The 114,850-nt window shown below is 70.4% G+C and carries 101 protein-coding genes, 6 pseudogenes and 1 riboswitch (1 of these 108 cut by a window edge); of the genes and pseudogenes, 61 read left to right on the forward strand and 46 right to left on the reverse strand.

The genetic code is table 11. The features are described 5' to 3' along the window. The first annotated feature begins 199 nt into the window (after window positions 1-199). The 10 genes from ACIBAE_RS20670 to ACIBAE_RS20715 all read left to right on the forward strand — a co-directional run bounded on the left by ACIBAE_RS20670 (window position 200) and on the right by ACIBAE_RS20715 (window position 10,168). A complete protein-coding gene (locus ACIBAE_RS20670; protein WP_399287429.1) occupies window positions 200-808 on the forward strand; it encodes a CDP-alcohol phosphatidyltransferase family protein in 609 nt (202 codons plus the stop codon). Between the two features lie 111 nt (window positions 809-919). Beyond that, window positions 920-3,415, forward strand: a complete 2,496-nt coding sequence (locus ACIBAE_RS20675) for a sugar phosphate nucleotidyltransferase (RefSeq protein ID WP_399287432.1) — start codon at window positions 920-922, stop codon at window positions 3,413-3,415. Between the two features lie 110 nt (window positions 3,416-3,525). After that, the gene (locus ACIBAE_RS20680) at window positions 3,526-4,458 is read left to right on the forward strand and encodes a DUF881 domain-containing protein (protein ID WP_399287435.1); all 933 of its coding nucleotides are present in this window, start codon (window positions 3,526-3,528) and stop codon (window positions 4,456-4,458) included. Continuing rightward, a complete protein-coding gene (locus tag ACIBAE_RS20685; RefSeq protein WP_164266945.1) occupies window positions 4,455-4,787 on the forward strand; it encodes a small basic family protein in 333 nt (110 codons plus the stop codon). The genes ACIBAE_RS20680 and ACIBAE_RS20685 overlap by 4 nt, the downstream gene beginning before the upstream one ends. Window positions 4,788-4,792: 5 nt before the next feature. Next, complete coding sequence (locus ACIBAE_RS20690) at window positions 4,793-5,575, forward strand: DUF881 domain-containing protein (protein ID WP_399287437.1); 783 nt, start codon at window positions 4,793-4,795, stop codon at window positions 5,573-5,575. Window positions 5,576-5,795: 220 nt separating this feature from the next. Further along, window positions 5,796-6,569 carry an FHA domain-containing protein gene (locus ACIBAE_RS20695; protein ID WP_399287440.1) on the forward strand — a complete coding sequence of 258 codons (774 nt, stop codon included), beginning with the start codon at window positions 5,796-5,798 and terminating at the stop codon, window positions 6,567-6,569. A 17-nt stretch (window positions 6,570-6,586) separates the two neighbouring features. Continuing rightward, window positions 6,587-7,327, forward strand: coding sequence for a MerR family transcriptional regulator (locus ACIBAE_RS20700; RefSeq protein WP_399287442.1), 741 nt, complete (start codon window positions 6,587-6,589; stop codon window positions 7,325-7,327). Window positions 7,328-7,380: 53 nt separating this feature from the next. Continuing rightward, window positions 7,381-7,854, forward strand: a complete 474-nt coding sequence (locus ACIBAE_RS20705; protein ID WP_382586554.1) for a bifunctional nuclease family protein — start codon at window positions 7,381-7,383, stop codon at window positions 7,852-7,854. A gap of 181 nt (window positions 7,855-8,035) precedes the next feature. Continuing rightward, window positions 8,036-8,605 carry a MerR family transcriptional regulator gene (locus ACIBAE_RS20710; protein WP_399287446.1) on the forward strand — a complete coding sequence of 190 codons (570 nt, stop codon included), beginning with the start codon at window positions 8,036-8,038 and terminating at the stop codon, window positions 8,603-8,605. Between the two features lie 72 nt (window positions 8,606-8,677). After that, complete coding sequence (locus ACIBAE_RS20715; protein WP_399287449.1) at window positions 8,678-10,168, forward strand: DNA polymerase IV; 1,491 nt, start codon at window positions 8,678-8,680, stop codon at window positions 10,166-10,168. Here ACIBAE_RS20715 and ACIBAE_RS20720 read toward each other — a convergent pair. Next, the gene (locus tag ACIBAE_RS20720; RefSeq protein ID WP_399287452.1) at window positions 10,063-10,461 is read right to left on the reverse strand and encodes a PRC-barrel domain-containing protein; all 399 of its coding nucleotides are present in this window, start codon (window positions 10,459-10,461) and stop codon (window positions 10,063-10,065) included. The genes ACIBAE_RS20715 and ACIBAE_RS20720 overlap by 106 nt on opposite strands. A gap of 113 nt (window positions 10,462-10,574) precedes the next feature. Continuing rightward, window positions 10,575-10,672, forward strand: a riboswitch (glycine riboswitch). A 180-nt stretch (window positions 10,673-10,852) separates the two neighbouring features. Here ACIBAE_RS20720 and gcvP point away from each other — a divergent pair. Continuing rightward, window positions 10,853-13,738 carry an aminomethyl-transferring glycine dehydrogenase gene (gene gcvP, locus ACIBAE_RS20725; protein ID WP_399287455.1) on the forward strand — a complete coding sequence of 962 codons (2,886 nt, stop codon included), beginning with the start codon at window positions 10,853-10,855 and terminating at the stop codon, window positions 13,736-13,738. 126 nt (window positions 13,739-13,864) lie between these two features. On the opposite strand, the gene ACIBAE_RS20730 is transcribed toward gcvP, so the two are convergent. Next, entirely contained in the window at window positions 13,865-14,071 is a 207-nt protein-coding gene (locus ACIBAE_RS20730; protein WP_399287458.1) for a DUF5999 family protein, read from the reverse strand. Window positions 14,072-14,306: 235 nt separating this feature from the next. Beyond that, a complete protein-coding gene (locus ACIBAE_RS20735) occupies window positions 14,307-14,894 on the reverse strand; it encodes a hypothetical protein (RefSeq protein ID WP_399287461.1) in 588 nt (195 codons plus the stop codon). A 491-nt stretch (window positions 14,895-15,385) separates the two neighbouring features. Between ACIBAE_RS20735 and ACIBAE_RS20740 the strand changes: the two are divergent. Continuing rightward, a pseudogene (locus ACIBAE_RS20740) lies at window positions 15,386-16,888 on the forward strand (glutamate--cysteine ligase); the annotation flags it as partial. A 269-nt stretch (window positions 16,889-17,157) separates the two neighbouring features. Continuing rightward, window positions 17,158-17,958, forward strand: a complete 801-nt coding sequence (locus ACIBAE_RS20745) for a CPBP family intramembrane glutamic endopeptidase (protein ID WP_399287836.1) — start codon at window positions 17,158-17,160, stop codon at window positions 17,956-17,958. Window positions 17,959-18,076: 118 nt separating this feature from the next. Here the strand turns inward: ACIBAE_RS20745 and ACIBAE_RS20750 are convergent, their stop codons facing one another. Beyond that, entirely contained in the window at window positions 18,077-18,898 is an 822-nt protein-coding gene (locus ACIBAE_RS20750) for a PhzF family phenazine biosynthesis protein (protein WP_399287464.1), read from the reverse strand. A 398-nt stretch (window positions 18,899-19,296) separates the two neighbouring features. On the opposite strand from ACIBAE_RS20750, the gene ACIBAE_RS20755 reads away from it, so the two are divergent. From ACIBAE_RS20755 to ACIBAE_RS20770, 4 genes are all read left to right on the forward strand, one after another. Continuing rightward, the gene (locus tag ACIBAE_RS20755; RefSeq protein WP_399287467.1) at window positions 19,297-19,788 is read left to right on the forward strand and encodes a hypothetical protein; all 492 of its coding nucleotides are present in this window, start codon (window positions 19,297-19,299) and stop codon (window positions 19,786-19,788) included. 265 nt (window positions 19,789-20,053) lie between these two features. Next, window positions 20,054-21,805, forward strand: a complete 1,752-nt coding sequence (locus tag ACIBAE_RS20760; RefSeq protein ID WP_399287469.1) for a recombinase family protein — start codon at window positions 20,054-20,056, stop codon at window positions 21,803-21,805. A gap of 983 nt (window positions 21,806-22,788) precedes the next feature. Then, window positions 22,789-22,908 carry an HNH endonuclease gene (locus ACIBAE_RS20765; protein ID WP_399287472.1) on the forward strand — a complete coding sequence of 40 codons (120 nt, stop codon included), beginning with the start codon at window positions 22,789-22,791 and terminating at the stop codon, window positions 22,906-22,908. Window positions 22,909-24,058: 1,150 nt separating this feature from the next. Beyond that, a complete protein-coding gene (locus ACIBAE_RS20770) occupies window positions 24,059-24,994 on the forward strand; it encodes a major capsid protein (RefSeq protein ID WP_399287475.1) in 936 nt (311 codons plus the stop codon). 57 nt (window positions 24,995-25,051) lie between these two features. Here the strand turns inward: ACIBAE_RS20770 and ACIBAE_RS20775 are convergent, their stop codons facing one another. After that, on the reverse strand, window positions 25,052-26,383 hold the full coding sequence (locus tag ACIBAE_RS20775) for a tetratricopeptide repeat protein (RefSeq protein WP_399287478.1): 1,332 nt from the start codon (window positions 26,381-26,383) through the stop codon (window positions 25,052-25,054). A gap of 137 nt (window positions 26,384-26,520) precedes the next feature. Between ACIBAE_RS20775 and ACIBAE_RS20780 the strand changes: the two genes are divergently transcribed. The 4 genes from ACIBAE_RS20780 to ACIBAE_RS20795 all read left to right on the forward strand — a co-directional run bounded on the left by ACIBAE_RS20780 (window position 26,521) and on the right by ACIBAE_RS20795 (window position 28,050). Continuing rightward, entirely contained in the window at window positions 26,521-26,751 is a 231-nt protein-coding gene (locus ACIBAE_RS20780; protein ID WP_399287480.1) for a hypothetical protein, read from the forward strand. Window positions 26,752-26,926: 175 nt separating this feature from the next. Next, the gene (locus ACIBAE_RS20785) at window positions 26,927-27,193 is read left to right on the forward strand and encodes a hypothetical protein (protein WP_399287483.1); all 267 of its coding nucleotides are present in this window, start codon (window positions 26,927-26,929) and stop codon (window positions 27,191-27,193) included. Window positions 27,194-27,476: 283 nt separating this feature from the next. Continuing rightward, window positions 27,477-27,665: a hypothetical protein gene (locus tag ACIBAE_RS20790; RefSeq protein ID WP_399287486.1), complete on the forward strand. Its 189-nt coding sequence runs from the start codon at window positions 27,477-27,479 to the stop codon at window positions 27,663-27,665. Between the two features lie 37 nt (window positions 27,666-27,702). Further along, window positions 27,703-28,050, forward strand: a complete 348-nt coding sequence (locus tag ACIBAE_RS20795) for a hypothetical protein (RefSeq protein WP_399287489.1) — start codon at window positions 27,703-27,705, stop codon at window positions 28,048-28,050. On the opposite strand, the gene ACIBAE_RS20800 is transcribed toward ACIBAE_RS20795, so the two are convergent. After that, a protein-coding gene (locus ACIBAE_RS20800) for an IS3 family transposase (protein ID WP_399287491.1) occupies window positions 28,019-29,181 on the reverse strand; the annotation gives its coding sequence in 2 pieces (ribosomal slippage) (window positions 28,019-28,894 and window positions 28,897-29,181; 1,161 coding nt in all). The genes ACIBAE_RS20795 and ACIBAE_RS20800 overlap by 32 nt on opposite strands. Window positions 29,182-29,726: 545 nt before the next feature. Between ACIBAE_RS20800 and ACIBAE_RS20805 the strand changes: the two genes are divergently transcribed. After that, window positions 29,727-30,023: a hypothetical protein gene (locus tag ACIBAE_RS20805; RefSeq protein ID WP_399287494.1), complete on the forward strand. Its 297-nt coding sequence runs from the start codon at window positions 29,727-29,729 to the stop codon at window positions 30,021-30,023. 160 nt (window positions 30,024-30,183) lie between these two features. Here ACIBAE_RS20805 and ACIBAE_RS20810 read toward each other — a convergent pair whose 3' ends face one another. The 4 genes and pseudogenes from ACIBAE_RS20810 to ACIBAE_RS20825 all read right to left on the reverse strand — a co-directional run bounded on the left by ACIBAE_RS20810 (window position 30,184) and on the right by ACIBAE_RS20825 (window position 32,837). Next, window positions 30,184-30,609 carry a VOC family protein gene (locus ACIBAE_RS20810; protein ID WP_399287497.1) on the reverse strand — a complete coding sequence of 142 codons (426 nt, stop codon included), beginning with the start codon at window positions 30,607-30,609 and terminating at the stop codon, window positions 30,184-30,186. Between the two features lie 217 nt (window positions 30,610-30,826). Next, window positions 30,827-31,153 (reverse strand): annotated as a pseudogene (locus ACIBAE_RS20815) (SAM-dependent methyltransferase); the annotation flags it as partial. 45 nt (window positions 31,154-31,198) lie between these two features. Then, window positions 31,199-32,000 (reverse strand): annotated as a pseudogene (locus tag ACIBAE_RS20820) (phosphotransferase). A 162-nt stretch (window positions 32,001-32,162) separates the two neighbouring features. After that, window positions 32,163-32,837, reverse strand: coding sequence for a formylglycine-generating enzyme family protein (locus tag ACIBAE_RS20825; protein WP_399287500.1), 675 nt, complete (start codon window positions 32,835-32,837; stop codon window positions 32,163-32,165). A 191-nt stretch (window positions 32,838-33,028) separates the two neighbouring features. On the opposite strand from ACIBAE_RS20825, the gene ACIBAE_RS20830 reads away from it, so the two are divergent. The 3 genes from ACIBAE_RS20830 to ACIBAE_RS20840 all read left to right on the forward strand — a co-directional run bounded on the left by ACIBAE_RS20830 (window position 33,029) and on the right by ACIBAE_RS20840 (window position 35,595). Further along, window positions 33,029-33,640, forward strand: a complete 612-nt coding sequence (locus tag ACIBAE_RS20830) for a PadR family transcriptional regulator (protein ID WP_399287502.1) — start codon at window positions 33,029-33,031, stop codon at window positions 33,638-33,640. Between the two features lie 460 nt (window positions 33,641-34,100). Continuing rightward, on the forward strand, window positions 34,101-34,562 hold the full coding sequence (locus ACIBAE_RS20835) for a Clp protease N-terminal domain-containing protein (protein ID WP_399287839.1): 462 nt from the start codon (window positions 34,101-34,103) through the stop codon (window positions 34,560-34,562). A gap of 31 nt (window positions 34,563-34,593) precedes the next feature. Further along, complete coding sequence (locus tag ACIBAE_RS20840; RefSeq protein WP_399287505.1) at window positions 34,594-35,595, forward strand: EamA family transporter; 1,002 nt, start codon at window positions 34,594-34,596, stop codon at window positions 35,593-35,595. Window positions 35,596-35,699: 104 nt separating this feature from the next. Here the strand turns inward: ACIBAE_RS20840 and ACIBAE_RS20845 are convergent, their stop codons facing one another. Beyond that, window positions 35,700-36,506, reverse strand: a complete 807-nt coding sequence (locus ACIBAE_RS20845) for a pyridoxamine 5'-phosphate oxidase family protein (RefSeq protein WP_399287509.1) — start codon at window positions 36,504-36,506, stop codon at window positions 35,700-35,702. A gap of 35 nt (window positions 36,507-36,541) precedes the next feature. Between ACIBAE_RS20845 and ACIBAE_RS20850 the strand changes: the two genes are divergently transcribed. Then, on the forward strand, window positions 36,542-37,873 hold the full coding sequence (locus ACIBAE_RS20850; protein WP_399287512.1) for an aminotransferase class I/II-fold pyridoxal phosphate-dependent enzyme: 1,332 nt from the start codon (window positions 36,542-36,544) through the stop codon (window positions 37,871-37,873). A 59-nt stretch (window positions 37,874-37,932) separates the two neighbouring features. Here the strand turns inward: ACIBAE_RS20850 and ACIBAE_RS20855 are convergent. From ACIBAE_RS20855 to ACIBAE_RS20865, 3 genes and pseudogenes are all read right to left on the reverse strand, one after another. After that, window positions 37,933-38,055 (reverse strand): annotated as a pseudogene (locus ACIBAE_RS20855) (EamA/RhaT family transporter); the annotation flags it as partial. A 12-nt stretch (window positions 38,056-38,067) separates the two neighbouring features. Then, complete coding sequence (locus tag ACIBAE_RS20860; protein WP_399287515.1) at window positions 38,068-38,508, reverse strand: Rieske (2Fe-2S) protein; 441 nt, start codon at window positions 38,506-38,508, stop codon at window positions 38,068-38,070. An 83-nt stretch (window positions 38,509-38,591) separates the two neighbouring features. Further along, a complete protein-coding gene (locus ACIBAE_RS20865) occupies window positions 38,592-40,643 on the reverse strand; it encodes a prolyl oligopeptidase family serine peptidase (RefSeq protein WP_399287518.1) in 2,052 nt (683 codons plus the stop codon). Between the two features lie 380 nt (window positions 40,644-41,023). On the opposite strand from ACIBAE_RS20865, the pseudogene ACIBAE_RS20870 reads away from it, so the two are divergent. From ACIBAE_RS20870 to ACIBAE_RS20910, 9 genes and pseudogenes are all read left to right on the forward strand, one after another. Continuing rightward, window positions 41,024-41,197: pseudogene (locus ACIBAE_RS20870) on the forward strand (IS5/IS1182 family transposase); the annotation flags it as partial. A 39-nt stretch (window positions 41,198-41,236) separates the two neighbouring features. Next, window positions 41,237-41,482, forward strand: a complete 246-nt coding sequence (locus ACIBAE_RS20875; RefSeq protein ID WP_399287521.1) for a DUF2283 domain-containing protein — start codon at window positions 41,237-41,239, stop codon at window positions 41,480-41,482. Between the two features lie 137 nt (window positions 41,483-41,619). Further along, entirely contained in the window at window positions 41,620-42,426 is an 807-nt protein-coding gene (locus ACIBAE_RS20880) for an aminoglycoside phosphotransferase family protein (RefSeq protein ID WP_399287524.1), read from the forward strand. A 748-nt stretch (window positions 42,427-43,174) separates the two neighbouring features. Continuing rightward, window positions 43,175-44,029: a HipA family kinase gene (locus tag ACIBAE_RS20885; RefSeq protein WP_399287527.1), complete on the forward strand. Its 855-nt coding sequence runs from the start codon at window positions 43,175-43,177 to the stop codon at window positions 44,027-44,029. Then, entirely contained in the window at window positions 44,026-44,409 is a 384-nt protein-coding gene (locus tag ACIBAE_RS20890; protein ID WP_399287529.1) for a DUF3037 domain-containing protein, read from the forward strand. The genes ACIBAE_RS20885 and ACIBAE_RS20890 overlap by 4 nt, the downstream gene beginning before the upstream one ends. Window positions 44,410-44,630: 221 nt before the next feature. Beyond that, window positions 44,631-45,392 carry a 3-oxoacyl-ACP reductase FabG gene (gene fabG / locus ACIBAE_RS20895; protein ID WP_399287530.1) on the forward strand — a complete coding sequence of 254 codons (762 nt, stop codon included), beginning with the start codon at window positions 44,631-44,633 and terminating at the stop codon, window positions 45,390-45,392. 16 nt (window positions 45,393-45,408) lie between these two features. Next, window positions 45,409-46,170, forward strand: coding sequence for an SDR family oxidoreductase (locus ACIBAE_RS20900; protein ID WP_399287533.1), 762 nt, complete (start codon window positions 45,409-45,411; stop codon window positions 46,168-46,170). Between the two features lie 136 nt (window positions 46,171-46,306). After that, the gene (locus ACIBAE_RS20905; RefSeq protein ID WP_399287535.1) at window positions 46,307-46,990 is read left to right on the forward strand and encodes a uracil-DNA glycosylase; all 684 of its coding nucleotides are present in this window, start codon (window positions 46,307-46,309) and stop codon (window positions 46,988-46,990) included. Between the two features lie 112 nt (window positions 46,991-47,102). Beyond that, the gene (locus ACIBAE_RS20910) at window positions 47,103-47,552 is read left to right on the forward strand and encodes a hypothetical protein (protein WP_399287538.1); all 450 of its coding nucleotides are present in this window, start codon (window positions 47,103-47,105) and stop codon (window positions 47,550-47,552) included. Between the two features lie 127 nt (window positions 47,553-47,679). Here ACIBAE_RS20910 and ACIBAE_RS20915 read toward each other — a convergent pair whose 3' ends face one another. Continuing rightward, a complete protein-coding gene (locus tag ACIBAE_RS20915) occupies window positions 47,680-48,129 on the reverse strand; it encodes a hypothetical protein (protein ID WP_399287541.1) in 450 nt (149 codons plus the stop codon). A gap of 112 nt (window positions 48,130-48,241) precedes the next feature. Beyond that, window positions 48,242-48,760 carry a DinB family protein gene (locus ACIBAE_RS20920; RefSeq protein WP_399287545.1) on the reverse strand — a complete coding sequence of 173 codons (519 nt, stop codon included), beginning with the start codon at window positions 48,758-48,760 and terminating at the stop codon, window positions 48,242-48,244. Between the two features lie 187 nt (window positions 48,761-48,947). Between ACIBAE_RS20920 and ACIBAE_RS20925 the strand changes: the two genes are divergently transcribed. Then, a complete protein-coding gene (locus tag ACIBAE_RS20925; protein ID WP_399287548.1) occupies window positions 48,948-49,853 on the forward strand; it encodes a Gfo/Idh/MocA family protein in 906 nt (301 codons plus the stop codon). A 94-nt stretch (window positions 49,854-49,947) separates the two neighbouring features. On the opposite strand, the gene ACIBAE_RS20930 is transcribed toward ACIBAE_RS20925, so the two are convergent. Beyond that, window positions 49,948-50,406 carry a nuclear transport factor 2 family protein gene (locus ACIBAE_RS20930; protein WP_399287551.1) on the reverse strand — a complete coding sequence of 153 codons (459 nt, stop codon included), beginning with the start codon at window positions 50,404-50,406 and terminating at the stop codon, window positions 49,948-49,950. Window positions 50,407-50,624: 218 nt separating this feature from the next. Beyond that, window positions 50,625-51,716 (reverse strand): glutamate--cysteine ligase, encoded by a 1,092-nt coding sequence (locus ACIBAE_RS20935; RefSeq protein WP_399287554.1) that lies wholly within the window; start codon window positions 51,714-51,716, stop codon window positions 50,625-50,627. 271 nt (window positions 51,717-51,987) lie between these two features. Between ACIBAE_RS20935 and ACIBAE_RS20940 the strand changes: the two are divergent. Next, window positions 51,988-52,104: pseudogene (locus tag ACIBAE_RS20940) on the forward strand (LLM class F420-dependent oxidoreductase); the annotation flags it as partial. A gap of 36 nt (window positions 52,105-52,140) precedes the next feature. Here the strand turns inward: ACIBAE_RS20940 and ACIBAE_RS20945 are convergent. Further along, complete coding sequence (locus tag ACIBAE_RS20945; RefSeq protein WP_399287556.1) at window positions 52,141-53,349, reverse strand: cysteine desulfurase-like protein; 1,209 nt, start codon at window positions 53,347-53,349, stop codon at window positions 52,141-52,143. 117 nt (window positions 53,350-53,466) lie between these two features. Between ACIBAE_RS20945 and ACIBAE_RS20950 the strand changes: the two genes are divergently transcribed. Beyond that, window positions 53,467-54,663, forward strand: a complete 1,197-nt coding sequence (locus ACIBAE_RS20950) for an esterase-like activity of phytase family protein (RefSeq protein ID WP_399287559.1) — start codon at window positions 53,467-53,469, stop codon at window positions 54,661-54,663. 140 nt (window positions 54,664-54,803) lie between these two features. Here ACIBAE_RS20950 and ACIBAE_RS20955 read toward each other — a convergent pair whose 3' ends face one another. From ACIBAE_RS20955 to ACIBAE_RS20975, 5 genes are all read right to left on the reverse strand, one after another. Continuing rightward, the gene (locus ACIBAE_RS20955; protein ID WP_399287562.1) at window positions 54,804-55,262 is read right to left on the reverse strand and encodes a hypothetical protein; all 459 of its coding nucleotides are present in this window, start codon (window positions 55,260-55,262) and stop codon (window positions 54,804-54,806) included. Window positions 55,263-55,414: 152 nt separating this feature from the next. Next, a complete protein-coding gene (locus tag ACIBAE_RS20960) occupies window positions 55,415-56,269 on the reverse strand; it encodes a heavy metal-binding domain-containing protein (protein ID WP_399287564.1) in 855 nt (284 codons plus the stop codon). A 117-nt stretch (window positions 56,270-56,386) separates the two neighbouring features. Next, window positions 56,387-57,400: a heavy metal-binding domain-containing protein gene (locus ACIBAE_RS20965; protein ID WP_399287567.1), complete on the reverse strand. Its 1,014-nt coding sequence runs from the start codon at window positions 57,398-57,400 to the stop codon at window positions 56,387-56,389. Window positions 57,401-57,521: 121 nt separating this feature from the next. Then, window positions 57,522-59,321 carry a hypothetical protein gene (locus tag ACIBAE_RS20970; RefSeq protein ID WP_399287570.1) on the reverse strand — a complete coding sequence of 600 codons (1,800 nt, stop codon included), beginning with the start codon at window positions 59,319-59,321 and terminating at the stop codon, window positions 57,522-57,524. Window positions 59,322-59,660: 339 nt separating this feature from the next. Then, window positions 59,661-60,068, reverse strand: coding sequence for a ribonuclease domain-containing protein (locus tag ACIBAE_RS20975; RefSeq protein WP_399287573.1), 408 nt, complete (start codon window positions 60,066-60,068; stop codon window positions 59,661-59,663). A gap of 193 nt (window positions 60,069-60,261) precedes the next feature. On the opposite strand from ACIBAE_RS20975, the gene ACIBAE_RS20980 reads away from it, so the two are divergent. After that, window positions 60,262-60,882: a flavin reductase family protein gene (locus ACIBAE_RS20980; RefSeq protein ID WP_399287576.1), complete on the forward strand. Its 621-nt coding sequence runs from the start codon at window positions 60,262-60,264 to the stop codon at window positions 60,880-60,882. Window positions 60,883-60,946: 64 nt separating this feature from the next. Here ACIBAE_RS20980 and ACIBAE_RS20985 read toward each other — a convergent pair whose 3' ends face one another. Continuing rightward, complete coding sequence (locus ACIBAE_RS20985) at window positions 60,947-61,135, reverse strand: hypothetical protein (protein WP_399287579.1); 189 nt, start codon at window positions 61,133-61,135, stop codon at window positions 60,947-60,949. Window positions 61,136-61,281: 146 nt separating this feature from the next. After that, entirely contained in the window at window positions 61,282-62,154 is an 873-nt protein-coding gene (locus ACIBAE_RS20990; protein WP_399287582.1) for an undecaprenyl-diphosphate phosphatase, read from the reverse strand. A gap of 397 nt (window positions 62,155-62,551) precedes the next feature. Between ACIBAE_RS20990 and ACIBAE_RS20995 the strand changes: the two genes are divergently transcribed. From ACIBAE_RS20995 to ACIBAE_RS21010, 4 genes are read left to right on the forward strand one after another with little or no spacing between them, the layout of a single operon-like run. After that, complete coding sequence (locus ACIBAE_RS20995) at window positions 62,552-64,426, forward strand: methylmalonyl-CoA mutase family protein (protein WP_399287585.1); 1,875 nt, start codon at window positions 62,552-62,554, stop codon at window positions 64,424-64,426. Further along, window positions 64,426-66,753, forward strand: a complete 2,328-nt coding sequence (scpA, locus tag ACIBAE_RS21000) for a methylmalonyl-CoA mutase (RefSeq protein ID WP_399287588.1) — start codon at window positions 64,426-64,428, stop codon at window positions 66,751-66,753. Before ACIBAE_RS20995 ends, scpA begins: the two co-directional genes overlap by 1 nt. A 4-nt stretch (window positions 66,754-66,757) precedes the next feature. Continuing rightward, on the forward strand, window positions 66,758-67,765 hold the full coding sequence (meaB, locus tag ACIBAE_RS21005; protein ID WP_399287591.1) for a methylmalonyl Co-A mutase-associated GTPase MeaB: 1,008 nt from the start codon (window positions 66,758-66,760) through the stop codon (window positions 67,763-67,765). A 56-nt stretch (window positions 67,766-67,821) separates the two neighbouring features. After that, window positions 67,822-68,952, forward strand: coding sequence for an enoyl-CoA hydratase/isomerase family protein (locus ACIBAE_RS21010; RefSeq protein WP_399287593.1), 1,131 nt, complete (start codon window positions 67,822-67,824; stop codon window positions 68,950-68,952). 187 nt (window positions 68,953-69,139) lie between these two features. Here the strand turns inward: ACIBAE_RS21010 and ACIBAE_RS21015 are convergent, their stop codons facing one another. Next, window positions 69,140-69,844 (reverse strand): TVP38/TMEM64 family protein, encoded by a 705-nt coding sequence (locus ACIBAE_RS21015; protein ID WP_399287596.1) that lies wholly within the window; start codon window positions 69,842-69,844, stop codon window positions 69,140-69,142. 51 nt (window positions 69,845-69,895) lie between these two features. Here ACIBAE_RS21015 and ACIBAE_RS21020 point away from each other — a divergent pair, with 51 nt between their 5' ends. The 7 genes from ACIBAE_RS21020 (at window position 69,896) to ACIBAE_RS21050 (ending at window position 75,838) form a co-directional block, all read left to right on the forward strand. Then, a complete protein-coding gene (locus ACIBAE_RS21020) occupies window positions 69,896-70,609 on the forward strand; it encodes a DNA alkylation repair protein (RefSeq protein ID WP_399287599.1) in 714 nt (237 codons plus the stop codon). A 58-nt stretch (window positions 70,610-70,667) separates the two neighbouring features. Beyond that, window positions 70,668-70,844: a hypothetical protein gene (locus tag ACIBAE_RS21025; RefSeq protein ID WP_399287601.1), complete on the forward strand. Its 177-nt coding sequence runs from the start codon at window positions 70,668-70,670 to the stop codon at window positions 70,842-70,844. Between the two features lie 88 nt (window positions 70,845-70,932). Continuing rightward, window positions 70,933-72,111, forward strand: coding sequence for an elongation factor Tu (gene tuf / locus ACIBAE_RS21030; RefSeq protein ID WP_399287604.1), 1,179 nt, complete (start codon window positions 70,933-70,935; stop codon window positions 72,109-72,111). A gap of 104 nt (window positions 72,112-72,215) precedes the next feature. Next, the gene (locus ACIBAE_RS21035; protein WP_399287607.1) at window positions 72,216-73,061 is read left to right on the forward strand and encodes a spermidine synthase; all 846 of its coding nucleotides are present in this window, start codon (window positions 72,216-72,218) and stop codon (window positions 73,059-73,061) included. Window positions 73,062-73,147: 86 nt separating this feature from the next. Then, on the forward strand, window positions 73,148-73,600 hold the full coding sequence (locus ACIBAE_RS21040; RefSeq protein WP_399287609.1) for a DUF4442 domain-containing protein: 453 nt from the start codon (window positions 73,148-73,150) through the stop codon (window positions 73,598-73,600). Between the two features lie 146 nt (window positions 73,601-73,746). After that, complete coding sequence (locus ACIBAE_RS21045) at window positions 73,747-74,409, forward strand: DedA family protein (RefSeq protein WP_399287611.1); 663 nt, start codon at window positions 73,747-73,749, stop codon at window positions 74,407-74,409. Window positions 74,410-74,611: 202 nt separating this feature from the next. Continuing rightward, complete coding sequence (locus tag ACIBAE_RS21050; RefSeq protein WP_399287614.1) at window positions 74,612-75,838, forward strand: cytochrome P450; 1,227 nt, start codon at window positions 74,612-74,614, stop codon at window positions 75,836-75,838. 157 nt (window positions 75,839-75,995) lie between these two features. Here ACIBAE_RS21050 and ACIBAE_RS21055 read toward each other — a convergent pair whose 3' ends face one another. The 5 genes from ACIBAE_RS21055 to ACIBAE_RS21075 form a co-directional block, all read right to left on the reverse strand. Beyond that, complete coding sequence (locus tag ACIBAE_RS21055; RefSeq protein WP_399287617.1) at window positions 75,996-77,261, reverse strand: cytochrome P450; 1,266 nt, start codon at window positions 77,259-77,261, stop codon at window positions 75,996-75,998. Further along, window positions 77,258-77,872, reverse strand: a complete 615-nt coding sequence (locus ACIBAE_RS21060; RefSeq protein ID WP_399287620.1) for a GTP-binding protein — start codon at window positions 77,870-77,872, stop codon at window positions 77,258-77,260. The genes ACIBAE_RS21055 and ACIBAE_RS21060 overlap by 4 nt, the downstream gene beginning before the upstream one ends. Continuing rightward, window positions 77,853-78,212, reverse strand: coding sequence for a DUF742 domain-containing protein (locus ACIBAE_RS21065; RefSeq protein ID WP_399287623.1), 360 nt, complete (start codon window positions 78,210-78,212; stop codon window positions 77,853-77,855). The genes ACIBAE_RS21060 and ACIBAE_RS21065 overlap by 20 nt, the downstream gene beginning before the upstream one ends. Beyond that, window positions 78,209-78,628: a roadblock/LC7 domain-containing protein gene (locus ACIBAE_RS21070; protein WP_399287625.1), complete on the reverse strand. Its 420-nt coding sequence runs from the start codon at window positions 78,626-78,628 to the stop codon at window positions 78,209-78,211. The genes ACIBAE_RS21065 and ACIBAE_RS21070 overlap by 4 nt, the downstream gene beginning before the upstream one ends. Before the next feature lie 119 nt (window positions 78,629-78,747). Continuing rightward, entirely contained in the window at window positions 78,748-80,418 is a 1,671-nt protein-coding gene (locus ACIBAE_RS21075) for an ATP-binding protein (RefSeq protein WP_399287627.1), read from the reverse strand. A gap of 513 nt (window positions 80,419-80,931) precedes the next feature. On the opposite strand from ACIBAE_RS21075, the gene ACIBAE_RS21080 reads away from it, so the two are divergent. Both ACIBAE_RS21080 and ACIBAE_RS21085 read left to right on the forward strand, forming a co-directional pair. Then, window positions 80,932-81,504: a helix-turn-helix domain-containing protein gene (locus ACIBAE_RS21080; RefSeq protein WP_399287630.1), complete on the forward strand. Its 573-nt coding sequence runs from the start codon at window positions 80,932-80,934 to the stop codon at window positions 81,502-81,504. 225 nt (window positions 81,505-81,729) lie between these two features. Beyond that, complete coding sequence (locus ACIBAE_RS21085) at window positions 81,730-85,533, forward strand: S8 family serine peptidase (RefSeq protein ID WP_399287633.1); 3,804 nt, start codon at window positions 81,730-81,732, stop codon at window positions 85,531-85,533. A 142-nt stretch (window positions 85,534-85,675) separates the two neighbouring features. Here ACIBAE_RS21085 and ACIBAE_RS21090 read toward each other — a convergent pair whose 3' ends face one another. Continuing rightward, window positions 85,676-86,083, reverse strand: coding sequence for a CoA-binding protein (locus ACIBAE_RS21090; RefSeq protein ID WP_399287635.1), 408 nt, complete (start codon window positions 86,081-86,083; stop codon window positions 85,676-85,678). A 229-nt stretch (window positions 86,084-86,312) separates the two neighbouring features. On the opposite strand from ACIBAE_RS21090, the gene ACIBAE_RS21095 reads away from it, so the two are divergent. The 3 genes from ACIBAE_RS21095 (at window position 86,313) to ACIBAE_RS21105 (ending at window position 91,273) form a co-directional block, all read left to right on the forward strand. Beyond that, on the forward strand, window positions 86,313-86,939 hold the full coding sequence (locus ACIBAE_RS21095) for a YigZ family protein (RefSeq protein ID WP_399287637.1): 627 nt from the start codon (window positions 86,313-86,315) through the stop codon (window positions 86,937-86,939). A 156-nt stretch (window positions 86,940-87,095) separates the two neighbouring features. Next, window positions 87,096-88,262, forward strand: coding sequence for an exonuclease SbcCD subunit D (locus ACIBAE_RS21100; protein WP_399287639.1), 1,167 nt, complete (start codon window positions 87,096-87,098; stop codon window positions 88,260-88,262). Next, window positions 88,259-91,273: an AAA family ATPase gene (locus ACIBAE_RS21105; RefSeq protein WP_399287641.1), complete on the forward strand. Its 3,015-nt coding sequence runs from the start codon at window positions 88,259-88,261 to the stop codon at window positions 91,271-91,273. The genes ACIBAE_RS21100 and ACIBAE_RS21105 overlap by 4 nt, the downstream gene beginning before the upstream one ends. Before the next feature lie 127 nt (window positions 91,274-91,400). Here the strand turns inward: ACIBAE_RS21105 and ACIBAE_RS21110 are convergent, their stop codons facing one another. Together ACIBAE_RS21110 and ACIBAE_RS21115 are read right to left on the reverse strand one after the other, a co-directional pair. Next, entirely contained in the window at window positions 91,401-93,083 is a 1,683-nt protein-coding gene (locus ACIBAE_RS21110) for a DUF885 domain-containing protein (RefSeq protein WP_399287644.1), read from the reverse strand. Window positions 93,084-93,746: 663 nt separating this feature from the next. Then, window positions 93,747-95,174, reverse strand: coding sequence for a GNAT family N-acetyltransferase (locus tag ACIBAE_RS21115; RefSeq protein WP_399287843.1), 1,428 nt, complete (start codon window positions 95,172-95,174; stop codon window positions 93,747-93,749). A gap of 608 nt (window positions 95,175-95,782) precedes the next feature. Between ACIBAE_RS21115 and ACIBAE_RS21120 the strand changes: the two genes are divergently transcribed. Beyond that, window positions 95,783-96,550: a GntR family transcriptional regulator gene (locus ACIBAE_RS21120; protein WP_399287648.1), complete on the forward strand. Its 768-nt coding sequence runs from the start codon at window positions 95,783-95,785 to the stop codon at window positions 96,548-96,550. 44 nt (window positions 96,551-96,594) lie between these two features. Here ACIBAE_RS21120 and ACIBAE_RS21125 read toward each other — a convergent pair whose 3' ends face one another. Next, window positions 96,595-97,752 (reverse strand): ROK family transcriptional regulator, encoded by a 1,158-nt coding sequence (locus ACIBAE_RS21125; protein WP_399287651.1) that lies wholly within the window; start codon window positions 97,750-97,752, stop codon window positions 96,595-96,597. A gap of 128 nt (window positions 97,753-97,880) precedes the next feature. Between ACIBAE_RS21125 and ACIBAE_RS21130 the strand changes: the two genes are divergently transcribed. Further along, entirely contained in the window at window positions 97,881-98,321 is a 441-nt protein-coding gene (locus tag ACIBAE_RS21130) for a nitroreductase family deazaflavin-dependent oxidoreductase (protein WP_399287654.1), read from the forward strand. A 208-nt stretch (window positions 98,322-98,529) separates the two neighbouring features. On the opposite strand, the gene mug is transcribed toward ACIBAE_RS21130, so the two are convergent. From mug to ACIBAE_RS21160, 6 genes are all read right to left on the reverse strand, one after another. Continuing rightward, entirely contained in the window at window positions 98,530-99,093 is a 564-nt protein-coding gene (mug, locus tag ACIBAE_RS21135) for a G/U mismatch-specific DNA glycosylase (RefSeq protein ID WP_399287656.1), read from the reverse strand. A gap of 25 nt (window positions 99,094-99,118) precedes the next feature. Further along, entirely contained in the window at window positions 99,119-100,561 is a 1,443-nt protein-coding gene (purB, locus tag ACIBAE_RS21140) for an adenylosuccinate lyase (RefSeq protein WP_399287659.1), read from the reverse strand. Window positions 100,562-100,619: 58 nt separating this feature from the next. Next, on the reverse strand, window positions 100,620-101,456 hold the full coding sequence (locus ACIBAE_RS21145) for an SGNH/GDSL hydrolase family protein (RefSeq protein WP_399287662.1): 837 nt from the start codon (window positions 101,454-101,456) through the stop codon (window positions 100,620-100,622). A gap of 36 nt (window positions 101,457-101,492) precedes the next feature. After that, window positions 101,493-102,506, reverse strand: coding sequence for a hemolysin family protein (locus ACIBAE_RS21150; protein WP_399287846.1), 1,014 nt, complete (start codon window positions 102,504-102,506; stop codon window positions 101,493-101,495). Next, the gene (locus ACIBAE_RS21155) at window positions 102,506-103,960 is read right to left on the reverse strand and encodes a hemolysin family protein (RefSeq protein WP_399287664.1); all 1,455 of its coding nucleotides are present in this window, start codon (window positions 103,958-103,960) and stop codon (window positions 102,506-102,508) included. The genes ACIBAE_RS21150 and ACIBAE_RS21155 overlap by 1 nt, the downstream gene beginning before the upstream one ends. A 243-nt stretch (window positions 103,961-104,203) precedes the next feature. Beyond that, window positions 104,204-106,846: a hypothetical protein gene (locus tag ACIBAE_RS21160; protein WP_399287667.1), complete on the reverse strand. Its 2,643-nt coding sequence runs from the start codon at window positions 106,844-106,846 to the stop codon at window positions 104,204-104,206. A 281-nt stretch (window positions 106,847-107,127) separates the two neighbouring features. Between ACIBAE_RS21160 and ACIBAE_RS21165 the strand changes: the two genes are divergently transcribed. From ACIBAE_RS21165 to ACIBAE_RS21175, 3 genes are all read left to right on the forward strand, one after another. After that, a complete protein-coding gene (locus ACIBAE_RS21165) occupies window positions 107,128-108,225 on the forward strand; it encodes a protein kinase family protein (protein WP_399287670.1) in 1,098 nt (365 codons plus the stop codon). A 265-nt stretch (window positions 108,226-108,490) separates the two neighbouring features. After that, window positions 108,491-108,661 (forward strand): hypothetical protein, encoded by a 171-nt coding sequence (locus ACIBAE_RS21170; RefSeq protein WP_399287673.1) that lies wholly within the window; start codon window positions 108,491-108,493, stop codon window positions 108,659-108,661. Beyond that, on the forward strand, window positions 108,627-109,196 hold the full coding sequence (locus ACIBAE_RS21175; RefSeq protein WP_399287676.1) for a YrhB domain-containing protein: 570 nt from the start codon (window positions 108,627-108,629) through the stop codon (window positions 109,194-109,196). Before ACIBAE_RS21170 ends, ACIBAE_RS21175 begins: the two co-directional genes overlap by 35 nt. A gap of 264 nt (window positions 109,197-109,460) precedes the next feature. Here the strand turns inward: ACIBAE_RS21175 and ACIBAE_RS21180 are convergent, their stop codons facing one another. After that, window positions 109,461-110,741 carry an MFS transporter gene (locus tag ACIBAE_RS21180; RefSeq protein ID WP_399287679.1) on the reverse strand — a complete coding sequence of 427 codons (1,281 nt, stop codon included), beginning with the start codon at window positions 110,739-110,741 and terminating at the stop codon, window positions 109,461-109,463. A gap of 134 nt (window positions 110,742-110,875) precedes the next feature. Here ACIBAE_RS21180 and ACIBAE_RS21185 point away from each other — a divergent pair, with 134 nt between their 5' ends. Beyond that, window positions 110,876-111,811 (forward strand): LysR family transcriptional regulator, encoded by a 936-nt coding sequence (locus ACIBAE_RS21185; RefSeq protein ID WP_399287682.1) that lies wholly within the window; start codon window positions 110,876-110,878, stop codon window positions 111,809-111,811. 371 nt (window positions 111,812-112,182) lie between these two features. Here ACIBAE_RS21185 and ACIBAE_RS21190 read toward each other — a convergent pair whose 3' ends face one another. The 3 genes from ACIBAE_RS21190 to ACIBAE_RS21200 all read right to left on the reverse strand — a co-directional run. Continuing rightward, window positions 112,183-112,815 carry a hypothetical protein gene (locus ACIBAE_RS21190; protein ID WP_399287685.1) on the reverse strand — a complete coding sequence of 211 codons (633 nt, stop codon included), beginning with the start codon at window positions 112,813-112,815 and terminating at the stop codon, window positions 112,183-112,185. A 595-nt stretch (window positions 112,816-113,410) separates the two neighbouring features. Then, entirely contained in the window at window positions 113,411-114,823 is a 1,413-nt protein-coding gene (locus tag ACIBAE_RS21195) for a putative T7SS-secreted protein (RefSeq protein ID WP_399287688.1), read from the reverse strand. Further along, a protein-coding gene (locus ACIBAE_RS21200; protein WP_399287691.1) for a hypothetical protein crosses the window boundary here: on the reverse strand, window positions 114,820-114,850 show its final stretch. The gene runs 326 nt beyond the window's last position; only the last 31 of its 357 coding nucleotides appear in the window; its start codon lies beyond the right edge, outside the window; its stop codon occupies window positions 114,820-114,822. Before ACIBAE_RS21200 ends, ACIBAE_RS21195 begins: the two co-directional genes overlap by 4 nt.

A 114,850-nucleotide genomic window follows, 5' to 3' on the forward strand; every position in this document is an offset into this window, starting at 1 on the left:
CTGCAGGGGGGACCCTGTGGGAGAGTAGGACGCCGCCGAACAATTATTGTGGGAAGGCCCCGCACCTTATGGTGCGGGGCCTTTTCGCGTTCACGGCCATTTATTCAGGATGTCCGGTTACCCCCCTTGTACGCGCCGACCGGGGCTGAGGGTAAGGTCAGGAGGCATCGTCGGCACGTTCCACACAGGAGGCCCCCGGGTGGAGGTCCAGGAGACCCGCGTTCAGACGGAACGGGTCCTCACCATCCCCAACATCCTCAGCATGGCTCGCCTCGTCGGCGTACCACTCTTCCTGTGGCTGATCCTCCGCCCAGAGTTCGGCGGACCCAACAGCGACGGCTGGGCCCTGCTGGTGCTGGCGCTCAGCGGCGTCAGCGACTATCTCGACGGCAAGCTCGCGCGCCGATGGAACCAGATCAGCAGCCTCGGGCGGCTCCTGGACCCCGCTGCGGACCGGCTCTACATCCTTTCCACCCTGGTTGGCCTCACCTGGCGGGAGATCCTTCCGCTCTGGCTCACCGCGGCGCTTTTGGCGCGAGAGCTGATGCTTCTGGTGATGGTGGGAATCCTTCGCAGGCACGGCTATCCGCCTCCCCAGGTGAACTTCCTCGGGAAGGCGGCTACCTTCAACTTGATGTACGCCTTCCCGCTCCTGCTCCTCAGTGACGGAAACGGTTGGCTTGCGTCACTCGCCGAAGTTTTCGGATGGGCGTTCGCCGGATGGGGTACAACTCTGTATTGGTGGGCAGGGATCCTGTATGTGGTCCAGGTCCGCCGGCTCGTCAAGGCGGACAACGTGGCCGATTGAGCTCGTCGAGCGGTGCCGTGCAGAGTCGCCGGTCCGCTCCTGACGCCAATAGGCCTCTGTCCAGACGGGTGAAGTCGGCGAGACCGTCTCTTCAAGGAGGACGCTTCCGACATGAAGGCCGTCGTGATGGCCGGTGGCGAAGGAACTCGACTTCGCCCGATGACTTCGAGCATGCCCAAGCCGCTCCTGCCGGTGGTGAACCGGCCGATCATGGAGCACGTGCTGCGGTTGCTCAAGCGCCATGGGCTCAGCGAGACCGTCGTCACCGTGCAATTCCTCGCCTCACTCGTCAAGAACTACTTCGGCGACGGTGAGGAGCTCGGTATGGAGCTCACCTATGCCAACGAGGAGAAGCCGCTCGGCACTGCGGGGAGCGTGAAGAATGCCGAGGAGGCGCTGAAGGATGATGCCTTCCTCGTCATTTCCGGTGACGCTCTCACCGATTTCGACCTGACCGACCTCATCCGTTTCCACAAGGAGAAGGGCGCACTGGTGACGGTGTGCCTGACCCGGGTACCGAATCCGCTGGAATTCGGCATCACCATCGTGGACGAACAGGGCAAGGTCGAGCGGTTCCTGGAGAAGCCCACCTGGGGACAGGTCTTCTCGGACACCGTCAATACGGGTATCTATGTCATGGAGCCCGAAGTCTTCGACTATGTCGAGGCCGATGTCTCCGTCGACTGGTCCGGTGACGTCTTCCCTCAGCTCATGAAGGAAGGCAAGCCGATCTACGGCTATATCGCCGAGGGCTACTGGGAAGACGTCGGTACCCACGAGAGTTATGTGAAGGCCCAGGCCGACGTTCTCGAGGGCAAGGTCGATGTCGATATCGACGGCTTCGAGATCTCCCCCGGCGTCTGGGTCGCGGAAGGCGCGGAGGTCGACCCCGACGCCGTCCTGCGCGGACCGCTGTACATCGGTGACTACGCCAAGGTCGAAGCCGACGCGGAACTGCGCGAGTACACCGTCGTGGGCTCCAACGTCGTGGTCAAGACCGGAGCTTTCCTGGACCGGGCCGTGGTCCACGACAACGTCTACATCGGGCAGCACAGCAATCTGCGCGGATGCGTGATCGGTAAGAACACCGACATCATGCGGGCGGCCCGGATCGAGGACGGCGCGGTCATCGGCGACGAATGCCTCGTCGGCGAGGAATCGATCATCCAGGGCAACGTACGGGTCTACCCCTTCAAGACCATCGAAGCCGGCGCGTTCGTCAACACCTCGGTGATCTGGGAGTCCCGGGGACAGGCGAACCTCTTTGGAGCCCGGGGCGTCTCCGGCATCCTGAACGTCGAGATCACGCCGGAAGTCGCGGTGCGGCTGGCCGGCGCGTACGCCACCACCTTGAAGAAGGGGTCCACCGTCACCACGGCGCGTGACCACTCCCGTGGTGCGCGGGCGCTGAAACGGGCGGTGATCTCGTCGCTGCAGTCCAGCGCCATCGACGTACGGGACCTGGAGAACGTGCCGCTGCCCGTGGCCCGGCAGCAGACCGCCCGGGGCAGTGCGGGCGGCATCATGATCCGTACGTCGCCCGGGGTCCCCGACTCCGTGGACATCATGTTCCTCGACGAGCGGGGAGCGGACCTGTCCGGTGCCGGTCAGCGCAAGCTGGACCGGGTGTACGCGCGGCAGGAGTACCGCCGTGCCTTCCCGGGCGAGATCGGCGACCTGCACTTCCCCGCCAGCGTCTTCGACTCGTACACCGGGTCGCTGCTGCGCAACGTCGACACGTCAGGGATCGCCGAGGCCCAGCTGAAGGTCGTGGTCGACGCGTCCAACGGCAGCGCCGGCCTGGTGCTCCCCAGCCTGCTGGGAAGGCTCGGTGTCGACGCGCTGACCATCAACCCCGGCCTCGACGAATCGAGGCCGACCGAGACGGCGGAGTCGCGCCGCTCGGGACTGGTCAGGCTCGGGGAGATCGTCGCCTCGGCGCGTGCCGCGTTCGGTGTGCGCTTCGACCCGGTCGGTGAACGGCTGTCACTCGTCGACGAGCGGGGGCGGATCGTCGAGGACGACCGGGCCCTGCTGGTGCTGCTGGACCTGGTCGCGGCCGAGCGGCGCAGCGGGCGGGTGGCGCTGCCCGTGACGACCACCAGGATCGCCGAGCAGGTAGCGGCGTACCACGGGACGCAGGTGGAGTGGACGACCACGTCACCTGACGATCTGACCCGGGTGGGCCGCGAGGAGACCACGATCTTCGGTGGTGACGGCCGTGGAGCCTTCATCGTGCCGGAGTTCAGCAGTGTCCTCGACGGTACGGCGGCCTTTGTGCGGCTGCTCGGTCTGGTGGCACGGACACAGCTCACGCTGAGTCAGATCGACGCCCGTATACCGCGAGCCCATGTGCTGCGGCGGGACCTGGCGACCCCCTGGGCCGTCAAGGGGCTGGTGATGCGGAGCGTTGTCGAGGCCGCCGGCGACCGGCAGGTGGACACGACGGACGGCGTGCGGGTGGTGGAGGCCGACGGCCGCTGGGTGATGGTGCTGCCCGACCCGTCCGAGGCCGTCACCCATTTGTGGGCGGAGGGCCCCGACGACGCGTCGGCCCAGGCTCTGCTCGACGAGTGGTCGTCCGTGGTGGACGGCGCAGGTCACTAGGGCAGGACCATGAGGCCCCACCGGTGTGCGGGACCGCTTCCTCGGACGCGGCCCCGCACAGCGGTGGGGCCATTCGGCGGTAGCGGTCGCGACGTGCGACGATGTGCGGCATGTCGCAGCCGCCCCCCATTCGGAGCACCGCCTCTCCGCCCGCGCGCCCCGACGCCTCGATGTCGCTGCTGAACAACGTGATGAACCACGGCCTCGACGAGGGATACGCGGAGGCGGCGGCCCGCAGGGACGCCGAGGAGGGCGGACGGCCGCGCACCCTCCGGGCGAAGCTCTTTCTCGCCGCGGGGCTCGTACTGGCGGCCCTGGTGGTCACGGTCGGTGCGGCCCAGGCACGGATCGCGGCGCCCATCGTGGCGAAAGAACGCGAAGAGCTCATCGACCGGATCAACTCGGAGACCTCCGCGGCGGACGCCCTGGAGCGTACGGTCGACAAAACCCGTGGCGAGGTCGTCGCCCGTCAGCGTGCCGCCCTGCGTACGCACGGTGGTGACCAGGGCGAACTGGTCGCCCTCCTCTCCGGTGCCACGGCCGTGGACGGGCCGGGAGTGAAGCTCGTCGTCGACGACGCCAAGGACACCGAGTCGAGCGGTGGCGGCGGCCCGCGGGAGAGCAGTGGCTTCTCCGATACGGGCCGGGTGCGCGACCGGGACATGCAGCGGGTCGTCAACGGCCTGTGGGAGTCGGGCGCGGAAGCCATCGCCATCAATGACCAGCGGCTGACCTCGCTCTCGGCGATCCGTGCCGCGGGCGACGCCATACTGGTCGACAACAGGCCGCTGGTGCCGCCGTACACCGTCCTCGCCGTGGGGGACGGGAAGAAGCTGAGCGCCACGTTCCAGGACAGCGCCGACGGCCAGTACCTGCATTCCCTGCAGGAGAACTTCGGCATCCGCAGCAGCATCTCCGATCAGGAGCGGCTGCGTCTGCCTGCCGCGCCGAGCCTGATCGTACGTACAGCAGAGCCGAGGACCGCCGGCGCCGGCAAGGGCGACGGGCAGGACGCGGCCGACGCCGGGAAGGGCACATCGTGATCGCCGTACTGGGCCTCGTCGTGGGAGTCGTGGTCGGACTGTTGGTCCGGCCCGAGGTGCCCGCGATGGTCGAGCCCTATCTGCCCATCGCCGTCGTGGCGGCTCTCGACGCGGTCTTCGGCGGACTGCGGGCCATGCTCGACGGGATCTTCGTCGACAAGGTGTTCGTCGTCTCGTTCCTGTCGAACGTCGTGGTGGCCGCGCTCATCGTCTTCCTGGGCGACAAGCTGGGCGTGGGTGCCCAGTTGTCCACCGGAGTGGTCGTCGTGTTCGGTATCCGGATCTTCTCCAACGCTGCCGCGATCCGCCGGCACGTGTTCCGGGCGTGACGGCGATGAGCGACGGAGACACCCCCGGCGACCAGAACCCCACGAGCACCCCCCGGGGCCCTGAGCCGAACCGGCTCACCGGCCGCCAGCGGCTGGCCGCGGGGTTGTGGCCGCCACGGGTGACGCGGGCCCAACTCATCGTCGCCGTGCTGCTGTTCGTCCTGGGTCTCGGGCTCGCCATCCAGGTGAGGTCGAACAACGACGACAACGCGCTGCGCGGCGCCCGCCAGGAGGACCTGGTGCGGATCCTCGACGAACTCGACAACCGCACCCAGCGGCTGGAGGACGAGAAGCAGCGTCTCGACGCCCAGCGGTCCGAGCTGGAGACCAGCTCGGACCAGGCCGAGGAAGCTCGCAAGCAGACGATGGAGAAAGAGGAGCAGCTGGGCATCCTGGCCGGCACGGTCGCGGCTCAGGGGCCCGGCATCACGCTGACGATCAGCGACCCGAACCGCATGGTCGAGCCGGACATGCTGCTCGACACGGTCCAGGAGCTGCGGGCGGCGGGCGCGGAGGCCATCCAGGTCAACAATGTCCGGGTGATCGCGGATACCTACTTCTCGGGGACCGGCGGCGACATCCAGGTGGACGGCAAGGCGGTCCAGGCGCCTTACAGCTTCAAGGTCATCGGGAAACCGCAGGATCTGGAGCCGGCGCTGAACATCCCGGGCGGGGTGGTGCAGACACTCGACAAGGAGCAGGCCACCGCCACGGTGACGCGAGCTGAGAAGATCATTGTGGATGCCTTGCGACCGGCGGAGCGGCCTGACTACGCTCGGTCGTCGTAGTGCCGCTGTGCTGGGGCACTGGCGTCGTGGGGCGGCTGCGCATGGTGGCTGCCGGAGGCGGGCATGAGGTTGCGGGGGGTCGGCGCACGAACAGCGTGGTGTGTGGTGGAAACTGTCGAGGGGACAAGGACGTTGTCAAGATGTCCGGGTCGGCAGGTGTGTTCATTCAGCGTTCGTCCTGCCCCACGGGCGGGTCTGTTTCGGTCAAGGGGAATCGCCCGTGAAGTTGTTTGCGAAGTTGTTCGGCAAGAGCGCACGCGAGGACGGCGGCAGCTCCGCGCGCCATCGCGCATCGCGCCAGGGCCACAGCGAGGAGCCGAGCGGCGAGCGGCCGCTCTTCCGTGACCAGGTCGGTGGCGAAGGCGCTGAGGCTCCGGGCGCCCGGGGTACGTCCTCCGCCGCGCCCGCGGGCCCCGGCGGCATAGGTTTCGGTGAACCGTCCACCGCGGGTGGCGGGTCGGCCTTGCCGGTCTGTGCGAGGTGTGGGCACCGGAACGCCGAGGCGAGCCGGTTCTGTTCCAACTGCGGGGCACCGCTGCGTGCCGGGGTGCCCGCTGAGCGGCCCTCCGAGACGACCTCGACGATCTCGATCTCGGGTCTTGAGGCGTACGACTCCGAAGTGACCGGCCAGACGTCGCTCCCCTCGCTCTCCCCGGAGGCGCAGGCCGCCGTGGACGCGCTGCCGCTGGGCTCCGCGCTCCTGGTGGTGCGGCGCGGTCCCAACTCGGGCAGCCGCTTCCTGCTGGACGGCGAGCTGACCACGGCCGGCCGTCATCCGCAGAGCGATATCTTCCTGGACGACGTGACCGTCTCCCGCAGCCATGTGGAGTTCCGCAGGGGAGCGGACGGCCACTTCACCGTCTCGGACGTGGGCAGCCTGAACGGCACGTACGTCAATCGGGAGCGGATCGACTCGGTCCCGGTGGCGAACGGCGACGAGGTCCAGATCGGTAAGTACCGGCTGGTCTTCTACGGGAGCCAGCGGGGCGTGTGACCCGTCAGGGAAGGTCCATGCTGCGAACACCGACGGGCGGTGCCGGTCACGGCACCGCCCCCGCGGGCGACCCGCTGGTCAGTATCGGCGCGGTGCTGGCCCGGCTGCGGGACGAGTTTCCCGAGGTCACCATCTCCAAGATCCGTTTTCTGGAGGCGGAGGGCCTGGTCGAGCCGCGCCGAACCCCGTCCGGGTACCGGAAATTCAGTCCGGAGGACGTCGAGCGGCTGGCTCAGGTGCTGCGGATACAACGTGACCACTATCTTCCGCTGAAAGTCATCAGGGAGCATCTGGACGCCCTCGGCCGTGGTGAGCGGGTCCCGCTCCCGAGCGCGCAGCGGGAGCGCCTGGAGGGCGCCTGGGAGGCCGGGCCGGAAGAAGCGCCGACCGCGGCGCGGATCGGCCGCGAGGAGCTCCTGGCGGCCGCCGAGGTCGCCGAGAGCCGGCTCGACGAGTGGGAGTCGTACGGGCTCATCACTCCGATGCCGGACGGCGGGTACGACGCCGAATCCGTCATCGTGGCGAAGCTTGTCGCGGATCTCGGGAAATTTGGTTTGGAGCCCCGGCATCTCCGCGTGATGAAATCGGCGGCCGAACGTGAGGCCGGACTGGTCGAACAGGTGGTGGCCCCCCTGCGCCGGCACCGTAATCCGCAGACCAGAGCCCATGCGGAGGCCACCGCGAAGGAGCTGGCCGGGCTCTCCGTGCGGCTGCACGCCGCGCTGCTCAGGACGGCTCTCGGGGTCCATCAGCACTGACCTTGGAGGAGTCCGACTACCCAAACCGTCCCGGCACGTCCTAGGGTTGCTGTGTGAACGAGCTCGACGTTGTGGGTGTCCGGGTGGAAATGCCCTCCAACCAACCGATCGTTCTCCTGCGTGAAGTGGGAGGCGACCGGTACCTCCCCATCTGGATCGGACCGGGGGAGGCGACCGCTATCGCCTTCGCCCAGCAGGGCTTGGCCCCGGCCCGTCCGCTGACACATGACCTCTTCAAGGATGTCCTTGAGGCGGTGGGCCAGGAACTCACCGAAGTCCGCATCACGGACCTCCGCGAAGGGGTCTTCTACGCGGAGCTGGTCTTCGCCAGCGGGGTCGAGGTGAGCGCCAGGCCGTCCGACGCCATAGCGCTCGCACTGCGCACGGGAACGCCGATCTACGGCAGTGACGGGGTGCTGGACGACGCCGGTATCGCCATCCCGGACGAGCAGGAGGACGAGGTGGAGAAGTTCCGCGAGTTCCTCGACCAGATCTCCCCGGAGGACTTCGGGACCAACAGCCAGTGAGTGGCCGGTGAGCGCTGCGCCGGGTTCTGTCAGCGCATTCGAGCAGCCCTTCCCCGGAACGGGACACGGGAAACCACACTCAGGGTGATTATCACTCGGCGTGGCGAGTGTGGCGATCGTTGACGCACCCCGGGTGACTGCCTACCTTCGACAGGGCAGGTCAAGGACACGGAGGGTCGGCGTGAGAAGCAGCGGCGACGGTACGGCGGCGGGCGGTCCGTATCCGCTTCACAGGAGTGCGACGGACCCGGTTGCCGAGACCGTCGGGTACCGGGGGCCCACGGCCTGCGCGGCGGCGGGCATCACGTACCGCCAGTTGGACTACTGGGCGCGTACGGGGCTCGTGGAGCCGAGCGTACGTCCGGCGTACGGGTCGGGCACCCAGCGGCTGTACAGCTTCCGGGACGTCGTCGTCCTCAAGATCGTGAAGCGTTTCCTGGACACCGGTGTCGCGCTGCAGAACATCAGGGCGGCCGTCCAGCATCTGCGGGCCGGCGGTTTCCCGGATCTTGAGCGGGTGACGCTCATGAGCGACGGGGCGACGGTCTACGAGTGCTCCTCCCCCGACGAGGTCGTGAGCCTGCTCCAGGGCGGCCAGGGCATCTTCGGGATCGCGGTGGGCGTGGTGTGGCGGGATGTCGAAGCCGCGCTGTCGCAGCTGCACGGGGAGCGGATCGACACCGGCGAGACGTTGATCGGGAACAATCCCGCGGACGAGTTGGCGCGGCGGCGCCGGGACAGGGCCGTCTGAACCTTCCCGCGCGGCAGGGATCCGGCCCGGGCCTGGAGCCGATTGTCAGTGGCGTGAGGCAGCATCGGTGGTGTGAGATCCGCTCCGACGATCCTGCATCTCGACATGGATGCCTTCTTCGCCGCCGCCGAGCAGGCGGCGAAGCCGAGTCTGCGCGGAAAACCGGTGGTCGTGGGCGGCCTGGGGCCGCGCGGGGTGGTCTCGACCGCTTCCTACGAGGCGAGACGCTTCGGAGTGCATTCCGCGATGCCGATGGGGCAGGCCAGACGCCTCGCCCCGAACGCCGCCTATCTGGTCCCGCGTTTCACCGTGTACCGGGCGATCAGCGACCAGGTGATGGAGCTGTTGGGCCGGCTCTCCCCGCTGGTGGAGCCGCTGAGCCTGGACGAGGCCTTCGTGGACCTGGAGGCGGGCGGCTCGGCGCACGACACGTCCTCCGCACGGGCGGCCGGGGAGCGGCTGCGCCGGGACATCCTGGCCGTCACCGGACTCACGGGGTCGGTGGGGCTGGCCGGCTCCAAGATGCTGGCGAAGATCGGTTCGGAGCGGGCCAAGCCCGACGGGCTGGTCGTGATCGAGCCCGGCACGGAGCGCGAGCTGCTGGGGCCCCTGACCGTACGGACACTGCCCGGCGTGGGACCCGCGACCGGGGAGCATCTGCGGCGGTCCGGCATGACCACGGTGGCGGAGCTGGCGGAAGCGGGCGAGGACGAGCTCGTACGGCTGCTGGGGAAGGCGCACGGCGCCTCGCTGTACCGGATGGCCCGGGGGCTCGACGACCGGCCGGTGGTCTCCGAGCGCGACGCCAAATCCGTGTCGGTCGAGGACACCTTCGATGTCGACCTGCACGACCGGGCGCGGGTGCGGAGCGAGGTGGAGCGGCTGGCCGACCGGTGCGTCGCCCGGCTGCGGGCGGCCGGGCGCTCGGGGCGGACCGTCGTACTCAAGGTGCGGCGGTACGACTTCTCGACGCTGACCCGCTCGGAGACGCTGCGCGGGCCCACGGACGACCCCGCGGTGGTGCGGGAGGCGGCCGGGCGGCTGCTGGAGGCCGTGGAGACCACGGGCGGCGTACGGCTGCTGGGGGTCGGCGTGACGGGCCTCGCGGACTTCACGCAGGAGGATCTTTTCGCGCAGGCCGCGGCCCGGACGCCCGCACCGCCTCCGGAGCCGTCCGCGCCGGTAGATGACGAGCCGGCCGGGGCCGGGCGGGAGGGGACGCCGGTGGCCGGGGCCGCGGTGGAGGCGGACGAGGCGCCCGCCGAGCGGCGGTTCCCGGCCGGACACGACGTGCGCCATGCCGAGTTCGGGGCGGGCTGGGTGCAGGGCAGCGGGCTGCGGAGGGTCACCGTGCGGTTCGAGGAGCCGGGGTCCGCGCCGGGGCGGGTGCGGACGTTCTGGGTCGACGATCCCGAGCTGGAACTCTCCGAGCCGCTGCCCCTGGTGGCTGCGGCGGGTCAGTCGTCGTGCCCGGCCAGCCGTCCGAAGTCGCGCGTGGAGTCCGGGTCGGACACGGAAGAGGGCCGCTCCGCCGGCTCGGGCGCCGGAAGACTGAGTCCGTAGTGGTGGTAGAGCTGGAGCTCCTGCTCGGGGGAGAGATGCCGGCCGACGCCGAAGTCGGGGGCGTCCTTGATCAGCGCGCGTTCGAAGGGGACCCGCAGGGTGTCGTCCACCAGCGTGCTCGGCGCGAGGGGGACGAAGGCGTCGCGGCTGAAGAGCCCGGTGCGGACGGCCGCCCACTCCGGGATTCCGGTCGCGTCGTCGAGATACACCTCGTCCACCGTGCCGAGCTTGTGGCCGTCACGGTCGAACGCCTTGCGGCCGATCAGGCTGCGCGGATCGATATCGGTCTCCACGTTCCCTCCAACTGGTCGCAGCTGCTCGTTATTACTACAAAAGTGCAGATTTGTTCCATCGGCCACTCGAAGCCGCGTCCCGGATCCTCGCTGGTAGGCTGGCTAACGGCTGCTGATCCCGTGCGGGAGAGTCCTCCGGTGAGATCACCGGAGGCGCCGAAGGAGCAAATCCTCCCCGGAATCTCTCAGGCCCCCGTACCGCACGGACGAGGTCACTCTGGAAAGCAGAGCGTGTGTCGGACGGCATCCGCTCTCACCGACGGTGAAAGCCGGGCCGCCTCACGGCGGGCCGGTGAAGCTCTCAGGTCGAGATGACAGAGGGGGAGGCCGTCCGGGCACCCGCGCCGTTGGTGCCCCTCGCAGGTCGCGCCAGACCCAGGAGGCCTCCGCAATGACCGCCAACCGCATTCCGCTCGCACAGCTGGAGCGAGGCACCCCCTTCGAGCAGCGCCACATCGGGCCCGACGCCGGGGCGCAGGCGAAGATGCTCGCGCAGGTCGGCTACGGCTCCCTCGACGAGCTCACCGCCGCCGCGGTACCCGACGTCATCAAGAGCGCCGAGGCGCTGCGTCTTCCCGGTGCCCGTACCGAGGCCGAGGTGCTGGCCGAACTGCGCTCCCTCGCGGACCGCAACCAGGTGCTCGCGCCGATGATCGGACTCGGCTACTACGGCACCTTCACGCCGCCGGTGATCCTCCGCAACGTCATGGAGAACCCGGCCTGGTACACGGCGTACACGCCGTACCAGCCGGAGATCTCCCAGGGCCGGCTGGAGGCGCTGCTCAACTTCCAGACCGTCGTCGCCGACCTCACGGGCCTGCCGACCTCGGGCGCCTCCCTGCTGGACGAGGGCACCGCCGCCGCGGAGGCCATGGCGATGTCCCGCCGCGTCGGCAAGGTGAAGAACGGTGTCTTCCTGGTCGACGCCGACTCCCTGCCGCAGACCATCGCCGTGATCCGGACCCGGGCCGAGCCGACCGGTGTCGAGGTCGTCGTCGCCGACCTGAGCGAGGGCATCCCGGCCGAGGTGGCCGAGCGCGGTGTCTTCGGTGTGCTGATCCAGTACCCCGGCGCCTCGGGAGCCGTCCGCGACATCAGGGCCGTCGTCGAGCAGGCGCACGGGCTCGGCGCGATCGTCACCGTCGCCGCCGACCTGCTGGCGCTTACCCTCCTGACCTCTCCCGGCGAGCTGGGCGCCGACATCGCGGTCGGTACCACCCAGCGCTTCGGTGTCCCCATGGGCTTCGGCGGACCGCACGCCGGCTTCATGGCCGTACGGGAGAAGTTCGCCCGCAGCCTCCCGGGCCGCCTCGTCGGGGTCTCCGTCGACGCCGACGGGAACAAGGCGTACCGGCTGGCGCTGCAGACCCGCGAGCAGCACATCCGCCGCGAGAAGGCCACCAGCAACATCTGCACCGCGCAGGTGCTGCTCGCCGTCATGGCCGGGATGTACGCCGTCTACCACGGCCCGGACGGGCTGCGGGGCATCGCCCGGCGCACCCACCGGTACGCGACGCTGCTCGCCGAGGGGCTGCGCGCCGGCGGTCTGGAGATCGTGCACGGCGGGTACTTCGACACGCTGACGGTACGGGCCCCGGGCCGGGCCGCCGAGGTGGTCGCCGCCGCCCGCGAGGAGGGTGTCAATCTCCACCTCGTCGACGCCGACCATGTCTCCCTCGCCTGTGACGAGACCACCGGGCGCGCGCAGCTGGCGGCCGTATGGGCCGCCTTCGGTGTCGAGGCCGACATCGAGGCGCTGGACGCGGTCACCGGCGACGCGCTGCCCGAGGGCCTGCTGCGCGCCGACGAGTATCTGACGCACCCGGTCTTCCACCAGCACCGTTCCGAGACCGCGATGCTGCGCTACCTGCGCAAGCTCGCCGACCGTGACTACGCGCTGGACCGCGGCATGATCCCGCTCGGTTCCTGCACCATGAAGCTGAACGCGACCACCGAGATGGAGTCCATCACCTGGCCCGAGTTCGGCGCGATGCACCCCTTCGCCCCGGCCGCGCAGGCGCAGGGCTATCTGACGCTGATCCGTGAGCTGGAGGAGCGGCTGGCCGAGGTCACCGGCTACGACGCGGTGTCCCTTCAGCCCAACGCCGGTTCGCAGGGCGAGCTGGCCGGCCTGCTGGCCGTTCGCGCCTATCACCGGGCCAACGGCGACACGGGCCGCACGGTCTGTCTCATCCCGTCCTCCGCGCACGGCACGAACGCCGCGAGCGCGGTCATGGCCGGCATGAAGGTCGTTGTCGTCAAGACCCGCGAGGACGGCGACGTCGACGTCGAGGACCTGCACGCCAAGATCGAGCAGTACGGCGAGGAACTGGCCGTCCTGATGGTCACCTACCCCTCCACGCACGGTGTGTTCGAGGAGCACATCAGTGACATCTGCGCGGCCGTGCACGACGCGGGCGGCCAGGTCTACGTGGACGGCGCGAACCTCAACGCGCTGGTGGGGCTCGCCAAGCCCGGCAAGTTCGGCTCGGACGTGTCGCACCTCAACCTGCACAAGACCTTCTGCATCCCGCACGGTGGCGGCGGCCCCGGTGTCGGTCCGGTCGGCGTACGGGCCCACCTCGCCCCGTACCTGCCCAACCACCCGCTCCAGCCGTCGGCGGGCCCGGAGACAGGCGTCGGCCCGATCTCGGCGGCGCCGTGGGGCTCGGCCGGCATCCTGCCGATCTCCTGGGCGTACGTCCGGCTGATGGGCGGCGAGGGTCTCAAGCGCGCGACGCAGGTCGCCGTGCTCGCCGCCAACTACATCGCCAAGCGCCTGGAGCCGCACTACCCGGTCCTCTACAGCGGCCCGAACGGGCTGGTGGCCCACGAGTGCATCGTGGACCTGCGCCCGCTGACGAAGGCCACCGGCGTCACCGTGGACGACATCGCCAAGCGACTGATCGACTACGGCTTCCACGCACCGACGATGTCCTTCCCGGTGGCGGGCACGCTGATGATCGAGCCCACCGAGAGCGAGGATCTCAACGAGATCGACCGCTTCATCGAGACGATGATCGCGATTCGGGCGGAGATCGAGAAGGTCGGAGCGGGCGAGTGGCCCGCCGACGACAACCCGCTGGCCAACGCCCCGCACACCGCGGCCGCGCTGGGCGGGGAGTGGGAGCACCCGTACAGCCGCGCCGAGGCGGTCTTCCCGGCCGGTGTCTCGGCCGCGGACAAGTACTGGCCGCCGGTCCGCCGTATCGACGGCGCGTTCGGCGACCGCAACCTGGTCTGCTCCTGCCCGCCGCTGGACGCGTACGACCACTGACATGACGAGCGGTGACATGACGAGTGATGACATGGTGCCCCGCCGGTAGGTAGGGCGGAACGCATGTCGGGGCCGGTTCGGAGGAGAGTCTCCGGGCCGGCCCTTCGTCATGTCGGAGCGCCCGTGTCAGGCCGCTGTCGCCACCTGGTCGGTCCGTGGCGGCCGGTGCGGGGCGATGATCTTCCCGTCGGGCAGCAGCTCACCGGTGTCCTCGAAGACCAGGACACCGTTGCACAGCAGACTCCAGCCCTGCTCCGGGTGGTGTGCCATCAGTCGTGCGGCGTCGCGGTCGGCCGAGTCGGCCGTCGGGCAGGCTGGCTGATGCAGGCACATGGGTGGGTTCTTTCGCTGTGTCGTGGTCGGTGTCCCGCGGCTCGACGCCGTCATGGCAGCCCCCGTATCTGTGTGGTCCGGACCTCAGACCGGACAGGGGCCCAGTCTCGCCGTGCTGACGCCGATCCGCAGGCATTTCGGGGCAGCGCTTCCTGGATGCGCCGCGAGGCGCCCCGCGACCACAGGGGCCGCGGGGCGGGCGGGGGTTCGCCGGGACGGACCGGCGCGGGACCGCTCAGGCCGGTGTGCGCAGCAGGGGTGCCGGCGCGAGGCGCAGACCGATCACCGGCAGCAACTCGGTGGCCCGGTGCGGACGGTGCGCCGCGATGCCCGGTGGGGCCGGTGCGAGGGGCACCAGGACATCGGCCGGCGCGGGTGAGCCGGCCGAGGCGTCGGCCTCCGTGTCCTCGTGCAGCCAGAGCATGAGCATGTACAGCTCAGGAACCGACAGCAGGCGTGGCTGGTAGGAAATTCCCAGGGTCTCCGCCTGGCGCAGGGCGCGCTCCGTGGCGGTCAGGTAAGGGCCTTCGAAGAAACGCGAGAAGGTCCAGCCGTCCGCGGTCAGCATCGTGTCGGCCGCGGCCACGGCGCGGTCGCCGCTGCGGATCAGGAAACGCCATCCGACCAGCCTGGTCCGCGGTGTGTTGCCGGCCGGATCGACCTGGTCCAGCACATGGACGGGAAGAGGGAGCTCGGGGCTCAGCGGTCCCTGGACGGACTGCAGAGCGGGGGTACGGGCATCGCGCACGGCCGTGGGGGAACCGAGTGCCGCGAGAACGCTGCGCAGGGCGGGCGCGGGGGCCGGGGGAACATGCAGCGGCATGGTGGGTTGCCTCTCACTCAGGAGACAGGGTGATGCTTGAGGTGGTGCTGGGACGGGTGCGGACGTCACTGTCAGCGTGCGGGGTCAGAGGTGGGCCTCAGGGCTCGCCGACTCTCTGCCTCGTACGCAAAGGTTATACGACACGTGTTCACGGCATGTTTCCGCTAGCTGTCACGGATATTGCGTACAAGGCCGAATCCGGTCCATCTTCCGTGGCGTTTTCGCTGATGTGCGGCGAACGCGGAACCTCTGGCCTGGGGTGATTCGTCCGACAGGGACGGCCGAAAGTCGTCGGCGTTTTTCACTGCCCGTCGAGCGGTGGTCGCGGATCGCCACACCATGCCCGAGGAATGTGCCCCACGACTGTTTCGGAGGCACTCTACCGGCCGTCAGGTGCCCGTGGGACGTTACGGATCAGCGAGTCTGGGCATTATCGATCGTGAAGCGAGCGGCCGGAGCCGCTGGCTGCCCACTCGAGGAGGGACACTTCGATGGGGGAGAAGGTTGAGGCGGGCGGTTCCGACCTGTCCGACCGGCAGAAATACCGCAGGAAGATGCAACAGTGCCTGGTGGTGCTGGAGCGGCTCCTGGCGGAGGAGAGGTTCGACAGGCCCAAGAATCTGATGGGCCTGGAGATCGAGCTGAATTTGGCGGGCTCCGACGGGATGCCCCGCATGATGAATGCGGAGGTGCTGAAGCGCATCGCGAGTGGTGATTTCCAGACCGAACTTGGAATGTTCAACCTGGAAGTGAACATCGCCCCGCACCGGCTGGGCGGACGGGTTCTCGACCAGCTCGCGGAGGAACTGCGTACCGGCCTCGGATATGCGCACCGCAAAGCGTGCGAGGTCGATGCGGGCATCGTGATGATCGGAATTCTTCCGACGCTCGGCCAGCATGACGTGGTCTCCGCGAATCTTTCCGACGTCGACCGCTACACACTGCTCAACGACCAGATGGTCGCCGCCAGGGGGGAGGATTTCACTCTGGACATCGAGGGGGTGGAGCGGCTGACATGTACGTCGTCGTCGATCACCCCGGAGGCCGCGTGCACCTCCGTGCAACTGCATCTCCAGGTCACGCCGGACCGCTTCGCCGATGTGTGGAACGCGGCCCAGGCGATGGCCTCGGTACAGGTGGCACTCGGTGCCAACGCGCCGTTCCTGTTCGGCCGGGAGCTGTGGCGGGAATCCCGGCCTCCGCTCTTCGAGCAGGCCACCGACACCCGGCCGCCCGAGCTGAAAGCACAGGGGGTGCGCCCCCGGACCTGGTTCGGTGAGCGCTGGATCGACTCCGCGTACGACCTGTTCGAGGAGAATCTGCGCTACTTCCCGCCGCTCCTGCCCATCTGCGACGACGAGGAACCGCTGCGGGTACTGGACCGTGGCGGCGTACCGGATCTCCAGGAACTGGTGCTGCACAACGGCACGATCTACCGCTGGAACCGGCCGGTGTACGAGGTCGCCGACGGCGTACCGCATCTGCGGGTGGAGAACCGGGTCCTGCCGGCGGGCCCCACGGTCACCGACGTGATCGCCAACGCCGCCTTCTACTACGGCCTGGTACGCGCGCTCGCCGAGGACGCCCGTCCGGTGTGGAGCAGGCTGCCCTTCGCCGACGCCGCCGAGAACTTCGACACCGCCTGCCGGCATGGCATCGACGCCGAGCTGCGGTGGCCGCGCCCGGGACGGGCCGCCGGGATCACCACGGTGCCGGTGGTCAAGCTCGTACGTGACGAACTGCTGCCGCTCGCCGCGGCCGGTCTCGACGCGTGGGGTGTCGAGCCCGCCGACCGCGACTTCTACCTCGGTGTGATCGAGGAGCGGTGCAAACGGCGGACGAACGGGGCATCCTGGCAGGTGGACACGTACTACCGGGCGCTGGAAGCCGGGCTGGACCGGGACGCGGCGCTCGCGGCCACCACCCGGCGCTACAGCGAACTGATGCACCAGGGAGATCCCGTGCACACCTGGCCGGTCGGGTTCCCCGGGCCGTCCGGGGGCGGTTCCGGGCAGTCCGGAGGCGGTTTCGGGCCGTCCGGGGGCGGTTCCGGCCCGTTCGGCGCTGGGGCCGGACCGTTCGGAGGTGGTTCCGGGCGGTCCGCCGGCGGACCCGGTCACGGCGGCACGGCGTAACGGTGCGCGGCGCGGCGAACCGGCCCTGCCCGCGCCGCGCACAGCCGCGTCGGGCAAGCTGTGATCCTTCATGGCGTTCGCCCGCCTGTCGCCAGGCATGAGGCGTGATGACCCGACCGGAGGCAGGCGTGCAGGCGGAGGCAGGGCGGGTGACCGGTCCTTTTCCCGGTGAGACCATCTCGCGGAGGACCTTCCGGTCCGAGACGGTGCTCGTGCTGGCGCTCTCGCTGGGCGCGAGTGGGGTATCGGCGCTGATCAGTTTTGTCGGTTCGCTGACCAAGCCCGGGGCGCTGAACGACCAGGCGGCCACGCTCAACGCGTCGGCGGCCCCCGGGCGGCCGTGGCTCGACCTCGCCTGGCAGCTGTTCGGGATCAGCACCGCCCTGGTCCCGGTCGCCCTGGTGGCGCACCTCCTGCTGCGCGAGGGCAGCGGGCTGCGGGCCCTCGGCTTCGACGGCCGGCGGCCCTGGCCGGACCTGGGCCGCGGAACGCTGGTGGCGGCCGGGATCGGCAGCGCCGGACTCGCGTTCTATCTGGTGGTGCAGTCGGTCGGATTCAATCTCACCGTGGTGCCGGAATCACTGCCCGACGTGTGGTGGAAATTTCCGGTGCTGATCCTGTCGGCGATCCAGAACTCCGTGCTGGAGGAGGTCATCGTCGTCGGCTATCTGCTCCGCAGGCTCGGACAGCTGGGCTGGACACCGATGGCAGCCCTGGTGGCGAGCGCGCTGCTGCGCGGCTCGTACCACCTGTACCAGGGGATCGGTGGCTTTCTCGGCAACATGGTGATGGGCGTGGTCTTCGTGCTGCTGTACCGGCGGTGGGGACGGGTCGGCCCGCTGGTGGTGGCGCACGCGCTGCTCGACATCGGGGCGTTCGTCGGATACGCGCTGCTCGCGGGCAAGGTCGACTGGCTGCCCACGCTGTAGGGCGGCTACGGCGGTGTCCTGGCTTTCTGTAGGGCGGCTACGGCGGTGACCCGGCTCGTGCCCCGGCTCCCGGCTCATGTCACGGCGCGGGTGTCGCCGCCCTGTCACCTGTCACCTGTCACGGTGAGCTGAGCAGCTCGCCGTCGAGGACCGTCACGGCACGCCCGGTGAGCAGGGTCCGGTCGCCGCGCAGCGAGGTGCGGACGAGGCCGGTGCGGGCGGAGCCCTGGAGGCCGGTCAGCTCGGTACGGCCCAGCTTCCCGGACCAGAACGGGGCGAGCGCGGTGTGCGCGCTGCCGGTCACCGGGTCCTCGTCGATGCCGACTCCCGGGAAGAAGCCGCGCGAGACGAAGTCGTAACCACGGCCCGGCTCCTCGGCCACGGCGGTGACGATGATGCCTCGCCGGGAGAGGGCGGCGAGCGCGGAGAAGTCGGGGTGGAGGCCGCGTACGGTCCGCTCGTCGGCCAGTTCGACCAGCAGATCGCCGATGTGCTCCGAGGTGTCGTGCACCGAGACCGGCTCGGCGCCCAGGGCGGCGGCGACCCCGTCGGGGATCCGCACGGGCGTCAGCGGGGAGGTCGGGAAGTCAAGGGTGAGCGACCCGTCCTCGTGCGCGACGGCGCCGAGGATCCCGGGGCGGGCGGCGAAGCGCAGGGCGCCGCCCGCCCGCCCGGTGGAGTGCAGTACATGAGCGGTGGCCAGCGTGGCGTGCCCGCACATGTCGACCTCCGTGACCGGGGTGAACCAGCGCAGCGCCCAGTCGGCCTCACCGCCGGGCGGCAGGGGATGGGCGAAGGCCGTCTCCGAGAGGTTCATCTCGGCCGCCACCCGCTGCAGCCAGTTGTCGTCGGGGAAGCCCTCGGATTCCAGGATCAGCACCCCGGCCGGATTGCCGGCGAAGGGGCGGTCGGTGAAGGCGTCGACGATTCGCATGCGCATGGAGCGAGCGTACGAGAGTCGCGAGGCGGCAGGCCACGGCGGATTCCGTGGCGGTGAAGGGGGGAGCACGGGCTGATCGTTTCGCCGGCGGTGGTCGGTCCGGATGCTGCCGAGGAACATGCCGCCACCGTGGATGTACAGGATGCCCGGGAGCGGGCCGGCGCCCTCGGTGCCCACGGGCCGGTGGACCCGTACGGCCACGGCCGGTCCGTTCGGCAGGGCCTGGCACGGTGAGGTCTTCGTACTCCACCTCCACGCGGTCGTCGGATGACAGCGCCGCGAAGGCTGCCCGGTTCATCTCCTCGTACACGCCGCACGGCTGGCTCCCGAGCGCAGCGGCAAGGCGATCGCCACCGCGCTGGCGGGCATGACCGTCGGGGGCAGTTCTCGGCTTCTACGTGCTCTACACCTACATCGCGCCCTTCGTGCAGCGGGCGGAACCAGGCGTCGGCACCGGCACCGTGCTCTTCGTCTTCGGCCTGGGCGCCATGGGCGGCGTCTGGATCGCCGGAGCCACGGCCGACCGTCGGCTGCGCACCGCGACACTCAGCCTGCTGACCGTGGCCACCCTGTGCCTGGTGTCCTTCGGCCTGTTCGCGCACAGCACGGTGGCCGTCCTGCTCGGCTTCCTCTGGGGCGGGACCCACGGCGGCATCCCCACACTGATGCAGACCGCAGGAGTCGGAGCGGCACCCCAGGACCCCGACACCGCCAACTCCCTGTGGGCCACCGGTTGGAATATCGGCATGGCCGGCGGATCGCTGCTCGGCGGCGTGGCCCTCACGGGTGCCGGAACCGGGGCACTGTCCTGGACCGCTCCCGCCCTGCTCGCAGCGGCCGTCCTGATGGCCGCACTCGCGCGCCGCAACGGCTTTCCTCCTGCCGACTGAGCAGGTCCGGCCAACGTGCTGCGGGGAGAGGGCACATTCACGGGGCGCGATCGCCCCCAGCGCCAGAACCGGTGGGAAGGGGTGTGTGGGCGCCGCACTTTCGCCGGGGACAGAAGGGGGATACGTTCGCGGACCTCAGTCGATACAGAACTCGTTGCCCTCGATGTCTCCCAACACTCAGAACTAGAGGTTCTGGAGTGTCGTCGTGGTGGCATCGGTCCTGGTCAAGCCCGGTAGCGGGAACCCGTCCGTCCCTACCGAGGGGATGACGACCAGCGCAAGAAACCCCCTCGCGGGCACGGTGTTCGAAACCGAAACGCTCCGGGGTGTGCGGTGTGTACGCCTTTCCGTGCTCACCGATGAGACGACCAGTCCCGAGCGTCAGCGCGAAGCAGACGACAAGGTTTCGGCCGAACTCGGGGTGAGCTTCGGTGAGGGTGACCAGCTTCGCGAAGCAGTCGACCTTGACGTGTCGGCAAGCAAGATCGCTCCGTTCGACCGGCCCGCGCTCGGCTCATGGCTCGCCCGCCCCGACAAGTACGACGCGCTTGTCTGGTGGCGCTTTGACCGTGCCATCCGATCCATGAGCGACATGCACGACCTTGCGAAGTGGGCGCGGCAGCACCGGAAGATGCTGATCTTCGCCGAGGGCATCGGGGGCGGCAAGCTCGTCTTTGACTTCCGCAACCCCATGGACCCCATGAGCGAACTACAGATGCTCATGCTGGCATTCGCCGCTCAGGTGGAGTCGCAGAGCATCAGTGAACGCGTGCTCGGCGCCATGGCAGCCATCCGCCGGATGCCGCTCCGGTGGCGGGGCTCGCGTCCGTCGTACGGCTACATGCCCGCCCCCATGCCCAAGGAACACGGCGGCATCGGCTGGACGCTCGTACCGGACCTGGACGCCGTGACGGTCATTGAGCGCATCGTCCGTGAGCTGTTGGAAGGCTTGACCATCTCGGCAATCTCCGTGGCGCTCAACGTGGACAAGGTGCCGAGCCCTCGCGATCACTGGGCAGTGAAGAAGGAACGCACCACGGGTGGCAAGACCGGCGGCGCAAAGGGCGAACACGTCGTGCGCGATGTCTTCAAGTGGACTGGCGCTGTCATCGCGCGACTGCTGCGCAACGAAAACTTGCTCGGCTGGAAGATGCACAAGGGCAAGCCGGTCCGTGACGCCGAGGGCAACCCGGTCATGGCGACCGAAGCCCCGATCCTCACTCGCGAGGAGTTCGACCGTATCGGCGCCGTACTGGACGCGCGGAGTATCGACAACCGCGAACGCAGTGACACGGACGCGCTGTTGTTGCGGGTCATCCACTGCGATCACTGCGGGGGCCGCATGTACATGAGCAAGCCGACCCGCAACGGTGCCAGCGTGAGCAACTTCTACAAGTGCAACAGCCACGCACGGGGCGAGTCGTGCGAGCTGCCCGCCAGCATCCGCGCCGACTGGGCGGACGAGCACGTGACCGCCGAGTTCCTGCGACTGGTCGGCTCCGTCCAGACCACACACGTTGTCGAGATCCCCGGATACGACCCCGCGCCCGAACTACGCGCCACCCTCGCCGAGTTCGCCGAGCACCAGGAACAGAAGGGACGCCAGAAGTCGAGGCACGCCGCGAACGCGTGGCAGGAACGCGCGGACGCACTCGACAACCGGATAGCCGACCTGGAAACCCGCGAGAAGCGCGAGGCACAGTGCATCGTGACCCCGACCGGACGCACGTTCGCGGACGAGTGGGAGAGCGCGGACACCACGGGCCGGCGAGCAATGCTCGTTGAAGCAGGGGTTCGGCTGGACGTACGGCGGGGCGTTCGTGGCGGATGGCGGAAGCTCGATACTCGGGGCGTCACGTTCGCCATGTCCGGAGAGCTGGACCCCGCCGCAGAAGCGCTTGCCGCCGTTGCTGAGATCGTGGACGCCGAAGCCAACGGCACGGACGTGCCCCCGACGCCGGGCAGTGCCGTACGGCTCACGGAGCCCGCTACCGAGATGGTCCCGGTCGCCGCGTAGCGCTGCGAAGCACGGGATACGCTCGCCTGTAGACCGCACCGACACGGAGTGTGTGGAGTAGGCCCGGTGCTTTACAGGTTCGTCCTGGGATGCAGTACGACCGGTCCGCACGGCCCCGGTTGGTCCCCGTGACCGCCGGGGCTTTCCCATGCCCGCAGACAGGCGTACGCGGCTCCGCCGACCAGCGGATGAGCGGTGACGAAGTGACGGTTCTACCTACTTTTTTGAATGCACATAGAAAATCTAAGGGAAAACGAAAACGGCATCCCAACCGTCACTCCGTCACCACTCGGTCCCGGTGGGAATCTCTCCGTCCCTACTACTCCCGGAGACAGGGACGCGACGAACACCCGGAGCCCGAGCGGCGCGGGAGACCTTCCGTCCCTACTACTTCCGAGAGAGGGACCAGGGACTACCGCGCACCCCGCTAACCCGGAACCGGCGGACCGAGTGCCCACCCTCACCCGAAGCTCTGCCCGTGCACCACGCACCCATACGGGGTGGCCGCAGGGGTCGTGAGGCAGAGCGCGGGGACCACACCGCCCACCAGTAACCGCCCGTCGACCACGGGCGCCGAACGGGGTCGTAAGCCCGTGTGGTCCCCATGCCCCGCGAGGGGTGCCAGACAAGGAAGGGCGCCACAGTGCAGCGCTACGGCGTGCGGGGCGCACAGGGACGGGACGTTGGGTGTTCAGCCCGTCCACCACGAGCGAGGACGAGCGCCAGGACGACGACCAGGCCGACGAGAACGAGGGGGCAACGTGCGCTGTATCGACTGTCCGGAGCCCGTTACTCGCCGGGGACGCTGTGACCATCACCATCAGGTCTACGAAAGCCGTTCCGCGGTTCGTACTCGGCGTGCTCGTCGCGCTGTTCTCGCTGCTGTCTACTCGGGGGCCGCTCGGCTCCGTGCTCTGGTCGGTGCCCGTGGTGGGGCCCGGTGTGCACGGTGCGGGTCGGTTGCCCTCGCCGGCTCGGTCGACGTGGACCATGCGCGGCCCCTCGGCCGTGGTGGCGAGGATTCAGACCAGAACGTTCAAGTCCTGTGCTGTGCCTGCCACTTGGTCAAGACGGGCGAAGACTTCCCAGCACTGCCGACGTAAGGAAGAGGTTCACCCCCAGCGTTCCGACAATTCGGAGAGCAAGGACGAGCCGCTCAACTGGTTCGTCGGGGAGAGCATCAATCTTCAAGTGGAAGCCGGTTCCGCGGACTTCGAAGGATCGGCCTGAGTCTGTGGGTGCGGCGCTGCCGCTTGCTGGCTTGGGCATGGACGCAGAACACCGCGGTCTCGGGCGGTACGTCAAATTCCGCAGATACCGGGACACTCGTTCGGCTGACAGGGCAGGGAATGTCCGCCCCACGCCTACCGCCATGCTCTCGCTGGGGTCGATCCTCCACGCCCCCTATCCCTGGCTGCCCTGTACCAGTCATCGCGCCGTGAGCCATGCCGCGAGCCCGCTTCCTGTGGCCGTGGCGAGGGCTGCCACCAACCATCCGGGGATGCGCTGGATCGTCACGTGCAGCACGTTGCCGCAGCGGAGTTCAAAGACAGGAACGGGCTGTGATGTCTCTTGCATGCGTCCAGCCCATCACGCAGCGCACCGAGAAGAACAGGTCTTCTGACCGGACTTCTGGCGGCCTTTTACCGGACTTTCACCGGAACTCTTCCGGAATTTTCGCAGGTCAGCATCAGTCTCGCTCTGGATTGGAGGGGATCCCCCGTGGCCCCGCAGACCCCGCCCCCCTTGCACCGTCCCCGGCTGTCCGGAGCTAACCGCCCGTGGCGGCCGGTGTCCTACTCACACCAAGGAAGCGGAAGCGGCGAGGGGCACGACCACGGCCAAGGGATACGGCGTCCGATGGGAACGCATCCGGGCGCGCTACCTCTACAAGCACCCGTGGTGCGTGCTGTGCTCCGTCGTTGCGACGGTTGCCGACCACTTCCCCGAGTCGCGCCGTTCGCTGGTCGCACGTGGCGTGTCCGATCCGGACGCGTGGTCTCGTCTGCGTCCGCTGTGCGCGTCGTGCCACAACCGCGAGACCGCGAAGCACCAACCCGGCGGGTGGGCTGCCGAGCGCGTCCAGCCTCGCCGCTCGTGACCCCGACCAGGGGGTGACCCCGCCACCTGCCGGAGAAAGAACGTGGGGGAGGCAAAAAACTCGCGTGGCTCATTTGAGCGTTTTAGCGGGCTGCCGAGCCTCGAAAAATCGGCAGAAGAAATCCATTCGATCCAAAAAAAGGAAAGTAATCGATGGCTCTTACCCTTGCCGAATCCGGCAAGCTCACTCAGGACATGCTCAAGCTCGGCGTAATCGAAATGTTTGTTCAGGAATCGCCGATCCTTGATCGTCTTCCGCTTATCGACGTTCAGGGGAGCGCGTACAAGTACAGCGAAGAATCCAAGCTTCCGGGTGTTGCCTTCCGTGCCGTGAATGAGGCATACCCGGAGAGTGTTGGTGCGCTAAATCAGCGGATCGAAACGCTCGCCATTCTTGGTGGCGATGCGGATGTTGACAAGTTCATTGTCCAGACGCGAAGTAATCTCAATGAGCAGCGCGCCGTTCACACGCACATGAAGATCAAGGCGGCATCAGTTCATTTTTCCGATCAGTTCTTCAACGGTGACGTCATGGTCAACCCGAAGGGTTTTGACGGTCTCCGAAAGAGGCTGATTGGATCACAGGTGGTCGATGCGGATGGGGTCGCCCCTGTCGCCAGTGGTTACACATTCTTTGACGCGTTGGATTCCCTAGTCGGGCGGGTTCGCGGGCTCAGTGGATCTAACGGAGCCATCTACACCAACAGTGAGATAATCGCCAAGATTAAGTCTGGATTCCGGCGCCTGGGTGGCAGTGAACTCCTTATGAGTGAAATCGGGGGGAAACTTGCTCCCACGTGGAACGGGATTCCCCTTCTGGACGCCGGCCAGAATCTTGATGGAACAGACGTAATTCCGCTTACGGTTCGTGAGGACGGTAAGGGGACCAGCGACATGTACGCCGTCCGTTTCGGTGCTTCCGAAGCGGACACCGGGATAACTGGTCTCACCAACGGCGGAATTCAGGTAACCGATCTGGGCGAGGCGCACGAAAAGCCGGTCTACCGAACCCGGATTGATTTCTACTGTGGACTCGCCATGTTCGGCGGAAAGGCTGCCGCCCGCCTTACCGGAGTCGTGAACGGCTGACCGCATTACGGAGCCCCCGCGCTCGTCACCCTTCGGGGCGGCGAGCGCGGGGTTCTCTCATTTTTTGAGGGCTTGGGTGGCCCGTTCGTGGGTTTCTCGCGCCAGTGGGTTTCCTCGATAGGGGTTCAACAGGGACGGAATCATTGCCGCATGTCGGTCTACGCGGTCTGAGTGCATGGCAGGATATTGGTCGAGCACTTTATTCCACGTACCACAGGCGGCTTCCAAATGCCCAATCTCCAATTGCCGCTCCGCTAGCATAGAGCTAAAGCGCAACGAAGAAACTTGACTGTCAGTCGAATCCCTCAATTTGAAGTGAAGTTGCAGAGAAGAGATGCTGCCCGAGACATCACCCAGCGCGTGCCGAACTTGAGCAACGTGGTACGCAACTGTGGCAGGGCTGTATCCACCGAATGTGCCCGAAGAACTCTCAGCCCTTTCCATCGACTTTTCAGTTTCTTGGACGCTCCTGAGAGCGTTTACGCGGTCGCCAGCAATCGCAAAAGCATGAGCTTGTTGACCAGACAGGAAAGCATTCATGCGCGGTCCGGATCTGGGCGATGCGGCCGAAGAGGCGTTAGCGAAACGTACGGCAGGGGTGCCATGGCCTAGGTCTGCGGCTTGCACCGACATGCCGCGCAGAATGTGACAATAAGTCGAGTGATCGGCACTTGCGCCTGCCAGTTCTAGCCCTTTGAGATAGTAGCGTTGAGCGAGTCCGTGTAGACCTTCATCTACGGCCATCCAGCCGGTCAGGTAACAGAGAAAGGAAGCGGCCGACATCATCGCTTTGCGGACTTGTTCGGGAGCGTCGGCTCGGAGATACGGGGCAACCGTATTCACGAGGAATGCGGCTGCCATTGGGCGAGCGTGACGCCCACCGAACTGATCATCCAGTTCTGATACGCGATCCGTCATAGCGGTGACCATGTCAACATCGGCCATCCCTATGCTCAGCGGCTTACCGGATCCGACCATTTCCATCCGGCCTACGACGTCCGGCCAGTTGGGAACGGAAAGAGCGACGGAAAACAGGGCCGCGCCCACGATGCTACGGCGGGACGGGTCCATATCTTGCCTCCCCAGGTCGAGCAATCCATCCACCGTACTCGGATGGGAGATTGACCCTTCGGGAGGTGTGGGGAACCCTGCCTCAGCATGTGTGAGGGGACGGAGCAACCTTCGGCCGAACGCTTCAAGAATGATCGGCCGCGTGGGTTCCTTAGGCAAATGCCCGTTCAGCCACTGATGGACCGAGGGTGACCGGTACTTGAGGGGGGTCCCCCGTTCCGTGCCAATGCGGTTCACCGCTTGGGCGAACTGCCGCAGGGTCCATCCGCTCTCGCGGTACAGCCGCTCAAGTCCCGTGTTCGGCTCCGGTGTCGTCACTGGCCCCAACTCCCGTGCTCTCGCTGCTTAGCGCTCTTAACTCTTGGCCTCTTCACAAGCGTAGCGCCGTGTGTAACCGGGCTGTTGCCTAGAGCGAACACAGCTCAGAACAGTGCGGAAGGGACAGGGGTCTAGTGATGACAGAGTCAGAAGTACCCGCCGTGGGGATGCTCGTGGTGGACACGGAACACGGCGACCGGGCTGGAGAGTTCCGAGGGCTCGCGGGTCGGTACTGGTTGCTGCGGCCGGTCGGTGGGGGTCGCGAGTGGGAGGCCGAGCCGGACGGTCTGCGGGAGCCGACCCCCGCCGAGCGGCTGCGTGCCGAGAACGCGCGTCAGAATGCGCGGAGCAGGGGGGCCGTCCTGTGACCCCCATCCATGTTCCCGAAGGGACCGCCCCCGATAACCAGGCGGCAGAGTGCGCCGCGTGTGAGGAACTGCGACGGGCTGAAGCCTCCGCCAACAAACGTCGCGATCGCAGTGCGGCAGTTGACCAACGTGTCTTGCTCGCCCGGCACCGTGCGGCGGATCACGGGGCGAGTGCGTGATTCGTCTGTGGGTGTGGTTCGTCCTCGCTGCGGGCGCCTTGAACGTCTTTTTGCGGCTCCGGTTTCCTCGGATCGTGTGGGTGCTTTCGACGACGTCCGGTGAACGGCGGGCGCTCATGTCCGAGCTGCAACGACTTGAGTCCGACCCGCTGTTCGCCGCCGAGTGGCGCGACGCTCTCCATGCGGAGTGGGATCAGCGGGTTTTCGACAGGGCGTTCGCCGAACTTGCAGGGGCCATGACCCACGAATTGCGTGACCGGTGAGCGTCACCATGCCGTCTGGCGTTCTGCACCCGGACGTGTTCGGCGGTTTCCCCTCGCCGGCTGGCACCGACGACGGAAACCGCTGGGTGTGGGGGCCGTGCTGGGGCTGGTGCGAACGCCCGTGGGCGCGCGTTCTGTGGCTCGGCCCCGCGCAGACGGCGGGAAACGTCGTTGCCGATCTCTACTACTGCGGACCGTGCATCAGGCGCCTGCACGAACGGATCGTGGCCCACGCACGCGGAGCCGAACCACACTCCCCAGCAACGCGAAAGGCATGAAACGCATGACGGACAAACCGCCGGTGACCGTGGCGGGCACGGTCGGGGACGAAGTGCTGACGGTCCACAAACTGCGAGTCCTGGACAACCACCCCCGCAAAGCGGTGTGTGGGGCAGGTCACCCCGGCGGGGTGACCGAAGTGTGGCTACGCGCCGTCAACTGTCCCGCATGCCTGGCCACCGACAGCGAATGATCATCCCGTCGCTGACTCGCCTTCCCAAGGAAGCGCCATGCTGCAATGCACCGCTGTCACTCTGCTGCCCGCCCCCGACTACATCACCGAGCAGGCCACACCCGAACGCCCCGCCAACACCGCCTATGTGTCCTGCGAACTCGGCGAGCACGACGACGACCATGCGCAACTGCTGTGGATGGAGGATGAGCAGGGCGGTGCTGTCTGGGCACGCTGGAACACGGACAGCAGGCGTATCGAATTCCTGCCGTGGTGCGGCGTCTACCGCCCCGACCGGGACGAGGCATGCGGACTCTTCGCAACTCATCCCGCCGGGCACTCGGGTCTGGTGCAGGGTTGGGTGACAAGTTCAGTCACGCGGCCTGGAGGGCCGGTGTGGTCATGACGGTTTCGAATTCGACGGGGGTCAGTCGGCCGAGTGCGGCTTGTCGACGGCGCCGGTGGTAGGTCTTCTCGATCCAGGTCACGATGGCGATCCGCAGTTCCTGGCGGGTGGCCCACGTGCGGCGGTCGAGGACGTTCTTCTGCAGCAGGCTGAAGAAGGACTCCATGGCTGCGTTGTCGCCCGCCGCTCCGACCCGTCCTATCGAGCCGACGATCTGGTGGTGGCCGAGTGCGCGGACGAATTTCCGGGACCGGAACTGCGACCCGCGATCGCTGTGCAGGACACACCCGGCGACGCTGTCACGCCGGGCAGCAGCGTTGTCCAGGGCGGCGACGGCCAGGCGGGACTTCATCCGCTCGTCGATCGAGTAGCCCACGATCCTCTTGCTGAAGACGTCCTTGATCGCGCAGAGATACAGCTTCCCTTCCGCTGTGGGATGTTCGGTGATGTCGGTGAGCCAGAGCCTGTTCGGGCCATCTGCGGTGAAGTCGCGGCGGACGAGGTCGTCGTGCACTGGCGGACCGGCCTTCTTGACCCTGCCGCGTTTTTTGCCGAACACGCTCCACCAGCGGTTGTCCCGGCAGATCCGCCACGCGGTCCGGTCCGCCATGCCGGCTCCCGTGACTCGTGCTTCGTCGGCCAGGAAGCGGTAACCGAACTCCGGGTCCTCGCGGTGGGCGTCGAACAACGCGTTTGAGCGATACGCCTCCTCGACCGCAGCGTCGGTCACCGGCTTGTCGAGCCAGCGATAGTAGGGCTGTCTGGCGAGCTTCAGGACCCGGCACGCAACCGTGACGGGAACCCCGTCCACGGCCAGCTCTCTCACGAGCGGGTAGATCCTTTTCCCGGCAGGTATGCCTGCGAGAGGTAGGCCGCAGCCCGGCGCAGGACCTCGTTCTCCTGCTCCAGCAGCTTGATCCGCCGACGTGCTTCGCGCAGTTCCGTGCTCTCCTGGCCAGTCGTACCGGGCTTCGTCCCGGCGTCGACGTCCGCCCGGCGCATCCACTTCCACAGCGTCATCGCGTGAACGCCGAAGTCGGCGGCCACCTGCTCGACCGTCACACCCGGGCCGCGGTTCCTCGCGACCCGCACGACATCCTCGCGGAACTCTTCCGGATAAGGCTTGGGCACAGCGACATCCTTCCCACCTGCCCTACAGGGCAAGCCAGTTCAGATGTCACCCGGATCGTGCATCAGACCCCTCATTTGAAGTCGTGGACCCCCTCCGCGAAGCGCTGAGAGACATCCTGTCCGGCGTCACGCCCCGCGCGTTCCTGTCGGACGCCCGCCCACCTTTGCTCTCAGGACATGACGACCTGGACGGCCCTTAGCCGTCCTGGCGCTCGTTCTCGCCGGCTGACTCGCTCCGCTCCGCAACGTAGGTCCCTCGCTGGGGCACGGTATAGACGTACCGGCGTTCCCACAGATTCCGCACCGTGCCAAGCCTCACTGACGACCAGGCCGCCGACATGGTGACCGCCGTTAAGTCGTCGTTCTGTAAGTGACCAAACGCAAGGCGCCCCGTGCGGCCAAGTGCCGGGCGGGGCTTCTGTGTTTGTTCCACTCCGACTGCTGGCGGACTCGGCGAGTCGAGAGCAGTCACTAAATGTAGTCAGTTGCATACTCAGAGCATGCGGGGGCGATGTCCGCCCTCCCCGACTTACAGGAGGAATCGCATGCGACGTACTGCAACCGCACTGGGCAGTTTGGTAATGGCCGGTTCGCTGGCCCTGGGCCTGTCCGGCTCAGCCTGGGCCGCTGAGGGCACACTGACAGTCAGCGGGCAGACCTACACCGATCCCGCGCAAGGCTGCTACACGGGCAACTTCTGGCCCCTGTCGGTGAACAACGAGACCGACACACTTGTCTACGTCTTCGACAACGACAGGTGCTACGGCCAGCCCATCGACCGGCTCGGCGCGGGCGACTCTCGCGTCTTCGAGTTCGGCGAAAGCGTTCGCGTCCCCCGATAGCAACTGGCCGGACCCGCCGCGAGGTGGTTGCGGCCATGGCGCGAGACATCTTCTCGGGCGAGGCTCACGACGACTGACCAGCGGTCCGCAGACAGCAAAACGCCCCGTGCGGCCAAGTGCCGGGCGGGGCGCTGTCGTTGGGGCTGACCTGCCGGTATGCTCAGAACTGGTAGTCAGAGGTGTTGGGGTCCAGCATCGGGATGCACGCATCGTTGCCGTCATACAGCGTTTGCACGTGTACCGCGCCAAGCGGGACCAACCGTGCGCATTCGGCCTCAAGTGCGGCGAGGCGCTCTTCACCCACGAGTCCGGTGCCGACCCGCACATCAAGATGCACCCGGTTCTTGGCGGCCTTCCCCTCGGGGACGCGCTGGAAGTACAGCCGCGGGCCCACACCTGAGGGATCAACGCAGGCGAACCAAGAATCCCGCTGCTCAGGTGACTGCGAGCCCTTGAAGTCGTCCCAGGTGACGAACCCCTCCGGCGGCGGCGGTACGACGTACCCCAACACCTCGCACCAGAAACGAGCGAGGCGTTCAGGTCCTGCGCAGTCGAAGGTGACTTGGAACTTCTTGATCGACGTCATCGGCCCACCGTATTGGCGCGGCGCGTGCCGTTCACCGAGATCCCCGGGTTCCACGGCGTGCGGGGTGGGGTCTCGCTTGAGGTAAGCAGCGTCAAGGAGCCAGATCGCCTGAGATGACGAGCGAACCGGACCAGATCACCTGAGACGGGACAAGGGAGTGCCGTGTGCCAGTGAACCTTGACCGATTGCCACCGAATTTCGACCGCGTGGAGGCGCTTTACCGGCGGACCGCCGAGATCAGTCCGCCGGGCCGCTCCTCGCGCTGCGGAGGGGTGCTGATCGGGCGGCCGTATGCGGCAGCGCGCTCGCGCAAGGTGTAACTGTCGGCCTCCCAGCCGTGCCCGGCCAGCCAGCCCACCGGGTCGTTGGGCGTCTCCGAGACCCACATGGACGCCGCCGATCCCGGCTCGGCGTCCGCGCCGAAGCGCTCGATCACGCCGCGCGAGCCCAATGTCAGCCCCATCCGACTGCCTGCCGCCGACTGCGCGCTGATCCGGGCCAGCAGCAGCTCCACCGCGTCCTCGGGCAGATAGATCATGCCACCGTAGGGCGAGGGTCTTCTCCATGGTGGCGACCAGGCCCGGGCCGGTCAGTTCAGCAGGGCAGCCGTGAACGTCTTGCGGTGGTCCACCAGCCAGGTCTGCACGCGGTCCCAGCGTTCCCATCCACCACGCTCGGCCAACGCCTGGAGATAGACGGGGTCTCCGCCGGCCACGCGGCGGGCGACGAAGGCCCGGCAGACCTCCGTGGCCTGCTCGATGACGCCGGGCAACTCGGCGCGGTCCCCCGCCGCGAGGCCATAGCCGTCGGCGAGAATCCGCAGCCGTGCGGCCGCATCCAGCCCAGGGGGATGGAGAGCGGCCGTGGACTCGGGATCACGCATGGGCACCCAATAGCGGGCGGTCATGGCGATGTCCCAGAGGGCACGGCCCGGGGCCGCCAAGTCGAAATCGATCAGGGCCGCGGCACGACCGTCGCGGAAGACGACGTTTTCCGGGCACACATCGTTGTGGCACACCATCGTTCCCCCCTCCGGGTCGGCGAGGTCCGGGGGCCACTCGGCGCGGGTGTCGACCGCGACGGCCGCGCCGGCCTCATGCAGACGCCGCAGCAGGCTCCCCACCGATTCGAGGGCAGGACTTGTCATCGCCCAGTCCGGGAACGGCGGCAGAGCCACGTCGCCAGGGATGAAAGTCAGCTGCTCACGGCCATCCGCGATGAGACCGACAGGGGCCCGGCGCCTCGTCGAAGCCGTGCTCCTTCAGCGCAAGGAGATAGGCATGCAGGGCGCGCGCGTTGCGCGGTGCCGGTCGCTCCACCAACTCCCCCCGGCGGAAGACCGCCCCCGCGTTCACCATCCCGCCGACCAGCGCCTCGTCTTCAGCCGTCATGAGGATGACGCTATCGCCAGATCGAACCCGCGCGGGCCGGGCCGCAAACCGTATCCACCGTCTTCATGAACGGAGCGACGTGGTCCCCGTTCTCGCTGCCCAAGTGGTCCCCTCCGACCCTGTCATGGTTGGCCGACAGAGGGCCTTCGCACACGACGTAGCTCAGCGTACGACGCAACGCGCGACGCGGAATCCCACGTCGTCGACCTGGAAAGTCGGGTGGCTGCGGCGCCGCGCGGAGGCCCGGCAACTCCACTGTTCATCGAACCAACCACCGCCGCGGAGCACCCGGTAGGCGCCATAGACCTCGGCATCGTAGACATCCCAGCACCAGTCCCAGACGTTGCCGAGCATGTCGTAAAGCCCCCACGGGTTGGGGCGCTTGCCGCCCACCTCGTGGATGCGCTCATGCGAGTTGCCGCGGTACCAGCCGATCTCGTCGAGTTCCCCGTAGCGCGGCCCGGTCGTCCCGGCACGGCAGGCGTGCTCCCACTCGGCTTCGGTCGGCAGCCGATACCCGTCGGCGGACGCGTCCCACTCGATTTCTTCGGCCTCGGCACCCAAGTGGTACGCGGGCGTGCAGCCGGCGTACTGGGACAGGGCGTTGCAGAACCGCGCCGCGTCCCACCAGGAGACGCACTCGACGGGCACCTGGTCCCCAGGGGTGGCACTCGGCCGCTGGCCTGTGATCTGTGCGTACAACGCCTGGGTGACCGGGGATGCCGCGAGCTGGTAGGGCGCGAGCTCGACCGACCAACTGCGCTGTGTCCGCCGGTCCGACAGTGTCACCTGCCCCGGTGGGATGGCGATCATCTCGTTCCCCATCATCATGTCCATGATCAGGAGATCCTAACGAGACCTGTCGGTGCGAAACGACAGAGCCACCAATGGGTGTCCTTGGCCTCAGTGGCCATCGATCAACGTTCACCGGCACAGGTCAAGAAGGGCCGGAAGGGTGTTTGTCAAACGAAGTATTCCGATATATCGTTGACGCATCGCGACAGATCAAAGATGAGAGGAGCGTAGCGATGCGTTCACATGGACATGGACACGAGCACGGGCCGGGACCCGGTCACTGCGGACCCGGTCATGAAGGCCGGGACGGCTTCGAGAGGCGGCGGGGTGCCTTTGGGCCCTTCGGTCCGCCCTTCGGCGGCCCGTTCGGCGGTGGCGGCCGGGGACACGGCGGTGGCCGGGGACGGGCGCGGCGCGGTGACGTACGCGCCTCCATCCTGGCGCTGCTCAAGGACCGGCCGATGCACGGCTACGAGATGATCCAGGAGATCGGCGAGCGCAGCGGCGGGGCCTGGCGGCCCAGTCCCGGCTCGGTCTATCCGACGCTCCAACTGCTGGAGGACGAGGGGCTGATCACCAGTCGGAGCGAGGGCGGCAAGAAGCTGTTCACGCTCACCGAGGCCGGCGGCGCCGAGGCCGAATCGGGGCCCGAGGCCCCGTGGGAAGAGGCCGGGCGCGGCGTCGACTGGGACACGATGAACGAGATCCGGCAGGCCGGCTTCGGCCTGATGGAGGCGTTCGGACAGGTCTGGAAGACCGGCACGCCCGAGCAGCGGCAGAAGGCTCTCGCGGTCATCAACGAGTCCCGCAAGAAGCTGTATCTGATCCTCGCCGACGAGGACTGACCGCCGGTCGGCGTGGATTGTGGGCCCCGTGGCTGATGCCACGGGGCCTCTTCGGTCCGCACGGAGAATGCGGAGGCGAGGTCAGGCCGGGCGGCGTGCGCCCTCTTGGGGGAGAAGTGGTCCGATCTCATTCCTTGGGATGACAACCCGTTCAGATGTACCCAACTCCGGTGGGAGGTGAAGATGCTCCCCGCCGGGGATGTCGCCGACAGGAGTGGACTGATGGGGTGGGACGGTGCAAAGCCCTCCGCCGCGCCTGCCCGAACAGCCCTCCGCGACCCGAGCCGCCTCGGTGCCGGGGCAGGCTGATTTCTCGCCGGGCCGAGCTGCTTTCTCGCCGGGCCGAGCAGGGTTCTCGCCGGGCCGAGCTGCTTTCTCGCCGGACCGAGCAAGGTTCGCGCCGGGCCGGGCCGGTTTCGCGCCCAACCTTGCCGAGGCCGAAGCCGGGTTCACCCCGGAGCTGGCCCCGGTCGTCGCCGGTGCGCGCCGTAGAGCCCACCGCGACGGCGATGGGCAGATCGACACCGCTCATCTGCTGCACTCACTGCTGGAGACGGACCCCGGCGTACGGGCGGCGTTCGGCGGCGGCCCCCAGCCGGCCCGGGTCCTCGGCTACCTCGTACAGCGGAGCATCGGCTACGGCCTGCGCTGGCACGGGACGGTGGAGGACTCCGGGGCCGCCCCCCTCGTACGGGAGGACGCCGTGGCGGGCTGGTCGCCACCCGCCGTCTCCGCCATGAGGGGCGCGCTGGAACGCGCGGCGCTGCGCGGGGCGTCCCCGTCCGGCGGGCTCGAACTGCTCGCCGCCCTCGCCTCGGATCCGGCCTGTCGGGCGGTCCAGGTGCTCGAACGGGCCGGAGTGGACACGCGGGCGCTGTCCGGGCGGCTGTCTCCCGGGCCCCGACAGGTGTCACGAGGATGAAGCTCCTGACGCCACCTGCCATGATGGCGTCATGCACGTGTCTCAGGGGAGGAACGGCGGCCTGGGACTCGCCCTGCCGTCGGCGTTCGCATTCGGCAGTTCGGGCGTCGCGGCCAAGCCGCTGATCGAAGCGGGACTCGACCCGCTCCACGTGGTCTGGCTGCGGGTCGCCGGCGCCGCTCTGGTCATGCTGCCGGTGGCCTGGCGCCACCGTGCGCTGGTGCGCCGCAAGCCCGCGCTGCTCGCGGGATTCGGCCTGCTCGCCGTGGCGGGCGTCCAGGCCTGCTATTTCGCCGCGATCTCCCGTATCCCGGTCGGCGTCGCGCTGCTCATCGAATATCTCGCTCCGGCGCTCGTCCTCCTGTGGGTCCGTTTCGTCCAGCGCCGGCCCGTCACCCGCGCCGCCGCGGTCGGGGTCGTCCTGGCGGTGGGCGGACTCGCCTGCGTGGTCGAGGTCTGGGCCGGACTGGGTTTCGACCCGGTCGGGGTGCTGCTCGCGCTCGCCGCCGCCGGCTGCCAGGTCGGTTACTTCGTCCTGTCCGACCAGGGCAGCGACGCCGAGGACGCACCGGATCCGCTGGGCGTGATCGCGTACGGGCTGCTCGTCGGAACCGTCATCCTGACCGCCGTCGCCCGCCCCTGGCGGATGGACTGGTCGCTGCTCGCCGGCAGCGCCGATCTGGGCGGATCGCAGGTGTCCGCGGCCCTGCTGCTCGGCTGGGTCGTGCTGATCGCGACCGTGCTCGCCTATGTGACCGGGGTGATCTCCGTACGCAGCCTCTCGCCACAGGTGGCGGGTGTGGTCGCCTGTCTGGAGGCGGTCATCGCGACCGTGCTGGCCTGGGTCCTGCTGCGGGAACACCTCTCGGCTCCCCAGATCATCGGCGGCACGGTGGTGCTCATCGGTGCCGTCATCGCCCAGTCCTCGACACCTGAGGCGCCGGCGGGGCCGTCCGGGCCGGTGGCCGGCGGAGCGGCGGTCGAGGTCGCGCCGCCGTTCGCCGCCCGCACCACCTCACCCGACAGGGTCTAGGTTCTCTGCCCGGCCCGCGTCCGCGGGGCTCCGGTGGCACGAACGGTTGCCGGAGGAGGCGTCCCGGGGCGGCGTTCAGGGGTGGACGAGTCCGGCGGGCTTCCTCAGAGCGCGGAGAGATAGCCGGGCACCGGGACGGCCGGGTCCAGGTCGTCGGCCGGGACCGGCGTGCCGTAGCCGCGCACGACGGGTACGACACCGGTCCAGTACGGAAGGGTGGTGTCCTCCGGCTCGTCGTTCGGGCCGCCCGTACGGACCTTGGCGGAGACCTCGTCGAGGTCGAGGCGGAGCACGGCGGTCGCTGCCAGCTCACGGGCGTTGGCCGGGCGTGAGTCGCGGGACCGGCCGGGCACCACGTGGTCGACGATGGCGTCGAGGGCGGTGCTCCGCTCCTGCGGGTCGGTCACCTGGCGGGCGATGCCGTGCACCACCACGGAGCGGTAGTTGATGGAGTGGTGGAAGGCGGACCGGGCCAGCACCAGGCCGTCGACATGGGTCACGGTCAGGCAGACCGCGAGGCCGGGGTCGTCGGCCTGCCCGTCAGCCCGTCCCTCGGCGTCCTGCCGTCCCGCCATCCGCAGAGGGCGCGAGCCGGTCGAGCCGTGGACGTACAGCCGCTCGTCCACCCTGCCGTAGAGCGTCGGCAGGACGACCGGGGCGCCGTCGCGGACGAAACCGAGATGGCAGACATACGCCTCGTCGAGAATGCGGTGCACCAGCTCCCGGTCGTACGCGGCCCGCTCGCGCGAGCGCGTGGGGACGGTGCGTGCGGTCGGCCGGTAAGGGGCCCCGGCGATCTCCGGCGTGCTGTCTTCCGGCGCCTTGCTTTCCGCGGTGCCGCGCTGGACCGGTCCGGTCCGGGCCGTGCCGCTCTGCGCCGTACTGCTCTCCGACATCCCGCTCTCCGACATCCCGCTCTCCATTGCACTAGTGCATAATGGTTTTTGTGCTAGAAGAGTATCGGATCGTGGGCCGCCGTGCCGTGGAGATCGCCACGAGTGTCGAGCGGGCGGTCGGTTCCGGCGCGCTCGCGCCCGGTCAACCGCTGCCGCCGATGCGGGAGTTGGCGACAGGCCTCGGAGTCAATCCGAACACGGTCGCGGCCGCCTACCGCACCCTGCGCGAACGCGGAGTGATCGAGACAGCGGGACGCCGGGGCAGCCGGGTCCGGGCGCGTCCGGCCAGTACGGCGCGCGGATCGATCCGGGTCGAGGCGCCGCCCGGTGTCCGGGATGTCTCCGAGGGCAATCCGGACCCCGCCCTGCTGCCCGCCCTGCACGACGCGCTCGCCGCCGCCGCCCGGCACGACGCGGCACAGCCGGGCCTGTACGGACAGGCCCCCGTGGACCCGGAGTTCGCGGCACTCGCCCGGGCGGGGCTGGACGCCGACGGGGTGCCCGCCGGACCCGTCGCCGTCACCTCCGGATCCCTGGACGCGATCGAACGGGTGCTGGCGGCGCACCTCAGACCGGGCGACGCGGTCGCCGTCGAGGACCCGGGCTGGGGCAGCCTGCTCGACCTCGTACCGGCGCTGGGACTGCGTCCCGTACCGATGCGGCTCGACGACGACGGACCCCTCCCCGCCGAACTGGACCGGGCACTGCGGGCGGGCGTCCGGGCGGTCGTCGTCACCGACCGCGCGCAGAACCCGACGGGTGCCGCGGTGGGGGCGGCCCGCGCCGGGGAACTGCGCGCACTCCTCGCCGGCCACCGCGAGGTGCTGCTCATCGAGGACGACCACGGCCATCGCATCGTGGATCTGCCCCTGCACCCGCTCGCCGGAGCCACGGACAGCTGGGCACTCGTCCGCTCCACCGCGAAGGCCTACGGCCCTGACCTGCGCCTCGCGGTGCTGACCGGTGACGCCACGACCGTGGACCGGGTGACGGGACGGCAGCGGCTCGGCCCCGGCTGGGTGAGCAGACTGCTCCAGCGGGCCGTCGTACACCTGTGGACCTCGGAGGCCGTGGACGCCCGTGCGGTGGCGCGCGCGTACGGGGAACGGCGGGACGCGCTCGTACAGGCGCTGGCCGACCGGGGCGTCGGGGCGCACGGGCGCAGCGGGATGAACGTCTGGGTGCCGGTCGCCGACGAGACCGGGGCGGTGGCGCGGCTGCTCGGCGCGGGCTGGGCGGTCGCGCCCGGGGCGCGCTTCCGGATGTCGGCGCCGCAGGGCGTACGGCTCACGGTGTCCGGGATGACGGCGGACGACATCGGGCCGGTCGCCGACGCGGTGGCATCGGCGGCCGGCCCCGCGCCCGCGCGCAGTTACGGCTGAGAGCCTGCCGGGAGGCCTTCGATCGCCTGATCAGAGGTCACCCGGCAGGCTCTGAGGCTTCACCGGCCTCTTCGCCCGGCTCTGGTCGCCCGGCTCTGGGTGAGTGAAGCCCCGGCGAGGACGCCGGCCGCGCCGACCGGGGTGTTCCAGCTCAGCTGCTCGTCGAGGAGTGTGACGCCGGCCACCCCATCAAGTCACGAGAGGCTGATCGCGTCGCCCGAGACCTTGATCGACGCGGCGGGCAGCGGCCGCGTCGCCGGACCGCCCCGCACACTGCCGTCCGCCGCGCTGAACCGGCTTCCGTGGCAGGGGCAGTTGATCGTCCCGTCGGAGACGTCCTTCACGGCGCAGCCCTGATGGGTGCACGTGGACGAGAACGCCTTGAACTCACCCGCCGCCGGCTGGGTCACCACCACCCCCTGATCCGCGAAGACCTTTCCGCCGCCCTCCGGAATGTCGGTGGTCCTCGCGAGGACCCCGCCCGCGCCGCCGCCGCCGGGCTTTCCGGCCCCGGAGCCCGCCGGACCGTCCGCGCCGCCGCACGCGACGAGCGCCACGCCCAGGCCCGCCACGCCGGCCGCGGCGACCACGCTCCGGCGTCCCACCGTCCGTCCGGCCTCTTCCGTTCCCGTCATGCCCAGCTCCCGTTCCCCGCGTCCATGCCCGGCGCCCAGGTCCGCCGGTTCGTCAGGGGGTACGGGCAGAGGCGCCGCGATGTTCAGGCGCCGAGGTTTTTCCTGAGGAAGTTGAGTTCCAGGAGGAGCAGGTTCTCGGCCACCTCCTCCTGGGACACCTGGTGGCCCGCCCCGGACAGCGGCAGTACGGTGTGCGGCCGTCCGGCGGCGAGCAGTGCCGCCGAGAGGCGCAGCGTGTGTACCGGGAGCACGTTGTCGTCGGCGAGTCCGTGGACGAGCATCAGCGGACGGGTCAGCTTGCCGGCGTGCGGGAGCAGCGAGGAGCGCTCGTAGTTGTCGGGCTGGACGTCGGGGTGCCCGAGGTAGCGCTCCTCCCAGTACGTGTCGTACAGCCGGCGGTCGGTCGGCGGGGCGCCCGCGACCGCCGCGTGGAAGATGTCGGGACGATGCAGCACGGCGCCTGCCGCCAGGTACCCGCTGAACGACCAGCCCCGGATGCCCACCCGTTCCAGATCCAGGACGTCGTACCGCTCGGCGGCGGCGTGCAGTGCGTCGATCTGGTCCTCCAGGACGGGCGTCAGCCGGTCACCGACGATGGCACGCTGCCACGCCACCCCGCGTCCGGGGGTGCCGCGCCCGTCCGTGACCAGGACGGCGAAGCCCTGCTCGGCGTACCACTGGCACACCGCCGTGTGCCACGTCCGCGCCCGGGTCACCACCTGCAGGCCGGGGCCGGCGTACGGACTGAGCAGCACCGGCAGCTTGCCCGAGCCGCCTTCGTGGCCCTCGTACCAGGACGGCAGGTGGAGGCGGACACGCAACTCCCGCTCGCCGAGAACGAGATGGACCGGCCGTGGCGTGACCAGCGGCTCCTCGGTGAGGACCGCGATCCGGCCGGCCGGCTTTCCGCCGCGTACCACTGTCACCGTGTGTCCGTCCGGGGTACGGCTGTCGAGGACGACCGTGTCGCCTCCGACGGCGGCCGAGTGGACGCCCGGGCCGTCCGTCAGCCTGACGAAGCCGGACTCCGGTTCGTACGACCAGACATGGACCTCGGTCGGATCCTCGCTCGCGGTGAAGAACACCCGCTCGCCCACCGCGCCGAGCACCGCGCGGACATGGAGTCCGTCCGGGGCGAAGGCGTTCCCGATCCGGATCGTGCGGGCGTCGCCGCGTACCCCGGGCACCACCGGGGTGCCGGACGCGGTGTGCAGGGGAGCGCCGGGACGGCACTCCACCCACCTCTCGTCCGTCTGCCGGGACAGCAGCGAGAAACCGCCGGTCGCCGGGTCCACGGCGATGATCCACATCGTGCGCTGATCGCGGGTCTGGAGGCTGACGACCGGGCCCGCGCTGTCCCAGTCGGCGGTGACGACGTACTCGAAGGTGAGATCGTTCCACGCGCCGCTCGGGGCGTCCCCCTCGCGCGCCGCGTGCGGCAGCCGGACCGGAGTGTGTCCGCCACCGACGCTGATCAGGTGCAGCGAGGTCTCCGCGTTGGCCGTACCGGCCGCCGGATAGCGGATCGACCGGGGCGGCAGAGCGGGGTTCGCCGGATCGCCGATGTGCCGGCGCGCCACCGGCGACGTGTCGACCCGGGCCACGAGCAGCGCGTCGCTGTCCGGCGACCACCAGTAGCCGCGCGACCTGCCGATGGACTCCGCCGCGACATGATCGGCGAGCCCGTACGTCACCTCGGCGTCCTCCGGCTCCGCCAGTGGCCGGTCCTGAGCCCCGTCGGTCCGTACGACACGGAGGGCGCCCCCGGTGACGTAAGCGATCAGCGTTCCGTCGGGGGAGGGGCGCGGATCGGTCACCGGGCCCGCGGTCGGGATGTGTCGCGGCACCCCGCCGTCCGTCGTCACGACCTGGAGGGCGCCGTCCAGGGCGTACGCCACCACGTGCGCCTCCCGGTCGACCGCGTACGCCGCCGGTCCGGCGCTCGCCGTTGGCCCGGCGAGCACCCGCTCCTCGCCGTTCTCGTACAGCCGCAGCGAACCGCGCGGATCGGTGCCGGAGACGGACCGTACGAACAGCACGCGCTCGCCGTCGGGAGAGACGGTGAACCGGCTGGGGGCGCCGAGCGTGAAGCGGCGGGTCCGGGCGAACTGGCGGGGGAACGCGTTGATCTCCATGGTCTCCAGAGTCTCTTCGACAGCACCGTGGCCCGGTGGCCCGGTGGCCTGCGGATGACGAAACGGGCCGGCCCCGGCCCCGTAGTGACCTGGCGTCATGCTCACCGAAGTCATCGCGACCCGCTACCGAGAGACGCGTCCACCTCACGGATCTCGGTACCAGCAGGCGGCTCTGCGCATATGTCAGGAGATCGAGAGATGTCGAGCGTGGGAAAATTCCTGAGAATACCTGCGCCGACCTCCTACTGGCAGATGAGGCGACGCGCAAGCCTTGAGCAATCAGCCACGGAATCGCCACACATGCACCTGCCGACCTATCCCCTGTGGTGACAACCGGCACGCCCCGAGCAACTCGATGACCCGACGATGACCGTGGACAACTCTCCGCAGGCCAGCGGGCCGTCAACACCTCCCACGCCAAGATCAGAGCCCTCGGCGAGCAGGCCATGGCCACCCTCAAGACCTGGCGCCTCCCGCACAAACTCCGTTGCAGTACGACCCGCATCACCACGATCGTCAAGGCCATCCTGGCTCTGCAACTCGCAGCGTACTGACGAGACCGGGATCAACAACACAGGAGGAACCCCAGCATCGTGCCTGACATCAAAGTCACCTACGACAGGACCGCGAACGCGGCCTACATTTACTTCACCGACCCGCAGGTCAGAGTGAGATCAGCACATACCTATCCCTGCGATCCGATCGATGTCGACGGCATGATCAACCTCGACTTCGACGAGCAGGGCCGCCTCATCGGCATCGAGGTCCTAGCCGCCACGGCGAAGCTCCCCGAGTACGTGCTCCAAGCCGCCGAGCGGCTGGATTCCGAGGGAAGTTGAGCCCGGGATCAGCCCGGCGAGAGCCGCCCCGCACAGCCACCGGCGCAGGTTGGAAAAGGCTCCGTGTCAACCGCGTTGCCTGAAGCGTGGTGTGCGAGGCCGTGTTCGGGGGTCGGGCCCACTCGCCAGGGTTCGCTGTGGATGACGTCATCGACAACCAGCATTCAGAAGGCCCTCGCGCCGACTTCGACCGTGAGGTCTACGCCTACCAGCACGTGGCCGTCGCGCTCGCCGAGCACGAGACGCCCCGTCTGCTCGCGGCGGACACCGGCCTGCTCGCGATTCTGACCACGGCGCTGCCGGGCCGCGTCGTGCGTGACCTTCCCCTGGAGACGGAGGACGAGCAGCGGGTGCACCGGTTGGCCGGCGGCATTCTCGGCCGCTGGCAGGCCTGGACCGGACTGGTCGCCGAACAGACGCGCGAAAACATCCTCGCGTCGGTGGCCGCGCAGGCAGCCGAGGCCGCCCAGTGCCTGGAGCGGGCCGGTCACCACTTGACCGCCGCTCAGCGGGACCTGGTCCTGCGGGTGTCCACGGACCTGCCCCGCCTGGCCGAGGACGCGCCCGTCGCCTTCCGGCACGGCGACTTCTCGCCCCGCAACTGGCTCTGGGACGCCCATCGCGGAACCGTCGGCCTGATCGACTTCCAGTTCGCCGCCCACGGCCTGGCCGTGGAAGACCAGGTGTGGCTGCACGGCGCCCAGTGGCCCACCCGACCGGACCTGAAGGACGCCTTCCTCTCCGGCTTCGGCCGCACGCTGACCGACAGCGAGCAGCAGGCGCTTCCCCTGCTCACCGCCCGTCTCGCCGCGTCCTACCTGACCATGGGCATCACCACCGACGACCGGGTTCTCATCGACCGCGGCCGTACGGTCCTCGACCCCTGGCGGCCTCCACCGCCTGCTCCAGCCCTTGATCGTCATCGGCGGCCACCCAGCGTATGAACGTCATGGCGTGCTGGAGATAGGCGATGGGGAGGGGCTCACCACCCAGCGTCAGGACGTCGCCGTGGCCCGGCGGACTGATCTTGCCGATGTGATCGCCGGCCACCGCGTCCGCCTCGGTACCGTCCCAGTCCGCCACGTACGTGTCCGGGCACAACGCATACAGGCCGAAGTCCGTTTCTAGCCACCTCACCAGCAGCCTCCTCTTCTCGTGAAGCTTCCTGGCGAGGCGTTCCCGCCGCCGGAGGCGGAGCATCCGGGGGAGAAGCCGGGCGCGGACGGGCCGACGAGGAAGTCCTCGCTCATGCTCACCACGCGCTTCGGTAACGCCGTCGCCCTGAACGCGTGGGACACCTGTACCTGGAAACCGGCGGCCGGCAACATACCACCGCGCCCCGAGGGGGCGAAGCCGTGGCAGTGGGAAGCGGCGCCGGAGGACGGTTTCACGCGCCGCGTCACACTGATACCTCGATCATGCTGGAGGCGGGGGAGCCGGTGGTGACGTGGGCGCGGTGGCTCGGGCACTCTTCGCAGGCTGTCACGCTCGGTTACTATTCTCACTTCATGTCGGAGGCCAGGAGCAGGGGACGCAGCGCGATCGACGGGCTGCTCGGAGATCAGGGAGGTCGGCGTGCCGGTCGAAACTCCCCAGATTCTCCCCAGGGCTGATCCCGGCCGACTTCCCGGTGTATGCGTGCCTGAAGTCGACCGTGGATTGTAAGGCTAGCGAGATAGGGAGGCTGAGAAATTGCTTGAGGAAGTCATCGCGACCCGCTACGTCACGCCCTTGCGTGAGGGCGGCTCGCTCCCGGGGATCGTCGAGGCCGACGATCTGGGTACGTATGTCATGAAGTTCACCGGCGCCGGGCAGGGGCGCAAGACACTCGTCGCCGAGGTCATCTGCGGAGAGCTGGCCCGCAGGCTGGGCCTGCGTGTCCCCACGCTGGTCCAGATGCAGCTCGACCCGGTCATCGGACTCTCCGAGCCGGACCAGGAAGTACAGGAACTGCTGAAGGCGAGCGGTGGGCTGAACCTCGGCATGGACTACCTGCCGGGATCGATCGGCTTCGACCCGCTGGCGTACCAAGTGGGACCGGAGGAGGCGGGGCGAATCGTCTGGTTCGATGCCGTCATCAACAACGTCGACCGGTCCTGGCGCAACCCCAACATGCTTGTCTGGCACGGGGATCTGTGGCTGATCGACCATGGCGCGACCATGATCTGGCATCACAACTGGCCGGGTTCCGAGGCCTCCGCCGCGAAGCCGTACAACGCCTCCGACCACGTGCTCGCGCGCTTCGGCCCGGACATCGCGGCGGCCGCCGCGGAGTTGGCGCCGCGGGTCACCAGGGAACTGCTGACCGAGATCGCCGCCGAGGTGCCGGACGAGTGGCTGGTCGACGAGCCGGGCTTCGACTCGACCGACGCGCTGCGCCGCGCCTATGTGGAGCCGCTGCTGACGCGCGCCGCGGCCATCCACGAGCGAATCACCCTCGACGCGCCCACCAGGAACAAGCCCTCGCAGGCTCCGGGCTGGCTGGCTGACCGCCTTGCCCCGCAGCCGCACCAGCACGCACACAGTGACAAGGATGGCGGCCAGTGAGCAAGAGGGACGTCTACGAGTACGCGCTGCTGCGCGTGGTGCCGCGCATGGAGCGCGGCGAGTGCTTCAACGCGGGGGTACTGGTCTATTGCCGCGCCCACTCCTATGTCGAGGCCAGGACCCATCTGGACGAGGCCAAGCTGAAGGCACTCGACCCGCACGCGGACGTCGTGGGGGTGCGGGCCGCCCTGCGCGCCGTCGAGAGTGTCTGCGACGGCGGCGCCGGGGCCGGGCAGGCGGCGGGCGATGACGCGGGCCGGCGGTTCCGCTGGCTGATCGCGCCGCGCTCGACCGTCGTACAGCCCGGGCCCGTGCACACCGGTCTGACCATCGACCCCAAGGCCGAGACCGAACGGCTGCTCGACCTGCTGGTGCGCTGACGGCCGTCGCGGCGGCCGGCCGGTTCTTCCGCGTCGGCCGGTCTCTCCGCGTCGGCCGGCCCTGCGCACTGATCGCTCCCTCGGCCGGTCCATCACTCCCTCCGTTGGTCCTGTGGGCCGTTGACACCGGGTGTCCAGGCTTCTAGCGTCTCGTCTGCTGAAGCTACTAAGCGGTTGCTCAGCGTCGAGAGCCGCGGGTTCCTAGGGCGAGGAGAACAGGGATGTCCACCATCGAGCAGCGGGTAGCCATCGTGACCGGGGCGGCGCGGGGCATTGGCGCCGCCACCGCCGTGCGGCTGGCGGCGCAGGGCCGCGCCGTCGCCGTACTCGACCTGGACGAGGCGGCCTGCGCGGACACCGTCAAGAAGATCACCGCAGCCGGCGGCACCGCCCTCGCCGTCGGCTGCGACGTCTCGGACAGCGCGCAGGTGGAGGCCGCCGTCGCACGGGTCGCCGCCGAGCTGGGGGCGCCGACGATCCTCGTCAACAACGCCGGCGTGCTCCGCGACAACCTCCTCTTCAAGATGAGCGAGTCCGACTGGGACACCGTGATGAACGTGCACCTCAAGGGCGCGTTCCTGATGGCCCGCGCCTGTCAGAAGCACATGGTGGACGCGGGCTTCGGCCGGATCGTCAACCTCTCCTCCAGCTCCGCGCTGGGCAACCGGGGCCAGGCCAACTACGCCGCCGTCAAGGCCGGTCTCCAGGGCTTCACGAAGACCCTCGCCAAGGAGCTGGGAAAGTTCGGCATCACCGCCAACGCCGTCGCCCCCGGCTTCATCGTCACCGAGATGACCGCCGGGACCGCCGCCCGTATCGGCATGGACTTCGAGGAATTCCAGGCCGCGGCCGCCGGTCAGATCCCGGTGCGGCGTGTCGGAAAGCCGGAGGACGTCGCCAACGCGATCGCCTTCTTCGCGGGCGAGGAGGCCGGCTTCGTCTCCGGCCAGGTCATGTACGTCGCCGGCGGACCGCTCAACTGAATCGGGGGGACCGCAGATGACGACGCAGACGCGTGACAGCGGAAAGGTCGCCCTGGTCACGGGCGCGAGCAGGGGCATCGGGTACGGCGTCGCCGAGGCGCTCATCGCCCGGGGCGACCGGGTGTGCATCACCGGCCGGGGCGAGGACGCGCTCAAGGAGGCGGTGGAGAAGCTCGGTGCCGACCGGGTGATCGGCGTGGCCGGCAAGGCGCACGACGAAGCGCACCAGGCGGTCGCCGTCGAGCGCACCATGGAGGCGTTCGGCCGGGTCGACTTCCTGGTCAACAACGCGGGGACGAATCCCGTCTTCGCCCCGATGGCCGAGCTGGACCTGAATGTGGTCCGCAAGGTGTACGAGACCAATGTCATCTCGGCGCTGGGCTTCGCCCAGCAGACCTGGCGGGCCTGGCAGAAGGAGAACGGCGGCGCGATCGTGAACATCGCGTCGGTGGCGGGGATCTCCGCGTCCCCCTTCATCGGCGCGTACGGCATGAGCAAAGCGGCGATGGTCAATCTGACCCTCCAGCTGGCGCACGAGTTCGCACCGGGTGTACGGGTCAACGCGATCGCCCCGGCCGTGGTCAAGACCCGCTTCGCACAGGCCCTCTACGAGGGCCGGGAGGCCGAGGCGGCCGCCGCCTATCCGCTGGGCCGGCTCGGGGTGCCCGAGGACATCGGCGGCGCCGCCGCCTTCCTCACCTCCGACCAGTCGGACTGGGTCACCGGACAGACGCTGGTGGTCGACGGAGGGATCTTCCTCAACGCCGGCGTGGGGTGAGATGAGCCACTTTCCGCCGTGAATGTCCCGCCGGATCGACCTGGGTGATCCGGCGGGACCGATCGGGGCGGACCGTTGTCAGTGGCCCCCGGTAGGTTCGGTGTCGACAAGTGATTGCACACCGGAGGTTGTTGACGTGACCGACACCGACATGCTGCCCGAGTCCTGGCGCGGCGTCCTCGGCGACGAACTGCAGAAGCCCTACGTCAAGGAGCTGGCCGAGTTCGTCGAGGAGGAACGGGCGAAGGGGCCGGTCTACCCTCCGCGTGAGGAGGTCTTCGCGGCCCTCGACGCCACGCCGTACGACAAGGTCAAGGTCCTCATCCTGGGCCAGGACCCCTACCACGGTGCCGGGCAGGGGCACGGGCTGTGTTTCTCCGTGCGGCCGGGCGTCAGGACGCCGCCGTCCCTGCGGAACATCTACAAGGAGATGAAGGAGGAGCTCGGCCACCCGGTCCCGGACAACGGCTATCTGATGCCGTGGGCGGAGCAGGGGGTGCTGCTGCTCAACGCGGTGCTGACCGTCCGCGCGGGCGAGGCCAACTCCCACAAGGGCAAGGGATGGGAGAAGGTGACGGACGCGGTGATCCGCGCCGTGGCCGAGCGGCCCGACCCGGCGGTCTTCGTCCTCTGGGGTGCCTACGCGCAGAAGAAGCTGCCCCTCATCGACGAGGATCGGCACGTCGTCGTCAAGGGCGCCCACCCGTCGCCGCTCTCGGCGAAGAAGTTCTTCGGGTCGCGTCCGTTCACGCGGATCAACGAAGCGGTCGCCGCGCAGGGGCACGAGCCCATCGACTGGCGCATCCCCGACCTCGGCTGATCCGCCGCCGCGCCCGAGCCTGAGAGGGATTGTCCGGTACGACGGCTAGCGTCAGCCATGTCGGATTTGCCGGATGTGACGGTTCCCCGGACGGGCAGCGGAGGCAGCAGTGATGGAGCGGCAGGAGGCGTCGGAGGACGCCGTCATGACCCGGATCGGGCAGGCGGTCATGCTCCTCCACGGCGGCGACCGCGAGGAGGCGCGCAATCGTTTCGGCGACCTCTGGACGGAGATCGGGGAGGCGGGTGACGCGCTGCACCGCTGCACGCTCGCGCACTACATGGCGGACACCCAGGACGACCCGGGCGACGAACTGGCCTGGGATCTGCGGGCGCTGACCGCCGCCGACGGGACGGCCCGGCCCGACGCCTCTCCGGCGGTGCGTGCCTTCTACCCCTCGCTGCACCTCAACCTCGCCGCTGACTATGTGAAGCTCCAGCGGCCGGAGGCGGCACGGCTCCATCTCGACCGGGCCCGTGCCGCCGCCGACGCGCTGGGCGACGACGGATACGGCTACGGAGTCCGGGTCGCGATCGACCGGCTGGCCCGGCGGCTGGCCTAGGCACTGTCCGACACATGGCGCGGTCCGCCCTTGGGCGGGCTCACGGCGTCCGGTGCGTGCGATCACCAGGCGGGGGATCGCCCCGTCGACGGACGGACCGGACGTGGAAAACTCCGGAGCCGGCCGGTCAATCTCCGTACGTCCCCCGGCAGATACGTGCCTGGGGGCTGTCCGCCGGCCAGCGGCCGTACATCTCGCCGAGGGCGCAGACATCGGTGAGCGGGACCGGAGCGACGGACGGCACGGGAATCCGCTGCTCCGCCGGCCCCCGGTGGCGCCGCCGCTCCGGCCGGGGTGCCGGAGCCTGGGCCTCCGGGGCGGGCGCGGCCCGGTGGCCCCCGGGGGAGGAGCGGGCGGTCGCCGCCGGGCCCGGCGGGGGCCCGACCGCCTCCAGGGCCTCCTTGGCCGGGGACTGGACGACCTGCGGCTCCATGACACCGCGGTCCGGGGCGCCGCCGCCGGCCGTCCGGCCCGGTACCGGTCCCGGCGGGGTCGCCGGCCCCACGGCAACGCACCCGGACACGGCGGTCACCGCCATCCCCATCAGGAGCATCGCCGCACTTCTCGTTCGCTGCACCCGCGCAACTCTGCTGGTCGCGGAGCCCGTTGAGGAGCGGAAAACGGCGGATTGGCCCGGACGGGTGAGGGAGGGACGGCCGGTGACGCCCGCCTGACCCGGTCGCTCCCCGTTACTCGCCCGTCGCGCCGTCGATCCGCTCCCGGAGAAGGTCCGCGTGGCCGTTGTGGCGCGCGTACTCCTCGATCATGTGGGTGTAGATCCAGCGCAGGTTGAACGGTTCACCGGTGCCCAGGGCCCGCCGGCCCGCGCCGAGGTCGTCGAGCGAGTGCGGCGCGGCCAGCTCACGGGCGTGCGCGATCTCGGCCTGCCAGGTGGCGTAGGCATCGGCCCAGGTGTCGGTCGCACCGGGATGGAAATCCCCGTCGGGATCGGCGTCGTCGCAGTAGATCAGCTCGGCCTTCTCGGCGGCCAGGGTATTGCGGAACCAGCCCCTCTCGACCCCTGCCATATGCCGGACGAGACCGAGGAGGGACAGCTCGGAGGGCGGTACGGAGGTCTCCCTGAGCTGCTCGTCGTCCAGCCCGGAGCATTTGAGAGCCAGGGTCTGGCGGTGGTGGTCCAGCCACCCTTCCAGCATCTCGCGTTCGCCGGCGAGGGTGGAGGGTTTGGTGCGCTCGGAAGTGGTCATGGCGGTCATCATCACGTAACGGCCCGGGCATTCGCGAGCGCTTATTCGAGGCCGCCCGCCGGGATCAAGGCGGGCGCCGCCGGGATCAAGGCGGGCGGCCGCCACGGCGCACGTATGCTTCCGGAACAGCGCATCAACATGCGAACAGGCAAGCGAACAATCGTATGAACAGGTCAGGGAGGCCCTCGTGAAGGTCGGCTGCATCGGGCTCGGTGACATCGCGCAGAAGGCGTATCTGCCGGTGCTCACCACGCTCCCCGGAGTGGAACTGCATCTGCAGACCCGCACCCCCGCCACCCTGACGAGGATCGCGGAAGCCCACCGGATTCCCGCGGAGCAGTGCCACACCGACCTCGACTCGCTGCTCGCCCAGGGCCTCGACGCCGCGTTCGTGCACGCGTCCACCGCCGCGCACGCCGAGATCACCACCCGGCTGCTGGAGGCGGGCGTACCCACGTACGTGGACAAGCCGATCGCCTACGAACTCGCCGACTCCGAGCGCGTGGTGCGCCTGGCGGAGGAGCGGGGCGTCAGCCTCGCCGTGGGCTTCAACCGCCGCTTCGCGCCGGGGTACGCCCAGTGCCTGGAGCACCCGCGCGAGCTGATCCTGCTGCAGAAGAACCGCGTCGGGCTGCCCGAGGACCCGCGCACCTTCGTCCTGGACGACTTCATCCACGTCGTCGACACCCTGCGTTTCCTCCTTCCCGGCCCCGTCGAGCACACCGACGTACGGGCGCGTGTGCGGGACGGGCTGCTGCACCATGTGGTCCTGCAGCTCTCCGGCGAGGGTTTCACCGCCATCGGCATGATGAACCGGATGAGCGGATCCGCCGAAGAGATCCTCGAAGTGTCGGGACAGGACAGCAAGCGGGCCGTCCACGATCTCGCGACGATCATCGATCACAAGGGACAGCCGAGCGTACGGCGGCGTGGCGACTGGGTGCCGGTGTCCCGCCAGCGCGGCATCGAGCAGGGCGTTCTGGCCTTCCTCGACGCCGTGCGGGACGGCAGGACACTCAGCGCGCGGGACGCGCTGCGGACCCATGAGCTCTGTGAGCTGGTGGTCCGTACCGTCCTGGAGCAGGCCGGCTGAGCGACCGCGCGGGTACGGACCGGCGCCCTCATGCGCGTACGACCGTACGCGGGTCGCCCGTATGCGCTGACGCCCCCGTCGCTCGGCCCCGGCGTCAGCCGGTGGTCCCGGCGCCGGTGCTCCGCCGCCACTTCTCCTGGACGACGACGCCGCGCAGCTGCCAGCCGGCGTCGCCGCGCAGCAGATCGAACGTGCCCCGCCCGCCGCACACGAGATCGGCTCCCGACTCGCGCCGCAGCGGGCTGAGGTAGTCGGCCCGTACCTCGGCGTGGTCGCCCGGATAGCCACCGAGGTCCTGGATGCGCAACCGGCGGTTGACGATCAGGTGCTGACGGACGGTGAAGGGCCGCAGAGCGCCGGCCAGCCAGTCGGCCACCTCGGCGGCCGGCCCCTCGATGCCACCCGCCGCGGTGTAGTCGGCCCGGCCGTCCGGGGTGAACAGGGCCCGGAAGCCGGGCCAGTCGTCGTCGTCCACGGCCACCGCGTATCCGGTGATCACCTCATCGATGGCCAGACGGTCCATCACGGTCGCGAGATCCACACGCTGCGTCATCGCCTCAGTCTCCGGCAGCGCGGGCCCCAGGAGAAGAGCCCTGCGCGTCCCGGCCCCGGGGACGGGACGGCCGGCGGAACGGCGTGGTCCTGCCCGGCGGCCGGTAACCAGGACGGGACGGTCTTCCACGCCGGCTTCCCGGACGGTACGCCGAGCGCCTGGTCGGTGACCGGCCGCCGCCCCGCCGCCCCGCCGGGACCCGCCGGGACCCGCCGGGATCAGCCTGTCGTCAGGCGCGCGCACTCCGCCACCACGGCACGGAGACTTCCGCTCGCGCGCAGCAGTTCGCGCTGCACCCGTGCGCCGTTTCCGTGCCGCAGAAGCTCGGCGATGCCCTCCTGGACCGGTATCAGGTCGCCGCTGTCGTCCAGGGCGTCCCGTACATGATCGAAAAGCGCGTGTATGGCCGCCTCGGCGGGCACCGGACGCATGGTCACGGGATGGATCAGCTGCCTCTCCAGCCCCGACCGGGCCGCCGACCAGGCGGCCAGCCGCAGCAGCCCCACCCCCGGCCGGGCAGGGGGCTCGCCGGCCTGCCAGGCCCGGGCCGCGGTCTCCACCAGGGCACGCACGAGAGTCGCCAGGAGCACCGTGGTCGACGCGTTCAGGCACACATCCGCCACCCGGATCTCCACGGTCGGATAGTCGCGGGAGAGCCGGGCGTCGAAATAGACCATGCCCTCGTCGCGCAGGACGCCCGTGTCCACCATGGCCCGGACCTGATCGTGGTAGCGCTCGGCGGAGCCGAAGAGTCCCACCGGCCCGGCCGAGGGCCAGCGGCCCCACACCCGGCTGCGGTAGCTGCTGTATCCGCTGTCGTCGCCCTGCCAGAAGGGGGAGTTGGCGCTCAGCGCCAGAAGAACGGGAAGCCAGGGCCGGATCCGGTCGAGGACCGCCACCCCCTCCTCGTCCGACTCGACCGAGACATGGACGTGGCAGCCGCAGGTGAGCTGCTCCTGCGCGGTGAGCCCGAACTCCTGCTCCAGCCAGTGGTAGCGCTCGTCCGGGGTGATCGAGGGGCTGACCGGCAGCGGGGATGTCGCCAGCGCCGCGACCGCCGCACCCACCTCGCCGGCGTGGCGCGCGGCCTCGGCACGCCACCGCCTGATCTCCGCCGCCAGTTCGCCCATCCCGGTCTGCGGATGTGTCGCGAACTCCAGCTGCTCCTTCTGCAGTTCCTTCTCGAAGATCTCCTCGTGCCCCTGGCCGTGGCGCGAGGCGACAGCCAGCACCGCGGTGGAGAGCGCGCGGGGTTCGCTGGTCTCCAGGTCCACCAGGAGGAGCTCCTCCTCCACTCCGACACTGCGCACGAGGACAGCCTTTCCGTCGTTGTCACCCGGGGCCGCCGGTCCTCCGGCCGCTGTGACGGTGGTGTCCCCGCCCCGACCGGCGGCGGACACCACCGCTCCCGCTGCTCTGTCGTGTGCTCCCGGCCGGGCCTTTCATGTGCGGTACGGCCACGCTCCTGACGGCTGACCACGGAAACCTGCACTTCCTGTAACGAGGTGTCCGGCGGTTGGGTACGGCCGCGTGCCGCCGCCGGGCAGAGCCCCCGCCGGTGGTACGGATCCGCCGCGGATGTTCCATGGTGCGGGGGCCGACCACGTAGCCCTCCAGATCGTCACCGCCGACCGCGGTGTTCTCCCTCGCGCCGAATGGCGCCGGCTGGCGGAGATCCTGGACCTCGGCCAGAGGTAGGCGGTCCGCCGCCACCGTGTGCGGTCCGCCGCCCGGTCACCTCGCCAGCTCCTTGACGCCCGCCAGCAGGCGGTCGACATCCTCGGCGTTGTTGTACGGGGCGAGACCGGCCCGTACCGCGCCGTCCTCGCCGAGCCCGATCCAGCGGGCCGCCTCGATCGCGTAGAACGTGCCCGCGGGGGCGTTCACGTCCACCCGGGCCAGCCGCTCGTAAACCTCTCGGGGGGAGCGGCCGGCCAGGGTGAAGAGGGCTGTCGGGGTGCGCCGGGCGGCGGAGCCGTACAGCGTCACGCCGCTGATCGCGCCGAGTCCGTCGAGCAGCCGTGCGAAGAGCTCCTCCTCGTGCGCCTCGACCAGCCGCATCGACGCCAGCACGCGCGCCCGCCGATCGGCCGGGCCGGGGCCGGACGGGCTCAGACCCGCGATGAAGTCGACGGCCGCGGTGGTACCCGCCAGCAGTTCGTACGGCAGCGTGCCCAGTTCGAACCGCTCGGGGACGGCGTCGCTCGACGGCAGCAGCTTGTCGGGGTGCACCCGCTCCAGCAGCTCGGGCGCCCCGACCAGTACGCCATGGTGCGGTCCGAAGAACTTGTACGGCGAGCATGTGTAGAAGTCGGCTCCCAGCTCGTCCAGCGAGACGGGGGCGTGCGGTGTCAGATGGACTCCGTCGACATGCACCAGCGCCCCCACGGCGTGCGCCGCCTCGCTGATCGCCGCCACGTCAGGACGGGTGCCGAGCAGGTTGGACGCGCCGGTCACCGCCACCACACGGGTGCGCGGCGACAGCACCGCCGCGATGTCGTCCACACGGAGGGTGCCCGTGACCCGGTCGAAGCCCGCCGGCCGTACGGTCGCCCCCACGGCCCGGGCGGCGGCGGTCCAGGGCCGGATGTTCGCGTCGTGGTCCAGGCGGGTCACGACGATCTCGTCGCCCTCCGCCCACTGCTTCGAGAGCGCCCGCGCGAGGTCGTAGGCGGCCTGGGTCATCGACCGCGCGAAGACCACGCCCCCGGCCCGGCAGCCCAGCAGGTCCGCCACGGCGGACCGCGCCCCGGCCACCACGGCATCGGCGTGACGTTCGGCGGCGGTGACGGCGCCTCGGTTGGAGATCCCGCTGGTCAGGGTGGCGGCCACGGCCTGTGCCACCTGCCGCGGCACCTGGGATCCCCCGGGGCCGTCGAAGTGCGCCACGCCCTGGTCGAGAGCGGGAAAGGAACCGCGCAGCCGCGCGAGGTCGAGGTACATGGCCCCATCCTTCACGCCCGGTCCGGTACGTCAACAGCGCGGCCGATCATTCTCCGGTCGTGCTCGGGCTGTGTTCCGTTGGGGTGTCGGTCATGCGACATACCTACCGTGCGCGGCATGAAGAAGCTTTTGATCATGTTGAGCGCCGCGGCACTGACCGTCGGCCTTGCCACCCCCGCCATGGCCGACCGCGAGCACAAGGACTTCGGTCAGGCCACGCTGACCGGGTTCTCCTCCCTTCCGGCCGAGACGTTCGTGCCCGGCAGCGCGCCGTCCGGCTTCGCCATCGGAGCGGACGAAGCGACCAACGGCATCACGACGCCGTTCAAGGGCCAGCCGGTCCAGGGATTCAGTGGCGTCGTCAACCGGCACGACGGCAGCTACGACGTGCTGTCCGACAACGGTTACGGCAACAAGGCCAACAGCGCCGACTTCCTGCTCCGCATCCACCACATCAAGCCGGACACGCGGACCGGGAAGGTCAAGGTGCTGGGCGGATTCAACCTGAGCGACCCCTACCGCCATGTTCCGTTCGCGCTCACGCGCAGCGACCGGGTGCTGACCGGCGCCGATTTCGATGTCGAGTCCATCGTGCGGTCCTACGACGGCACTTACTGGATCGGTGACGAATTCGGCCCCTTCCTGCTGCACTTCTCGTCGTCCGGCCGCCTGCTCCAGGCCCCCATCGCCCTCAAGGACGTCAAGGCGCCGGAGAACCCTTACCTCAACGGCGGCCAGCCCAACCTCGGCAGCAGCAAGGGCTTCGAGGGCATGGCCCGCTCGGTCGACGGCCGTCACCTCTACCCGCTCCTCGAAGGAACGGTGGCCGGTGACCGGCCCGGCGACCTGCGCATGAACGACTTCGACCTGCTCAAGCAGCGGTACACGGGGAAGCACTGGACGTACCGCCTGGAGTCCACCTCGCACGCCATCGGCGACGCCATCGCCGTGGACAGCCACCGCTTCCTGGTCATCGAGCGCGACAACGAGATGGGCGACGCCGCCGCGTCCAAGCGCGTCTACCTCGCCGACACGCGCGACCGCGACGGTGACGGCGTCATGGACAAGACCCTGGTCGTCGACCTGCTGAACATCGCGAACCCGAAGGGTGTCGGCGGCTTCGGGAAGACCTTCCGCTTCCCGTTCGTCACGATCGAGGACGTGGTCCTGCTCGACGACCAGACGCTGGCCGTCATGAACGACAACAACTTCCCGTTCTCCTCCGGCCGTACGCCGGGCAAGGCGGACAACAACGAGTTCATCACCGTGCGGCTCGCGCAGCGCCTGAACGCCGACATCCGCGCGTTCATCTGATCCGTACGGCATCCGATCCGTACGGCATCCGATCCGTACGGCATCTGACCCCTACGGCATCTCATCCGTACGGCAATCGAGCCGCACAGCATCTGATCCGTACACCCGCTCGGCCGTAGCCGGAACGGCGCGCGGGCCGGTCAGTCGCCCAGGACGAGCTTCTCCAGGGCGGCCCGCGCCCGCGCGTCCGAGCGCGCCCGCAACGCCATCGCGGCCGCCAGCTTCCGCGTCCACTCGTCGAGCGGCACCGGCGTGCGCGACAGCACGACACCCCGCACCACCTTGGCGATCTCGCCGACCGTCCGCCCGTGCGTCAGGCTCAGGATCAGCCGCTGGTCGTCCAGCGAGATCTCGACCCGCTCCACCCGGCCGTCCCGTCCCGCGAGCCGGTCGCCCATGCTGCGCCTGCGCTCCAGCACCACGGAGCCGGGGGGCAGCGCCTCGGCCAGTGAACGGCTCAGCACCTGGGAGTACACCTCCAGATCGGCGGCGTCCCTGCGGAGCGCCGCCGCCAGGTCGTCGACCGCGCCGGTGCCGCCGTCCGCCGGCTCCAGCTCGCCGCCGGAGGACGGCTCGGGCCCGGGCTCACCGTCGCTCATCGGGCCTCCCCTCGTCGTCCATCGCGTCCTCCACCAGGCACCCGCCCGTCGAGGCAGCCATCCGTCCCGGGCGGCCCCGTCCAGGCATCTGTCCGTGCGAGCTGCCACCTGTGCGAGTTGCCACCCGTGTGAGCCGTCACTTGTCCAGGCTGTCACCCGTCCAGGCTGAGCACCATCGTCGGACGCTCGATCTCGTGGTCCGCGCGCAGCGGCCGAACCGCCGTGCCGATGGAGAAGAACTCCGTGGTGTGGCCGCCCCAGCGGTGGTTGTGGGCGTTCAGCTGGACGCCGACGACGCCCTCCGCCTCCAGTTCCTCCGCCTCGGCCTGCATACGGGCCATGGCCAGCTCCCGGGCGTCGTAGAGCGCCTGGGTGAACTTCTCGATCTCCACGTTCTTGCCGAAATTGGAGAAGGCGGCGCCCACCCGCTGATGCGCGATGTGGTAGACGCAGGTACCCATGACCATGCCGAGCGGCGCGTAGCCGGCCCGGATCAGCGTCCAGAAGTCCTGACCCGACAGGTCCGAGGTGAAGGGCTGGCCCTTGTTGTTGCGCCAGGCCGTTCCGCCGGGCGCCGGGTGGTCGGCCTTCACCGCCGTACCGATGGCGATGAACTCGGCGATGTCGTTGCCGAACTCCCGCGCCTCCACGCTCAGCCGGACGCCCACGATGCCGTCCGCGCCCAGCTGCGCCGCCTCGGCCTCCATACGGGTCATGGCCAGCTCGCGGGCGTGGTACATCGCCTGGCTGAGGGTCTCCAGCTCCTGGTTCTTGTTCCAGCGGCCGAGCTGGATGCCCACGTGGTAGATCGAACTCCCGAGCACCAGGCCGATGGGCCGGAATCCCACCTCCTTGACCAGCAGGAACTCGTTCACCGACAGGTCGCTCGTGAAGATCGAACCGGTCTTGCCGGGCTCCAGCCGCGCCAGCCGGCGCATGGCATCGGCCGGCACCCCCTGATCGCTCGGGCCGCCGTCGCCCACTTCGTCACCGCTGCTCCCGGACACCTGTCATCCTCACTGTCAGTACCGCACGGTCACTTCGATGCCGGAGCACGGGGCGCACCACGGGCGCGAACCACGGGCGCTGCCCCCGCGCACCCACCGCTCCGCTCCCACCGCACCTCACCCCTGCTCGCCCAGATCGCTCAGTTCCGCGGCGAGCCGCTCGCTCTCGGCCGGGTCCCCGTACGGGCTGGACTCCACCGCCGCGAGCCGCCGGCGCAGCCGTTCCCCGCGCCGGCCCAGCGGCATCACGGCGAGCGTCGGCGGGCGCCGCGCCCCGGCCTCGAAGCGCGCGATGGTCGTTCCCACCATGGTCGACTCGGCCACGTGGTCCTCCCCCTCGGCGCCGAAACGCGACGCCCGCATGCAGGCCTCCCGCCAGACCCGCAGATTCCCGTCGGCCAGGATGACTCCGTCACCACCTCGGCGAAGCCCCTGGAGTTCCAGCTGACGCCGGGCGTCGGCGCGTACGTCCCCGACCAGTTCGCTCCAGGCGCCGACCTCCGTGTTGTTCCAGGAGAGCGCCTGGGAGCGGGTGCCGAAGTCGTCGTGGCGGACGCCGATCGACATACCGACCAGCAACTCCACCGGAACCCAGCCGCCCGAGACCAGCTTGGCGAAGCCCTGGCCGTCCAGATGGCAGGTGAACGGATGCGGCGACCGTACGTCTCCGCGGGCGCGCACCGCCGTACCGATCACCTTGAACTCCAGGCAGTTCGGCTGCGACGGGAAGGGCGCCATGGTGAGCTCCGCCGCCACCACGCCGTCGCCGCCCAGCGCGGTGCACTCCGCGGCCAGCCGGTGCAGCGCGGTACGGCGCGCGTCGTCGAACACCTGCACAAGAGCGCCGGCGGGCGCCCCTTCCCCGGAGAGCGCGACCGGTCCAGGGGCCCCCGAGAGAGGGAAGCCCGCCCCGAGGTAGAGGCAGTCGTAGTAGCCCCAGTACTGGCCGGAGCGCCCCACGTGATAGACGGCCGATCCCATCGCCTGCCCGACCGGTTCGAAGCCGACCGAGCGGATCGCCGTGAACTCCCCGGTCGACAGCGCGGACGACCACGTGCCGCTGCGTCGCGCCTCGGCGATGCGTTGCTCCGCCGCCGGCGGCAGGCCGCCGCCGCTCCATGGCACCGACACCGGTCCCACCCCCCTGTCGCGAGGATCCGCCGAAAACCTGTCCCGTCGTCGCACCCTAAGGGCGTCTCCCCGCCAGGGCCCCTGACCACCACGCCACGGCGCGGCCGACGACCCGTTCGCGTCAACGCGGTGCCGCCCTCGACGGGGCTGACGGCCCGGCATGGGCCGGTGACGTGGCGCTCCTGACCGGGAAGAGGACCGTGGTGATGGTCATCGGCGTACCGGTGACCGCGATCAGGTGGAGACGGGCTCTGCCGCGCGGCAGGGCGCGGAAGCCGCCCGGCGGGGTCAGGACGTACGCGGCCGAGGCGTGCGGGCCGAGAGCGGCGGGGCCGGAGCTGATGGGCCACCAGTCGGAGGCGCCCTGGCCGGTACGGCTGGCGAAGTGCGGCGCGAGCGCCGTCCCCGTGGTGTTCACGGCATGGACGACCACCGACGTGATTCCCCGGCGGGGCTGGTCGGTGAACTCGGGGGCGACGCTCAACCGCAAGGGCGGCGGACTCGTGGCCGCCACCCCGACGCACAGGACGGCCGGCACGAGCAGCCCCGCGGCCAGCGCGGCCTTGGCTCCGGGGCCGCTCACCCGGGTGATACGCGGCTGCCACGCGGTCGCCAGCGCGGTTCCCGGCACGGTGGCGGCGGCCGCCAGCCACAGCGGCGTCATCAGCAGGAAGTACCCGTCCTGCGAACGGGTGGCGAGGTAGAAGGCGAGCCACGGCAGGACCGTCAGGGCGGGGCCGAGCCGCCGTACGAAGAGGGTCAGGGCGGCCAGCAGACCGAGCAGCAGCAGGAGGCTGGCATAGGAGTAGAAGTCCAGGCGGCCGCTGCCGTGGGTGAGGTAGTACGAGATGCCCATGACGCCCTGCCCGTGCAGGATCGCGCCCTGGGTCATCGGCAGGAAGGTACCGGTCAGCCAGGCGGGGAAGTCCTGTACGGCGAAGTACGCGTTGATCAGCGACCAGGTCAGGGCGGCGATGCCGGTGTAACGGGCGATCACGCCGAGAGCGGCCCGCCCGCCGAGCTCGCCGCGCCGGACGGCGTACACCCCGACCACCAGGAACGGCAGCAGGAACCAGCTCAGCTGCTGGGCGGCGCAGGCCGCGCCGAGGCAGCCGGCACGCAGTACCCCGTACCGTCCGAGCCGCCCGCCGGCGCCGGTGGCGGGCCAGCTGACCACGACCGGCACGAGGAGGGCGAAGGCGACGATGGCCGGATAGCCCGAACGGGCGTAGTTGGGCAGCATCCCGAAGCCGAGGCACACAGCGGTGGCCGCCGGCCGCCACGTCGCCGGGAGCAGCCGCCACAGCACGACCGTACCCACGATGAGGGCGCCCGTGGTCACCCCGGTGGCGGCGGCCCTGGAGTGCACGAGGGCGTAGACAGGGGCGGTGAGCAGAGCGGCCAGCGGCGGGTAGGCGTAGGTGTAGTCGCCGCCCCCGGACATGGTCTTGGTGACCCCGACACCCTCCCTGTCGAAGAGCCACGGCCAGGGCCGCTCGTAGATGGGGTGGCCGCGCAGGATCTCGCTCGCGGCCTGCGTGGTCAGCACCCCCTCGTCGGTGCCGATGTGCTGCATCCAGTGACGGCAGATGACGAGCGTGATCGCCAGGACCAGTACGGCCAGGTCCACCCGGCCCAGAGCCTTGCGGCCGCGTACGGACAGGGCCAGCACGCCGCAGATCAGAATGCCCGCGTAGCAGACGGAGATGACCGCCGCGAGAGGCAGCGCCGCCTCTTCCACCGCCCGTGTCCAGGCGCCACGGGTACCGATGAACAGGCTGATGGCCGCGAGCAGTGTCATCCCCCGGTGCCACTGCGGGGGGACGTTGTCCCGTGGCCGGTCCTGCCCTGTCAGGCGGACCGGGACCACCCGATGGCGCGTCGCGGCGCCCCCGGCATGGGCGGGCAGGGTGTCGTCCATGACGGCGCTTCCTTCTCGGTGCGAGCCAGCCGGAAAGTGAGCGTCGCCGGCGGGAGCTTCCCGCGCGGCAAGGCCAAGGCCCATGAGAAGCGACGCGGGCCGGGACCGCATCCTGGTCGTCGTCCGGGGCACCACGAAACCGGCGGCGACGACGTGGCTGTGCGTCAGCTGTGACGGCCACGTCGGACCGGTCCGGGGCGCCAGGCCGCCGCCGCCACGTCGCCGCCAGGTCGCCCGCGCGGAACGCCCGGCCGGGAAGGCCCGGCCGGGCGCTTGGGTCGACCGGCCGCCGTCACGGACAACCGCTACGGGTCGACGGCACGGCCATGGGGTCGCCTGTCAGGAGCAGCCCGAGGCGATCTGGCGGAAGTTGGCGTAGTGGTCTCCCGTGTACCAGACGGTGTGCGTGTCGGGGTCACGGACGAGGCGTTCGGCGTCGCGGTGCTGTCCGGGCCGGCGGGGGTTGACGTCGTACTCGCGGTAGTGGCCGTCCAGGGGCAGGTCCAGACTGCGATTGCCGTAGCGGTTGCTGCCACGGATGACGTACGGCGTGTCCGCCACGGAGTAGTCGGTAGGCCGGTTGGCCGCCGGCCAGGACAGCGTTTTCCAGATGCCGCACGCCTCCTTCACCTGACCCGGGAACTCTTCGACGGGCAGTGCGGGCTCGATGACATCGGCCGCCCGCACCGCCTGGTGAGACGGGAGGACCGGGGATGTCACGGCGGTGGCCGAGGGTGCGGTCGGCACGACGGCCGCGGTGAGGAACAATGCGGCGGCGACTGTACGCCGCCAGGGGGATGGAGTCATTCCCCATCAACGGGGAGCGCGGCTCACGGGACACGTGCGGTCACCCGTACGCGGACCTGGTCGCGGAAGCTCAACGCGCTCCGCCCCCATCCGGGGACAGGGTGCGCGAGCGGCTGCGTGGATACTGAGCCGTATGCGTATCGACTTCGATCCCGACCAGTGTGACCGCGGCACCTTCTACCGGCTGCTGACCGCGACAGTGGTGCCCAGGCCGATCGCCTGGGTGTCGACGACCTCCGCCGGGGGCGTCGACAACCTCGCCCCGCACTCCTTCTTCACGATCTCGTGCGTGGCGCCGCCGGTGGTGCAGTTCACGTCGGTGGGGCGCAAGGACTCGCTGCGCAATATCGAGGAGACCGGCGCGTTCGTGGTGAATCTCGCGCCCGAGCCGCTCTTCGAGGCGATCAATGCCACGGCGACGGATTTCCCGCCCGGTGTCAGTGAGTTCGATGCCGTGGGCGTCGTCCGCGAGGCGAGTCTGCGGGTCAAGCCGCCGCGCGTCGCCGCTTCTCCGGTGGCGCTGGAGTGCGAGTTGCACAGCACTCTGCTGCTGGGTGACTCCACCGTGGTGTTCGGGCGGGTCGTGCACGCGGCGGTCGACGAGGCGGTCATGGACGACGGTCACCCCGAGGTGACCGGGCTGCGCCCGCTGTCGCGGCTGGGGAAGAACGAGTGGGGCACGGTCGGCGGGCTGCGCGAGATCGCCCGGATTCCGTACGAGCGGTGGCAGGGCGCCGACGGCGACGGCCGATAGAGGCGCGGGCCCCGGGGAGAGGCGGCGGAGGCCGCCGAGCGTGGCCGGGTGACCGGTCGGACGCTCAGGCGGCCTTGTCGGCCTTGTCGGCCTTGGTGTCGAGGGCCGCGGCCCACTCCAGCAGCAGGTTCTCGTACGCCTCGGCGGGCCAGCTTCCGTCCGTCGTGTCGGCGGCGTCGACGAGCGCGCGGATCCGGTCGTTGGCCGCGATGGCGTCGAGAGCCACGCAAGCGGATGCGGAAGAGGAGGACATACGACAACCCTATGGGTACGGAAGGGGGGCGCAGGACCGATCGGGGAGCGTCCTTGCTCACACTCGCGCGCTCCGGCGGCGCCTCGCGCCCGCCCGTACGCCCCCTGTATGCCCCCCGTATGAAAGGCGTACAGAGGGCGAAGCGGTCAGCCGGCCGACTCGCCGGCGTGCGGGCTCAGGGTGTCCGTGCCGACCAGGAAGAGCAGCGCGATCCCGAGCAGGATCCGGTAGATCACGAACGGCATGAAGCTCTTGGTAGTAATAAATTTCATAAACCACGCGATAACGACATATCCGACACCGAACGCGACGAGCGTGGCGAGGCCGGTCGGTCCCCATGCCACATGTCCGTCGCCCGCGTCCTTCAGCTCGAAGACGCCCGAGGCCAGGACCGCCGGGATCGCGAGCAGGAACGAATAGCGTGCCGCGGCCTCGCGGTTGTACCCCATCAGCAGACCACCGCTGATGGTGGCGCCCGAACGGGAAACGCCGGGCACCAGCGCCAGGGCCTGGCAGAAGCCGAAGATCAGACCGTCCTTGACGCTCAGGTCCTTGAGCGACTTGCGCTCCCTGACGGCACGGTGCTTGGCGCCGGTCTCGTCACGGGCCGCGAGGCGGTCGGCGACACCGAGGACGACGCCCATCACGATCAGCATGACGGCGGTCAGGCGGAGATCACGGAACGGACCCTCGATCTGGTCCTTGAGCGTGACGCCGAGGACACCGATCGGGATCGAGCCGACGATGACCAGCCAGCCCATCTGCGCGTCGTGGTCACCGCGCATCGCCTTGTTCGTCAGTGACCGGAACCACGCGGAGATGATCCTGGCGATGTCCTTGCGGAAGTAGATCAGGACAGCCGCCTCCGTCCCGATCTGCGTGATCGCGGTGAACGCCGCGCCCGGGTCGTGCCAGCCGGCGAACGCGGCGGTCAGCCGCAGGTGCGCGCTGGACGAGATGGGCAGGAACTCGGTCAGCCCCTGGACGAGCCCGAGGATGAAAGATTCGAACCAAGACATGGGGTGCTACGCCATCCAAGAAATGATCATGCACCGGCCGGCGGAGCCGGGGCGCAGGGGCGGGCTGAGGGGTGACAGGCGGTGCGCGTGCCGATCATATGGATGGGTACGTGGTCCTCGTCACGCGGACTCTTCACCGACATGGCGCCGTTGAGGCGCCTCACATGTCAGGCGATCCCGTCCAGGGGAACAGCAGGGGCGATCACGTGCCGGTGCACGGCAGCGTAACGTCTGCTGATGACGGGCCGACGGGAGCCCCTGCCGTCACCCGCTCGCCTCCGCGTCCCGTAGCGCACCGGGCGCCGGTAAAGCCCCAAACCCGGGCCGAAACGGAGAGAGCAACGTCACATGAATGAGCTCTGCTGCTCGTTCCTTACGCTGTCCTAACATCTGGATCATGACGGTCCTGCCTGACGACAGGCTCTCCCTGGCCGCCGAGTTCCCCGATCCGACCCGCGAGCAGTGGCAGGGCCTGGTAGAAGGCGTGCTACGCAAGACGGGGCGAGACGTTTCGGGACCGGCGGCCGAAGACGCGCTCTCCACGATGCTCCAGGACGGACTCTCCACCCGTCCCCTGTACACCGCAGAAGACGCCCCGGGCGACGCCGGCTACCCGGGCTTCGCGCCGTTCACCCGGGGTGGCAGGCCGGAGGGTGGTGCCGTCTCCGGTTGGGACGTCCGCCAGCGGCACACGCGCGCCGATCCCGCGCGGACCAACGAGGCCGTGCTCTCCGACCTGGAGAACGGGGTCACGTCCCTGTGGCTGGCGGTCGGCGCCGGCGGAGTGCCGGTGTCCGCACTGGCCACGGCACTTGACGGGGTCTACCTCGATCTGGCGCCGATCGCGCTCGACGCCGGGGAGGAATTTGCCTCCGCCGCGCGGGAGTTGCTGAAGCTGTACGACGAGCGCGGGGTGAAGCGGGAAGACGCCCGGGGCACCCTCGGCGCCGATCCGGTCGGTCAACTCGCGCGCACCGGGCGGGAGACGGCCGACCACACCGCGGAGGCCGCGGAGCTCGCCGCGCTCTGCCACCGTGAGTACCCGAACCTGCGCGCCATCGCCGTGGACGCGCTGCCGTACCACGAGGCCGGCGCCTCCGACGCGCAGGAGCTGGGCTGTTCGCTCGCCACCGGCGTCGGCTGGCTTCGCGACCTCACGGCGGCCGGACTCTCCGTCGAGGCGGCCTGCGCGCAGCTCGAATTCCGGTACGCGGCCACCGCCGACCAGTTCCTGACCATCGCCAAACTCCGTGCCGCCCGGCGCCTGTGGGCCCGCGTCGCGCAGGCATGCGGCGCCGACGACGCCGGGGCGCAACGTCAGCACGCCGTGACCTCCCCGGTCATGATGACCCGCCGCGACCCGTGGGTGAACATGCTGCGCACCACGGTCGCCTCGCTGGCGGCCGGACTGGGCGGCGCCGACGCCGTGACCGTACTGCCCTTCGACCACGCACTCGGCCTGCCCGACGCCTTCGCCCGCCGGGTCGCCCGCAACACCTCCACGATCCTGCTGGAGGAGTCCCACCTCGGACGGGTCATCGACCCGGCGGGAGGCTCCTGGTACGTGGAGCGGCTCACCGACGACCTCGCCCGCGCCGCATGGGCGTGGTTCCAGGAGATCGAACGCGCCGGCGGCCAGCGTGCCGCACTGCGCGACGGGCTGATCGGTGAGCGGCTCGCCACCACCTGGGAGACGCGTTCGGGACGGCTGGCCAGGCGGCGCGAACCCGTCACCGGCGTCAGCGAGTTCCCGCAGCTCTCCCAGCCCCCGGTCGAGCGCGACCCGGCGCCCGCCGCCCCGGCCGGCGGGCTGCCCGTCGTCCGCCGCGACGAGGCGTACGAGGCGCTGCGGACCCGCTCCGACGCGCATCTCGCCGCCACCGGCACGCGCCCCCGGGTCTTCCTGGCGGCCCTGGGCCCGGCCGCCGCGCACACCGCGCGGGCCACCTTCGCCGCCAGCCTCTTCCAGGCCGGCGGGATCGAACCGGTCCACGACCCGGTGTCGGTCGACGCGGCCGCCGCCGCCGAGGCCTTCACCCGCAGCGGGGCGACCGTCGCGTGTCTGTGCTCCAGCGACGCGCTCTACGCGGAACAGGCCGCGCCCGTCGCCGAGGCACTCACGTCCGCGGGCGCCCGGTGGGTGTTCCTGGCCGGCCGTCCCGGCGATCTGCGTGACACATATCTAGCGGCCGGAGTCGACGAGTTCGTCGCCGCGGGCGGCGACGCGATCGCCGTCCTCACCTCCGTCCTCGACCGGATGGGAGTGGCGTGATGCGGATCCCGGACTTCTCCGAGATCGACCTCGAACCCGGCGCCGGCGCCGACACGGCCGGGGTCACCGAGGACCAGTGGCGTACGGCCGTCAAGGAGCACACCGGCAAGGCCGACAGCGAGCTCGTCTGGGACACCCCGGAGGGCATCGCCGTCAAACCCCTGTACACCGCTCAGGACACCGCGGACCTCGACTTCCTGGGCACCTACCCGGGCATCGCACCGTATCTGCGCGGACCGTACCCGACGATGTACGTCAACCAGCCCTGGACCATCCGGCAGTACGCGGGGTTCTCCACCGCCGAGGAGTCCAACGCCTTCTACCGGCGCAACCTCGCCGCCGGGCAGAAGGGCCTCTCGGTCGCCTTCGACCTGCCGACCCACCGCGGTTACGACAGCGACCACCCCAGGGTGACGGGCGATGTCGGCATGGCGGGCGTGGCCATCGACTCGATCTACGACATGCGCCAGCTGTTCGACGGCATCCCGCTCGACAGGATGAGCGTCTCGATGACGATGAACGGCGCCGTGCTCCCCGTACTCGCGCTGTACATCGTGGCCGCCGAGGAGCAGGGCGTACCGCCCGAGAAGCTGGCGGGGACCATCCAGAACGACATCCTCAAAGAGTTCATGGTCCGCAACACCTACATCTATCCGCCGAAACCCTCGATGCGGATCATCTCCGACATCTTCTCGTACACCTCGCGGAAGATGCCGCGCTACAACTCCATCTCCATCTCCGGCTATCACATCCAGGAAGCGGGCGCGACGGCCGACCTGGAGCTGGCCTACACGCTGGCGGACGGTGTCGAGTACCTGCGCGCGGGGCTCGGGGCCGGACTCGACGTGGACGCGTTCGCGCCCCGCCTCTCCTTCTTCTGGGGCATCGGCATGAACTTCTTCATGGAGATCGCCAAGCTGCGGGCGGCCCGGCTGCTGTGGGCCAGGCTGGTCAAGAAGTTCGACCCGCAGAACGCCAAGTCGCTCTCGCTGCGCACCCATTCGCAGACCTCCGGCTGGTCGCTCACCGCGCAGGACGTCTTCAACAACGTCACCCGCACCTGCGTGGAGGCGATGGCCGCGACCCAGGGCCACACCCAGTCGCTGCACACCAACGCGCTGGACGAGGCCCTCGCCCTGCCCACCGACTTCTCCGCGCGGATCGCCCGCAACACCCAGCTGCTGCTCCAGCAGGAGTCGGGTACCTGCCGGGTGACCGACCCGTGGGGCGGCAGCGCGTACGTCGAGAAGCTGACCTACGACCTCGCCCGGCGCGCCTGGAAGCACATCGAGGAGGTCGAGGCGGCCGGTGGAATGGCGCAGGCCATCGACGCCGGTATCCCCAAGCTGCGGGTGGAGGAAGCAGCCGCCCGTACCCAGGCGCGGATCGACTCGGGACGCCAGCCCGTCATCGGCGTCAACAAGTACCAGGTGGAGACCGACGAGCGGATCGAGGTGCTCAAGGTCGACAACTCCTCCGTACGCACCCTGCAGATCGAGAAGCTGCGGCGGCTGCGCGCCGAGCGCGACGAGAACGCCTGCCAGGACGCCCTGCGCGCCCTCACGCGGGCCGCCGAGGCGCCCTCCGCGCCCGGACTCGACGGCAACCTGCTCGCTCTCGCGGTGAACGCGGCCCGCGCGATGGCGACCGTCGGGGAGATCTCCGATGCCCTGGAGAAGGTGTACGGGCGCCACTCCGGCCAGATCCGTACCATCTCCGGTGTGTACCGGAATGAGGCAGGCACCTCCCCGGCCGTGGAGCGCACCCGCGCGGCGGTCGAGGCGTTCGAGCTGGCCGAGGGGCGTCGCCCGCGCATCCTGGTCGCCAAGATGGGCCAGGACGGTCACGACCGCGGCCAGAAGGTGATCGCCACGGCCTTCGCCGACCTGGGCTTCGACGTCGACGTCGGCCCCCTGTTCCAGACGCCCGCCGAGGTGGCCCGGCAGGCGGTCGAGGCGGATGTGCACATCGTCGGCGTCTCCTCACTGGCCGCCGGGCACCTCACGCTCGTACCGGCGCTGCGCGAGCAGCTCGCGGCGGAGGGCCGGGAGGACGTCATGATCGTGGTCGGCGGGGTGATTCCGCCGCACGACATCGAGGAACTGCACCGCGCGGGCGCGGCGGCCGTCTTCCCGCCCGGCACGGTGATCCCGGACGCGGCGCTCGGTCTGCTGTCGTCGCTGGCCGCCGCGCTGGGCCACGAGGGCACCGACAGCGACAGCGACAGTGACCCTGACAGCGACTCCGACTCCGACTCCGATGCCGCCGGGCCCGCCGACGCGGGGGCCCGGGACGACACGACCGCCGCCGCCGGCCACGAGCGGTGAGCCCGTGCCGCCACGGATCGACATCGACAGGTACGCGAAGGGCGTCCTGGACGGCTCCCGTTCGTACATCGCGCGGGCCATCACCCTCGTGGAGTCCACCAGGCCCGACCACCGCCGACTCGCCCAGCAGCTGCTGACCGAGCTGCTGCCGCACTCCGGAAAAGCACGCCGGATCGGCATCAGCGGAGTGCCGGGTGTCGGCAAATCCACCTTCATCGACGCGCTGGGGACGCTGCTCACCGGCCTCGGCCACCGGGTCGCGGTGCTCGCCGTCGACCCGTCCTCCAGCAGGACCGGCGGCTCCATCCTGGGTGACAAGACCCGGATGGAGCGGCTGGCCGTGGACCCGGCGGCGTTCGTCCGCCCGTCGCCCACGGCGGGCACGCTGGGCGGCGTCGCCAAGGCGACCCGGGAGAGCATCATCGTGGTCGAGGCCGCCGGTTACGACGTGGTGCTCGTCGAGACCGTCGGTGTCGGCCAGTCGGAGACCACCGTCGCCAACATGGTCGACTCCTTCCTGCTGCTCAGCCTGGCCCGCACCGGGGACCAGCTCCAGGGCATCAAGAAGGGCGTCCTGGAACTCGCCGACGTCATTGCCGTCAACAAGGCCGACGGTCCGCACGAGCGCGACGCACGCTCCGCCGCCCGTGAACTCGCGGGCGCGCTGCGGCTGATGCACCCCGTCGACGCCGCCTGGACACCTCCGGTGCTCAGTTGCAGCGCCCGCGACGGCACCGGTCTCGACACCCTGTGGGAGCGGCTGGAACAGCACCGCGCGGTCCTCGGCGCGGACGGCCGCCTGGCGCGCAAGCGCAGCGACCAGCAGGTGGACTGGACCTGGTCGATGGTCCGCGACCACCTCCTGGACCGGCTGCGTGAGCACCCCGGCGTGCGGGGCCTCGCGCCCGCGCTCGAAGAACGCGTCCGGGAAGGGACGCTGACGGCGACCCTGGCCGCCGACCGGATCATCGAGGCGCTCGCCGCCCCGGCCCCCGGGCCCGCGAACGTGTGAGCCTCCGGGCGCCGCGAGCGCCCGGAGGCACCGAGCGACCCGAGGAAGGGAACCACATGGCCCACGACGAACCGGTGCTGCTCCACCGGGCCGGCCGCACGGCTCACATCACCCTCAACCGCCCCCGCGCCCTCAACGCCCTCACCCACCCCATGGTCCGTACGGTCGACGAGGCGCTGGCGCGGTGGGAGCGCGACGCGACCGTCGCCGCCGTGGTCATCTCCGGCGCCGGCGAACGCGGGCTGTGCGCGGGCGGTGACATCCGCGCCATCCACGAGGACGCGCGCACCGGGGGCGGCGCCTCGGCCGCCTTCTGGCGCGACGAATACCGCCTCAACGCCCGGATCGCCCGCTACTCCAAGCCGTACGTGGCGCTGATGGACGGCATCGTGATGGGCGGCGGCGTCGGCGTCTCGGCGCACGGCGGCGTACGGATCGTCACGGAGCGGTCGGCCGTCGCCATGCCCGAGACCGGGATCGGCCTGGTCCCCGACGTCGGCGGGACCTATCTGCTGTCCCGCGCGCCAGGTGAGCTGGGCACCCATCTCGCCCTCACCGGACGCGCGGTGGGCGCGGCGGACGCGCTGCTCTGCGGGCTCGCCGACCACTTCGTCCCCTCGGACCGGCTGCCCGGGCTGACCGACGCGCTCGCCGGTACGGATGTGCTCGCCGGTACGGACGTGCGCTCAGCTACGGGTGCCCGCGCCGGCGCGGACGTAGAGGAAGCGGTACGACGCCACGCGACACACGCACCGGACGGGCGGCTCGGCGCGGACCGCGCCTGGATCGACACGTGCTACGCGGCCGACTCGGTGGAGGAGATCGTCGGACGGCTGCTCGGCCACGGCGCGCCTGCGGCGAAGGAGACCGCCGAAACGATCCTGACCCGGTCACCCACCGCCCTCAAGGCGACGCTCGCCTCGCTGCGCCGGGCCCGCGAACTGTCCACGCTGGAGCAGGTCCTCGACCAGGAGTACCGCGCCTCCTGCGCCGCGCTCGCCACGCCCGACCTGCTGGAGGGCATCCGCGCCCAGGTCATCGACAAGGACCGGTCACCGGCATGGTCGCCGAAGGAACTGGCACAGGTCACGGACGCCGACGTGGCGCGGTTCTTCGTCCCGGCACCCGGCGGCGATCTCGGACTGGGTGACGGGGGCCTCCGCGGGGAGTTCCCGGAGAGGCCTTAGGGCCTGTTGCGAAAGTTCCGCCTGGCTCGCGACGCCTGGCTCGCGACGCCTGGCTCGCACACTCGCCGCGTTGTCGGAGTCGTCCGAGTACGTCCAGTACGAGGACGATTCTCCGCCTTGCGATGGCACGCACCAGCCGCCGTGAGCCCCGCCCTTCGGGCGGACGGCGCTACTTTCGCAACACCCCCTAGCCTCCGCCGATGCGGTGACGCTTGCGCCAGGCGAGGACCGCCGCTCCCACACCCGTCACCACGATGAAGCCCGTCGAGATCAGGAACATCGGCGAGGTCGGGGACGACGCCCTGCTGCCCGCGACGACGTACGCCGTCGTGTTGGGAATCGAGCCGATTCCCGTCGCCACCAGGAACGGGACCCATCCCATCCGGGAGACGGCCGCGCAGTAGTTGGCCGCGGCGAACGGCACCCCCGGGAAGAGCCGTACCGCCAGCATCGAGCGGAAGCCGTGCCGGCTCAACTGGCCGTCTGCCGCCTTCAGCCAGCGCCCCCGCAGCAGCGGACGCAGCGCCTCCTGCCCGAGAAGACGGCCGAGTCCGAAGGAGATCCCCGCGGCCAGCACCGTACCCGCGACCGCGGCGACCGTCCCGGAGAGTGAGCCGAGGAGCGCGCCCGCGGCGAGATTGAGCAGCGGCCGCGGCACGAACGCCACGGAACACAGCCCGTACGCGACGGCGAACAGCACCACGGCGGCGGAACCCTCGACCTGCTGCGGCCAGCCGTCCGCCAGCAGCCTCTGTGGTTCGAACAACAGCACGGCCGCCCCGGCGGCTCCCAGCAGGGCCACCAGCAGCGCGAGCCGCGACCAGGGCGACAGCAGGGCCCTGGAGCAGCGGACAGCGAGGCCCGGGGAAGGCCGGGTGACGGTGTCGAGCATCCGGGGAAGAGTAACCGACGGGCACGGATGATCGTCCGTAGTGTGACGCGTATGACCTCCGCGACGCCGATGCCCGATGTGCCGGTCAGCGCTCTCGCCGACACCGTCATGGCACGGCTCACCACCATGTATCCGACGGCGGCGGATCCGCTGCGCGCCGAGCACTCCACCGCGTACCTCAAAGGGGTCGCCCCGTTCCTCGGCATCGCCGCCCCGCAGCGCCGCGCCCTGTCCCGTACGGTCCTGGAGAACACCCCGCGCCCCGGCGAAGCGGACTGCGCCGCGATCGCCCTGCGCTGCTGGGAACTGCCCGAGCGCGAATACGCGTACTTCGCCATCGACTATCTCCGCCGGTACAGCGGCCGCTGCTCGTCGGACTTCCTCCCCGTCGCACGTCATCTTGTGATCACCCGCCCCTGGTGGGACACGGTCGACCTGCTGGCCGCGCGCGTCGTCGGAGCCCTGGTGGCCGCCGACCCCGCGCTGACCGCCGACATGGACCGGTGGATCGACGACGAGAACCTGTGGATCGCCCGGACCGCCCTGCTGCACCAGCTCCGTTTCCAGGAGGCCACCGACACCGGGCGGCTCTTCGGCTACTGCCTGCGCCGCGCCGACCATCCCGACTTCTTCATCCGCAAGGCGATCGGCTGGTGTCTGCGGGAGTACGCCAAGACCGATCCGGACGCGGTAAGGACATTCGTCGAGGGTGCCAGGGACCGACTGTCCCCCCTCTCCGTCCGCGAGGCTCTCAAGAACCTCTGAGAACCGCAGCCCTGAAAACCATTCGACGCGGCGGCGGCCGTGGGCGAGTATCAGCGACATGTCCTGGTACGCCTTCCTCGCAGCGCCGTCCGCAGTCGCGGACGCGCCGAAGGCTGCCGCGTTCACTCCGGCCGCACTCGCCCCGGCCGCAATCACTCCGGCCGCACTCGCCTCGGCCGCAGTCGCCCCGGCCGCACACGCGGCGGCGGCGCACCTCGGCGGCGCCCGAAGCTGACCCTTCCCGGATCGTCCGGCGGACCCCACAGGGGGAGGGTCGGCAAGGCCCGGGGGTCCCTCTCACGCTTCGAGTCCGGTAGGGAATCATGCCCAAGACGGCATACGTGCGCACCAAGCCGCACCTCAACATCGGCACCATGGGCCACGTCGACCACGGCAAGACCACGCTGACCGCCGCCATCACCAAGGTCCTCAGCGACCGGGGGACCGGCACGTTCGTCCCCTTCGACCGTATCGACCGGGCTCCTGAGGAGGCCGCCCGTGGCATCACCATCAACATCGCGCACGTCGAGTACGAGACCGACACCCGGCACTACGCGCACGTGGACATGCCCGGTCACGCCGACTACGTCAAGAACATGGTGGCCGGAGCCGCCCAGCTCGACGGGGCGATCCTGGTCGTTTCCGCGCTCGACGGGATCATGCCGCAGACCGCCGAGCACGTCCTGCTGGCCCGTCAGGTCGGCGTCAACCACATCGTCGTCGCCCTCAACAAGGCCGACGCGGGCGACGACGAGCTGACCGATCTGGTCGAGCTGGAGGTCCGCGAACTCCTCACCCAGCACGGTTACGGCGGTGACGCGGCGCCCGTCCTGCGGGTCTCGGGCCTGCGGGCGCTGGAGGGCGACCCGCGCTGGACGGCGTCCGTGGAGGCGCTGCTCGACGCCGTCGACACGTACGTACCGATGCCCATCAGGTACGCGGACGCGCCGTTCCTTCTCCCGGTGGAGAACGTCCTCACCATCACCGGTCGCGGCACGGTCGTCACCGGGGCCGTCGAGCGCGGCACCGTGCGCGTCGGCGACCAGGTGGAGGTGCTCGGCGCCGCGACGGGTCCGAAGATGAGCACGGTCACCGGTCTGGAGACCTTCGGCAAGCCGATGGAATCCGCCGAGGCCGGGGACAACGTCGCGCTGCTGCTGCGCGGCATGCCGCGCGACGCGGTCCGGCGCGGCCAGGTGGTGGCGGCGCCCGCCAGCGTCGTCCCGAGCCGGCGCTTCACCGCGCGGGTCTACCTGCTCTCCGCCCGTGAGGGCGGCCGCGGGACACCGGTGGGCAGCGGCTACCGGCCGCAGTTCCACATCCGTACGGCCGACGTGGTCGGCGACATCGACCTCGGCGAAGCGGCCGTCGCCCGGCCCGGGGAGACGGTCACCATGACCGTGGAGCTGGGACGCGACGTACCGCTGGAGCCGGGACTCGGCTTCGCGATCCGTGAGGGCGGCCGCACCGTCGGTGCCGGTACGGTCACGTCGCTGCTCTGACCAGGGGCCCCGCGTCCGTCTCCCGACCGGGGGAGCGGGCGCGGGGCCGGGCACGGCCCGCCCGGGGGGCCCGGAGCCGGTGGCGCACGGTGGACAATGGCCGGGTGAACGAAGCGATCCCCGTCATCCGTGCCGTGGACCACGGCACCGCCAAGCTGCTGCCCGACGTGGACCGGGAGAGAGCCTGGCTGCTGACGGTCGACGGTGCGCCCCAGTCGTACGTCGATCTGGACGAGCCCACGCATCTGGAGTTCGAATACGTGCGGCGCCTCGCCCATGTCGTCGACCGCGCCGCCGGTGAAGGCGATCCGCTCACCGTGCTCCACCTCGGCGGCGGTGCCTGCACCCTGCCCCGCTACGTGGCCGCGACCCGGCCCGGATCGCGGCAGCGGGTGGTGGAGGCCGACGCCGGGCTGCTGGCGCTGGTCGCCGAGCGGCTGCCGATACCGGACGGCAGCGGGATCACCCTGCACGGCGCGGATGCCCGCCGCTGGCTCGAAGCCGCCCCGGCCCGCTCCGCCGACGTGCTGATCGCCGATGTCTTCGGCGGCTCGCGGATCCCCGCCCACATCACCTCCGTCGAATACGCGCGGGAGGCCGAGCGGGTCCTGCGTACCGACGGGGTCTACGCCGCCAACCTGGCCGACGGGGCGCCCTTCGACTTCCTCCGCTCCCAACTGGCCACCTTCGCGGCCGTCTTCGAGGAACTGGCACTCATCGCGGAGCCCGCCATGCTGCGAGGCCGCCGTTTCGGCAACGCCGTACTGGTCGCCTCGCACACCGCGATCGACACGGCGGCCCTGGCCCGCCGCGCCGCGTCCGACGCCTTTCCCGCCCGGGTCGAGCACGGCCCGTCGCTGCGCCGGCTCATCGGGGACGCGGTGCCGGTACGGGACGCGGGCGCGGTTCCCTCACCCAGGCCGCCCGACGGAGCGTTCAGCATCGGCTGACGCACACGGGCACCCGCCCGGTCTCCGGACGGTCGCGGCCTCCAGGGGATGGCCACATTCATCTACTCGTGGGTAACATCATGCTCATGAGCGCTGATCAGATGTCCGTCGGCGACATGCTCGCCGCCACCGTCCCCATGGTCAGGACCCTCCGGCTGGAGTTCCTGGAGACCACCGCGGAGCGTGCCGTCCTCCGGCTGCCGGACCGGTCCGACTTCCACAACCATGTCGGCGGACCGCACGCCGGCGCGATGTTCACGCTCGCCGAGTCCGCGAGCGGTGCCATCGTGCTCGCCGCCTTCGGCGACCAGCTCCACCGGGCCGTTCCCCTCGCTGTCAAGGCGGAAATCGGCTATAAGAAACTCGCCATGGGACCCGTCACGGCCACCGCGACCCTGGGCCGGCCGGTGGCGGAGGTCGTCGCGGAGCTGGACGCCGGAGAGCGCCCCGAATTCCCCGTGTCCATCGCCCTCACCCGCGAGGACGGCGCCGTCACGGGCGGGATGACCGTCGTGTGGACCCTGCGCCCGAGCTCCTGACCAGCCGGATCTCCGCCCTCCGGCCCCTTGGGCACCCTGACGTCCGGCATCCGGCCACCAGGTAGGCTTCCCGGCGGGCGCCCGCGTGGCGCACGCCGGGCCCGTGGCGGCCCGGGGGTGGACAAGGATTGACGGAGGAACCGGCTGTGCACGTCCAGGAGTGGCTCGAGACGGTTCCGGCCGTCAGTATCTATGTCCTCGTGGCGCTGGTCATCGGGCTCGAAAGCCTCGGCATCCCGCTGCCGGGCGAGATCGTCCTCGTCAGCGCGGCCCTGCTCGCCTCCCAGCACGGCGACCTCAACCCGTACATCCTCGGCGCCTGCGCCACGGCCGGAGCGATCATCGGCGACTCGATCGGCTACGCCATCGGCCGCAAGGGCGGCCGTCCGCTGCTCGGCTGGCTCGGGGCCAAATTCCCCAAGCACTTCGGCGAGGGCCAGATCGCCCTGGCGGAGCGGTCATTCGAGAAGTGGGGCATGTGGGCGGTCTTCTTCGGCCGCTTCGTCGCCCTGCTGCGTATCTTCGCGGGACCGCTCGCGGGCGTGCTGCGCATGCCGTACTGGAAGTTCCTGATCGCCAACGTACTGGGCGGGATCGTCTGGGCCGGCGGTACGACGGCGGTCATCTACTCGGTGGGTGTGGTCGCCGAGGCATGGCTCAAGCGTTTCTCCTGGCTCGGACTGGTGCTCGCCGTGCTCATCGGGCTCGTCTCGATGCTCGTCCTGAAGAACCGTGCCAAGAAGGCCGCCGCGCGGGCGGAGTCCACGCCGGCGACGGCCGAGCCGGACGCCGTCCCCGCCGCCGACTGACCGGCCGGCCACCCCTTCCCCGCAGACCGAGCCGCCCGGACGCCGGGCGGCTCGGTGGCATGCGCACCGGCGCCGTCGACGCCTCCCATAGCGCACCCGACGCCAGGTCGGCCAAGAGTTGGCTGTTTTTGGCGACGAATGATCAATAACCTTGTAGGTGTGGCCCGTTGCAGCTCGGGCCAGTGCCGATCGAGGGAGCTTCATGGCCACTGCACAGCAGGTCCCCGACATCCTGTCGCCCGAGTTCGCCGAGAATCCCTATCCGGCCTACCGCGTGATGCGGGAGACCGCTCCGCTCTTCTGGCACGAGGCCACCCGGAGCTATGTGATTTCGCGGTACGACGACGTCGAGCGGGCTTTCAAGGACAAGGAGTCGGTGTTCACGACCGACAACTACGACTGGCAGGTCGAGCCCGTACACGGGAAGACGATCCTCCAGCTCAGCGGACGGGAGCACGCGGTGCGCCGGGCGCTGGTCGCCCCCGCCTTCCGGGGCAGCGACCTCCAGCAGAAGTTCCTGCCGGTCATCGACCGCAACGCCCGCGAACTGATCGACACGTTCCGGCACACCGGCTCCGTCGACCTGGTGGAGGCCTTCGCCACCCGCTTCCCGGTCAACGTCATCGCCGACATGCTCGGCCTGGACAAGGCCGACCACGTCCGGTTCCACGGCTGGTACACCGCCGTCATCAACTTCCTGGGCAATCTCTCCGGCGACCAGGAGGTCACGGCAGCCGGCGAACGGACCCGTGTGGAGTTCGCCGAGTACATGATCCCGATCATCCGGAGCCGGCGGGACAACCTCGGCGAGGATCTGCTCTCCACGCTCTGCGCCGCCGAGGTCGACGGCGTACGGATGAGCGACGAGGACATCAAGGCGTTCTGCAGTCTGCTGCTCGCCGCCGGCGGCGAGACCACGGACAAGGCGATCGCCAGCATCTTCGCGAATCTGCTGCTGCACCCCGAGCAGCTCGCGGCCGTACAGCGGGACCGCACCCTGATCGACCGGGCGTTCGCCGAAACCCTCCGGTTCACCCCGCCGGTCCACATGATCATGCGTCAGACCGCCAAGGACGTCGAGCTGAGCGGCGGCACCATACCCGCGGGCGCCACGGTCACCTGTCTGATCGGCGCGGCCAACCGCGACGACTCCCACTACCAGGAGCCGGACACCTTCAACATCTTCCGCGACGATCTGACCACCACGACCGCCTTCTCCGCGGCCGCCGACCACCTGGCCTTCGCCCTCGGACGGCACTTCTGCGTCGGCGCCCTGCTGGCCAAGGCGGAGGTCCAGACCGGCGTCAACCAACTGCTCGACGCCATGCCCGACGTCCGGCTGGCCGACGGGTTCGACCCGGTCGAGCAGGGAGTGTTCACCCGCGGACCGCAGTCCCTGCCGGTGGTCTTCACCCCCGTCACGGCATGACGGCGACCGCCGGGCCCGAGAAACCCCCGGGCCCGGCGGCCGGCCGCACCGCACGGCTCTCACCGCACCGGTTCGCCGCCGTGTCGGCGCACCACCCTTTTCACCGCGGCCTGTTCACCGCAGTCCGTTCACCGCAGTCCGTTCACCGCGCCCCCGTTCACTGCACCACGGGGGTGAACCGCACCGGCAGCGCGTGCAGACCGCGCATCCAGATCGAGGGCCGCCAGGTCAGCTCGTGCGGTTCCACGTCCAGGACCACGTCGGGCAGCCGCTCCAGCAGCGTCTCGATCGCGCTGCGGGCGATCACGTCGGCCAGCAGCGGAGCCGGGTACGGGCAGCGGTGCTCACCGTTGCTGAAGGAGAGATGCGCCGAGTTCTCCGCGCCTATGTGCCCCTCGGGCCAGATCTGCGGATCCGTGTTGGCCGCCGCCAGTCCCAGTACCAGGCAGTCGCCCGCCTTGATGTGCCGCCCGCCGAGCTGGGTGTCGCGCACCGCCCAGCGCCCGATGAAATTCTGCGTCGGGGTGTCCAGCCACAGCACCTCGTTGAGCGCCTGGCCGACGCTGAGCCGGCCGCCGGACACGTTCAGCGCGAACCGGTCGTCGGTCAGCAGCAGTCGCAGGGTGTTGCAGATCCAGTTGGCCGTCGGCTGCTGGGCGGCGGCGATGATGGTGATCAGGTCCTTGACGATCTCCTCGTCCGTCAGCCCGGCCGGATGGTTCAGCATCCGGGACGTGATGTCCGCGCCCGGCGCGTTCCGCTTCTCCTTCACCAGCTGCTCGATACGGTCCTGCACCCGCAGATAGGCGGCGACCGGGTCGTCGCCCTCGGCGGCGTCCACCGTGAGCCGCAGGTCCCGTACGAGATCGTCGGTGTCCACGCCGTCGGTCGGCATGCCGCAGAGCACGACGACCGCGCGCATCGGCAGCGCGTACGCGTAGCCGGTCATCAGCTCGGCCTGGCCGCTGCCGGCGAAGGCGTCGATGAGCCCCTCGGCGATCTCCCTGCACACATGGGCGAGTTCGAACTGATCCGCCCCCTCCAGTGCTTCGGTGATCACCCCGGCCCGCCGCTGGTGCTCCGCGCCCTCGGTGAACATGACGGACGGCTGATAGCCGACGAACGGCATCAGCGGCCAGTCGGCGGGGATGGCGTCCCACTGGTTCCAGCGCCGCGAGTCACGGGCGAACAGCTCGTCGTGGCCGGTGACGTACGAGACCTCGGAGTAACCGAGCACCAGCCAGGCGGGTACGTCCCCTTCGAGCAGGACCGGGGCGATCGCGCCGTGTTCCCTGCGCAGGTTGCGGTACAGCTGGGACGGGGTCTGCTGGTATTCCAGCCCGCTCAGCGGTACCGCGCCCGCGTGTGCGGGGCAGCCCGGTGGCGGGGCCTGGTCGGACGAGGGTCCTGCGGGTTCGGTCATGGGGTCATCTCCCGTGCCATGGCCAGTTCGTAGAGGTGGTCCACGAGGGTGATCAGAACGTTCTTGCCGGAGGAGCGCACCCGCGCGTCGCAGTCGATCAGCGGGACGTGCTCCGGCAGGGACAGCGCCTGCCGGATCTCCGCGAGCGAGAAGGCCGAGGCGTCGTCGTCGAAGCGGTTCACCGCGACCACGAAGGGCGTCTTGTGGTGCTCCAGCCGGTCGATGGCGTACCAGGACTCGCTCATCCGCCGGGTGTCGACGAGGACGACCGCGCCCAGCGTGCCCGAGAAGAGCCGGTCCCACAGGAACCAGAACCGCTCCTGGCCCGGCGCCCCGAACAAATAGAGCACCATGCGCTCGTTGAGGCTGATGCGGCCGAAGTCGAAGGCCACGGTCGTGGTGGTCTTCGTGGTCAGCCCGGCCGTCTCGTCGACGCCGACCCCGGCCTGGGTCATGACCTCTTCGGTGTTGAGCGGACGGATCTCGCTCACCGACCGGACGAGTGTGGTCTTGCCGACCCCGAACCCGCCCACGACGACGATCTTCAGCCCCGTCTCGGCGGCGTCGGCCAGCGGCGTACGCGCGGGCAGTTCAGAGATTGCGGAGTCCATGGAGCACCTCCTTCAGGAACGCGGAGTCGGGCAGCTCGGCGACCGAGCGTGCCGCCCGGGGATGCCGAGCGGTGATCTTGCCCGTCGCCAGCAGATCGCCGAGGAGGATCCGTACCACCATCACCGGCAGCCGCAGCTCGGCGGAGATCTCGACGACCGCCGTGGGATGACGGCACAGGCCGAGGATCCGGACATGCTCCGACTGCATGCCCGGCGCCGGTTCGCACTCGCTGACGATCAGGGTGACCAGGTCGAACGTGTCGTCGTCGGCGCGGCTGCGGCCACCGGTGACGGTGTACAGCCGGTCGGGATCCCCCGTGTCGACGGGCCGGCGGGTCATGACGGGGAACTCTCCTGGACCGGTGTGCGCGGCTCGGCCCGCAGATGCTCACCGATCTGTTCGACCAGCTCGGTCATCTGGTGGCCCACCACGCCGGGGTCGGCGCCGTCCTCGGCCACGACCGCCAGGTGGGCCCCGTCGCCGGCCTCGACGATGAACAGCAGTCCACCGTGGAACTCGGTCATGGAGTGCCGTACGCCGCCGGTGCCGTTGCCGAACTCGACCGAGGCGCCCTGTGCGAGCGCCTGGATCCCGGAGCAGATGGCGGCCAGCTGGTCGGCCTGGTCGAGGGTGAGATGACGGCTCCAGCAGAGCTTCAGCCCGTCACGTGAGAGCACCAGGGCATGACGCGTCCCGGGGGTGCGTTCCAACAGGCTCTCCAGGAGCCAGGTCAGGCTGTTGTCAGTGGTCTGCATGGTGTGCGTGGGGCGGGTTATGCCCGGTAAGCCGGTCACCAGCCCGTGCCTCCAATCTCGCGTTCTGGGTGGGGGGTGCGGGCGCCGATCCCCCGGGCGCCGTACGGGAGAGCGTGCCGTTACTCGCGGGGAGTCCCGGGCCTGCTGTCGGGGGAGCGCCGCGCGCGGTGGAAGGCCCCGAACTGGGAGCCCGCGTCGCGGGGCGGCCCCGCCGTCCCGGTCTCCGTGTCCGGCTGCGGCCTGCCCCGGTCGGCGGCGGCCATGGTGCGGCCGGGCGGACGCACCGGGAGGCCGTTGGGCGTCGCCACCCGGGGGCCGCCCCCCGGGGCGGACGGGGAGGGGAGGACGGCCGGCGCCGACGGGGCGGACACGACCGGAGGTGACGCCTGCGCGGGTACGGTCGCCTCCGGGGCCGGGCGCCGCAGGGACTGCTCAGGAGCCATACCGCGCTGCTGGGCGAGAAGCTGGGGCGGGAACAGCACCACGACGCCGGTGCCACCGCGCGACGACGGACGGTAGTTGACGCTCATGTGGTACTTGGCGGCGAGCCGGCCGACCACGGCGAGACCGAGCCGGGTGCCCTGGAGCAGGGCCAGGTCGGTGACCCGTCCCGACACGGACTCCTCGGCCCGCCGCATCGCGGCGTCGGCCATCTTCAGGCCGCTGTCCTCGATGGTCACCACGATGCCCGCGGTGCGCTCCTCGACGTAGACATGGACCTCGTCGATCGGTGGCGAGAAGTTCGCCGCGTTGTCCATCAGCTCGGCCAGCAGGTGCATCACGCCTTCGGCGGCGAATCCGGCGATCGCGGCATTGCTGGAGCAGTGCAGCCGGACCCGCTGGTAGGCGGCGATCCGGCCGACGGCGCCGCGCAGGATGCTCTCCATGCCGATCGGCTTGTTCCACGCACGGCTCGCGCGGCCGCCCATCAGCAGCGCCAGCCGGTCGGTGAGCAGCCCGAGCTGGGAGGTGTTGTGGTCGAGCCGGAGGAGGTCTCCGAACACCTCTTCGCCGTGCCGGTCCTGCATCTCGCGCAGATCGGCGAGCATGCTGACGGCCTTCGCCTGGACCCGGCTCAACGCCTTGGCGCTGGCCGCCTGGGCGGCGGCGGCCCGCCGCTCACTGGTGGCGAAGTCCCGGACCAGCGAGTCGACCAGGATCCGCAGCCGCGGGTCGGCGGGCGGCTCGATGGTGGCGAGCACGGTGTCCGCCGAGCCGCCGGAGCGCAGCCCGCCGATGGCGGCGGGCAGCGTCTTCGTGGTCAGCAGGTCCAGGTCGTCGGCCGCCTGGGTCAGCCGGGCCACCGCGGTGTCGCGGTCGGTGGCCGCCCGGGACGCGCGCAGCTCGGAGGAGGCCACCTCGGTGGCGAACACCTGGAGGACGCGCCGCAGCTGGGGGTCGGAGAGTGAGGGGGTGGCCGCGAGTGCCTCCTCCGCGCTCGCGCCGTCGCGCAGCCGCTTGACGACCGTGGGCAGCGTGACGTTGAGGAGGTGGGCGGAGTCCGCGCCGGCCTGGGCCAGCTGGGTCTGCGCCGTCCTGATCTCACTGTCCGCCGAGACCGCGCCGCGCCGGCCGCGCCGCAGCAGCAGCGCGGAGGTCACGACGGCGGCCGCCACACAGAGCCAGGCGGCCGCGGCGGTGGCGGTCACCCAGGTACGGGCCGGCGTGGGGGCCAGCGCGGCCACCGTGGCACCGGCCGCGCCGGCCACGACCAGCACAGCCAGGGGCAGGGCGAGCGACGAGCGTGTTTTGCGTATGCGGTGCGGACTGGGGGCGACAGGCACTGACATTCCGCGGTCCCTCGGTACTTGAGTGCGGGGGGAAACAGACCGGCCGACCAGCGCGCTTCGGCCGCACGGGCGGGATCGGACACCGATGGGGACGGCGATCTTCCGCACCACATGTGGCGCTCATGCTAGCCACGGGAAGGAGCGCGGAAGGCCCAGGAACGGCCGGAGCCCACACAACGGAGGAGTTCGTCCCGAAGTCACCCGTCGGACACGGACGGCATGGTAAGCGGGGTGCCCGCACAGGGCCGTGTCCTCTGCGCCCGCTGGGCGTACGGCCCAGCCCGTACGGACGTCGTGGTCGCCCGTACGGCCCTGGGCGCCCCTCCTGACGTGACGTCAATGTCCGCTGTGGTCAACTGATTTCAGCCAACCCTTGCTGTTTCGACGGCCTGCTCGACCGCCTGATCGACGGCCGGATGCCCGTCCACGGTGTGTTGCCGGCGGGGGCGAACGCCGTGGTGGGAGGCGCAGTACAGTGCGATGAACGGTTTCATTGAATATATTGGACGGAATGTGTCGGATCTCGACCAGCTCACCCAGTCGCTCGCCCGCAACCTCAAGCGCTGGCGAAGCGAACGCGGCTTCACGCTCGACGCCCTGGCCGCCCGGGCCGGGGTCAGCCGGGGCATGATCATCCAGATCGAGCAGGCCCGTACCAATCCGAGCGTCGGTACCACGGTCAAGATCGCCGATGCTCTCGGTGTCTCCATCGCCACGCTCCTCGACCACGAGCAGGGCCCGCAGGTCAGGATCGTGCCCGAGAGCCAGGCCGTACGGATGTGGTCCACCCCGGCCGGCAGTCGCACCACCCTGCTGGTCGGCGGCGAGGCCCGGGGTCCCGTCGAGCTGTGGTCCTGGACGCTGGAACCGGGCGAGGGCAATGCCTCGGACCCGCATCCGCCGGGCACCGTCGAACTGCTCCATGTGACCGCCGGTGAGCTGACGCTCGTCGTGGACGGCGCACCGCATCCCGTGCCGGCGGGCGCGTCGGCGGCTTTCGAGGCGAACGTCCCGCACGCCTATCGCAACGACGGCCCGGATCCGGTCGAGCTGATCATGTCCGTCTCCATCCCGCCGGGGCGCTGAGTCCGGGCGCGAAGTCCACGGCACCGATCGGTCCACCGAGGCGGTGCATCGAGGCGGATCACCGAGGCGGTTCACCGATTCGGGCGCCGGTCGGAGGATGCTCGCCGGTGAGCCGGTGGCGCATATGTGCCATGCGCATCTGCGACAGCCGTACAGGTTGGAATAGAACGTCTACCACCTCAAGAATGCGAACAAACGTTCCTTGTTCAAACGTGAGGAAGACACGTGCCCAGCATTCCGAGAAGTGGCCTGCGGCTGACCGCACTCGCCACCGCGGCGGCGCTGCTGTCCATGGTGCCGGCGGCATCAGCTTCGGACACATCGTCAGGCATTCGCTCCGGAGCAGCTCTCGGGGCGGCCCTTGGAGCGGCCCCCGTGGCCGCCGCGTCGGGGAAGCCCCGGACGCTCACCCTGATCACCGGCGACCGGGTCACCGTCACCGGTGGAGCGGGCGGCGCGGTCAACGCCTCCGTGACGGACCCGCAGGGCCGCCAGGTCCCGGTCTACCGGACCACCGAGGACGGCGACACCTACATCTACCCGCTGCACGCGATGCGCTACGTCTCGGCGGGGGTGCTCGACAAGGCCCTGTTCAACGTGACGAAGCTGCTGGCCGACGGCTATGACGACACGCACACCGACCGGCTGCCGCTCATCGTCACCTACGGCTCGAAGGCCAAGGGCGCGCAGGCGGTGCCGAAGGGGGCGACCAGGACCCGGACGCTGTCCAGCATCAACGGCGCGGCTCTGAGCACCCCGCACGACCGGGCGGCCGACCTCTGGTCGTCGCTCACCGGTGGCGCGGCGACGGCCTCCGGCCTGGCGGACGGCGGCCGAGCCGTACCGGGTCTCGGTTCCGGCATCGCCAAGGTGTGGCTGGACCGCAAGGTCAAGGCCACCCTCGCGGACACGACGGCGCAGATCGGGGCCTCGAAGGTCTGGGCGGCCGGCAACACGGGCAAGGGCGTCAACGTCGCGATCCTCGACACGGGCATGGACGTGGGCCACCCCGATCTGACGGGGAAGGCCGTGGCGACCGCCGACTTCACGAACGTCGGCGGCCCCGGCACCGGTTTCCGTACCGGCGCCACCGCCGTGACGGACCGCGTCGGCCACGGCACCCACGTCGCCTCCACGGTGGCCGGTACCGGCGCGGCGTCGGGCGGCAAGGAGAAGGGCGTGGCGCCGAGCGCCGGGCTGATCATCGGAAAGGTGCTGGACGACACCGGCGCCGGCCCCGAGTCGTCGATCCTGGCCGGCATGGAGTGGGCCGCCCGCGACCAGCACGCCAAGATCATCAGCATGAGCCTGGGAGCCGGGCCCTCCGACGGCAGCGACCCGCTGAGCCAGGCCGTCAACGACCTGAGCGCCGAGACCGGCGCGCTGTTCGTCATCGCCGCCGGCAACAGCGGCCCCTCCGGCCAGACGGTCGCCAGCCCCGGCACCGCCGACGCGGCACTCACCGTCGGAGCCGTCGACGGCTCCGACCAGCTGGCCGGCTTCTCCAGCCGCGGTCCGCGCTTCGGCGACGGCGCCGTCAAGCCCGAGATCAGCGCTCCGGGCGTGGACGTGCTGGCCGCCCGCTCGCAGGACTCACCGGGCACCGGCTCGTACGTCACCATGAGCGGCACCTCCATGGCCACCCCCCATGTCGCCGGAGCCGCCGCCCTGCTGGCGTCGGCCCACCCCGACTGGACCGGCCAGGAGATCAAGAGCGCCCTGGTCAGCACCTCCAAGAAGCTCCCCGCCATCGGCGCGTTCGGCACCGGCGCCGGCCGGCTGGACGCCCAGGCGGCGACCGCGGCCGGCGTCTTCGCCACCGGCACCGTCTCGGCCGGTGTGTACCAGCTGCCGTTCGCGGCGAACGCCACCGCCGACCGCAAGGTGACCTACACCAACAAGTCCGCTTCCCCCGTCACGCTCGACCTGGCGGTCGACGCCCCCCGCGCGCCGCGCGGGCTGTTCACCCTCTCCGCCTCCCGGGTCACCGTGCCGGCCCGTGGTACCGCCCAGGTGACGGTCACCACCCAGCTCAAGGCCGCCGCCGCGGCGGGGAACTACGACGGGCAGATCACCGCGTCGTCCGCCGGCGCCGTGCTCGCGCACTCGGCCGTCGCCGTCGCCGTGGAGCCCGCCCAGCGCAACGTCACCATCGTGACGAAGGACCGCTCAGGAAAGGCCGTACCGGCCCTGCTGCGGCTTCAGTCGGGCACGGGTGAGGGCGACACGTACTTCTGGTCGAGCGCCGGTCCGGAGACCGTACGTCTGCCGGACGGCCCCTGGGCCGTCAGCGCCCTGGTCGAGGTGCAGGGTGCCCACGGGCAGAGTTCACGCGGCCTCGCGCTGCTCACCGCGCCCCGGGTGGACCTGAAGGGTGACACGACCCTGACCCTCGACGCCCGCCAGGCGAAGAAGGTGACCGCCGCCACCCCGAAGCAGAGCACCACCACCCAGCTGCGGGTCGACTACCGGTTCATGTTCGACGCCACCGGCGACGCCGGTGCCATCTACAGCGGCTTCACGGTGGGCTCGTCGTACGACAGCCTGTGGGCCCTGCCCACCGGTAAGAAGGTCACCGGCGGCTCGTTCGAGATGCGCGTGCGGTGGCGCAACGAGCAGCCCGCCCTGAAGATCTCCTCCCGGTACCAGGACCTGGACGACCTGCTGGTGGTCCGGGGCAGGACCCCGCTTCGCACGGGCACCAAGAACGAGAAGGCGGTCTTCGCGGGCGAGGGCTCGGCGGCCGACTACAAGCGCCTGAAGGTCAGTGGCCAGGTGGCCGTCGTCCGGCGCAGCGCCTCCGTGACGCCCGCCGCGCAGCAGGCCGCCGCCGCGAAGGCCGGTGCCAAGCTGCTGCTCGTCGTCAACGACGGGACCGGCCGCCTCGACCTGTGGGACGAGAACGCGGGCAGCCCGCCCGTCACCACCGCCTCGCTCGGCTACGACGAGGGTGAGCAGCTGATCCGCCGGATCCGGTCCGGCCAGGACAAGTTGTCGGTGACCTCGCACGCCACCACCGACTATCTGTACGACCTGGTGCACATCTTCGACGGAGCGGTGCCCTCGGACCCGACCTACCGGCCCCGGGCGAAGGACCTCACCCGCGTCAACGTGTCGTTCCGCAACTACCGCCAGGCGGACGCCAAGGACTTCCGCTACGACGTCTGGCCCGGCGAGGGAAGCCTCGTCGGCGTCGGCACGGAGCTGCCGCGCCCCGCGCAGGGCGACCGCACGGACTGGGTGTCCAACGAAGGCCAGGTGAAGTGGGCCGAGGCCGCGACGGTGATCGGTGAGGTCCGCGAGACCGCGCCGGCCCGCACGTACCGCAACGGGACCACCGTCTCCAACCAGTGGTTCTCGCCGATCCAGCGTCCCCGTCTCACCTACCCCGGTAACCTGGGCGGCTCGGTGTTCCGCTTCGACAACGGCCTCTTCGCCGTCGTTCCGGGCTGGGGCGACGCCGGCGCGGGCCGGGAAGGCTGGGCCGTCACCCCCGACGTGCGCCAGACCACCTCGTACTACCTCGGCAACACCCTGCTGGGCTCCAGTGGTGAGACCTCGTCGTACGTGGACGGCCTGGGCTCGGACAGCCGCCGCTACCGCATCGTCAGCGAGCAGTCCCGCGGCAAGTGGAAGAACCCCTACTCGGTCAAGACCCGCACCGAGTGGACCTTCAACTCCGCCGCCGGCCCGCAGTACAAGGTCGTACCGCTGCCGCTGATCCAGCTGGACTACGCCGTCGACACCGACAAGGCGGGCAAGGCCGCGCGGAACGGCAAGCTGACCCTGAGCGCGTCGCACATGGTGGGCCAGCCCAGCTCCGACACGATCCGCACGGCCACCCTCGACGTCTCGTACGACGACGGGGCCACCTGGCAGAAGCAGCAGCTCACCAAGGTGAACGGCGGCTGGCGCGCGTCCCTCAAGGCCCCGAAGAAGGCCACGTTCGCGACGATCCGCGCGACCGCCACGGACACGCAGGGCAACGCCGTCAGCCAGACGGTCACCCGGGCGTTCGGCCTGAAGTAACCGGTCACACGGGCAGGTCGTCCGGTACCCGCCGACCCCGCGTTCGCGCGGGGCCGGCGGGTACCGGCGTCAGAGGCCCGTGCGGACGAAGCTCCGCCGGGGCCCGGCACAGGCTGATCCGACAAGATCGCCTGGACACGCCCTAGGCGAGAGAACCGATCTCGATCGCCGGGCAGCGGTCCATGACCATGTCGAGCCCCGCCTCGCGGGTGCGCTCGTACGCCGCTTCGTCGATCACGCCGAGCTGGAACCAGACGGCTTTCGCCCCGATCGCGACCGCCTCGTCCGCGACCTGACCGGCCAGCGCGCTGTTGACGAAGACGTCCACGACATCGACGGGGAAGGGAATGTCGGCGAGCGACGCGTAGCCCTGTTCGCCGTGGACCGTCTCGGCCTTCGGGTGCACCGGCACGACCCGCTTGCCGAAGCGCCGGAGGGTCTCGGCGACCCCGTAGGCCGCCCGGCCCCGGTTGTCCGACAGGCCCACCACGGCCCAGGTGTCACCGGTCGAGGTGAGGATTCTGGCGATCGTCTCTGTGTCCGCGTACATGTCGGCTCAACGGGCCGCCGGCCCCGGCCATTCCCGGGAGGCCCGGCACGCTCAAGGTCCTTGCCGTCCGGTCTTGCCGTTCGGCCGGACAGGACCGGCCGGACAGGACCGGCCGGACAGGACCGGCCGGACAGGACCGGCCGGACAGGACCGGCCGGACAGGACCGGTGGGACAGGACCGGCCGGACGGGGCAAAGACCGCCGGGAATGACTCGTCTAGGCTGGCCTGATGCAGGAGCAGTACCGGACCGTCGCCCGCGCGGGCGTGCACGAGACCGAGATCAACCGGTCGCGCTTTCTCTGCGCGCTCGCGCCCGCCGCGACCGAGCGGGAGGCGCAGGAGTTCGTCGCGCGCGTCCGCAAGGAGCATCCGACCGCCGGCCACCACTGCTTCGCGTACGTGATCGGCGCCGACGCCTCCGTACAGAAGGCGAGTGACGACGGCGAGCCGGGCGGCACGGCGGGGGTGCCGATGCTGCAGATGCTGATGCGCCGGGAGGTGCGGTACACGGCCGCCGTCGTCACCCGCTACTACGGCGGCGTCAAGCTCGGCGCCGGCGGGCTGATCAGGGCGTACGGGGGAGTGGTCGGCGAAGCGCTGGACGCCGTCGGCACCCTCACCCGGCGGCGCTTCCGGCTCGCCACCGTCACGGTCGATCACCAGCGGGCGGGGAAACTGGAGAACGATCTGCGCGCCACCGGACGCGCCGTGCGCGAGGTGCGGTACGCGGAGGCGGTGACGATCGGGATCGGTCTGCCGGACAGCGACGTGGACGGCTTCCGCGCCTGGCTCGCCGACACCACCGCCGGGACGGCCGCGCTGGAGCTGGGCGGAGAGGCGTACGGGGACGCCTGAGCCCGCCCATGGCATGAGGCGCCCCGGGCAACCGGTGTCGATCAAGCGCCGAAGGGCGTTAGCGTGGTCCGGGCCGAACGCCGAACGAGGGTCCGGCACCGGCCACGACGGGTGGCCACCAGGGCGGGGAGAGAACATGCAGGTCGGAGCCGCGTCGTGAGGTTTCTCCATACATCGGACTGGCATCTCGGACGGTCGCTCCACCGGGTGAGCCTGCTCGACGCGCAGGCCGCGTTCCTCGACCACCTCGTGGCGAGCGTCCGTACCCACGACATCGACGCGGTCCTCGTGGCGGGCGATGTCTACGATCGCGCCGTACCGCCGCTCACCGCCGTGGAACTCTTCGACCAGGCCCTGCACCGCCTCGCCGAGGCCGGCGTACCGACCGTGATGATCTCCGGCAACCACGACTCCGCCCGCAGGCTCGGCGTGGGCGCGGGACTCTTCGAACGCGCCGGCATCCACCTGCGCACCGACCCGGCCGGCTGCGCCACCCCCGTCCTGCTCTCCGACACCCATGGCGAGGTCGCCCTCTACGGTCTGCCGTACCTCGAACCCGCCCTGGTCCGGGACACCTTCAAGGCGGCGAAAGCCGGACACGAAGCGGTGCTCGGCGCCGCCATGGAGCGGGTACGGGCCGACCTCGCGACACGCGCCCCCGGCACCCGCTCCGTCGTCCTCGCGCACGCCTTCGTCGCCGGAGGCACACCCAGTGACAGCGAACGGGACATCACCGTCGGAGGGGTCGCCGCCGTGCCCGCCGGGATCTTCGACGGCGTCGACTATGTCGCCCTGGGACATCTGCACGGCGCCCAGACGATCACCGAGCGCGTCCGGTACTCCGGCTCCCCGCTCGCCTACTCCTTCTCCGAGACCACCCACCGCAAGACGATGTGGCTGGTGGACCTGGGGCCACACGGCGAGATCACGGCCGAGCGGCTCGACTGCCCGGTACCGCGCCCCCTGGCCCGGCTCCGGGGCCGGCTCGACGACCTGCTCGGCGATCCTGCCCTGGAGCGCCACGAGGAGTCCTGGGCGGAGGTGACCCTCACCGACCCGGTACGCCCGCCGGAGCCGATGGCGCGGCTCGCCGGGCGCTTCCCGTACACGCTCAGCCTGGCCTTCGACCCCGAACGGGCGGACGACGACCCGCTCGCCTCGTACGCCCGGCGCCTCGCGGGCCGCACCGACCAGCAGATCGCGGAGGACTTCGTGGCCCACGTCCGGGGCGGGTCAGGCCCCGACGCGCGGGAACGCACCGTGCTGCGCGGCGCCTTCGACGACGTACGGGTCGACGACGCCGTGCGCGAGGTGGCCCCGTGAGACTGCACCGGCTGGCCGTCACCGCCTTCGGCCCCTTCGCCACCACCCAGGAAGTCGACTTCGACGTACTCTCCACCGCCGGGCTCTTCCTGCTGCACGGCCCGACCGGCGCCGGGAAGACCTCCGTTCTCGACGCCGTCTGCTACGCGCTGTACGCCGCCGTACCCGGCGCCCGCCAGAGCCCCGGCGCCTCACTGCGCAGCGACCACGCCCCGGCCGGGACCCACACCGAGGTCCGCCTCGAACTGACCGTGGGCGGACGGCGCCTGGAGATCACCCGGCGCCCCGCGCAGCCGCGCCCCAAGAAGAACGGCAAAGGATACACCACCGAGCGGGCACAGAGCCTGCTGCGGGAGTACGACGCGGACGGCGGCGCCTGGCGGGCGCTGAGCAAATCCCACCAGGAGATCGGTGAGGAGATCCATCAGCTGCTCGGAGGGATGAGCAGGGAGCAGTTCTGCCAGGTCGTCCTCCTGCCGCAGGGCGACTTCGCGCGCTTCCTGCGCGCCGACGCCGAAGCGCGCGGCAAGCTCCTCGGACAGCTCTTCGACACCCGCAGGTTCGCCGCCGTCGAGGAACGGCTCGCCGAGCTGCGCCGCACCGCCGAGCGGGAGGTACGCGCCGGGGACGACCGGCTCCTCGGCATCGCCCAGCGCATCGCCCAGGCGGCGGGCGCCGCCTCGGCCGCGCCGCTGCCCGACCGGCAGCCGGGCGATCCCGGGCTCGCCCCCGCCGTCCTGGAATGGGCGGCACTGGCCCGCTCCGCCGCCCACGAGCACGCCGACATCGCCGAGTCGGCGCTGTCCGCCGCCGAGAGCCGGGCGGCCGCCGCCCGGATCGCGCTGGACGCGGAGCGTGAACTGGCCCGCCTTCAGGGGAGGTTCGCCGAAACCCGGCTCCGCGCGGGGGCCCTGGAAGCCCGCCGCCCCGAGCACGAGCGGAACAGGATCCGGCTGGAGCGCGCCCATCAGGCGGAGCTGGTCGGCCCGGCCCTCGCCCTGCGGGATGACGCGGAGCGCGCACAGCACGACGCGTCGGCCGCTCACGGCCGTGCCAGGGACCAGCTGCCGCCCGGCCTCGCCGACGCCGGAGCGGACCAACTCGCCGCGCTGGAAAGGTCCATGCGCCAGGAGCTCGGGGCGCTCGACGCGGCCCGGCGTGCCGAACGGCGCAGCGCGGAGATCACCGATGAGCGCGCGGAGCTGGACCGGCAGGCGCGCGCCGACGAGGAGATCCGCCAGGACGCGGCGGGCTGGCTGGCCGGCTGGGAGCCGGCGCGCCGCGCGCTGCGGGACCGTATCGAAGAAGCCCAGGAGGCTGCCACCCGAGCCGAACACCTCGCGGGGCAGCTCGACCCGGCCCGCCACCGGCTCGCGGCGGCCCGGCGCCGTGACGCCCTCGAAACGGCGGTCGCGGACGCTCAGCACCGGCTGACCGCCGCCCAGGCCGGCACCCTGACCACCAAGGCCGCCTGGCTGGACCTGCGGGAACGGCGGTTGCACGGCATCGCCGCCGAACTCGCCGCCCGGCTCGCCGAGGGGGAACCCTGCGCGGTCTGCGGCTCCGCCGACCACCCCGCGCCCGCGCGCCCCACGGACGGTCAGGTGGACCAGGCGGCCGAGGACGCCGCCCTCGCCGCATATCAGCGCGCCGAACAGGCCCAGGGCGAGTGCGAGCGGGAGCACGCGGCCGTACGCGAGGAGTACGCGGCGGCACATGCGGCGGCCGGAACGGCGCCCCTCGCCGAACTCGCCTCCCTCACCGGCCGGTTGGAGCGTGAACACGCCGCCGCGCACGGCGTCGCCGCCGGTACGCACGCGGCCCGCGAGGCCCTCGCGCACGCCGAGCGTGAGCACGAGGACCGGCTCGCCGCCCAGCACGACGCCGAACGGCGCGTCGTCGCGCGAGCCTCGCGGCGCGAAGCCCTCGAACGTGAACAGGAAGCACTGCGAGCCGAGTTGACCCGGGCCAGAGGAGACGCGGACAGCGTCGCCGAGCGCGCGTCACAACTGGAGCGCCGGGCCCGGTGGCTCGCCGAGGCCGCCGGGACCGTACGCGCCGTCGACGCCGCCGCGCTCCGCCTCAAGGAGGCGGACGACCGGCTCGCCGACGCCGCCTTCCGGGCCGGTTTCGACACCCCGCGCGCCGCCGCGGACGCGCTGCTCACCGACACCGCCCGGCGCGAACTCCAGCACCGCCTGGACGACTGGGGAGCCGAGGCCGCCGCGATCGCCGACCGGCACGCCGAACCGGAGACGAAGGCCGCCGCCGAGCGGCCGCCCGCCGCCCCCGACGCCGTGCGGGCCGCCCAGGAAGCGGCCGAGCGCGCTTTGCGCGACGCGTCGTCCGTCCGCGCCACCGCCCATGACCGCCGTGCCGAACTGGGCAGGCTCTCCCGGGCGGCCGGCGAAGAGGTACGCCGGCTCGGCCCGGTGCGCGAGGAATACGACCGGGTGGCCCGCCTCGCCGGCCTGACCGCGGGCACCTCCGCCGACAACGAACGCCGGATGCGCCTGGAGTCCTACGTCCTGGCCGCCCGCCTGGAACAGGTCGCCGCCGCCGCCACCGTACGGCTCCAGCGCATGTCCTCCGGCCGTTACGCCCTGGTCCACTCCGACGCCAGGGCGGGCGGGCAGCGGCGCTCCGGCCTCGGACTCCAGGTCGTCGACGCCTGGACGGGCAGCGCGCGCGACACCGCGACGCTCTCCGGCGGCGAGACGTTCTTCGCGTCGCTCGCCCTCGCGCTCGGTCTCGCCGATGTCGTCACGGACGAGGCCGGCGGCGTACGGCTGGACACCCTCTTCATCGACGAGGGCTTCGGCAGCCTTGACGACCAGACGCTGGACGAGGTCCTGGACGTGCTGGACTCGCTGCGCGAACGGGACCGCAGCGTCGGCATCGTCAGCCATGTCGCCGATCTGCGCCGCCGTATCCCGGTCCAGCTGGAGATCGTCAAGGACCGGCACGGCTCGGCGATACGGCACCGCGCGGGCCGGACGTCAGCGGGCTGAGCGGGCCGCCCGCCCTGTGCTCCGGTGTTGACCGGCCCGCCCTGTGCTCCGGCCCTGACCGGCCCGCCCGGTGCTCCGGTGCTGACCGGAAGGGATACTTCCGGTCAGCACCGGTACGGCCCGATCGTCAGAGCCGTGACAGCTCGTCCACCAGATCGTCGAGACCCAGCGACCCCTGCGAGAGCGCCGCCATGTGCCAGGCCTTCGCGTCGAACGCGTCGCCGTGCCGCTTCCTGGCGTTCTCCCGGCCCAGCAGCCACGCGCGCTCGCCCAGCTTGTAGCCGATCGCCTGGCCCGGCATCGACAGGTAGCGGGTCAGCTCGCTCTCCACGAAGTCAGCGGGCCTGCCGCTGTGATTGCCGAAGAACTCCTCCGCCAGCTCCGGGGTCCAGTGCTCGCCCGGATGGAACGGCGAGTCCGTCGGGATCTCCAGCTCAAGATGCATGCCGATGTCCACGATCACCCGGCAGGCACGCATCATCTGCGCGTCCAGATAGCCGAGCCGGCGCTCCGCGTCGGGCAGGAAGCCCAGTTCGTCCATGAGCCGCTCCGCGTACAGCGCCCAGCCCTCCGCGTTGGCGCTGACCTGGCCGACCGACGCCTGGTAGCGGGAGAGCTGGTCGGCCACATGGGCCCACTGGGCGATCTGCAGATGGTGGCCGGGGACACCCTCGTGGTACCAGGTCGACACCAGGTCGTACACCGGGAAGCGGGTCTCGCCCATGGTCGGCAGCCAGGTACGGCCCGGGCGCGAGAAGTCCTCGGACGGACCGGTGTAGTACGGGGCCGCCGGCCCGCCGGGCGGAGCGATGCGGGACTCCACCCGCCTGACCCGCTCGGCGAGTTCGAAGTGTGTGCCGTCGAGTGCCTCGATCGCCTCGTCCATCAGGTTCTGCAGCCAGTCCCTGACCTCCTCGACGCCCTCGATGTGCTTGCCGTGCACGTCGAGGTGGGCGAGCGCCTCCCAGGGGCCCGCGCCCGGCAGGATCTTCTCGGCCTCGGTCTTCATCTCGGCGAGCAGCCGGTGGTATTCGGACCAGCCGTACGCGTACGCCTCGTCGAGATCGAGGTCGGCGCCGTTGAAGTAACGGGCCCAGCGGGCGTACCGCTCACGGCCCACGGTGTCGGACGCGTTCTCGACGGCGGGGGCGTACACCTCGCGCATCCAGTCGCGCAGCTCGGCGACGGCCGCGGTGGCCTGACGGGCGGCGCCGTCCAGTTCCTCGCGCAGGCTCTCCGGGCCGGCCGCGGCGAACTCCTCGAACCAGCCGCGTCCCTCGCCCGCCCAGTCCGTCAGCTGGCCGATGAAGGTCGCGGTGGGCCGCGGCCCGGCCGGCAGCTTGCGTTCGAGGCCGAGCGCCAGTGACTCGCGGAATCCGGCCAGCGCGAGGGGCACGGCCCACAGCCGGGCGGCGACCGCCGCCCAGTCCTCGTCCGTCTCGGTCGGCATCACGCTGAAGATGCCGCGCACGCTGTGCGCGGGCGAGTGGATGTTGCTGATGCCGCGCAGCCCCTCCTCGGCCTCGTGGACGGCGAGCTCGGCTGTCAGGCGTTCGCGCAGCAGCCGGCCGCAGCGGCGTTCGGCGTCGCTGTCCGCGCCCGGCAGCGTCTCGGCCTGGTCGAGCCGGGCGAGGGTGGCCCGGATGAGGTCGGCGAAGGCTTCCTGTCCGGCCGGCGAGTAGTCGGGGAGGCGACGGGAACTCTCCGTGACACCCAGGTAGGTGCCGGTGATCGGATCGAGTGCGATGAGTTCGTCGACGTAAGCGTCGGCGACCTGGCGGGGCAGCGCGCTGCCGGCTGTGTCTGACATGCGGACATCCTCTCGAAGAGGGGACCCCCACGTCACATCATCGGACCGTGCGTGCCGGTCGGTATGGCCGATGAGAGCGGCATCGGCGGGGCCGTGATCCCGAGGCCGGAGGATCAACCGGCTCTCGACGCGGGCCGCTTCGGGCCGTGAGGTGGACGCTTCCGGAACCAGCCGCCGCGGATCCGCCGTGTCCGCCACCGCCACATGCACCGGACAGTCGTCGGGAGCGGTGCGGGAACAGCGCCGGCGACTCGGGGGGCCTTCGGATCGGCTCCGCGAAGGGAGGGGTCAATTCCCTGCGGTGCGGCCGGACCTGGAGGGAGAGCCGACTGCCGGACTCCGGCCGAATTTGGCCGGATCGAGGCGCGGTCGGTGCCCCGTGACCCGGCCGGCTCCGCGCGGTCGCGCCGGCCGGTCCGGACACGGAGCTTTCGCCGTGTCGCCCGGTGGGTGCGCGGGGCATCCCGCCGGGCGACGGAGGGCGTGCGGCCGACCACCCCGGTCAGCCCCGGCAGCGGGGACTCACCCATCCGGCCCCGGCCTCCATCAGCCACCGCGTCGTGGCCGAGAGAGACCGGCGGTCGGCCTGGAGGACGTCGAGGATCTCCGGCGGGATCTCGGTGGGATCTCCGGTGGGATCCCGGCGGGATCTGAGCGGAGCGCTCAGCGATCGGCCTGCTCCTGAGGGGACAGTCCCGCGTTCCCGTACGGCGGGGGCGACTGCGGGGCCGTCGTCTCGGGCAGGGACGCCGTCTCCAGCCGGGCCGTGATGACCAGGGTGCCCTCCTCGATCTGGTAGTCGAGCGGCAGGCCGAGGCTCCGCATGGCCGCGACCATGCCCGTGTTGGACGCCTGGGTGACGGCGTACACGCTGCCGCAGCGCGCCTCGGCGGCGAGGGCGATGAGCCGGCCGAGGAGCTCGGAGCCGATGCCGCGCCGCTGCCAGCCGTCCTCGACGATCAGTGCGACCTCGGTCTCGTCACCGTCCCAGAGCAGATGCCCGAGGGCGACCAGGCGGCCGTCGGTGGTCTCGACGGCGAGGGTGCGCCCGAAGCGGGGGCTGAGCAGATGGTTCAGATAGCGGTCCGCGTCGCCCACCGGGCCGTGGTAGCGCAGGCCCAGGGTGCGGTCGGAGCAGCGCCCGTGCAGGGCGAGGGCGGCGTCGAGGTCGTCGTGGTCGGCCCGCCGGACGGTGATCTCCTGGCCGGCCGGGAGGGTGAGTACGTCCTGGCCCCGGGGCATACGCGGGCCGAGCCGGGCGTCCAGCTCGACCAGCGCGCGGGCGCGGGCGAACTCGCTGGGGGTGAAGGGGAGATACGGCCGTTCGACGGTGATGCTGCCGCCGTTCGGGTCACGCAGGCGCATCGACGTCCCGTCGAGCACACCCTCGACGGGCGCGATCTCCCCGGCGGGACGGCCGGTGATCGATACGGCGGGCCGCGAGTGGATCGTGCAGCGGCCGAGCAGCTGACGCAGCGCGAGGGGAAGTTCGGCGGCGTCCAGGGCGGTACGGGTGGCGAGGCCGAGGACCCGGGTCGGGGTGTCCACCAGATCGTGCGCGTCGGCGCGCTCCATCCAGGTACTGCTGCCGCCGGCGGCAGCGATCTCGCGGGTGAGGTCCTTCGCCTGGAGCGCGGCGGGCGCGCGCAGCAGGAACTCGTCGACCGTGCCGTGGGCCAGCGGGTGTGTCTGCAGGGTCAGGATGTCCACCCGGAGTGCGGCGAAGACCGCGCAGAGCGCGGCGAGGCTGCCGGGTTCGTCCCGCACGGTGGTCCGCGTCCGCCACAGCGCGGTCTCCGCCGGGCCGGCCGTGGAGTCCACGGCCGGCCCGGCGGCCGCGGACCCGGTAGTGGCCCCGCCACCGTGCGGTGCCGGTGGGGCGTGGCTGTGTTTCCGTGCCCACCAGGTGTGGAAGGCGGCCGTGGCGATCAGGGCCACGGCGGAGGCGACCAGCAGAAAGGCGCCGTCGGATTCGTGCGCGATCAGGTTCGCCACGGCGTCGGCGACGGCCACGGCGGTGAACAGGGCGGCGAGCTCGACGAGGTCCCGCCGCCAGTGGTGCGGACGGCGGACACTCTTCGCAGATGTCACATCGGTCATGACCTCACTCTGACGCAGTGGTGTTGCGTGATCACGAACGGTTTGTGACTGATGGGTTAAAGATGGATCTGTTCCCTTTTGAGTTATTCTCGGCCAATTTTGGCGCGGAGTGTTCGCCTCATCGGGCGCGCGGTGGTCAGCGCGGTCAGTGCGCGAGCGCCGGGCTCCCCGGCCCGAGGGGGCGGTTGCCGGCGGGTCCGGAGGGAGCTGTTCGCGGGGTCGTACGACATCGAAACGCCGTCCTGTGAGGGTGGGGGCGGGGGTGCCGTGCCATACCTGGCGCCCGGCGGCGGCCACCACGCGAATCCCCGGTGGACAACCGTCACTCCGGTGCCCGTGAGGCGTGAGTGACGGCGGAACGGGAACCGGGGGAAGCGCCGTGTCCGAGCCGGACGCGGGTCCTCCGCCGAGGTGCCTCACCAGCGTAAGAACGTCCTGTGAACACCCTGCGCCGGACGAGGATTTCCCTCGGGTGCCGGCGCAGGATTGGTCTTGACCAACGGGATGAGCCGTCCTATGGTCAATAGTTAGTGCAAGAACCTTTAATAAACAAGGGCACGGAAAACCCGCCGGGGACACGGCGATTGCGGAGGATCAGGGTGGGGACCACGCAGCTGGAAGCAGTGCCGGAGCCTAAGTACTGGCACCTCAAGACCGTGCTCGGCCGAGCGCTCGACTCGGACTTCGCGGTGGGGGAGGTCCTGCCCAACGAGCGTGAGCTGGCCGCCCGGTTCGGAGTCGCCCGCGCCACTCTCAGGCAGGCGCTCGAACAGCTGGAGCTGGAAGGCCGCCTCCAGCGCCGCCGGGGCGTCGGCACGACCGTCGCACCACCGCGCGTGGGCGTCGACGTCTCCACCACCCAGCACGAATGGCCCGGCGCCGCCCAGGACGCCTGGCAGCCCATCGACTCCACCACCGCGCCCGCCCCCGCCGGTGTGGCCCGGCTGCTGGAGACGGAGGCCGAGGAAGCGGTCCACACCGTCCGCCGGATCCGCATGACACACGGTCAGTCCGTGGCGGCCGAGCTGCTCTACGTACCCTCGTCGTCGGTGCCGGAGCTGTCGGCCATCGACGCGCCCTCAGGACCCGCCCGCGCCCGGGGCATCCTGCGTGAACTGCAACGGCTCGGCCTCGACGGTCAGGACCGCGCGGTGGAGCTGGGCTCGGCGCGCGCGGACGACGCCAAGGAGCTGGACCGGCTCCCCGGCGCTCCTGTCCTCGTCGTCACGACGCGCTACATCGTGGCGGGCCGCACCGCCGCCGTCTCGGTGGCCACCTACCGCGCCGACACCTGCCGGCTCACCTTCGGGGACTCCGGTGACCTGGAGATCAGCGACCAGCAGCCGCAGGCACGCCGGGCGTCCTGACCTTCCCGTGACGCGGCACGCTCCGCGGGGCAACGGCCCGTCGCTCAGCGGCGGGCCGTCACCGTTCCCTCCACCGCGAAGAGCTGCTCCTCGACATGGTCGAGAGCCAGCCGCAGCGCGCCCGTGGCCACCGCCGCCTCACCCAGCAGGGAGAGAGTCACCCGAGGCGGCCGGAGGCAGTAGCGCGAGAGCTCGTCGCGCAGCGGATCCAGTACACCGTCCAGCCCGGCCGCCCAGCCGCCGATCACCACCAGCTCCGGGTCCAGCGCCAGCACCAGCGCCGCCACATCGTGCACCAGCCGCTGGATGAAACGCTCCACAGCCTCCTGCGCCCGCACCTCGCCCTGCCGGGCCAGGGTGAAGACCTTGGCCACCGCGTGCTCGTCGAGCGGGTGCAGCGGTTCGTCCGTCGTCGACAGCAGCTTCTCCGGGGTCACCTCACGGCCGAGCAGATGCAGCGCGCCGATCTCGCCGGCCGCGCCGCCGAAGCCCCGGTGCAGCCGCCCGCCGATCAGGGCGCCCGCCCCGGGGCTCAGCCCGGCCAGGACGAAGACGATGTCGTCCGAATCGGTGGCCGCGCCCTTCCACTGCTCGGCGACGGCCGCCGCGTTGGCGTCGTTCTCCACCAGTACCGGGCAGCGGAACGAGCGCCGCAGCCGCTCGCCGAGCGCCAGCCCCGTCCACTCGGGCAGCGCGGTGCCGAGCCGTACGGTCCCGTCGGCCTCCACGATGCCCGGGCTGCCGACCCCGACGGCCCGCAGGGAACTGCGCGCCACGCCGGTGCGCCGCAGGAGGTCGGCGACGACGAGCCTGACCCGCTCCAGGCGTTCGTCCGCGTCGGCGCTCTCCGAGACCTCGCGCGAACCGGCGCCGATGATCCGGCCGTCCAGACCGGACAGCAGCGCGGCGATCCGGTGCGGCCCGATCTCGATGCCCAGCAGATGCCCGGCCTCGGCACGGAAGCGGAACCGCCGCGCGGGGCGGCCCTGTTTACGGGCCTCACCCTCCTCGGGAGCCGACTCGACGACCAGGCCCGCCTCCATGAGCCCTTCCACCACGCCCTCGACGGTCGGCCGGGACAGGCCCGTGACCCGGGTCAGATCGGTGAGGGTGAGGGAGCCGGCGCCCCGCAGGGAGTGCAGTACCACAGCGGAGTTGATCCGCCGCAGCAGCGAAGGGTCTCCGCCGGTCAGCCGCCCCACGGTAAGTCCTCCCAGCTCGTGCGCGTGTCTGGCGGATGCTACTCGTTGGTCGCCGGGGCGGCGAGCGCCGGGCGGACCGGACGTAGGGTGAGAGCCCGGCAATCACCGTACGAGTGGGAGGAGCCGCGATGGCACCGAGCGATGAGGTCCTGGTCAGTCCGGCGGGCTGGGTCGCCGAACAGGCCAGGACGTACGAGGAGTCCGACGGTGCCCGTGGCACCACCCTGCAGGGCGCGCCGTGCCTGCTGCTCGACTACCGCGGACGGCGGACCGGGCAGCTGCGCCGTACCGTACTGATCTACGGGCGCGACGGCGACGACTACCTGATCGTGGCGTCCAAGGGCGGCGCCGACACGCCTCCCCTCTGGTACCTCAATCTGGAGGCGGACCCCGATGTACGGCTCCGCGTCGGCCCCGAGCGCTTCTCGGCGCGCGCGGAGACCGTCTCGTCGCAGGAGAAGGCCCGGTTGTGGCCGGGACTGGTCGCGGTGTTCGCCCCGTACGAGGAGTATCAGAAGAGGAGGAAGCGGGATATCCCGGTCATCCGGCTGCGCAGGACGTCCGACTGAGCGCGGCGAACAACCGCCTGATGGCCGGCCACCTGTCGGCATCCGGGGGTTCGCCGGCTCCACGGCCACCGCACGGCACCTCGCCACGATCGAGCTGACGCGTGCCGGGCCTTCCCGGCGGGGCCCGGACCGTCCGATTGCGGGACGTGCGGCCCTCCGGCTCGGCCCGGCGGTGCCGGGGACGGGCCCGCCGCAACACCCGCTCCGGTCACGGAACCCGGTGCTGCTCCGAGGCCGTCCGCAGCCGGCCGAACTCCTCCGCCATCGTCGCCGCCGTCCAGTGCGCGTTGAGACCGCTCGGGTTGGGCAGGGCCCAGATCCGGGTGCCCCCGATCGTCCGTTCCTGCGGACCGATGCGTGCCTTCCTGTCGCCGAAAGCCGTGCGGTACGCGGTGACACCGACCACCGCCAGCCAGCGCGGGCGCAGCCGCTCCACCTTCGCGGTGAGGATACGGCCGCCCTCGCGGTACTCCTCGTCGGTCAGCTCATCGGCCCGGGCCGTCGCCCGCGCCGCCACATTCGTGATGCCCAGGCCGTACGTCAGCAGCTCGTCCTGCTCGGCCGGGATCAGCAGTCGCGGCGTGAAACCGGAGAGGTGCAGCACCGGCCAGAAGCGGTTGCCGGGGCGCGCGAAGTGGTGCCCCGTCGCCGCCGACATCAGCCCCGGGTTGATCCCGCAGAACAGCACCCGCAGACCGTCCGCGACCACGTCGGGAAGGACGCGGTCGCGGGCGGCTTCGAGTTCCTCGGGGGTCGGACGCCGCCGGCTCATCCGGGAGTGATCCGCCGGGAGCCGGTCAGAGGATCGATCCGGGCGTGTACGCCGCGGCCGCGGGGTGCTGCTTCAGGATCTCCTCGATCCGCCCGGTCACCGTGGCGATCTGGTCCTCGGCGGCGCCGGTGAAGGAGAGCTTGTCGGCCATCAGCGCGTCCAGCGCGGCCCGGTCGAGCGGCATCCGCTCGTCGGCGGCCAGCCGGTCGAGCAGCTCGTTGCGCTCGGCACCCTGCTCACGCATGGCGAGCGCCGACGCCACCGCGTGCTCCTTGATGACCTCGTGCGCGGCCTCGCGGCCGACCCCGGCCCGTACCGCGCCCATCAGTACCTTGGTCGTCGCCAGGAACGGCAGGTAGCGGTCCAGCTCACGCGCCACGACCGCCGGGAACGCGCCGAACTCGTCGAGGACGGTCAGGAAGGTCTCCAGCAGTCCGTCGAACGCGAAGAACGCGTCGGGCAGCGCCACCCGGCGGACCACCGAGCAGGAGACATCGCCTTCGTTCCACTGGTCGCCCGCCAGCTCGCCGGTCATCGACGCGTAGCCGCGCAGGATCACCATGAGGCCGTTGACGCGCTCGCAGGAACGGGTGTTCATCTTGTGCGGCATGGCGGAGGAGCCGACCTGGCCGGGCTTGAAGCCCTCGGTCACCAGCTCGTGCCCGGCCATCAGCCGGATCGTCTTCGCGACCGAGGACGGCGCCGCCGCCAGCTGCACCAGCGCGGTCACCACGTCGTAGTCGAGCGAGCGCGGGTACACCTGGCCGACCGAGGTGAAGCCCTGCGCGAAGCCGAGGTGGCCCGCGATGCGCGTCTCCAGCTCCGCCAGCTTCGCGGTGTCCCCGCCGAGCAGGTCGAGCATGTCCTGTGCGGTACCGACCGGGCCCTTGATCCCGCGCAGCGGGTAGCGGCCCAGCAGATCCTCCAGCCGGCCGTACGCCACCAGCAGCTCGTCGGCGGCCGTCGCGAACCGCTTGCCGAGAGTGGTGGCCTGCGCGGCGACATTGTGCGAGCGGCCGGCCATGACCAGCTCCCCGTACTCACCGGCGAGCTTCCCGAGACGGGCGAGCACCGCGACCGTACGGTCCCGCGTCAGTTCGAGCGAGAGGCGGATCTGCAGCTGCTCGACGTTCTCCGTCAGGTCGCGGGAGGTCATGCCCTTGTGCACCTGCTCATGGCCGGCGAGGGCGTTGAACTCCTCGATCCGCGCCTTCACGTCGTGCCGGGTGACCTTCTCGCGCTCGGCGATCGACGCCAGATCGACCTGGTCGAGGACCCGCTCGTAGTCGGCCAGCGCGGTCTCGGGCACCTCGATCCCGAGGTCCCGCTGCGCACGAAGCACGGCCAGCCACAGCCGGCGCTCCAGCTTGACCTTCTGCTCGGGGGACCACAGCACGGCCAGCTCCGCCGAGGCGTAGCGGCCGGCAAGGACATTGGGGATGCGAGGCTTCGCAGACACGGCAGTCACGTGAGCTGATTCTACTGGCGGTTTGTGCAGGTCGGCGCCGCGGGCTCTTTGTGGCTTGCTACGAGAGGGCGCGCCGGGCCGGGCCGGCGTCCGGACCCGCGTCCTGACCCGCGGTCCCGGGTCCCGGTGGCTCGTACGGCAGCAGCTCGGGCCGCTTGGGGAGCCGCCCGTCGCCCGTGGAGCGCCCGGTGAGACGGCGCATCACCCATGGCGCCAGATGCTGCCGCGCGAACCGCAGATCGCCCGATCGCCGGGTCAGCCAGCGGGCGGGCACCGCCGAGGGCAGCTCCGCGCGCCAGTCGTCCCGCGCCGCGAGTCCCAGCGTCTGCCAGACGGCCTCGGCGACCCGCCGGTGCCCCTCCGCGGTCAGATGCAGCCGGTCCACGTCCCACATCCGCTGATCGCCGAGGACCGGCGCCGCGTAGAGGTCGACGACCAGGGCGCCGTGCCGCTCCGCGAGCTCGTCGACGAAGCTGAACAGCTCCTCCATGCGCGGCCGGACGCGCTCCATCACCGGACCGTCGCGGCCGGGGCTGCGCATCAGCACCAGTTGCCGGCAGGACGGCGCCAGCCGCTCCACGGCCTCTTCGAGCAGCCCGCGCACCCGGCCCATGTCGCACTTCGGCCGCAGCGTGTCGTTGAGTCCGCCGACCAGCGTCACCACGTCCGGTGTCATGGCGGCGGCGACCGGCACCTGCTCCTCGACGATCTGGCCGATGAGCTTGCCGCGTACGGCGAGATTCGCGTACCGGAAACCGGGCGAACGGGCGGCGAACCGGGCCGCGAGCAGGTCCGCCCAGCCACGGTACGAGCCGTCCGGCAGGAGGTCGGACATGCCCTCGGTGAAGGAGTCACCGACCGCGACGAAACTGGTGTAGCTGGCATTCATCTCCATGGCGGGAGCGATCGTACCGCGCGGCACGAGCGCGCCTCAGGCGTGCCGGCCCACCAGCTCGCGCAGGACGTCCTCCATCGTGACCAGCCCTTCGAGCTTGCCGTCCTCGTCCATCACCGCCGCCAGATGGGTACGGCTCCGGCGCATCGCGGTCAGGACGTCGTCCATCGGGGTCTGCGCCCGGACCCGCGCGATCGCGCGCATCGCCGGGACCGGGAACGGCTCGTCGCGGGGCGTCGCGTCCAGCGCGTCCTTCACATGGAGATAGCCCAGGATCCGCCGCGACGTGTCCACCACCGGGAAGCGGGAGAAGCCGGACTCCGCGGCGAGCCCCTCCAGCGCCTCGGGCGTGACCCCGAGCCGCGCGGAGACCACCCGCTCCAGCGGCATCACCACATCGCTCACCGGACGGTGCCCCAGCTCCAGCGCGTCGTGCAGCCGCTCGGCGGCGCGGTCGTCGAGCAGCCCGGCGTGGCCCGCGTCCGTGACCAGACGGGCCAGCTCGTCGTCGGAGAAGGTGGCGGCCACCTCGTTCCTGGTCTCCACCCTCATCAGTTTCAGCAGGCCGTTGGCGAAGGCGTTCACCGTGAAGATCACCGGACGCAGCGCCCGCGCCAGCCCCACCAGCGGCGGGCCGAGCAGCAGCGCCGCCTTGGCGGGACCGGCCAGCGAGATGTTCTTCGGCACCATCTCGCCGAGCAGCATGTGCAGATACGTCGCCAGGATCAGTGAGATCACGAACGAGATCGGATGCACCAGCCCGTGGGCCACTCCCACCGCGTCGAACAAGGGCTCCAGCAGATGCGTGATGGCGGGCTCGGCGACGATACCCAGCACCAGCGTGCACAGGGTGATGCCCAGCTGCGCCGCCGCGAGCAGCGCCGACACATGCTCCAGGCCCCAGATGACGCTGCGCGCCCGCCGGTTCCCGGCCTCGGCCTCCGGTTCGATCTGGCTGCGCCGTACGGAGATCAGCGCGAACTCGGCCGCCACGAAGAAGGCGTTGACGACGAGCGTCAGCAGGCCGACGACCAACTGGATCGCGGTGATCATCCGGCCTCCCCGGTGCGGCTCTCCCCGGGGGGATCGGTGTGGTCGGGGTGACGGGTGCGGCGGGTGCGGCGGGTGATGCGGCCGCGGCGGCCGTGGCCGGTGTCGTCGGTGTTGTCGGTGTCGCTGTGATTCCCGTCGCCCGCCGACGGGAGAGGCGCCCGCAGCAGCAGGCGGCCCGCGCGCCGTCGCGTCGCGTCCACGACCTCGACGCGCCAGCCTGCCAGCTCGAACCGGTCGCCCTCCACCGGGATACGCCCCAGCTTCGCCGCGACGAGTCCGGCGAGCGTCTCGTACGGCCCCCCGGGCATCCGCAGTCCGATGCTCCTCAGCTGGTCGGCGCGGGCCGCGCCGTCCGCCGACCAGAGGGCCCTGCCCTCCGCGTCCTCGCCGACCGGCGCCAGGCCGGACGTCTCGTGCGGATCGTGCTCGTCACGTACCTCGCCGACGACTTCCTCCACGATGTCCTCCAGCGTGACCACCCCCGCCGTCCCGCCGTACTCGTCGATGACGACGGCCATCGTGGTGCCGCCCGACAGCCGGTCGAGCAGCCGGTCCACCGTCAGCGACTCCGGCACCAGCAGCGGATCGCGCAGCAGCCGGGCCACCGGGTGCTGCGCCCGGCGCCCGGCCGGAACCGCCAGCACGTCCTTGATGTGCGCGATACCGACGACCGTGTCGAGGTTGCCCCGGTAGACGGGGAAGCGTGACAGGCCGGTGGCGCGGGTGGCATTGGCGACGTCCTCGGCCGTGGTGCACACATCGAGGGCCATGACCCGCACGCGGGGCGTCATCACGTTCTCCGCGCTCAGCGCGGCCAGACTCAGCGTCCGCACGAACAGTTCGGCGGTGTCCGCCTCCAGAGCGCCCTCCCGCGCGGAGTGCCGGGCCAGGGCGGCCAGCTCCTGCGGGCCGCGCGCGGAGGCCAGCTCCTCGGTCGGCTCCAGGCCGAATCCGCGCACGATGCGGTTCGCCATGTTGTTGAGATGGCTGATGAACGGGCGGAAGGCCGTCGTGAAGTACCGCTGCGGGGTGGCCACGACCTTGACGACGGCCAGCGGCGACGAGATCGCCCAGTTCTTCGGGACGAGCTCGCCGACGACCATCAGGACGATGGTCGACAGTGCCGTACCGATGACGAGGGCCACCGAGGCGGACACGGAGCGGGACAGTCCCACGGCCTCGACCGGGCCCCGGATCAGCTTGCCGATGGACGGTTCCGCGAGCATCCCGACGACCAGATTGGTCACGGTGATGCCGAGCTGGGCGCCGGAGAGCTGGAAGGTGAGACTTCGTACGGCCTTCAGCGCCCCGGCGGCGCCGCGCTCACCGCGTTCGACCGCCCGTTCGAGATCGCCGCGCTCGACGGTGGTGAGGGAGAATTCCGCCGCGACGAAGGCCCCGCAGATGAGCGAGAGCACCACCGCCACGACGAGCAGCAGTACCTCGGTCATCGGTCCACCTCCGCCCCGCGCTCCGTCGTCCTGTACCCGGTCGTCTCATGATCTGTCAGCGGGCGGCGGACCGCGCGATCTCGGCCGCCGCCCCCGGCGGCGCCCGGCGCCGGTGCGGCGCGCGCTCGGTACGGTCCACCCCCGGACGGACCGGAACGCCGGAATGCCGGACGGACCGGGACGACGGAACGCCGCGCCCGGCGGATCGGCTCCGGGCGCGGCGTTCCGGCGTTCAGTGCGTGGTCAGGACCGGGCGGGGCGTACGCGCAGGGACAGGTCCCCGGTCTCCTGGGCCCGGCGTTTCCCGGTGTCGGCCACCAGAACGGTGATCGACTCCGGGGCCAGCTCCAGTCCCGCGGCCACCTGCGCCACGGTCGTCGAGCCCTCGGTCACTTCCGGGTTCTCCAGCCCGTACCTGGACGTACGGAGCACACCGCCGTGGCCACCCGTGGCCGTCAGACCGGCGACCGAGGCCGCCGCGCCCCGTGCGTCGTCGGTGTTGATGAGCATCACCGCGGTCCTGCCGGGCCAGAACGACTGGAACGCGAGGACGGTGGGGGAGTGGGAGGGGAGCACCGCGATCCGCGCCCCCGGCTCGGTGAGCAACGACGTCAGTACGTAGCCCCAGTACGCGGGCATGGGGGTGTTCGGCGCGGGTTCCTTGAGCCCGGTCTCGTCGACCGTCGTCCCCCGCGGGTGCGAGGCCTTGAGCGGCGGCGTGAAGGTGATCCCGGTGCTCACCGCCGCTTCACCCGCGGCGTGCTGCCGCGAGAGCGGGGCGGAGAGCGAGATACCGGTGCCCTCGGTGGTGACGGTGGTCCCGTTCGCGTGGTTCCGGGAGAGCGGAGCCGTCAGCCGCAGCCCCGACCCCGCGTCGCGGGCGGCGACCCCTGCGGCGTGCGCCTGCTTGAGCGGCCGGTCGAGCGTGATGCCCGTACCGAGATCCCTGGCCGTCTCCCCGTCCGCGTGATCGTGTCGCAGCGGGGCGGTCAGTTTCACGACGGCGCCGTCCGGACCGGCGGCTCCGACCGACGCGACGAAGGCACGCTCCGCGCTGTCGCCGGCACCGATCTGCAGGGCATGGCCGGGCGTCAGGTTCGTCGCGACGGCGAGCCGGACGGCCGTATCACCGCGCCGGGCGGCCGCGGCGGTCGTGGCGGCGGTCGCGGCGGCCGTACCCGCCGCCGTGATGATCCCGTATTCCACCTGCTCGCCGTCGCCCACCGTCATCAGGTCGCCGACGTAGTGCGCGATCCCCGTGTTGCTGTTGGCGATCACGGCCACGTACACGGTCCTGTCGCCGGGGGTGACCGGAGCGACCGTCGTCGTGCCGAGGCTGGACGAGGTGCCCACCTCGTCGATCACGGCGGTCTCGGCCGCGCTGCCGCTCCCGATCACGACGCGTCCGCCGGGGGTGAGCGAGATCGGCATGAAGACCTGGATGCTCTGGCCGCCCATGCCCTCGCCGACGATCCTGAGGGTGCGGTCGCCCCTGCTCGCGGGGGCGGCGAGCGATGTCGTCCCGGCGCCCGTCCCCACGGCGGTGACGGTGTGTCGTTCCGCGGACGTTCCCTCGCCGACGGTGATCTCGGTGCCCGGTGCGAACGGCACCACACTGTCCACCTTGAGGACCCTGGAGCGCGCCCCGGCGGAGGCGGCCAGCCGGGTGCTGCCGCCGATAGCCGTGATCTTGCGCGATTCCAGGTCGGCTCCGGCGCCGATGGTGAAGCGGTGCCCGTAGTAGAAGCCGGTCGTGTCGGCCACGTCGATATGCGTGGCGCCGGACCGCGCGGGCGTCGCGAGCGTCGTCGTGCTCGGCCCGGGGGTTCCCGTGCCGTCCGAGAGGAAGCCGAAGTCACCGTTCATGTTGTCGGTGTTGTGGACCTGCCACCAGAGGAAGGAGTGTGCCCCGTGCGCCAGGAAGGTGAGGGCGGTGGCGGCCGCGTACAGGGCGGCCACCGGGTGGGCGTTGTAGACGACCTCCGACTGCGAGATGTTCGACTCGCTGACGAAGACGGGGGCCTTCGATCCCGCCCGGTCGATGACTCCCTGGATGTACTTCATGGCCCCCGGGATGCGGCCCACCGTCTCGAAGATCTGGGCGTTCGTGAGGACCGGGATGCCGAAGACCGGGTACCAGTGGAAGTCGATCCAGTCGACCTGGTCCCTGTTCTTGGTCAGTACCGTGCGGTTCCACAGGTCGGGGTCGGCCACCCAGGTGCCGGTGCCGCCCGCGACGGCCCGGTCGATCGTCATGGGGAAGCCGACCCGGGCGGAGGGATCGGCCGCGTGCACGGCCTTGAAGTAGTCGCGGGCGTACGTGGCGTACGAGCCCGGCGTGTGCGGATCGGGGTGCTCGTCCCTCTCCCAGGGGCCGTATCCCTCGTTGCCGAGGACCCACAGGGCCGTGGAGCTGTCCCATCCGGGCCGTGTCACCGCGTCGGCGACCCAGGCACCGGCGGCCTCCGGGCCCTGCGCGAGCCGGCCGTAGTTGAGGGTGACGAGCGGCGCCGCCCCCGCGTCGCCGGCGATCTGCAGGTACATGGGCCAGGTGATCGGCCCGCCGGTTCGCCAGTCGAAACCGTCGGCGCCACTGCCGCCCGGATAGCGGATGAGTCCGATAGCCGCTTCGCGCAGGAGCTGGGGAATCTCGGGGTCGGCGAACCGTCTGTCGCCCGAGGTCGTGTTGACACCCAGTGATTGCGCGGTCGTCAGCGCGGCCGCGTCATGCCCTCCGCGCGTCGCGGACTTCGTCGTGGCCACCGCCGCGGTGCCGGGTATCGCGCCGACGATCCCGGCGGCCCCCACCGCCCCGCCCAGGATGACGAACCCCCGGCGGCTGAGTGCGTCGGAGTGCGTTGTGGGCGATTGCTCTTCCCGATTCACGTTTCTCCTATCGGCACGGAGGCGAAGCACCATGGCGGGCGCACTGTGGGGGAGCACACGGTCGCTTCGCTCGCATCTGACAACGTTGTCTAGACGGTTCGATATGCTCCTCCGCTCCTGCGTGGAATGTCAATGCAGCTGCCAAGTAATACTGTTGACGGGCCGACGGGCCGACGGGCCGACGGGTGGGCGATAGTGCCGAGACCGGCGATGTTCGCGCGACGGGGCAGAGCTTGCCGGGAACGGCACTGGCGGTCTGCCGAGGAGAGGTTGGTGCCCTGGTGGAGCTAGCCGGCGAGAGCTTCGACGCGTCGCGTAGCGCGCGGTTGGCTGCCTACAGTGCCGTCTCCACATCGCTGGCGCTGTGCAGTGATCGCGAACTGCGCGACCTTGTGGATACGGCTGCGCCGGTGGGTTCTGGCATCGGCGGGACCACAGCGTTGCTGGAGGTCGGCGGGACACCGGTCTTCGTCAAGCGGCTGCCGCTGACCGATCTGGAAAGGCAGCCGGAGCACGTCCGGTCCACGGCGAATCTCTTCGGGCTACCTGTCTTCTGCCATCCCGGCCTCGGGGTCCCCGCAGGCCCGGGATGGGGGGCCTGGCGTGAGTTGGCCGTGCACACCATGACGACGAACTGGGTGCTCGCACAGGACCATGAGGGCTTTCCATTGATGTACCACTGGCGGGTGCTGCCGCACCCCGGGCAGGCGCTGCCCGAGGAACTGGCCGACGTGGAGAAAGCTGTCGCCTACTGGGGAGGCGGACCACAGGTGCGCCGGCGGATCGAGGCGCAGCGGGACTCCTCGGCGAGCGTCGCGCTGTTCCTGGAGTACATCCCGCAGAACCTGCACGACTGGCTGAACGTTCAGGTCAAAGCCGACGATGAGACGGCTGAGCAGGCATGCACCATGGTGGCGAAGGAACTTGAGGCCGGAACCTCTTTCATGAACGCCCGCGGGCTCCTGCATTTCGATGGCCACTTCCAGAACATCCTCACCGACGGCAAGCGTCTGTTCTTCACGGACTACGGCCTCGCGATCTCCTCCCGGTTCGACCTCTCGAAGGAGGAGGCCGACTTCTTCGCCGAGCACCGGACCTACGACCGCTGCTACACCGTCACCCACCTGGTGCAGTGGCTCGTCACCGCCCTGTACGGGTACGAGCGGGACGAGCGCAGCGCGTTCGTGCGCGCCTGCGCCCGAGGGGAACCTCCGACGGGAATTCCGTCGCGGGTCGCGGCGATCCTCACCCGCCACGCCCCGATCGCCGCGGTGATGACGGACTACTACCGCGAGTTCCGTTTTGAGAGCAGGCAGACCCCGTATCCCCTGGAGGCGATCCGCCGGGTCGGCGGGCCGGACAGCTTGTTCATCGTCTGATGGACCCGGGCGGCCAACAGTCGGGCTGGACGCGGGAGGCTCCGGGTGCCCTGATCCGCTTCTGCTGAACGGCCTGCCTGTCTTGCCCGTAGCCACCGCACGCCCGATGGCCCCAGCGCCGCCGAACGGCGCCGGCTGAGGAAAGCGGCCTACGGCCACAGGACTCCGCACCAGGACCGCCTGCGGGCGCAGATTGTGCCGCAGGCTGCCCGGGGGTGGGGGCAACGCAGCGATCGCCCGCGAAACGGGAGCGCACCTGGACACCGTGCGCACGTGGCGGGTCCGCTTCGCCGACGGCGGCCTAGCTGCCCCGGCCGACCGCAGGCACTGCGGAACGCAGCGCCTCCCGGCGAGGGGAAACCCGCTGTTCTCCGCGCGGGTTCGTGAGAGATGCTGCACAGGTGATCGAGCGAGAGGCCGCTGTCCGGATCGTTGAGGAAGAGCTGGAGCGCGACTATCAGAGGGAGCTGTCGGCGGGCTTGGACCCGATGCGCATGGCTGTGGCGCACGTAGAAGAGCACGAACTGGTGTGGATCGTCGCGTGGACGTCCGAGGAGTACCTACGCACCCGGAACCGGGACTTCATGCTGGCCGGCAACGGGCCGTATCTGGTTGACCGCGTCGACGGAGGTCTGCACCAGATCGGTGTCGTATCCGCCGTGACCGACGGGTGGCAGGCTGACTACAGAACCCGCATCCGAGGTCAGTCTGTATGGACCGCGGTGGATGATCTCCACGATGAGGTGCGTGCGGTGATGGCCGTCCGCGGTCGGATTCATGCCATGCACATCCTGCGGCGGAAGCTGCCGTCGCTATCTCATGCCGAGGTCATCGAGTACGTGACCGGGTTGAGGGACGGTGTTGCTCCGGACCACCTCGTGAGGGTCGCCACGAAGGCGTTGGTGCCGCCTGTCGATCCGGTGTCGGCTGTGAAAACCATACGTACCTCTCGGGTCCGTCGAGGACGCTGATCTTGGCGTCAGCCCTGCCTGAGGGTGGCGATGCGGTGGAACCAGTCCGTTTGGCGTACCGGTCCAGCGGGTGGCGTTGCTGATGCCGGGCCTGGTGAAATCGGGCCCACAGGCCCAAGGTGATCCTCGGCGAGCCGTAGGTATCGCCCGACTCACGGAAGAAGTGTGTGATCCCTTCCTCCAGCCGCATTCAACCCGCGCACCATGCACCGGCACAGTGCGCCGAACTGGATGAGCGACGGTCGTGACAGCCGTGACGGCCTGTCAGGTGTGGCTCGGTGCCGGCTCCGGCTCCGAGAGACGCGCTGCCGCGCGGCGGGGGAGCAGCAGCGGGGTCGCCAGCAGAAGTACGCCGGCCAGGCCGATGGCCGTACGCGGGTCGAGCAAGCTGCCCAGCACCCCCCAGAGTGCCGTCAGGAGCGCGGTCGTGGCCTTGGTCGTCACCGCCCAGGCGGACAGCGTGCGGGTGACCCGGTCGGTCGCGGTGCGCTTCAGGCGGTAGGTGGCGTAGACGGGGTTGAAGACCCCGCAGCAGAAGATGAGCCCGAGCTCGACGCCCATCACCAGCAGCAGCCCTCCGGTGCCCGCCCCCAGGAAGGCCAGGCCGACGGGCCAGATCGCGCGCAGAGCCCCGGCCACCACCAGGATCTGGTGCTGCCCGAACCGGGTGACGAGCGGTCCTGCCAGCCGTGAACCGAGCAGTCCACCGATCGAGGGCGCGGCGAAGGCGAGGCCGTACTGCCACGGTGTGAACCCGAGCCGGCCGAGCATCAGGACGGCCAGCAGCGGCTGGGTGGCCATCACCAGGCCGTTGAACAGGGCGGTGTTGAAGAGCAGCGGACGCAGCGTCGCGTCGGCGAGGATGTACCGCCAGCCGTCGAGCAGGTCCCCGGCCCGCATGCGTGCGGCCTCCCGGCGCTCGGGCCGCGGCTCGTGCCCGCCCGTCGCGCGGACGCCCAGGGCCGAGAGCAGGTAGCTGAACGCGTCGGCCACCACTGTCGCCACCGGACCGAGGAGCCCGATCGCGGCGCCGCCCAGGGGCGGTCCGATGATCGTGGTCGTCCAGGCCGTGGACTCGAACCGGGCGTTGGCGATGAGCAGATCCTCGGCCGGCAGCAGCGTTTTCAGGTACGCGCCGCTGGCGGCGCGGAAGGTGATGTCGGCCGCCGCGACGACGACCGAGACCAGCAGGAGCTGAAGGAAGGTGAGCACGCCGAGCGCGAACGCGGCGGGGATCGTCAGCAGCGCCGCGAACCGCACCAGGTCCATCGCGATCAGCACCGGCCGTTTCCGGCGGAACTCCACCCACGGGCCGAGCGGCACCGCCACGGCCGCGCCCACCGCGGCCCCCACGGAGGAGAGCGTGGCGACCTCGGCCGGTCCGGCGTGCAGCACGCGAACGGCGATCAGCGGGAACGCGCCGAAGGCGAGCCACGTGCCGAGCGCGCTGGTCCCGTACGCTCCCCAGAGCCACCCGAACCGCCGCCCCAGCCGCCGCCCCAGCCGATGTCCGAGCAGATGTCCCAGCCGGTGCCCGCTCCTCATGCCCGCCGCCCCTCGCCACTCACCCGCACAACCGATCCGCGATCGGAAGCATCAAAGCGAGCACCAGGCCCCGGGATCAAACAACCACAGGACCACCTGGCTACAACCAACGGTTGTACCCATAAAGTGTCGACATGGACCTCGACACCGTCCGGACCTTCGTCGCCGTCGTTGACGCGGGCCAGTTCCAGGAGGCCGCCGCCGAGCTGGCGGTCACCCAGCAGGCCGTCTCCAAGCGCGTCGCCGCGCTGGAGCGCGGCCTCGGCGTGCGGCTGTTCACCCGTACCGCGCGCGGCGCCGAGCTCACCATTGACGGGCAGGCGTTCCTGCCCCACGCGCGCGAGCTGCTACGCGTCGCCGAGCGCGCGGTCGCGTCCGTGCACACCGGCCGCCGTCCGCTGCGCGTCGACGTGATCGCCTCGCGCAGCGCGCAGTCGGGCCTGATGCGCGGCTTCCACCGCGTACACCCCGAGATCGACCTCGACGTGGTGATGCTGTTCGACATCGAGACGGCCGTTGCCGCCATCCGGTCCGGCGCGATCGACGCGTCCTTCCGCGCCGTCGCCGCGCCCGGCCGGCCCCTTCCCACGGACATCGAGTCCGTCCGGGTGCTCGACGAGCCGCTCCAGCTCCTCACCGGCCCCGCCCACGCGCTGGCGGGCGCCCGGTCGGTGCCCCTCGCTCTGCTGGCCGGGCACCGGATCTGGATGCCCGGCATCGTCCCCGGTACCGAGTGGGCCGCCTACTACGACGACCTCGTCGCGGAGTTCGGCCTCACCATCGAGGCGACCGGCCCCAACTTCGGCTCCGACGCGCTCCTCGACACCATCGCCGACACCCCGGCCCTCGCCACCTTCATGGGCGAGCAGACCCGCCTCGTCTGGCCCGCCGGCCACGGTCTGCGCCGTATCCCGGTGACCGACCCGACGCCCGTCTACCCGCACTCGCTCCTCTGGCATCGCGACAACCCCCACCCGGCGCTGGCCACCCTCCGCGCCCACCTCGCCGCCACCGGGACCGGCCACGACGCCGCCGGGACCTGGACGCCGGGCTGGGTGACTCCGCGCTGAACGCCGCCGCGTCTTCGACGTCGTGGCCGGATCGACGGACGGTGAATCGGGGGCTGGCAAGGCCATCGACGCGCTCCCGCGCTCCCTCGCCGTGCGCCGCATCTGCCTTGACGGTGATCAAGGCAGATGGAGCCGGTCGGGCCTGTGGCTGGGGGCCGCTTCGGTTGCCGGTCAACGCGGAGCCGCTCCCACGTCGCGTCCTGCCCGCGCATCGCGGTACTGATCCAGTGGTAGGTGGCGCGACTGGTCTTGGTGGCGGTCTGGTTGTTCATCAGCAGGTGGAGGTTCGCGGTGTTCGGCCACCGGTCTCGACCCTGAGGAATCACCATCGAACGGAGCGATCTCACCGCTCCGGTGATCCCCGGAGGATGTCACCCGAAATCCGCTCGTACCTGGTCCGCGATGGAAGAAAGCGCTCCTGACGGGTGCTCCGGTGACTGGTGCGAGTCTTCCGCGCTCACCGTCAACGTCTGGGCGATGTGGGAAAGAATCGCCACGTAATCCGGAACTTCGGGCAGGGAAGGCGTGGTCAGACTCAGAACCAGAAGCTGGGACATGAGGGGCAGGGGAACGTAAAGGTCCGCCCGGATCATGGAGATGCCCATGTTCTCCCGCTGGTCCGACGAGGCGTCAGCGTTCGGATCGACAGGCTTCCATTCCAATCCGGTGAGGCAGAGAACGGCCGGTCCGCAGGGGACATCCACCCGTACGACGTCGCGATGTGGATTACCGGAGAGAAGTTCATGGATCCCGGCGGCCGAGACGACGGCATCCTGCTCCGCGAGCGGATCCACGCGCGCCAGTAGTGAGGCCGTGGTGATCCGGTCGTCCTCAGTGGAAGCGAGACAGAAGCCGCTGTAGAACGCGCCGCTCTCCGCGGCGTCTCCGGCCGCCTCCGAGTACCAGGAAAGGACGGTATCGCGCTGAAAATCCGTTCCCTCCGGCCAGACCGCGTAGGCAATGCTTCGCAGGTGAGCGGCACGCTCCTCCGGTGCGAGATGCACTCCCAGCGAGTGAAACGAGTCGGGGGAAGTCGACCGTGAGCTGCCAGGGCGAGAGGGAGCTGGTGGTCGGCTCAGACATGACCGGAGCCCGTCTGGGGGCGTATCACGAGAGTCATTCCCTTGGCCGGTCCGCTCCGTGCATACGGTGCGTACAGGCCGTGGCGGGCCGCGATGGAGAGGACCTGTTCCGTTGTCAGGCACCGGTACTCCCGTACAGAGACGTACGCGCCGTGGGAGTAGGGGTCATCGCCGTCTGTCGGCACCATTGTCGGGTTGTATCGGATCCGGGTCCGGATGCTGACAGTTGTGGACCGAAGCTCCCGGGCGAGCCGGCCGAGCTCGTCCGCGAGGTGGCGTTCCCAGCGTTCCGGGCTTCGGCTCCACTCGAGCGCGAAACGCCGGGGAGAAACGAATCGGGCTGCCGAACGACCGAATCGTACTCCGTTCATCGCATCCGAGAAAAGGAGAACAATATTCCAGCCGAGCCCGAGAGTGAATTCTACTGGAATGACCAGCCACTGCCCGATGAACCAGCAGAGCAGCGCTGTTCGAGAACGGGGTGGTGTCACTTCGGGGGAAGGTTTGTCCGTCATGGTCATTCGCTTCCCGTTGCTTTGTCGTATATCGCGTGAACCGTCCCTGGAACAGATCCGGCAAGCTGTGGTCCCTTGGACCACCACGACATCGGATCGAGTGAACCGTCCGCCCGGACGGCGGATTTCAGGGACTCCATATGCCGAAGCGGGCTGTGAGTTCCCGTGAGAAGGTCGCTGATGCGCTTCTCCTTGAACGACGAACCGAGGTTGTCCGCCAGATGGGACTCCCAGGCGAGCTTGGTCCGGTTGCCGAATCCTCCGGCGGATTCGAAGAGACGACCGCCGCCGTTCGCCGCGTGCAGTGCGATGTCCTCGCCATGTGCGACGGCGGAGGGGAGCCTGTTCAAGCGGCCGATTTTCTGTACATCGTCGACCCTTGTCACGACGGCTTCCCCGATCGTCGTTGTACCGATGGCCACTTTTGAGGACCCTTTGATGAGGGTTGTTCCGAACTTACCGAAGGGAATTACCCCGAGTCCGTCCATGGCGAGATCGGTCGCGCTGACATTCGCGCCGCCCAGCTTGGCCGCCCCATGAGCGCCGAGCGCTCCGAGGGACAAGGCGCCGGCGCCAAGAGCGAGCGCGCCGGACAGGGGTGGACACCAGAGCGTGAGCAGTGACAAGGCGCCGAGCACGGCGGATCCGATGCTGAGCCAGTCCCCGACGGTTTTGAGGGTGTCGGCGTGCTTGGTGCACCAGTTCTGGATGTCGTGACCGAGCTTCGTGAAGGTGTCGGCCAGCCCTTCCCAAAAGCCCGGATCCGGAGCCTTTTCGTTGGCTTTCTCAAGTCGCGACGCGATGTCCCTGGCGTCCGACTGATGCGTCTCCAGCAGCTCCTTCGCTCTCTTGAGGATCGCCTCCAACTCGTCCCGGGCGTTGTCCAGGTCCGCCGTGGCCTGGTCCAGTTGGCCGGCCGCCTGGTTGAGGCGACCGCTCGCCGCGTCGATGCGGGCCTGAGCGCTGTCGAGTTGGGCCTGATTGGCGAAGAGCTGTCCGGCCAGCCGCAGATCGGGGTCCGCCGCTGCCTGGTTGTACGCGGACGTGGCCCTGTCGTGGGCGGCGGCGCGCGCGGTCTCCTCGCCCTTCGCTCGCTTCGCTTCGGCCTCGTACTGGATGCCCCGCCGCTGGTACTCGGCGAGTTTCGCGTGCCAGGTGCCGAGCTGCGTCGCCGCCGAGCGCAGGGCTTGGTGACTGTCACTCACATACTTCGGGAGATCGCCGACCTTTCGGGCGAAGGCGTTGGCCGCCTCACCCTCCCATGTCTTCCCCCCGTGCCCGATCTGGATCAGTGTGGTGTGGGCGCGCTCAAGGCCGGTGGCGGCTTTTGTCAATTTGGCCGTGAGATCGTCGACGCTCTCCAGACGTCCGGGGGCCGGGTCGAAGCCGAGCGTGGGGTACGACTCCTGGCTCACCGAGCGCCCGCCCCGGACGAGGATGCC

Origin of the sequence: Streptomyces sp. NPDC051569 (genome assembly GCF_044454085.1) — a bacterium.
In the GTDB taxonomy this organism is placed as follows: domain Bacteria; phylum Actinomycetota; class Actinomycetes; order Streptomycetales; family Streptomycetaceae; genus Streptomyces.

Coding starts and splice junctions, on each gene's coding strand:
- ACIBAE_RS21095 (WP_399287637.1), top strand. CDS start 86,313: ATGCAGGAGCAGTACCGGACCGTCGCCCGCGCGGGCGTGCACGAGACC.
- ACIBAE_RS20985 (WP_399287579.1), bottom strand. CDS start 61,135: ATGTCCTCCTCTTCCGCATCCGCTTGCGTGGCTCTCGACGCCATCGCG.
- ACIBAE_RS21185 (WP_399287682.1), top strand. CDS start 110,876: ATGGACCTCGACACCGTCCGGACCTTCGTCGCCGTCGTTGACGCGGGC.
- ACIBAE_RS21130 (WP_399287654.1), top strand. CDS start 97,881: ATGGCACCGAGCGATGAGGTCCTGGTCAGTCCGGCGGGCTGGGTCGCC.
- ACIBAE_RS20970 (WP_399287570.1), bottom strand. CDS start 59,321: ATGGACGACACCCTGCCCGCCCATGCCGGGGGCGCCGCGACGCGCCAT.
- ACIBAE_RS21180 (WP_399287679.1), bottom strand. CDS start 110,741: ATGAGGAGCGGGCACCGGCTGGGACATCTGCTCGGACATCGGCTGGGG.
- ACIBAE_RS21040 (WP_399287609.1), top strand. CDS start 73,148: ATGAGCGCTGATCAGATGTCCGTCGGCGACATGCTCGCCGCCACCGTC.
- ACIBAE_RS20865 (WP_399287518.1), bottom strand. CDS start 40,643: ATGGAGATCAACGCGTTCCCCCGCCAGTTCGCCCGGACCCGCCGCTTC.
- ACIBAE_RS20760 (WP_399287469.1), top strand. CDS start 20,054: ATGACGACCAGCGCAAGAAACCCCCTCGCGGGCACGGTGTTCGAAACC.
- ACIBAE_RS20810 (WP_399287497.1), bottom strand. CDS start 30,609: ATGACGTCGATCAAGAAGTTCCAAGTCACCTTCGACTGCGCAGGACCT.
- ACIBAE_RS21050 (WP_399287614.1), top strand. CDS start 74,612: ATGGCCACTGCACAGCAGGTCCCCGACATCCTGTCGCCCGAGTTCGCC.
- ACIBAE_RS20690 (WP_399287437.1), top strand. CDS start 4,793: ATGAGCGACGGAGACACCCCCGGCGACCAGAACCCCACGAGCACCCCC.
- fabG (WP_399287530.1), top strand. CDS start 44,631: ATGTCCACCATCGAGCAGCGGGTAGCCATCGTGACCGGGGCGGCGCGG.
- ACIBAE_RS20900 (WP_399287533.1), top strand. CDS start 45,409: ATGACGACGCAGACGCGTGACAGCGGAAAGGTCGCCCTGGTCACGGGC.
- ACIBAE_RS20735 (WP_399287461.1), bottom strand. CDS start 14,894: ATGCCGCTGCATGTTCCCCCGGCCCCCGCGCCCGCCCTGCGCAGCGTT.
- ACIBAE_RS21010 (WP_399287593.1), top strand. CDS start 67,822: ATGGCCCACGACGAACCGGTGCTGCTCCACCGGGCCGGCCGCACGGCT.
- ACIBAE_RS20955 (WP_399287562.1), bottom strand. CDS start 55,262: ATGAGCGACGGTGAGCCCGGGCCCGAGCCGTCCTCCGGCGGCGAGCTG.
- ACIBAE_RS20825 (WP_399287500.1), bottom strand. CDS start 32,837: ATGGACATGATGATGGGGAACGAGATGATCGCCATCCCACCGGGGCAG.
- ACIBAE_RS20910 (WP_399287538.1), top strand. CDS start 47,103: ATGGAGCGGCAGGAGGCGTCGGAGGACGCCGTCATGACCCGGATCGGG.
- ACIBAE_RS20990 (WP_399287582.1), bottom strand. CDS start 62,154: ATGTCTTGGTTCGAATCTTTCATCCTCGGGCTCGTCCAGGGGCTGACC.
- ACIBAE_RS20730 (WP_399287458.1), bottom strand. CDS start 14,071: ATGTGCCTGCATCAGCCAGCCTGCCCGACGGCCGACTCGGCCGACCGC.
- ACIBAE_RS21070 (WP_399287625.1), bottom strand. CDS start 78,628: ATGCAGACCACTGACAACAGCCTGACCTGGCTCCTGGAGAGCCTGTTG.
- ACIBAE_RS20845 (WP_399287509.1), bottom strand. CDS start 36,506: ATGTCGGAGAGCGGGATGTCGGAGAGCAGTACGGCGCAGAGCGGCACG.
- ACIBAE_RS21055 (WP_399287617.1), bottom strand. CDS start 77,261: ATGACCGAACCCGCAGGACCCTCGTCCGACCAGGCCCCGCCACCGGGC.
- ACIBAE_RS20795 (WP_399287489.1), top strand. CDS start 27,703: ATGCTGCAATGCACCGCTGTCACTCTGCTGCCCGCCCCCGACTACATC.
- ACIBAE_RS20920 (WP_399287545.1), bottom strand. CDS start 48,760: ATGACCACTTCCGAGCGCACCAAACCCTCCACCCTCGCCGGCGAACGC.
- ACIBAE_RS21145 (WP_399287662.1), bottom strand. CDS start 101,456: ATGGAGATGAATGCCAGCTACACCAGTTTCGTCGCGGTCGGTGACTCC.
- ACIBAE_RS20930 (WP_399287551.1), bottom strand. CDS start 50,406: ATGACGCAGCGTGTGGATCTCGCGACCGTGATGGACCGTCTGGCCATC.
- ACIBAE_RS20860 (WP_399287515.1), bottom strand. CDS start 38,508: ATGACGGGAACGGAAGAGGCCGGACGGACGGTGGGACGCCGGAGCGTG.
- scpA (WP_399287588.1), top strand. CDS start 64,426: ATGCGGATCCCGGACTTCTCCGAGATCGACCTCGAACCCGGCGCCGGC.
- ACIBAE_RS21065 (WP_399287623.1), bottom strand. CDS start 78,212: ATGACCCGCCGGCCCGTCGACACGGGGGATCCCGACCGGCTGTACACC.
- ACIBAE_RS20830 (WP_399287502.1), top strand. CDS start 33,029: ATGCGTTCACATGGACATGGACACGAGCACGGGCCGGGACCCGGTCAC.
- ACIBAE_RS20950 (WP_399287559.1), top strand. CDS start 53,467: ATGAAGAAGCTTTTGATCATGTTGAGCGCCGCGGCACTGACCGTCGGC.
- ACIBAE_RS21020 (WP_399287599.1), top strand. CDS start 69,896: ATGACCTCCGCGACGCCGATGCCCGATGTGCCGGTCAGCGCTCTCGCC.
- ACIBAE_RS21155 (WP_399287664.1), bottom strand. CDS start 103,960: ATGACCGAGGTACTGCTGCTCGTCGTGGCGGTGGTGCTCTCGCTCATC.
- ACIBAE_RS21025 (WP_399287601.1), top strand. CDS start 70,668: ATGTCCTGGTACGCCTTCCTCGCAGCGCCGTCCGCAGTCGCGGACGCG.
- ACIBAE_RS20790 (WP_399287486.1), top strand. CDS start 27,477: ATGACGGACAAACCGCCGGTGACCGTGGCGGGCACGGTCGGGGACGAA.
- mug (WP_399287656.1), bottom strand. CDS start 99,093: ATGAGCCGGCGGCGTCCGACCCCCGAGGAACTCGAAGCCGCCCGCGAC.
- ACIBAE_RS20995 (WP_399287585.1), top strand. CDS start 62,552: ATGACGGTCCTGCCTGACGACAGGCTCTCCCTGGCCGCCGAGTTCCCC.
- ACIBAE_RS21110 (WP_399287644.1), bottom strand. CDS start 93,083: ATGTCAGACACAGCCGGCAGCGCGCTGCCCCGCCAGGTCGCCGACGCT.
- ACIBAE_RS20680 (WP_399287435.1), top strand. CDS start 3,526: ATGTCGCAGCCGCCCCCCATTCGGAGCACCGCCTCTCCGCCCGCGCGC.
- ACIBAE_RS20780 (WP_399287480.1), top strand. CDS start 26,521: ATGACAGAGTCAGAAGTACCCGCCGTGGGGATGCTCGTGGTGGACACG.
- ACIBAE_RS21015 (WP_399287596.1), bottom strand. CDS start 69,844: ATGCTCGACACCGTCACCCGGCCTTCCCCGGGCCTCGCTGTCCGCTGC.
- ACIBAE_RS20700 (WP_399287442.1), top strand. CDS start 6,587: ATGCTGCGAACACCGACGGGCGGTGCCGGTCACGGCACCGCCCCCGCG.
- ACIBAE_RS20750 (WP_399287464.1), bottom strand. CDS start 18,898: ATGCGCATGCGAATCGTCGACGCCTTCACCGACCGCCCCTTCGCCGGC.
- ACIBAE_RS20980 (WP_399287576.1), top strand. CDS start 60,262: ATGCGTATCGACTTCGATCCCGACCAGTGTGACCGCGGCACCTTCTAC.
- ACIBAE_RS20840 (WP_399287505.1), top strand. CDS start 34,594: ATGCACGTGTCTCAGGGGAGGAACGGCGGCCTGGGACTCGCCCTGCCG.
- ACIBAE_RS21060 (WP_399287620.1), bottom strand. CDS start 77,872: ATGGACTCCGCAATCTCTGAACTGCCCGCGCGTACGCCGCTGGCCGAC.
- ACIBAE_RS20945 (WP_399287556.1), bottom strand. CDS start 53,349: ATGTACCTCGACCTCGCGCGGCTGCGCGGTTCCTTTCCCGCTCTCGAC.
- ACIBAE_RS21090 (WP_399287635.1), bottom strand. CDS start 86,083: ATGTACGCGGACACAGAGACGATCGCCAGAATCCTCACCTCGACCGGT.
- tuf (WP_399287604.1), top strand. CDS start 70,933: ATGCCCAAGACGGCATACGTGCGCACCAAGCCGCACCTCAACATCGGC.
- ACIBAE_RS21075 (WP_399287627.1), bottom strand. CDS start 80,418: ATGTCAGTGCCTGTCGCCCCCAGTCCGCACCGCATACGCAAAACACGC.
- ACIBAE_RS20770 (WP_399287475.1), top strand. CDS start 24,059: ATGGCTCTTACCCTTGCCGAATCCGGCAAGCTCACTCAGGACATGCTC.
- ACIBAE_RS20675 (WP_399287432.1), top strand. CDS start 920: ATGAAGGCCGTCGTGATGGCCGGTGGCGAAGGAACTCGACTTCGCCCG.
- ACIBAE_RS20805 (WP_399287494.1), top strand. CDS start 29,727: ATGCGACGTACTGCAACCGCACTGGGCAGTTTGGTAATGGCCGGTTCG.
- gcvP (WP_399287455.1), top strand. CDS start 10,853: ATGACCGCCAACCGCATTCCGCTCGCACAGCTGGAGCGAGGCACCCCC.